We start from the raw sequence: 114,482 nt of genomic DNA, 5'->3' as shown, positions 1-114,482 counted from the left end.
CTGGAACCGGATCCAGCCCTCGCTATTGAGGTCTCCGGTTTCATACCGCACCTGCACAAAGTAATCCGGCGGATTGGACCGGGTGATCTCGATGAAAAAGCCACCATCCTGCGCCCCGCGCCATACCGCATCGGGGTGGCCTGGCAGCACGGGCGCTGAAGGATTGGAGGGGCGCAGCGAGATGAACAGCGTCACCAGCGCGATGATCGTCAACACACCGATGGCGCTCAGCACATGATTGAGCCATTTCCACACCTGCATCGAACGCGTCATGGCGTGCACCAAGTGCGCACATCGCGCTTGTCGAAGCCTGCGCACTGATTGCGCTTGGCGATTGAGCGATAAGGCGCGTCGGGGGTGTAGGCGAAGTAGTAATAGCGCTGCGCGTCTTCGCCGTAGAGCCAGTAGTTGCTCGAGCCCTGGTTGATTTCGTAGGGCTCGAAGGTCCAGATCGACGACTCGCGCGGAATGAAATTCGCCCGGTCCATCAGCAACATGAAGGCGTTGGAAAACACAGGCGTCGCCCAGGCCAGGATCGCTGTCACGACCGCGACGGCCACAGCGAGCCCTTTGGCCAGAGGATGTTTGACGGGCGCACGAGGTGCGGGGGATCGGGCCACTCCCTGTGCTGCGCGCCAGCGGGTAAAAGCGGCATTGAGGGCGCGGGTGACCAGAATGGCGCAAAGGGTCAAACCACCCGCCAGGGCGCAATACGCCATGGCCCGTACGGGATAGCGCGGCAGCAGGTAAACCAGGATCGAGGCCATCATGAAAATCGCCACGCCAAACTGGGCGGCCAGGCGCGGGATGAAGACCAAAACAAGATTCAGGAAAACGAAAAAGTAATAAACCAGGTACATGCCCATGCCGATGGCGACGCCACGGGAAGTCAGCCCGCCGACCAGGGTTTTATAGATCGGCACGGCGAAGCCATTCATCACGATATAGAGCACGCAGGCCATCCCATGGACGACCAACCCGATCACTCGTTGGCTATTCATGTTCAAACGCTGCCACGCAATGCTTCGCCACGATCAATCACCCAAGATCCCTCTTCCCTTTCATCCTGTAAAAAAACATCAGCACCGCTTCTGTTCAGCCTTGGCCCGGTCGGCACTGAGCACCTTGCATTGCTGGAGGTAAATAACGCCCTCGCCAGTGAACACGACCACATCATTCGCCGTGAGCGGCTCGCCGTTTTTCTCGCCAAACTTGAGCCAACCTTCGTCCCATAACGAGCCGTCGTCGTTGCGAACCTGAACGAAGTAATAAGGCGGCTCGGAGCGGGTGACTTCGATGTACTGCCCACCATCGGCACCGCCGCGCCATTTCGCGTTGGGGTGCTCACTCAACACCCGAGGCTCATCCTTTGAAAAATCCATCCGGGAAACGACCAACACACTGGCGATGCAGGCCAGGAGCCCTACCACCATGAGGAAGCGTTTTACCCAGATCACTGCGATGCCTCCAACGTCATCAGACCTCAGAGTGAGTCAAGTAATAAAGTCCCAGCAGGTACATTGCCGGAATCGCCATAACGCACAAAAAATTAAAAAATTTATAAAACTTTTTTACCCTGATACGAGGGACCAGACCTGCAACTCCAACTACAAAACAAAAAATCGCCAACAACCCGAAATAATTGTTATCTACCATTCCAGAGAAGTAGCCTTCCATGTTCACTCCTTATTAAAGCCGATAAAATTCCAGCGATAAAACTCGAAGGCCTTTAAAAAATCTTCCCGTGTGGTTCCCTTATTCAAATTATGATAAGTCCAGCCAGATACGTCTTTGGTGAAATAACCTTTCTGAACAGGAAGGCCCACATATCCACCACTTTGGGGATCAGCCATATCTTCCCCTGTTAGTTTTACCCCCCAAGTAAACGGCCACACAATGGCGGCATCGGTATTTCCTTGGCGTATATCTATCTGGTCACTGGTCACGGAAACGGCCATTTGAATATGATGGGCGGTTGTCATCATCGGCCGGTCAAGCGCCTGAGCAAGAATGTCGCCGGGCTTCAAATCTTCGACTGTAGCTACTGCCGTGGTGTTTTCTACGGTGTTTTGCATCTCACGTGCGCCGTAGGTCAGCATGACCATTTCGGCGAAACCGTACATATTCGAGGCATATCGATCATGTGCAGCCGCGCTATAGTTCTCCATGTTTTTATAAGTTCTGACGCCGGTCTTAAGTTTTACCGGCAGCCCGCGCTTACTGGAAAACTCTACCAAGACGCGTATTGCAAAATCCTCGCAGGTAAACTTGTAGTCGCTTATCTCACCGTTTTTATTCCAATATTTCTCATTAATTAGTCTTTCTGCAATCATCGGCGCCTCATCGTGATAGGCCGCGATATCAGCGTCTGACCATAACTTCGTAGTTGGCCAAAAAACCTTCAAGACTACTTCTTTCCCAACCGGATCGGCTTTTGGAGTTAGAGCCACCGAGGAGACATACAACATCGAGAGAACTTCCGCAGTCATAGCAGAACCCCGTCGATGGCTGGATGAAAATCAAAGCTCTCGCCTTCCTTGCCTCCAACCATTTGAGTTCTTCCCATGGCATCTGTTTGTCCCGAGACAATTTCTCCCTTGGCATTTTTAATGTGATACGGAATCCCCTGTAATGGATTGCCGTCCTGGTCTTTCATCACAACATGCTGGCAATGAGAGAAAAGCATCAGTGGAATCGGCGCCACAAACGGCACCGGAGAATGCGAATTCCCGATAATCACCGTCCCGGAACCCGCCGTAACCTTGTTGCCATGCGTCCCGACGGAGTCCACAGTCGCCGCCGCTTTACCGTTGATCAAAACCGTCGTCGCCAACCCACCCGACATCGCACCACCACACGCCGAGGCATCGCCTTGGCGGGCGGCCGCGAGGCCGTCGAAGAAGACGTCGCCGGAACCGGCGGCGATCGGGTTGGTGCCGTGGCCGGAGACCGGGCAAGCGGTGGGGTCGGTAAGGCGTGCTGCGGGTTTGCCGGACATACGGGTCTCCTTAGTCAACCTTGACTTGACCGTTGCCATTTCGGCTCACGGATAGGTGGAACGAATCGGGTTTTGCGCCAGCGACGTTACCCATGGTGTGACGACTCATTGCTCACCGACACGCTGGAACATTCCAGCTCTCGTAGCCTTTCACGGTCGGGTAGATCGCACGGCCATCCACCCACTGTGAGCGCTCATCCACGGTGAATTCGTTCTGCCAGAGCAACCATTCGGACGACTTCAACAACGTGCCGTCCTTTGCGTACACCCTGAAAAACGCTTCGCTGGTGAATATCCGGACAATCTGTCCGGCCAGCCCCAGGGCCGAGTACTGGGGAATGTACGAGTTGATGTAGCACGTCCCGGCATCGTTCCAGGTCTTGGAATAGACATGCGCCAGCCGCGCCGCCGCCATTTTCACGTAGCAGGCGCCTGAAACCGCCGCAACGGCCGCCAAGGCTATGAGCAGCAACGCCCTACGCCCCGTCATGACCACTGCATCCTGCTTCGGAATTGTCCATTGCATGCCTTAGCTGACCTTGACTTGACCGCTGCCATCCAGGCGCGCGGCAAACGTAACCTGGCGCTTGAAACCATCAACTTCCAGCAGGCCTTCGATGCTGAAGGACAGGCGAAGCTGATCGTGGTCACGCGGCAGGGAAATGACACGCACGTTGCTCAGGCGTGGCTCGTAGGCTTCGATGAAATTTTCGATGGCCAGACGGGCCTGACTCAGGGAGTCGTGCAGGCTCAGACGCATGTCATTGAGATCGGGTAGCCCGTAATCGGACAGCGTTTGCACGCTGCCCGAACGGGTGCTGAGCATCTTGGCCAGATGGGCAGCCACGGACGCCATGGCGGAGACCTCGCGGCTCCAGCCGACGCGTTTGTCCGCGTCGCCACCCAGGCGTTCGAAAAGGCTGCCGTATCCAGTCATGAGTTAGCTCCGCTTACTCTTTGTCCAGCTTGCCAACCAGCGACAGGGTGAAATCGGCACCCATGTACTTGAAGTGCGGGCGCACGTTCAGGCTGACGCGGTACCAGCCAGGCTCGCCTTCGACATCGCTGACGATGATCTGGGCAGCGCGCAGTGGACGACGGCCACGGACTTCGGCGCTTGGGTTTTCCTGGTCGGCCACGTACTGGCGGATCCACTTGTTGAGTTCCAGCTCGAGGTCGGTACGTTCTTTCCACGAACCGAGTTGCTCGCGCTGCAGCACTTTCAAGTAGTGAGCCAGGCGGTTGACGATCATCATGTACGGCAGTTGGGTGCCGAGCTTGTAGTTCAGCTCTGCGGCCTTGCCTTCTGCGCTGATGCCGAAGAACTTCGGCTTCTGCACCGAGCTCGCGGAGAAGAACGCCGCGTTGTCGGAGCCTTTGCGCATGGTCAGGGAGATGAAGCCTTCCTCGGCCAATTCGTATTCACGACGGTCGCTAACCAATACTTCCGTAGGAATCTTGGTTTCGATTTCGCCCATGCTTTCGAAGTGGTGCAACGGCAGGTCTTCAACCGCGCCACCGCTCTGCGGGCCGATGATGTTCGGGCACCAGCGGAACTTGGCGAAACTGTCGGTCAGCTTGGTGCCGAACGCGTAGGCAGTGTTGCCCCACAGGTAGTGCTCGTGGCTGTTGGCGACGGTTTCTTTGTACACGAACGATTTGACCGGGTTTTCTTCCGGATCGTACGGGTTACGCAGCAGGAAACGCGGCACGGTCAGGCCAACGTAACGGGAGTCTTCCGACTCGCGGAAGCTCTGCCATTTGGCGAATTGCGGGCCTTCGAAGTGATCTTTCAGATCCTTCAGGTCCGGCAGGCCGGTGAAGCTTTCCAGGCCGAAGAATTTCGGGCCGGCCGCCGCGATGAACGGCGCGTGAGACATGCAGGCAACGCTGGACACGTACTGCATCAGCTTCACGTCCGGCGAGCTTGGGGACATGTAGTAGTTAGCGATGATCGCGCCCACAGGCTGACCACCGAACTGACCGTATTCAGCGGTGTAGATGTGCTTGTACAGGCCCGACTGCATCACTTCCGGCGAATCTTCGAAATCGTCCAGCAGGTCTTCTTTGGAGACGTTGAGGATTTCGATCTTGATGTTTTCGCGGAAGTTGGTGCGATCGACCAGCAACTGCAAGCCACGCCACGACGATTCCAGGGACTGGAAGTCCGGGTGGTGCAGGATTTCGTCCATCTGGCGGCTGAGCTTGGCATCGATCTCGGCGATCATGCGGTCGACCATGGCCTTCTTGACCGGCTCACCGTTGTTCTGCGGCTTGAGCAGCTCTTCGATGAAGGCCGACACGCCGCGCTTGGCGATGTCGTAGGCTTCGTCGTCCGGCGTCAGGCGGGTTTCGGCGATGATGCTGTCGAGAATGCTGTATTCGCCGCTCTCTTTGCTCTTTTGCTGTGCTGCGCTAGTGCTCATTGTGTTGGCTTCCTTGGCTGATAGAGACTCAGGCGTCCTGGGCGGCGGCGTTCAAGCCCAGCTCACCCAGTACGCGACCGCGGGATTCGTCGTCGGCGAGAACGCCTTCGATGGCTTTGCGGAACGCAGGCGCGTTACCCAGCGGGCCTTTGAGGGCCACCAGCGCGTCGCGCAGTTCCATCAGTTTCTTCAGCTCAGGCACTTGCTCGACCAGCGAGGCCGGGTTGAAGTCCTTCATCGAGTTGACGCGCAGTTGCACGCCCAGCTCTTCAGTGCTGCCTTCTTCCTGAAGACGGTTCGGCACGTTCATCGTCAGGCTCAGCTCTTGCTTGGCCAGCACTTCGTCGAAGGTCATCTTGTCGATGCTGATCGGCTTGCGATCTTCGACTTTGCGTTCGTCCTTGCGGTGGGTGTAGTCACCGATTGCCAGTAGTTTCAACGGCAGTTCGATCTCTTCCTGTGCACCACCGGTGGCAGGTTTGAAGGTGACGTTGATGCGTTCCTTGGGGGCTACCGAGCCTTCTTTGGCCATGGCTTTTCTCCTTGCGGTTGTGGCCCTGGGGCCTATTCGAGTACCACTTCGAGATCGAGGTGGCACAGCCTGCGATAAATCTCTTCCTTGCGTTCACGCACTGCATGGTTCTGCGGTAACAACTCACAGCAGCTATGCAGCAAATGCAGCACTTCCAGCGCAAGATCGGGCTCCCAGGCGTTCAGGCCTGAGTCCTGTAATGTTTGGTCGAGGGTTTCGAGTTGGGTCCTGGCCAGTTCGTACTTTTTGGCCATGAAGCACAGCCGCGCCAGGGCGAACTGCCAGAAAAATCGCGCCCGCCCACCTTGGGCACCTTGCAGGCCCTGCTTGAGGATTTGCACGGCGGCCTTGAGGCCGTCCTTGCGCAAGATGGGCAGGACTTCTTCCAAGGCCACTTCCCAGGCCGGCTGGTTGTCGACAACTTCGACCTTGCGCGGCGCACTGGCGCTTTGCAGGTGCGGCATGACGTGGGCGCTGACCCAGGCACGGGTGGCCGGGTCGGCAAACGGCGCGCCGTCATGGAAACGCAATTCGATGATGCCGGGCAGGCGCTGAATCAAAAGCGCGAAGTGGATTTCCACTTCGCGCATAGCCATCTCGGCATTCAGGCCCTGGAGGCATTCCCAGACCATTCGTTGGCCATCGAACCAGAACGGCGCCTTCGCCAGGCTCGCCTCCAGTTCTACCAGCAGGTCGGCGTATTTGGCCTGGTCGTAGCGATCCTGATAGGCCTTGAGCTTGTCCGCCGGCAACCCGCGCAACATGGTGATCTGCTCGGCGTTGCGCTCGGGCACCGCGTCGATGGGCAGCCACAGCAGCGTGCGATTAAGGCGCAGGGCGCGCAGGTCGGTGGCTTTCTGCTTGAGCCACCAGGCGCACAACGGACGGGCGTTTTCCTGCTGGGCGCGCAAAGCCTTGTGGGCTTCTTTTTCGTTATCGATTGGCGCGCCGGGGGTGAACAGCTGGGTCGCGGCTTGCTTGACCTGGGCCACGGCAGCCCCGACCACACCGGGTTCCGGCTGGTTGTCGGCGGCGCGCTGCACCATGTTTTTCAGGCGGCGAGAGATCGGCAGCAGCAACGGTGCGTCATCGCCCAGGTGCTCGGTGCAAGCGGCATCGAGACCTTCCAGGTGCTCCACCATCCGGCGGAACATCGGCAACTGCTCTTTGATCGCGACATTTTCGGTCAGCACTTGCTCAAGACGCGGCACCAACCAACTGATGGCCGCGGAGCGGGTACGTGCCTTGTTCGGGTGAACTTCGGCCCAGTGATTTTCCGACAAATGATGCAGCAAACCGAGGCCCGCCAGCAGCCCCTGAAAGGATTCGCGCTGGTACAAAGCCCAGGTCAGCCAGGCGCCGACCCGCAAATCCTTGGACTGGGTACGCAGCAGGTTTTCGCTGTTTTCACGGATTTTCAGCCAGTCGATCTGACCGGCTTCATGCATCGACTGGGCTTTGGCCAGCTCGCTTTCCAGGGCCTCATATTCGCTCGAAAAGCGAACATCCTCGCCCGCGAAATTCTCTTTGGAAACAGAGGCTTTTGCGAGTTCAAGGTAATGGGCGGAAAGCTTGCTTGAGTAGGACATCCATGGCCTTTATTTAGGATTACGGTCACACGCCAATCGGAGTTTCAACGGCGGCGGACAGTATCAAAGAGCTGCGATGGGACTCATCCAATTGAGTTCGTGCTCTTTCAAGTTGGCGCATCGTACTCACGATGATGGCCACTAGCAAGCATCCGATTAAACAACAAGACGAGCAGTTCAGTGCCTCGTGTAGGAGATAGCCCTATATTTGTAAGGGTATCCCCTGATATCACTTTAATATTCCCTCTGCTGACCTGCTGACCCGCAACCCCTGCTCCAGAGCGTTCGCGCAAATCCCCAGCAATCATTGGCGTTTCCGTCAACGATGTGGGCGCAAAGCATGACAAGAATTGAAAAAGATGAATGTAGGATTCTTCCGAAAAGTTACTGCGACAGACCTTCAATTTGATGAAAGACAACTGCCAATTAAAAAAACGCCATTAAAGTGATGGCATTTTTATGTTTCAACAAATGCGTCCAATGCTGTCATGTGAAGGGCAATTGCACGGAGTTATCGTCCAATTGCACGCAACTTACACAATCGTGTCCTAGGAACACACGCCCACTTTAAACCCGGAAGGCTCTCACTTTATTCAAAGACTCCTCCTACATTAATCCTCTTTCCCCGTTGATAACGTGCCCGCCAGTTTTCGCGTGCACAAACCATGGACGGTTTGGATATCGCGCTTTTTTCCTCTTTAGCTTAAGGATAAGCGTATGTTCGGGCCGGCCAATGCGGCGCATTTTTCGCTTCACATCCCCGCTGTTCGTCACGATTTCAAGGTGCTGGCCTTCGACGGCAGCGAAGCCATCAGCACCCTGTATGCCATCCGCGTTGAGCTGGTCAGCGAGCACCCGGATTTCGATATTGAAAGCCTGCTCAGTCAACTGGCGTTTCTGCAGTTCGGCCTCAAGGGCGAAGGCTGCACGGCCGTATCGAGGACGTCTGGGTGGGGGACGCCGGCAAGCGCCTGACCCGTTATCACCTGACCCTGGTGCCGGCGCTGCACTATTTGCAGTTCAGTCACGACCGGCGGATTTTCCAGCACCTGACGGTGCCGCAGATCATCGCGCAGGTGCTTAAAGGGCACGGCATTCAGAGCGACGCGTTCACCTTTCATGTCAGCACCACCACGCGCCGGGACTACGATTTCCGGCGCCCCAGCCTGTTGCTGGAAAGCCGTTTCACCGCCGAGTTCAGCCCCGAGCTCGAAGACTATCGCTACCCCGTCCTGATCGAGAACGAAAAACGTGGCAGGCAACTCGCCCGCCAGGCCCTGGAGCGGCACCGTTGCGATTACCAAGTGGCCGAAGGCCAGAGCGATCAGCCATGCCTGCGCAGCGGTCACTTCTTCGACCTGACCGAACACCCGCGTAAAACCCCCAACGGTCTGTGGCTGTTGCTCAGCGTGACCCACACCGGCCGACAGCCTCAGGTGCTGGAGGAGTCGCTCACCAGCGACGTCAACCCCGAGGACGGCTTCACCCAAGGCTACCGCAACCGCTTCAGCGCCATTCCCTGGGACGTGCATTTCCGTCCGCCGTTGTGCCCGCGAACAACGCAACTGGTGAGCCAGACCGCCCGCGTCACCGGACCGCCCGGTGAAGAGATCTATTGCGATGAATATGGAAGGGTGAAGGTCGAACTGCCGTGGGATCGCGCGGAACTCAACAGCGAAAAAAGCAGCTGTTGGCTGCGGGTTTCCTCGAGTTGGGCGGGCCAGGATTTCGGCGCGGTGACTATCCCGCGTATCGGCATGGAAGTCGTGGTCACGTTTCTGGAAGGCGATCCGGATCGGCCGCTGATCACCGGTTGTGTGGCCAACAGAGTGACCTCTGTGCCCTACACCTTGCCCGAGCACAAGACCAAAACCGTGCTGCGCAGCCACAGCTCGCCACACAACGGTGGCTACAACGAGCTGTCGCTGGAAGACCGCGCCGAGCAGGAAAAAATCTACCTGCGGGCGCAACGCGACATCGAGCAACTGATCCTCAATGACAGCGCCACCCAGATCGGCCACGACCGCCGCGAACAAATTACCCGCGACAGTCACAGCCTGATTGGTGGCGACCGTTTTGAGCAGGTGGACCAGCACAGCGCGAGTCTGATCAAAGGCGATGAGACGCACACCACCCAAGGCCTGCGCAACACGGTGATCGGCGGGGATGAACTGATCAGCATCAGCGGCAACAGCAGCATGACAGCGGCTGGCACGCTGGTGATTCAGGCGGGGCCGCAGGCGCATGTCAACGCGGCCAACGTGGTGATCGAGGCGGGCATGAGCCTGACGCTCACGGCTGGTGGGCATCACATCGTCATCAATGCCGGTGGGATTTTTAGCAGTGTGGCGATTGTTGAGGGTGGTTCGCCGGTAGCAGGAATGGCGGCGCAGTCGGCATTGTCGGTTATTCCGAGGTTTTTGGGAGTACATCCGCTCTTATATGAACAACGGCCCTTACTTCGATGAGCACGGTAATCACAGTGAGTCGGATGCGTTTGTAAAAAGCCAGTTGGCGGTGCGATTCAAAATGAGTGACAGCTTCAAACACACCTTGGCGCAGCTGAAACAGGCGAAGAAAGACGCCGGTGGCAAAAACTATTTACAGAGCAGCGATGTAGCAAAACTGCTACTTGAGCCACGGCTCTACCCGCAGGATCGAATTCAAGAACTCACCTACAGCCTCGCTAAACGCCGTTCCCGCAACTTGTGGCCGAAAGTGGTTACCGAACGCCTGAAAGCCAACGGTCCCGACACGCGCCTTGTTGATCTGGAACCTCAACAGGACAGTGGACTTTCGAGGGAAAGTTGATTGGCTTTGCGTTGGTCAAACCACCCCATCACACCTCATCGGAATACGCACGCCCATAAAAAATGGGCATCCGACCGCAATCGATATGCCCATTTTTCAATACGGTTCTCCCCGCTACTCAGGGAGTTTGCCGCAATTATGGATTGACGCTGTCTTTCAACGACTTGCCTGGCTTGAAGGCGACGGTATTGCTGGCCTTGATTTTCACAGGCTCACCGGTTTGCGGGTTTTTGCCGGTGCGGGCACCGCGGTGGCGTTGCAGGAAGGTACCGAAGCCCACCAGCGTGACGCTGTCCTTGCGGTGCAGAGCGCCGGTGATTTCTTCGAGAACGGCGTTGAGTACGCGGTTGGCCTGCTCTTTGGTGAGGTCTGCTTTTTCAGCGATTGCAGCGGCGAGTTCTGGTTTACGCATTAGTGAAGCCCCTTTGACGGTTTTTTGTTGTTATGTCCGTGCTGTTCTCGTTGGAACAGCGCCCAAGGCGCCGCAGGTGCTCTACTCTGCGGCAGACGGGAGTGAGGATGGCACGCACGGAAGAGCCGCGCCAGTCTCGGCGCGACCTTTGTAGGGGCAAAAGCGGGGTGAATCCGACAGAACGACCGGTATTTACGCCAGCAGGGCCGGAAGCTCTTTGTTCAATGCGAGTTTTTCCATCACCGCCGCGCCTGTCAGGGCATAACCGAGCAATTTGCCCGAGTCATCGCGGCACAGGACCTTGATGTCGGCGCCCTGCCCCTCGACCGTCCAGACGCCCTCGGCGCCCCGTGGAGGCGGCGAAACCACCAACGGGCAGACCGGGGTTTTCACGGTGATCGGCATCGGGCCATAACTCACGGCCGTAGGGTTTCCCGCCAAGGTTTGGGCCAGCGCTCTCGCACAGCTCATCAGGGGCATCACGTACAACAAATTCAGTCCATCGACCTCGGCACAGTCGCCCAGGGCGTAGATATTGGCGTGGGACGTCTTCAGATGCCGGTCGACCACCACGCCGCGATTGACCTGGACACCTGCGGCAGCCGCCAGATCGATGCGCGGACGCAAACCAATGGCCGAGACCACCACATCGCACGGGATGATCTGGCCGTCGGACAGGTGCGCCTCCAGTCCGTCCGCCACCCGCTGCAACCGGTTGAGTACCGGCCCGAGGTGGAAGCGTGCACCGAGGCTTTCCAGCCCGGCCTGGACCGCTGCGGCCGCCGCTGGGTGCAGCAATGTCGGCATGACCTGTTCGCATGGTGCGACCAGTTGCACTTCGTAACCGCCGAGGATCAGGTCGTTGGCGAATTCGCAGCCGATCAGGCCGGCACCGAGCAGCAATACCCGGCGCTTGCCGGCCGCCGCGGCGCGAAAGCGCGCGTAGTCTTCCAGGTCATTGATCGGGAACACCGCATCAGCGCCGTCGCCTTCGATCGGCACCCGCACGGTTTCCGCGCCCCAGGCCAGGATCAGGTCACGGTAGATCACCGCTTCCTCGCCGATCCACAGGCGTTTATGGCCCGGGTCGATGCCGCTGATGCGGGTGTGGGTGCGCACTTCGGCTTTCAACTGCTCGGCCATGGCGCCGGGCTCGGCCATGCTCAGGCCGTCGGCGTCCTTGTTTTTGCCGAAGCCGGTGGAGAGCATCGGCTTGGAGTAGGAACGCCCGTCATCGGCGGTAATCAGCAGTAGCGGGGTTTCGCCATCGAGTTTGCGAAACTCCCGGGCCAGGTTGTAGCCAGCCAGGCCAGTACCGACGATCACGACAGGTGCGTTCATTCCCTACTCCTCTTTTGTCTTAGTTGATTTCGATCATTTCGAAATCCATCTTGCCCACGCCGCAGTCCGGGCACAGCCAATCTTCCGGCACGTCCTGCCACAGGGTGCCCGGCGCGATGCCGTCATCCGGCCAGCCGTCGGCTTCGTTATAGATCAGGCCGCAGACCACACATTGCCACTTTTTCATTCAGTTACTTCCTCGGGATTCAGGCGTTTGCCGGCGCGAACGGTCGATGGGTAAAGCGTTGCCGTCCGGCTCAGGGCGTTTTGTACTGATCGAACCCGGCAGATGCAAGCCTGTTCGATGCAAGGTCGGGTCGACTCAATCAAAATCGCCGGCTGCCATGGTAAGCTCGCCGCCTCATTTGCTGCCAATAATGACTCACTGTGCCGCACTCAAAATCCCCGTTCTGGCTCCCCCAAAGCCGACTCACTCCCCTCCCCGACGCGTCTACCCTCGACTGGCTGTTCGACGAAGGCTCCCTGACCCGGCGCCTGATTGGTTTGTCGAATGACCGCTTCAGCGTCACGCCATTATTCGAAGGCTGGCAAGCCTTGCGCGCCGACGAATGCGCGGCGCTGGAACTGGAAGAAGGCAGCGAAGGCTGGGTGCGCGAGGTGTACCTGCGCGGCAATGGCGAAGCCTGGGTGTTTGCCCGCAGTGTGGCGGCGCGCAGTGCGTTGCAGGGCGATGGGTTGCACATGGATGAGTTGGGCAGCCGGTCGTTGGGCGAGTTGTTGTTTTGCGATCGGGCGTTCCAGCGCCAGGCCATCGAGGTTTGTCACTATCCTCAAGAATGGTTGCCGCTGGAGTCCCGAGCGCCCGAGCTGTGGGGCCGCCGCTCGCGTTTCGACCGTGGCGCCTTGAGCGTGCTGGTGGCCGAGATTTTCCTGCCGACCTTATGGCTCGCCGCCCGCGCCCATCCGGAGAACCGTTGATGTACACCCGCCTGCTCAAATCCCTGAACCGCCTGAATCCCCGGGCCTGGGATTTCATTCAACTGACGCGCATGGACAAGCCGATCGGCATTTACCTGCTGCTGTGGCCAACCCTGTGGGCGCTGTGGATTGCCGGCAAGGGTTCGCCGTCATTGGCCAACATCGTGATTTTCGTGCTTGGCGTGGTGCTGACCCGCGCGGGCGGTTGCGTGATCAATGACTGGGCGGACCGTAAGGTCGACGGCCATGTGAAACGCACCGAGCAGCGGCCACTGGTGAGCGGCAAGATCAGTTCCAAAGAGGCCTTGGTGTTTTTTGCCGTGCTGATGGGCATCGCCTTTCTGCTGGTGCTGTGCACCAACGCGGCAACCGTCTGGCTATCGCTGGGCGGTCTGGCGCTGGCCTTTAGTTACCCGTTCATGAAGCGATACACCTACTACCCGCAAGTGGTACTGGGCGCGGCGTTTTCCTGGGGCATGCCGATGGCGTTCACGGCCGAGACCGGTTCGCTGCCGGCAGAAGCCTGGCTGCTGTGGATTGCCAACCTGCTGTGGACGGTGGCCTACGACACCTATTACGCGATGACCGACCGCGACGATGACTTGAAGATCGGCGTGAAGTCCACGGCGATTCTGTTTGGTGATGCGGACCGGGTCATCATTCTGACGTTGCAAGGTCTGGCGCTGGGCAGCCTGCTGCTGGCCGGGTCGAAGTTCCAGCTTGGCGGCTGGTTCCATCTCGGGTTGCTGGCCGCCGCCGGGTGTTTTGCCTGGGAGTTCTGGTACACCCGGAGCAAGGACCGGATGCGTTGCTTCAAGGCGTTCTTGCACAACCACTGGGCCGGGTTGGCGATTTTTGTCGGGATTGTGCTGGATTACGCATTGCGTTGATAAAAAGCGAAAAATCGCAGCCTGCGGCGGCTCCTACAGGTGTATATCCGTAGGCATTGCCGCAAGCCGCGATCTTTAACGACCTGGCGAAGCGCTTACTTCTGCGATTCGTGAACGACGTGCCAGACATCTTTCATGCCGTCACCCTTCATCTCTCCAGGTTTTTCGTCCTTCACAAACGTGTAGAGCGGCTTGCCGTCGTAGGCATATTGCATCATGCCGTCATCACGCTTGATGACCGTCCATTTGCCTTCAGCCTTGGCACCCGCCGGCGCCATCATCGGCGGCCAGTTCTTGGCGCAATCCGCGTTACACATGGACTTGCCGCCACTGTCCTTGTCGAACGTGTAAACGGTCATGCCCTTGTGATCGACCATCATGCCGCCCTTCATCATGGCCGGTTCGGCAGCGAAGGCCATCGCCGGTAACGCCAGAGCAGCGGCCAACATCAGAGCCTTAAGGGAGAACGTGAATTGAGTCATGGAAACCTTCTCTTGTGGTTGTCAGGATTCGGAATTAGAGCTTAGCCCAGGATCATGACAATCGCCGCTCGACTAAAATACTGTCACACGACTGCAATAATTCCGTTATCTAATGCGGCGCAAGACAGTTAAATGACAAGAGGAATATAGGCATGGTTGGCAGGAGCATTCTGATCGTCGACGACGAAGCGCCCATTCGCGAAATGATCGCCGTTGCGTTGGAAATGGCCGGCTATGACTGCCTGGAGGCTGAGAACTCCCAGCAGGCCCATGCCATCATCGTCGACCGCAAGCCGGACCTGATCCTGCTGGACTGGATGTTGCCCGGCACGTCCGGCATCGAGTTGGCCCGGCGCCTCAAGCGCGATGAGCTGACCGGGGATATCCCGATCATCATGCTCACCGCCAAGGGCGAAGAGGACAACAAGATCCAGGGCCTGGAAGTCGGCGCCGATGACTACATCACCAAACCGTTCTCGCCCCGCGAGCTGGTGGCGCGCCTCAAAGCCGTGCTGCGCCGCGCCGGCCCGACCGATGGCGAAACCCCGATCGAAGTCGGCGGCCTGCTGCTGGACCCGATCAGCCACCGCGTGACCATCGACGGCAAACCCGCCGAGATGGGCCCGACCGAATACCGTCTGCTGCAATTCTTCATGACCCACCAGGAACGCGCCTACACCCGTGGCCAGTTGCTGGATCAGGTCTGGGGCGGCAATGTCTATGTCGAAGAACGTACCGTCGACGTGCACATCCGGCGCCTGCGCAAAGCCCTCGGCGATGCCTATGAAAATCTGGTACAAACCGTGCGCGGCACCGGTTACCGGTTTTCCACCAAAGCATAGAAGCGGCGGCAAGCTTTAAGCTACAAGCGGCAAGCGAAAGCAGAGCCGCTTTGACTTGAAGCTTGTAGCTTGAAACTTGGAGCTGCGCTAGGACGCCCCCCTTGAACCAAAACTGGCATGGCACCCTGATTCGCCACATGCTGTTGCTGGTCACCGCCTGCTTGGTGATCGGCCTGATTTCCGGCTACTACGGCTGGAGCCTCGCCGCTGGCCTGGGCCTTTACCTGGCCTGGACCCTCAAGCAGCTGTTGCGCCTGCACGAATGGCTGCGCCTGCACAAACCTGATGAAGCACCGCCCGATGGCTATGGCCTGTGGGGCGAAGTGTTCGACAGCATCTACCACCTGCAACGCCGCGACCAACGGGTGCGCGGGCGCCTGCAAGCGGTGATCGACCGGGTCCAGGAATCCACTGCCGCGCTCAAAGACGCGGTGATCATGCTCGACAGCGACGGCAACCTCGAATGGTGGAACCGCGCCGCCGAAACCCTGCTCGGCCTCAAAACCCCGCAAGACAGCGGCCAACCGGTGACCAACCTGGTGCGCCATCCGCGCTTCAAGGAATACTTCGAGCAGGACAGCTACGCCGAGCCGCTGGAAATCCCCTCGCCGATCAACGATCGCCTGCGCATTCAGCTGTACATCACCCGCTACGGCAACAACGAACACTTGATGCTGGTGCGCGACGTCACGCGCATCCATCAGTTGGAGCAGATGCGCAAAGACTTTATCGCCAACGTTTCCCACGAACTGCGCACGCCACTGACGGTGATCTGCGGCTACCTGGAAACCTTGCTCGACAACGTCGAGGACGTGAACCCGCGCTGGACCCGAGCCTTGCAGCAGATGCAGCAACAGGGCGGCCGCATGCAGACCCTGCTCAACGACCTGCTGCTGTTGGCCAAGCTGGAAGCCACCGATTACCCGTCGGACAACCAGCCCGTCGTCATCGACAGCCTGCTGAAATCGATCAAGAGCGATGCTCAGCAGCTGTCCGCGCAAAAGAATCAGAAGATCACCCTGGAGGCCGATTCCACGATTCTGCTCAAGGGCAGCGAAGCGGAATTGCGCAGCGCGTTTTCCAACCTGGTGTTCAACGCCGTGAAATACACCCCGGCCGAAGGCAATATCCGCATTCGCTGGTGGGGCGACGACCAGGGCGCGCATTTGAGCGTGCAGGATTCCGGGATCGGCATTGACAGCAAACACCTGCCGCGCCTGACCGAACGCTTCTATCGCGTCGACTCCAGCCGCAACTCCAACACCGGCGGCACCGGGCTCGGGCTGGCCATCGTCAAGCACGTGCTGCTGCGCCACCGTGCACGGATGGAAATCAGCAGCGTGCCGGGGCATGGCAGCACCTTCACCTGCCATTTTGCGCCGGCCCAGGTGACCAAATCCCAGCTGATCAGCGCTGCCGATTGATACCGGCCGGCACTCGCCCCTAGGCAATCGCCGAGTCAGCCGCTACATTGGCTGACTTGTGCCTGCCCTTCAGGCACCGCATTTCCTTCTTTTTCGAATACACGGAACCCGCAAAACCCCATCATGGACCCATCCCCTGGCTTGACCCTCGCGACACTCTTCGCCGATTTCGGCATGATTCTTTTTGCTCTGATCCTGGTTTTGCTCAACGGATTCTTCGTTGCGGCCGAATTTGCCATGGTCAAACTGCGCTCGACCCGGGTCGAGGCCATCGCTGATAAAAACGGCTGGCGCGGACATATCCTGCGCACCGTGCACAGTCAGCTCGATGCGTACCTCTCGGCGTGCCAGTTGGGTATCACCCTCGCCTCGCTGGGTCTGGGCTGGGTCGGTGAGCCGGCGTTTGCGCACATCCTCGAGCCTATCCTTGAAGCCGTCGGCGTACAGTCGCCCGAAGTGATCAAAGGCGTGTCGTTCTTTGCCGCGTTCTTCGTGATTTCGTACCTGCACATCGTGGTCGGTGAGCTGGCGCCCAAGTCGTGGGCGATCCGCAAACCCGAGTTGCTGTCGCTCTGGACCGCCGTGCCGCTGTACCTGTTCTACTGGGCGATGTACCCGGCCATCTACCTGCTCAACGCCAGCGCCAACGCGATTCTGCGCATCGCCGGCCAGGGCGAACCCGGCCCGCATCACGAACACCATTACAGCCGTGAAGAACTGAAACTGATCCTGCACTCCAGCCGTGGCCAGGACCCGAGCGACCAAGGCATGCGTGTATTGGCCTCGGCAGTGGAAATGGGTGAACTGGAAGTGGTGGACTGGGCCAACTCCCGGGAAGACCTGGTGACGCTGGAGTTCAACGCGCCGCTGAAACAAATCCTTGCGTTGTTCCGTCGCCACAAGTTCAGCCGTTATCCGGTGTACGACAGCGAACGCCAGGAGTTCGTCGGCCTGCTGCACATCAAGGATCTGCTGCTGGAACTGGCGGCTCTGGACCACATTCCCGAGTCGTTCAACCTGGCGGAGCTGACTCGCCCGCTGGAGCGCATTTCGCGGCACATGCCGCTGTCGCAATTGCTGGAACAGTTCCGCAAGGGCGGCTCGCACTTCGCCTTGGTCGAAGAAGCCGACGGCAACATCATCGGCTACCTGACCATGGAAGACGTGCTGGAAGTGCTGGTAGGCGACATTCAGGACGAACACCGCAAGGCCGAGCGCGGGATCCTTGCGTACCAGCCGGGCAAGCTGCTGGTGCGCGGCGATACGCCGCTGTTCAAGGTTGAACGCCTGCTGGGCATCGACCTGGACCACATCGAAGCCGAAACCCTCGCCGGGCTGGTCTACGAAACCCTGAAACGGGTACCGGAAGAGGAAGAAGTGCTGGAAGTCGAAGGTTTGCGGATCATCATCAAGAAGATGAAAGGGCCGAAGATTATTTTGGCCAAGGTGTTGATGCTCGATTAAGCGATCCGGGTGAAACCGCATCGCGCCCTTCGCGGGCAAGCCTCGCTCCTACAGGTTCGTGTGATCCGTAGGAGCGAGGCTTGCCCGCGAAGGCGTCAGACCAGGCACCACATCACTGCTTGCCCAACGCAAAGTTGGGCAACGCCCCCACCGGTTGATTGAACTGGTACGGAATCGACACCAGCCCCAACCCGGTATTGCGCTGCACCACGAAATGCAGGTGCGGCCCGCTGCTGTTGCCGGTGTTGCCCGACAATGCCAGCGCACTGCCCACCGCCACCCGCTGCCCTTCGCGCACGCTCACCGAGCCTTGCTTGAGGTGCAGATACACGCCCATGGTCCCGTCATCGTGCAACACCCGCACGAAATTGCCGGATGGATCATTGCCGCGACCGCTCTGGCTATTCTCGGTCTTCACTACCATCCCGGCCCGCGCCGCGATGATCGGCGTGCCTTCAGGCATGGCGATGTCCATGGCGAAACGGTTCTTGGCACCGAAGTGGCTGTATTGGCCATTGGCGCCCTGACTCAAGCGAAACGGACCACCACGCCACGGGAAGGGATATCGATAGCTCTGAGCGGCGCCTGAAGGGTCGCCCATGGAGTATTGGAAGCTCGGGGTATACACCAGCGGCTTGCCGCCGATAATCGCCGTGAGCAGCGCCAGGCGCGAGTTACTGCGCGCCGGCAAGACCCGGCGAATCGGCTGGCTCGGCGCGCCCTTCACATTGCTCAACCCGGCAAAACTCAGCTCGACCTCCACCGGTGCATACAAATCGTTGCGCACAAACACCACGTCCACGCCCTTCTGCTTCTTGATGTCCAGATACACCTGCCGCTCCAGGTGCTCGACCATCCGATCCCGAAACACAAACACCTGGGAGCCTTTCGTGGGGCGGTCGCTGTAGGAGACCACGCCATTGGCGTCGGTGGACTTGTAAATGGTCATGGCCACAGCCGAGGTGGAGGCCATGAAAAGACCACAGAAAAACAGCAGGCGCGCGAGCATGGGCAAGAGTCTGTCGAATAAGGCCTGGGAGGAGCCTAGCAGCTGAGATGGACCAGCGTAGTCGGCAGATGTTTCAAATGATCGTCCCCACGCGGAGCGTGGGAACGATCAGAGCGGTGTGGTGAATGGGATGGCCCCTTCGCGGGCAAGCCTCGCTCCTACAAGGTTTGTGTCGTCCGCAATGAGCGCGACACCTGTAGGAGCGAGGCTTGCCCGCGAAGGCGGACTGTCAGGCGACGACGATTACGCGCCCGGTACGAAATGCTTCTGCGCCGCGTCACGAACAAACGGGTTGAATGTGATATCCACACCCAACTGCGCCGCAGCGGACAAGTTCACCAACGCATCCAGCGAGAACTTGTCGATCTTGCCGCTCAATACATCATTAAGCCGCGGCTGGGTTATTTTCAGGCGTTTGGCCGCCTCCTTTTGGGAAAGCTCCCAGCCTCGAATGACGCTGCACAACTCCATCATCAGCTTGGAGCGCAGACGCATATTCGCGGCTTCCTGAGGCGTATCTTCCAGCGCATCCCAGATACTGGCGAACCGCTGGGTCGGGTTTTGATGATCCGTCATGACGTTAATTGATTTCCTGCAATCTGGCGCGAGCCAGTTCGATATCGCGCGTCTCGGTTTTACGGGTGGTTTTGTGCAAGGCATGTAGCACATAGATGGCCTCTGGCCGGTTAACCACATAAAACACTCGAAACGCCCCTGATTCCTCGGTGATCCTGATTTCGTTTACGCCCCGCCCTACGGTTTTCATCGGCCGCCAGTCGAAGGGTTCTTCCCCCTGCTGCAAGAGATCCAACTGAAAACCGGCGGCTCTTCGCGCATCGAGCGGAAACGATTTCAAATCCTTTAACGCGCTCCCGATAAACACCACGTCCTTGTGTCTTGGCATCGACTTCTCCTGTTGTTGACAAGGAAAAGGGTAATCGACGCCATCGAGGCACGTAGGGCGGGGTTGTTTCAAGGCATGGCTGATAAGGATCGGTATGGAACAGTCTATATCGAAACCGATATAAATCAAGGCGAGAATTATGGATATCTGACGTGTGGGCTATGCGCTTTTTTTTGCGGGGATTGTTTTGGCCCCTTCGCGGGCAAGCCTCGCTCCTACAAGGTTTGTGTCGTCCGCAATGAGCGCGACACCTGTAGGAGCGAGGCTTGCCCGCGAAGGCGGACTGTCAGGCGACGACGATTACGCGCCCGGTACGAAATGCTTCTGCGCCGTACCACGGGCAATCAGGCGGGAGATGTAGTCGAGCTTCTGTGCGTCTTTATCGACGAAGCGGAAGGTCAGTTGCAGCCAGTCGCTGTCGGGCTTTTGCTCGTGGGCGACGATGGCGTGCAGATAGCCGTTGAGGCGCGCGGTTTCAGCGTTGTCGCCCTGCTCCAGGTCGAGCACGGCGCTTTCGAGCACTTGCGGCAGGATGTCGGTGCGTTTCACTACCAGCAGCGCTTCCTTGAGGCTCAAGGCCTTGATCACGCAGGGCTGGGTGCCACTCGATAGGCGCAACTGGCCTTGGCCACGGCCACCCGCCGGTGCTGCCGAAGCGGCGCCAGGTGCCTTGACCGGCGGGCTGTTGAGCAACCCACGGGATGGTGCAGCGGCGGGTGCCGGGGCGGCAGCGACAGGTTTGGCGAACGGGTTGACCGGGGCAGCGGCTGGCGCGGCCACGGCAGCCTTGCCGCCAGTGAGTGCGCTCAGGGAATCGTTGCCGAACGCCGAGTTCATTTTGGTCGGGGCGCTGTTCATCAAGGTGTCGAGCTTGCCGACCTTGTTCAGCGCCTGTTTGACCTTGGTCAGCAGTTGCTCGTTGGTGAACGGCTTGCTGACGTAGCCGGAAACCCCGGCCTGGATCGCCTGGACCACATTTTCCTTGTCGCCACGGCTGGTCACCATCACGAACGGCATGGTCTTGAGGTTGTCCTGCTCGCGGCACCAGGTCAGCAGTTCCAGGCCGGACATTTCCGGCATTTCCCAGTCACACAGAACCAGGTCGAACGCTTCGCGCGCCAGAATCGCCTGAGCCTTCTTGCCGTTGACCGCGTCTTCGATCCGGATACCCGGGAAGTAGTTGCGCAGGCACTTCTTCACCAGGTCACGAATGAACGACGCATCGTCCACGACCAACACACTGACCTTACTCATCCACAACCCCTTAAAAAAATCCCGGCAAGCATACCGCTTTGCTGATGGCACATTGCCTTAAATCTTCAGTCACGCCGGGACTTTTCGTTCGCGGGTGCTGCTTCCACATTCAAAAACCACAAACAAAAACGCCCGGCCAAAAGGCCGGGCGCTTTTCTCAGGCAATCTTACTTATCGTCAGCTTTGCCCGGAACATTAGCGGTTTCGCCACTTGTGCCTTCAACTTCTTCTTTCATGCGCTTGAGGCCAAGGTGCCGCACGTCGGTGCCGCGCACCAGGTAAATCACCAGCTCCGAGATGTTGCGCGCGTGGTCGCCGATACGCTCCAGGGAGCGCAGCACCCAAATGATGCTCAAGACCCGCGAGATAGAGCGCGGGTCTTCCATCATGTAGGTCGCCAGCTCACGCAGCGCGGTCTTGTATTCGCGGTCGATGATCTTGTCGTACTGCGCCACCGACAACGCCAGGTCGGCGTCGAAACGGGCAAACGCGTCCAGTGCATCGCGAACCATGTTGCGCACCTGGTCGCCGATGTGGCGAACCTCGACGTAACCCCGTGGGGCCTCGCCTTCTTCGCACAACTGGATGGCGCGACGGGCGATCTTGGTCGCTTCGTCACCGATGCGTTCCAGGTCGATCACCGATTTGGAAATGCTGATGATCAACCGCAAGTCGGACGCCGCCGGCTGACGACGGGCGAGAATGCGCAGGCATTCTTCGTCGATGTTGCGTTCCATCTGGTTGATCTGGTCGTCGATCTCACGCACTTGCTGGGCCAGGCCGGAGTCGGCCTCGATCAGCGCGGTCACTGCGTCGTTGACCTGCTTCTCCACCAGCCCGCCCATGGCCAGGAGGTGGCTGCGCACTTCCTCCAGCTCAGCGTTGAACTGTGCAGAGATGTGGTGGGTTAAGCCTTCCTTCGAAATCATCTTTTGCTCCGCGATAGCTGTGAGCTGCAAGCTACAAGCTGCAAGCTGTGTTGTGTCGTACTCGGACCGCTTTTACTTGCCGCTTGAAGCTTGCGGCTTGCAGCTATTCCTAGCCATACCGGCCGGTAATGTAATCTTCGGTCTGCTTCTTCGCCGGATTGGTGAACAAGGTGTCGGTGTCGCCGAACTCCACCAGTTTGCCCATGTACATGAACGCCGTGTAGTCGGAAACCCGCGCAGCCTGTTGCATGTTGTGGGTCACGATGACAATGGTGAACTTGGATTTCAGTTCGTAGATCAGCTCTTCGACTTTCAGCGTGGAGATCGGGTCGAGGGCCGAGCATGGTTCGTCGAGCAGCAGCACTTCCGGTTCCACGGCGATGGTGCGGGCGATCACCAGACGTTGCTGCTGACCACCGGACAGGCCGAGTGCCGACTCGTGCAGGCGATCTTTGACCTCATCCCACAGCGCCGCGCCTTTCAACGCCCACTCGACGGCTTCATCAAGAATGCGTTTCTTGTTGATGCCCTGGATGCGCAGGCCGTAAACCACGTTTTCGTAGATGGTTTTCGGGAACGGGTTCGGCTTCTGGAACACCATGCCCACACGGCGACGCAGCTCGGCCACGTCTTCGCCCTTGCGGTAGATGTTGTTGCCGTAGAGGTTGATCGCGCCTTCGACGCGGCAGCCGTCCACCAGGTCGTTCATGCGGTTGAAGGTGCGCAGCAGCGTGGACTTGCCGCAGCCGGACGGGCCGATGAAGGCGGTCACGCGCTGTTTCGGGATGTTCATGCTGACATCGAACAGCGCTTGTTTGTCGCCGTAGAACAGGCTCAGGCCCGGCACTTCGATGGCCACGGTTTCCTGCGCAAGGCTCAGGCTCTGTTTGTCGCGGCCCAGGGCGGACATGTTGATGCCGTGGGTATGTGTTTCGTGCTGCATGGTCTCACTCCGTTCGTAGCTGCAAGCTTTTAGCTGCAAGCTGCAAGTTTGAGCAAAAGCGGCGTGTAGCTTGCCGCTTGTGGCTAATGGCTTTAGCTATCCAACGCTTTGTATTTTTCGCGCAGGTGGTTGCGGATGTAGACCGCCGACAGGTTCAACGTCGCGATCACCAGCACCAGCAACAGTGCCGTGGCGTACACCAGCGGTCGTGCGGCTTCGACGTTCGGGCTCTGGAAGCCGACGTCATAAATATGGAAGCCCAAGTGCATGATCTTCTGGTCAAGGTGCAAGTACGGGTAGTTGCCGTCCACCGGCAGCGACGGCGCCAGTTTCACCACACCTACCAGCATCAGCGGCGCCACTTCACCGGCGGCGCGGGCCACGGCGAGGATCATGCCGGTCATCATCGCCGGGCTGGCCATCGGCAGCACGATCTTCCACAAGGTTTCCGCCTTGGTCGCGCCGAGGGCCAACGAGCCTTCACGCACGGTGCGAGGAATCCGCGCCAGGCCTTCTTCGGTGGCCACGATCACCACCGGCACCGCCAGCAATGCCAGGGTCAGCGAAGCCCAGAGCAGGCCTGGCGTACCGAAGGTCGGTGCCGGCAAGGCTTCGGGGAAGAAGATCCGGTCCAGCGAACCGCCAAGTACGTACACGAAGAAGCCCAGGCCGAACACCCCGTAAACGATGGCCGGGACGCCCGCCAGGTTGTTCACGGCGATGCGGATAATCCGCGTCAGCGCGTTCTGCTTGGCGTATTCACGCAGGTACACCGCCGCCAGCACGCCGAACGGGGTCACGATCATCGCCATGATCAGGGTCATCATCACGGTGCCGAAGATCGCCGGGAAGATCCCGCCTTCGGTGTTCGCTTCGCGCGGGTCGTCGGACAGGAATTCCCAGACCTTGCCAAAGTAGAAGCCGATCTTGGTAAAGGTGCCCATGGCGTTCGGCTGGTAGGCGTGAACCACTTTGCCGATGCCGATTTCGAGCTCTTTGCCGTTGGCGTCGCGAGCGGTGAGGCTGTCGCGGTTGAATTGGGCGTGCAGATCGCTCAGGCGCGCTTCGATGTCCTGGTAACGGGCGTTCAGTTCAGCCTTTTCGGCGTCCATGTCCGCTTGCGCGGTAGCGTCCAGTTTGCCGGCCAGTTCCAGCTTGCGACCGTGCAGACGGATACGTTCCAGACCGGCGTTGATCGCGCCGATGTCGGATTTCTCCAGGGTCTTGAGCTGTGCCGCAAGCTTGTTGACGCGATCGACACGGGCTTGCAACTCCGGCCACGCGGCCTCGCCCTCGGCGATCACCTTGCCGTCCTGTTTGACGTTGACCAGGTAACCGTAGAAGTTGCCCCACTCGCGACGCTCGATGGCCATCAGCTCGGGTGGCGTCTTCTGGTTGGTCAGCCACTCGCCGACGATCCAGGTGAAGTCGTTGCCGTTCAAGTCACGGTTGCCGACCTTGATCAGCTCGCGGGTCATGAACTCCGGGCCCACATCGGGCACCGGCAGGCCAGCGCTTTTCAGGCGCTCGCGGGGCACTTCTTCTTTCTGCACCACTTCGCCGATCACCAGGTGATTGGCCTGGCCCGGGACGTCGTAGCTGGCGTGGATCAGGTCCGCCGGCCAGAAGTGACCGAGGCCGCGCACGGCAATCACGGCCAGCAAGCCAATGGTCATGATGACCGCGATGGACACCGCGCCTCCGCTGATCCAGACGCCGGGGGCGCCGCTCTTGAACCATCCATTCAGGGAGTTCTGTTTCACAGACTTCTACCTTTCTTAAAGCGACGAGTATTTCTTGCGCAGACGCTGACGAATCAGCTCGGCGAGGGTGTTCATGACGAAGGTGAACAACAGCAGCACCAGCGCCGAGAGGAACAGCACGCGGTAGTGGCTGCCGCCGACTTCCGACTCCGGCATTTCCACCGCAACGTTGGCCGCCAGGGTGCGCAGGCCTTCGAACAGGTTCATTTCCATGACCGGGGTGTTACCGGTGGCCATCAGCACGATCATCGTTTCACCGACCGCGCGGCCCATGCCGATCATCAGTGCCGAGAAAATGCCCGGGCTGGCGGTGAGGATCACCACGCGGGTCATGGTCTGCCAAGGCGTGGCGCCGAGGGCCAGGGAACCGAGGGTCAGGCCGCGAGGCACGCTGAACACGGCGTCTTCGGCGATGGAGTAGATGTTCGGGATCACCGCGAAACCCATGGCCAGGCCGACTACCAGTGCGTTGCGCTGGTCGTAGGTGATGCCCAGGTCGTGGGAGATCCACATGCGCATGTCGCCGCCGAAGAACCAGGTTTCCATGTACGGGCTCATGTACAGCGACAACCAGCCCACAAACAGGATCACCGGGATCAGGATCGCGCTTTCCCAGCCGTCCGGCACTTTCAGGCGGATCGACTCAGGCAGGCGGCTGAAGACGAAACCGGCCACCAGGATGCCAATCGGCAGGAGCATCAATAGGCTGAAGATGCCCGGCAAATGCCCTTCCACATAAGGTGCGAGGAACAGGCCGGCGAAGAAACCGAGGATCACCGTCGGCATCGCTTCCATCAGTTCGATCACCGGTTTGACCTTGCGGCGCAAGCTCGGGGCCATGAAGTAGGCGGTGTAGATCGCGGCAGCGACGGCCAGCGGTGCGGCCAGCAACATGGCGTAGAACGCGGCCTTCAAGGTACCGAAGGTCAGCGGCGACAAACTCATCTTCGGTTCGAAGTCAGTGTTGGCTGCAGTCGATTGCCAGACGTATTTAGGTTCGTCGTAGTTCTCGTACCAGACCTTGCTCCACAGGGCGCTCCAGGAAACCTCCGGGTGCGGGTTGTCGAGCAGCAGCGGTTGAATCTTGCCGCCTGCTTCGACGATCAGGCGGTTAGCCCGTGGCGACAGACCGAAGATCCCTTGGCCATCGACCACCTGATCGACCAGCAAGGTGCGGTGCGCGGTGCTGTGGAACACACCAAGCTTGCCGGAGGCGTCGAGGGCAACAAAACCTTTGCGACGTTCTTCGGCGCTGATTTCAACGATCGGCGTGGTGCCCATCTGGAAGGTGCGGATCTGCTTCAGGCGCAGTTCGCCATCCGGGTCGCGAGCCATAAACCACTGGGCCAGGCCACCCTTGGAGTCACCGAGAATCAGCGAAATACCGCCCACCAATTGGGTGCTGGCCGTGATTTGCGCTTCGCCGTCTTCAAGCAATTTGTAGCGACCGTTAAGGCTCTTGTCGCGCAGGCTGAACACATCGGCCTGGGCGCGCCCGTTAATCACGTACAACCACTGTTGGCGCGGGTCGACGAAGATGTTCTTCACCGGCTCGGTCATTTGCGGCAGATCGATACGCTTCTGCTCGTTGGTGACTTCACCGGTCATCATGTTTTCTTCGCTGGTCAGCGACAGCACATTGAGTTGCGAACCGGTGGAGCCAACCAGCATCAGCGTGGTGTCGGTGGCGTTGAGGCTGACGTGCTCCAGCGCACCGCCCGCTTCGTTCAACGCAATCGGGGTTTCGCCGTACGGGTACTCGACGGCTGGTGAAATGGTCTTCTTGCCGTCCGGGTAACTGACTTTATAGGTGTGACGGAACACCAGCACCTGACCATTGGACAGACCGACCGCCACCAGCGGATGGCCAGGCTGGTCTTCGCCAATCGAGGTTACGGTGGCACCGGCCGGAATTGGCAGATCGACGCGCCGCAGTTCGGCGCCACTGTCGATATCGAAGAAAAGAGCCTGGCCCTTGTCGGAAACCCGCATGGCGACCTGGTTCTGTTCTTCCAGAGAGATCATCAGCGGCTTGCCGGCGTCTTGCATCCAGGCAGGCGTGATGGCGTCCTTGGCCGTCAGATCAGCCCCCTGAAACAGGGGAAAGACGACGTAACCAAGGAAGAAGAAGATCAGCGTGATCGCACCGAGGACGGCGAGACCGCCAATGAGCACGTACCAGCGGGTCAGGCGATCTTTGAGCGCGCGGATGCGACGCTTGCGTTGCAGTTCAGGCGTATTGAAGTCAATTCGCTTGGGGGGATTGTTAGTCATGGTGGAATTGGCCAGATCATTCATGCGCACACCCTAGCGATCCTGTATGACAGAAAGATGACAATGCAGTGACGCAACAAATCCGCCGCCAGCGGGAACTGGCAGAGGACCGGAAATTTGGGAGCCGGTATTGACCGGCATTTGTAGGAGCGAGGCTTGTGTGGCGAGGGGGCTTGCCCCCGTTGGGGAGCGAAGCGCCCCCATCGAATCAGCCATCGCATTATCGTCGTCGACCGATTTATGACTGCTTCGCAGTCAAACGGGGGCAAGCCCCCTCGCCACCCAAGCTTCGCTCCTACACAGGTCCGGGGCGTACCCTGGGCCTAGGGTTTTACTTTTTTGCGACTTCAGCGCCGCCTTCCGCCAGACCCAGGTCAGCCAGTGCTTTTGCAGCAACCTTGGCTGGCAGTGGGATGTAGCCGTCTTTCACTACAACTTCCTGGCCCTGTTTGGACAGAACCAGTTTCACGAACTCGGCTTCCAGCGGGGCCAGAGGCTTGTTCGGGGCTTTGTTGACATACACGTAGAGGAAACGCGACAACGGGTATTTGCCGTTCAGGGCGTTTTCTTCGCTGTCTTCGATGAATTCAGTGCTGCCCTTCTTCGACAGAGCCACGGTTTTCACGCTAGCGGTTTTGTAGCCGATGCCCGAGTAACCGATGCCGTTCAGCGAGGAGCTGATCGACTGCACGACCGAAGCCGAACCTGGTTGTTCGTTGACGTTTGGCTTGTAGTCGCCTTTGCACAGGGCTTCTTCTTTGAAGTAGCCGTAGGTGCCGGACACCGAGTTACGACCGAACAGCTGAACCGGCTTGTTGGCCAGGTCGCCGGTCACACCCAGGTCGCCCCAGGTTTTAACGTCGGCTTTAGCGCCGCACAGACGAGTGGACGAGAAGATCGCGTCGACTTGTTCCATGGTCAGGTGCTGGATCGGGTTGTCTTTGTGTACGAAAACAGCCAGGGCGTCCACGGCAACCGGGATAGCGGTTGGCTTGTAGCCGTACTTCTGCTCGAAGGCCGCCAGTTCGGTGTCCTTCATCTTGCGGCTCATCGGGCCCAGGTTAGAGGTGCCTTCAGTCAGCGCAGGTGGCGCAGTGGCGGAGCCAGCGGCCTGAATCTGGATGTTTACGTTCGGGTATTCTTTTTTGTAGTTCTCAGCCCACAGGGTCATGAGGTTGGCCAGGGTATCGGAGCCGACGCTGGACAGGTTGCCCGATACACCAGTGGTCTTGGTGTAGCTCGGGATCGCAGGGTCAACAGCGGCGAACGCGTTGGCAGTCGCAACGCCAGCAGCGACAAAAGTCATTGCCGCCATCAAACGCTTCAGTTTCATGCCTTACTCCTAGCAGATAGGGTGTGTTAAGTCGGGGCCAAGTATCAGCAGGCCGTGTGAACACTCTATGGCTGAAATATGACAATTGGATGAAAGGCCAGCATTCGGAAACCAGAAACACCAAGGCTCCGTGGCGAGGTTGACAAATCATTATCAAAAGATAGTCTTGTCAACCACGAGAGGAACACATGATCAACGACCGAATTCGCCGCGCTCGCCTTCTGCGAGGCATGTCCCTGGAAGCCCTGGCGCTCCAGCTTGGCGACATCAGCAAGCAAGGCCTGAGCAAATACGAGAAAGGGTTAAGTACTCCGAACTCCTCTCGCCTGCTGCAAATGGCCAAAGTGCTGCAGGTCAGTCCCGAGTATTTCTTTCGTGCGGACCCGGTACCGTTGGCGCCTTTGGAGTTTCGTAAGCTCGCGAAAATGCCGAAGTACCGTCAGGTTCAGGTCGAAGAACAGATTCGCGAACACCTCGAACGCTACATTGCGCTGGAAGACTGCTTCGACCCGGTCGATATCCAGACTCCCGCCACCCCGGCACAAATGTTGCCGGTCTCTTCTATTGAAGAGGCTGAACACGCCGCCGAGTCTCTGCGCGAGTTTTGGAGAATTGGCAGCGATCCCATTTCCAACATCACCGAACAACTGGAAGAGCACAGCATCAAGGTTGCGATGCTCAAGGGACCTGATGACTTCGATGGAGCCTGCGCCGCCACCGAGGATGGTCGCCATGTCCTGATTGCCTTGAACGCGAAGCGTCCCGGCGAACGCATTCGCTTCACTGCTGCCCACGAACTCGGGCATTGGGTCATGCGATTACCCGACGACATGTCCGAGCGCGACAAGGAAAACTGCTGCCATCGCTTCGCTGGCGCCTTCCTCTATCCAGCCAAAAGTGTCGCCAGTGACTTCGGCAGCCACCCTCGCTCACGGGTTCATCCCCGCGAGTTGCTCATCGCCAAACGCCAATACGGAATCTCGATGCACGCCGCACTTCGACGCCTGAAGGATCTGAACCTGCTGAGCGACGGGGGTTACAAATCCCTAACCATTCAATTCAGTGCTAATGGCTGGCGCAAGGCCGAACCCGAACCGATGCCATGCAAACCACCGCAACGCTTCGAATCGTTGGTGTTCTGGGGGCTGGCGGAGGGCCTCATTACTAAATCCCGTGCAGCTGAACTTCTACGTAAACCAGTGAGCGCCCTTGATCCCAACTTCCTGGGCTCACTGGAGAGTGCATGACCCTGATTTACATCAGCGATACGAATATTTGGATTGATTTCAGGAACGCGGGACTGCTTGAACAGATGTTCAGGCTGCCATTCACCCTCTGCTGCACGGATTTCGTGCTGCATGAGCTCGAAGACTTTCCCCATGCCGAACTGCTCGGCCATGGGTTGATGGTCGAATCCTTCGATGGTGCGGGTGTTGCTCGACTGTTCAATTTAAAAATCGAGCACAACAACAGCTCGCTCGCCGACGTGTCCTGCTATTTGCTCGCGCAAGAGACAGGTCGACCTCTGCTGACCGGCGATGGCAAGTTAAGGCGTCAGGCACAACGGGATGGGTTGCAAGTGCACGGCGCGCTTTGGTTGTTGGATCTGATGGTCGAGCATTGCGTCATCCCACTCACGCAAGCCGCAGATGCGCTGGACAATATGCTCGAGCACGGGGCACGCCTACCCTCAAACGAATGTGATGCAAGGCTTTCGCACTGGAGAAAGCCTTAGCATCGCAGGCTCCACTTAACGCCCCTCCTTCCAAAGATACGCACCCACCAAAATCCCGACCCCACAAATAATCGCCACGTAATAGGCCGGCCCCATCGGGCTCTCCTTGAGCAGCAACGTCACAACCATCGGCGTCAGTCCACCAAAAATCGCGTAAGCCAGGTTGTAGGAGAACGACAGCCCGCTGAAGCGCACCACTGCCGGGAAGGCCTTGACCATCACGTACGGCACGGCGCCGATGGTGCCGACGAGCAGGCCGGTCACGGCGTACATCGGGAACAGCCAGTCCGGGTGGTTGAACAGGCTGTGGTAGAAGGTCCACGAACTGATCAGCAACGCGGCGCTGCCGAACACGAACACCCGGCCGGCGCCGAAGCGGTCGGCCAGTGCGCCGGAGGCCACGCAACCCAGGCTCAGGAACACGATGGCCAGGCTGTTGGCCTGTAATGCGGTGGTCGGCGAGAAGTGGTAGACGGTCTGTAGCACGGTCGGGGTCATCAGGATGACGACGATGATGCCGGCGGACAGCAACCAGGTCAGCAGCATGGAAATCAGGATCGCCCCGCGATGGTCGCGCAGCACCGCGCGCAGCGGCACTTCTTCGGCCAGGGCCTTGCGCAGTTGCAGCTCGGCGAACACCGGGGTTTCGTGCAACCAGCGGCGCAGGTAGACCGAGAACAGGCCGAACACGCCGCCCAGCAGGAACGGGATCCGCCAGGCGTAATCCGCGACTTCCACCGGGGTGTAGATACTGTTGATCGCCGTGGCCACCAACGAACCCAAGAGGATACCGGCCGTCAGGCCGCAGGTCAGGGTGCCGCAGGCGTAGCCGATGTGCCGCTGGGGCACGTGTTCGGAAACGAAGACCCAGGCACCGGGCACTTCCCCGCCAATCGCCGCGCCCTGGATCACGCGCATCAGCAACAACAGGATCGGCGCCCACAGGCCGATCTGCGCATAGGTTGGCAGCAGACCCATGATCAGCGTCGGCACGGCCATCATGAAAATGCTCAGGGTGAACATTTTCTTGCGCCCCAGCAGGTCACCGAAGTGCGCCATGACAATGCCGCCCAACGGCCGTGCCAGGTAGCCGGCGGCGAAGATGCCGAAGGTCTGCATCAGGCGCAGCCAATCGGGCATGTCGGCCGGAAAGAACAGTTTGCCGACCACCGTGGCGAAGAACACGAAGATGATGAAGTCGTAAAACTCCAGCGCGCCGCCCAAGGCGGACAGCGACAAGGTCTTGTAATCGTTGCGGGACAACGGACGTGCGGATTGCGTCGGCTGCGCAGTGCTCGAGGGCGCTGTGGTCATGGCAAGGGCTTCTCTTATAGTCGGATCTGCAACCCCAACAACGCTGGCGGAGGCTTGGGCAGGTCCGGCACGATAGCAAATTGTTCGAAAAAGCACATAGAGGTGCGTATTTGACGGTCGAAATGAGAACCGGACGGTCGTCTCGGAGTCTACCGACCGATATACTCGCAACCTTGCACCTGCTTTTGTAAGGGGTTGCTGTGCGAAAACGCCTGCCAGGCTTCACAGGCGATTTCGCAGAGTTTCCCTTTAGGCGCCTTATGAAAAACGTGACGAACGTAGTATGTTCGGGGCTGAATCGTTTTTTCTGAGACGGCTATTCACCTTGAAGTACTAATGAAGAGTCACGGGTCAGAGGCACCCCCGGCATGATAGAGCTCGAACAAGAAGATCCGATCCCGCAAGGCGACCTGGCCCTGCAAATCACCGCGCTCCCGCGCGAAACCAACGGCTTTGGCGATATTTTCGGCGGCTGGCTGGTGGCGCAGATGGATTTGGCCGGCACCGCGATGGCCAGCAAGGTCGCCGGCGGCCGCGTCGCGACCGTTGCCATCGACCGCATGGCGTTCCTGGTGCCGGTGGCAGTGGGCGCGCAGCTTTCCTTCTATACCCAGGCGCTGGAAATCGGCCGCAGCTCGATCCAGATGATGGTCGAGGTCTGGAGCGACGATCCGCTGTCCAGCGAGTGGCGTAAGGTGACTGAAGCGGTGTTCGTGTTCGTCGCCATCGACGGCAGCGGTCGCACCCGTTCGGTTCCGCCCCGCGCACGTTAAACACGGCGCGGGGTTTGCGGTCCATTGCAGTCATTGATCCTGATTGAGAGTTGTCCCCATGAGCACGCCCAACGTTGAAGCCGTCAAACTGGATGAACTGAACTGCTGGCGCATCCGCCACGGTCAGGCCGAATTGCTGGTGGCCCAGCAAGGCGCGCACATCCTCAGTTACCAATTGGCCGGCCAACCGCCGCTGATCTGGCTCAACGACGAGGCCGTGTTCAAGACCGGCAAAAGCATCCGCGCCGGTGTGCCGATCTGCTGGCCGTGGTTCGGCAACTTCGATCGCAACCCGCCGAGCGTCAAGGCCATGCGCGTCAGCAACGAGCCGGCGGGCGCCCATGGTTTTGTCCGGGCGACGGATTGGGAGCTGGGTGGCATCGAAACCGAGGGCGAAAGCCTGAACGTGGAGTTCCTCCTGCCGTACCCCGAAGGTGGTTTCCCGGGCTGGCCGCATCAGGTGGACTTGACGTTGAGCATTCGTCTGGACGAGCAACTGCACATCAGCCTGACCAGCCACAACCGCGGTGCTGAGACCGTGTCGATCAGCCAGGCGCTGCACAGCTATTTCGCCGTCAGCGATGTGCGCAACGTGCAGGTTGAAGGGCTGGATGGCTTGAGTTACATCGATACGACGAAGGACTGGAGCACGGTCACTCAGGCCGGGGATCTGGCCTTTACGGGCGAGACAGACCGTATCTACCTGAATACCCCGTCGAAGCTGAGCCTTGTCGACGCGGCCTGGGAACGGCGCATCGAGCTGACCAGCAGCGGTTCGCGCACGGCGGTGATCTGGAACCCGTGGATCGATCGCGCGGCGGCGTTCAGCGACATGGCCGACGATGGCTGGCAGCGCATGTTGTGCATCGAGACCGCGAATGTGATGGATGACGTGGTGAACCTGGCGGCGGGTGCCAGTCATACCCTGGGTGTGAGCATCGGTAGCAAACCGCTTTAAAAGCTTCGCGGGCAAGCCTCGCTCCTACAGGGGATTGGTGCCGCCACAATTTTCGTGGTCGGACCTCGCCCCTGTAGGAGCGAGGCTTGCCCGCGAATCGATCCACCAAACGCTACAAATCTGATTCTTTCACCACCCGCACCTTCGCCGCATCCAGCGCATACGCCGCGTCAGCCAGGTCGTTGTTGACCTTCTCGATCTTGAGCGTGCCCGTCACCCACAGCGGTGTGTAGATATCGTCCAGCTTCAAGCCTTTCGGATAACGCACCAGCACCAACTGGTTAGGCGGCGGTGGCGGCACGTGGATGCAGGCGCCCGGGTACGGCACCAGGAAAAACAGCGTGCTGCGACCCTTGGCGTCGGACTCCAGCGGCACCGGGTAACCACCGATGCGAATGTTCTTGTCGTTCATCGACGGCACGGTTTTGGTCGAGTACATCACCGCCGGCAGGCCCTTGCTCTGCTTCATGCCACCCTTTGAGGTAAAGGTGCCATCGCCTTCGGGGGTGTTGTGGTCGATTTCGGGCATGGCCTCGAGGGCTTTCTGGTCCGACTTGGGCATCAGCTCCAGCCAGTCGGTTTCCGGCAGCTCGCCGGCATGGGCAAGGCCCGAGCCCAATAAAAGGATAGTCAGCAGAAGACGGCGCATGGAGGTGCTCGACATAAGAAAGGACGGTATGAATGGCGAGCATTCTAGCCCTCTCTGCCTGCGCAGCAGAGAGGGCTTTGTCGCATCAATCAGTTCTTTTTGATCAAGCCGTAGAGCACCAGCAACACCACGGCGCCAACCAGCGCACCGAGGAAGCCTGCGCCCTGGCCAGCCTGGTAGATGCCCAGAGCCTGGCCGCCGTAAGTGGCCGCCAGCGAACCGCCGATACCGAGCAGGATGGTCATGATCCACCCCATGCTGTCATCGCCCGGTTTCAGGAACCGAGCCAGCAGGCCGACGATCAAGCCGATAAAGATGGTTCCGATAATTCCCATGGCATTTCCCTCTGATTGGTTGGTTATGCCAAAGCCTAGACAGACTTTGGCATCCTGCCATCAGAGAACGGCGGACTCTGAAGGTTCCGCCGCTGCCACATGAAACTATTCGGCGATCAGCGCTTCGACCTTGAGGATCTGCGCCGCGAGGGTCTCGCGATCGGCGCAACGCAGGTTGGCGTGACCAACCTTGCGCCCGGCCTTGAACGCCTTGCCGTAGTGGTGCAAATGGCAGTCGTCGATGGCGATCACTTTCTCGACCGGCGGAACAACGCCGATGAAGTTGAGCATCGCGCTCTCGCCAATCTTGGCTGTCGAACCCAACGGCAGACCGGCAACGGCCCGCAGGTGGTTTTCGAACTGGCTGCACTCGGCGCCTTCGGTGGTCCAGTGCCCGGAGTTGTGCACGCGCGGGGCGATTTCGTTGGCTTTGAGGCCACCGTCGACTTCAAAGAACTCGAACGCCATCACGCCGACGTAATTCAGCTGCTTGAGCACACGGCTGGAATAGTCTTGCGCCAGGGCTTGCAGCGGGTGATCGGTGCTGGCCACGGACAGCTTGAGGATGCCGCTGTCGTGGGTGTTGTGAACCAGTGGATAGAAGCGGGTTTCGCCATCGCGAGCACGCACGGCGATCAGCGAGACTTCGCCAGTGAACGGCACGAAGCCTTCCAGCAGGCAAGCGACGCTGCCCAGTTCGGCGAAGGTTCCGACCACGTCTTCCGGTTTGCGCAGGACTTTCTGGCCCTTGCCGTCGTAACCCAGCGTGCGGGTTTTCAACACGGCCGGCAGACCGATGGAAGCCACGGCAGCGTCCAGATCAGCTTGCGACTGGATGTCGGCGAACGCCGGGGTGGGAATCCCCAGGTCCTTGAACATGCTCTTCTCGAACCAGCGATCACGGGCGATGCGCAGGGCTTCGGCGCTCGGGTAGACCGGGACGAATTGCGAGAGGAAGGCCACGGTTTCGGCCGGGACGCTTTCGAACTCGAAGGTCACCAGATCGACTTCATCGGCCAGTTGACGCAAGTGATCCTGATCGCCGTAATCGGCCCGCAGGTGTTCGCCCAACGCAGCCGCGCAAGCGTCCGGCGCCGGGTCGAGGAAAGCGAAGTTCATGCCCAGCGGAGTGCCCGCCAGCGCCAACATGCGGCCCAACTGGCCGCCACCGATTACACCGATTTTCATCGTCAACAACCTCAGGCGATGCGTGGGTCTGGATTGTCCAGGACGCTGTCTGTCTGCTCAGCACGGAAGGTTTTCAGCACCGCGTGGAACTGCGGGTGCTTGGCGCCGAGGATACTTGCCGACAGCAGGGCTGCGTTGATCGCGCCAGCCTTGCCGATGGCCAGGGTGGCGACCGGAATGCCCGCGGGCATCTGCACGATCGACAGCAGGGAATCGACGCCGGACAGCATCGACGACTGCACCGGAACGCCCAGCACCGGCAGGTGGGTCTTGGCCGCACACATGCCTGGCAGGTGGGCCGCGCCACCGGCACCGGCGATGATCACCTCGATGCCACGCGCCTCGGCCTCTTCGGCGTACTGGAACAGCAGGTCCGGGGTGCGGTGGGCAGAGACCACTTTCACCTCGTAAGGGATGCCGAGCTTTTCCAGCATATCGGCGGTGTGGCTAAGGGTGGACCAATCGGACTTGGAGCCCATGATCACGCCAACCAGTGCACTCATCGTCGTGCCTCTTCTCTCTGGGCGCCCGCAGGCGCGTCAAAAACAACAAGCCACGCAGAAATGCGTGGCTTGATTGTACGAAAAATGGCCGGACGAACCGGCCGAAGGCCGCGCAGTATACCTCAATGAAGCAGATAAACAGCCCCCGGGACGACCATCTGTCATCCGGCGCAAAGTGCCGGTTTTATTGACTCGAAGGTCAGCGAAAAATAGCGTAAATCGATCGTTCCCACGCTCTGCGGGGCAACACCTCCTGTGACGCTCTGCATCACGCTTTTTGGGACGCGGAGCGTCCCGGGCTGCATTCCCACGCAGAGCGTAGGAACGATCATTGCCCGGTCGTGCCTTGCGCGGCGCCCCCTTCAAGCTTGCGCCACAACAACCGCACATTCGCCTTGCGCACCAGCGCGCAGCGGTACAAACGAATCTCCAGCGGCACATGCCATTGCGGGCCGCCGCACACCACCAGTTCACCGCGCGCCAGTTCGGCGCGCACGCTCAGTTGCGGCACCCAGGCAATGCCCAGGCCTTCCAGCGCCATGCTTTTCAGGCTGTCGGCCATGGCGGTCTCATAAATGGTGGTGAAACGTAGCGCCCGCTGGCGCAGCAACATGTTCACCGAACGGCCAAGAAACGCGCCGGCGCTGTAGGCCAGCAGCGGCACACTGCCTTCGCCTTCCAGATCGAACAATGGCTTACCTTCGGCATCGGCGGCGCAGACCGGCAGCATTTCGGTATGGCCCAGGTGCAACGACGGGAAAATCTCCGGGTCCATCTGCAACGCCGCATCGGGGTCGTAGAACGCCAGCATCAAGTCACAGCCGCCCTCGCGAAGCGCATGCACCGCATCGCCGACGTTGGTGGCCACCAGCCGCGTGGCAATGTTCAGGCCTTCATTCCGCAACTGCGCGATCCAGCGCGGAAAGAACCCCAGCGCCAGCGAGTGAGCGGCCGCCACCTGCATCACTTCGCCCTGCCCGCCTTCCAGGTGATGCAGATGGCGCAGCACTTCGCCCAACTGCTCGACCACCGTCCGTGCGGTCACCAGGAACAATTGCCCCGCCGCCGTCAGCTCGACCGGCGTGCGCGAACGGTTGACCAGTTGCAGGCCCAACGCGGCTTCCAGGCTGCGGATCCGTCGGCTAAACGCAGGCTGGGTCACGAAGCGGCGTTCCGCAGCCTGGGAAAAGCTGCGGGTGGCGGCCAGGGCACTAAAGTCCTCCAGCCATTTGCTTTCCAGATTCATCAGATCCTCCCGGACACGCACCAATTTAGGTCACACGCTCGCCGCACACGCGGCGTCACACGGGCATTATGCCGAATGTGCATAGGCCAGCGCTTAACAGCATTGGCCCAAAAATCTCCACAAGCCTAGCATTCGCAGCGTTCCGGCACAGTCCGGGTCCATATTGAGATGATTTCTATCATGTCCTCCGCTGCATCTTTCCGCACAGAAAAAGACCTGCTTGGCGTACTCGAAGTACCTGCTCAAGCGTATTACGGCATCCAGACCCTGCGAGCGGTGAACAACTTCCGTCTCTCCGGCGTTCCGATTTCGCATTACCCGAAACTGGTGGTCGGCCTGGCGATGGTTAAACAAGCCGCCGCTGATGCCAACCGCGAGCTGGGTCACCTGAGCGAAGCCAAGCACGCTGCCATCAGCGAAGCCTGTGCACGACTGATCCGCGGCGATTTCCACGAAGAGTTCGTGGTGGACATGATTCAAGGCGGCGCTGGCACTTCGACCAACATGAATGCCAACGAAGTCATCGCCAACATCGCGCTGGAGGCCATGGGTCACCAGAAGGGCGAATACCAATACCTGCACCCGAACAACGACGTGAACATGGCGCAGTCGACCAACGACGCCTATCCGACCGCGATCCGCCTGGGTCTGCTGTTGGGTCACGACGCGCTGCTGGCCAGCCTCGACAGCCTGATCCAGGCGTTCGCTGCCAAAGGTGTTGAGTTCAGCCACGTATTGAAGATGGGCCGTACCCAACTGCAAGACGCCGTGCCGATGACCCTCGGCCAGGAATTCCGCGCGTTCGCCACCACGCTGGGCGAAGACCTGGCCCGTCTGAAGACGCTGGCCCCGGAACTGCTGACTGAAGTGAACCTGGGCGGCACCGCCATCGGCACCGGCATCAACGCTGACCCGCGTTACCAGCACCTGGCCGTGCAGCGCCTGGCCCTGATCAGCGGTCAACCGCTAGTGCCGGCCGCCGACCTGATCGAAGCCACTTCCGACATGGGCGCCTTCGTGCTGTTCTCCGGCATGCTCAAGCGCACCGCGGTCAAGCTGTCGAAGATCTGCAACGACCTGCGCCTGCTGTCCAGCGGCCCACGCACCGGCATCAACGAAATCAACCTGCCGGCTCGTCAGCCAGGCAGCTCGATCATGCCTGGCAAGGTCAACCCGGTGATTCCGGAAGCGGTTAACCAGGTCGCGTTCCAGATCATCGGCAACGACCTGGCCCTGACCATCGCGGCCGAAGGCGGCCAGTTGCAACTGAACGTGATGGAGCCGCTGATCGCGTTCAAGATCTTCGACTCGATCCGCCTGCTGCAACGCGCCATGGACATGCTGCGCGAGCACTGCATCGTCGGCATCACCGCCAACGAAGAGCGCTGCCGCGAACTGGTCGAGCACTCGATCGGCCTGGTCACCGCGCTGAACCCGTACATCGGCTATGAAAACGCCACCCGCATCGCCCGTATCGCCCTCGAAAGCGGGCGCGGCGTGCTGGAACTGGTGCGCGAAGAAGGCTTGCTCGACGACGAAATGCTCGCCGACATCCTGCGCCCGGAAAACATGATTGCTCCGCGTCTGGTGCCTCTGAAGGCTTAACCGAACGCTGCACACGCTCACCAGGTCGAGGGACTAGACACCTCTCACCTTTTGAGGGCTTGGGGATTCGTTCCCCAAGCCCTTTTTTTTAACTGTTTACAGGCCCGACCGTATAGATCGTGCCTGGATCGACTTCTGTAGGAGCAAGGCTTGCCCGCGATGGCGCCCGCAAAATCGCCATCGCGGGCAAGCCATGTTCCTGCAAGAGAAAGGACCTCGTTTCGTCGCTTGCACCACAACCGTGCAGACGGGCGTCGCACTGATAGGTATAGTGCCGCCCCTCTTCGCGTGAGCGGTCGTCGGTAACGAGGCCCAAACCCATGCGAAACCCGAACTAATAACAACCCGCGATATGGAACCGGGACGAACCCTCGCCTCACCTGTCATGCCTTGCGCAAACCGGTGTAACGCGATGTTTCTGCCTCTCCAGCATTTGCTTAAACAAAAAACAGCGAGGAATAATCCATGCTCGAAGTCATCAACGACTTCCTCTCAGGGAAAGTACTGATCGTGCTCATTGTCGGGCTCGGTAGCTACTTCACGATCCGCTCGCGTTTCGTTCAATTGCGCCACTTCTTCCACATGTTTGCGGTATTCCGTGACAGCCTCAAAAGCAGCGCCGGGCAACTCAGTTCGTTCCAGGCCCTGATGCTCAGCCTCGCCGGCCGCGTCGGTGCGGGCAACATCGCCGGTGTCGGCATCGCCGTGACCCTCGGCGGGCCAGGCGCGGTGTTCTGGATGTGGGTGACCGCGCTGGTCGGCATGTCCAGCAGCTTCTTCGAATGCTCCCTCGGCCAGCTCTATAAGCGCTGCGACTCCGACGGCACTTACCGTGGCGGCCCGTCCTATTACATCCAGCATGGCCTGCAGAAACGCTGGTTGGGGATGATCATGGCGTTCCTGCTGCTGATCACCTTCGGTTTCGCGTTCAACGGCCTGCAATCCCACGCCGTGACCCACTCGCTGAACAACGCGTTCGGCCTCGACACCACCTACACCGGCCTCGCGCTGGCGGTGCTGCTGGGCCTGGTGTTCATCGGTGGCATCAAGCGCATCGCCAAGGTTGCTGACCTGCTGGTGCCGGTGAAAACCCTGGTGTACATCGGCGTGACCCTTTACGTGATCGTGCTGCAATTCGACCACGTTCCAGCGATGCTCATGACCATCGTCAAAAGCGCCTTCGGTCTGGACCAGGCCTTCGGCGGCCTGATCGGCAGCGCCATCGTCATGGGCGTGAAGCGTGGCGTGTTCGCCAACGAAGCCGGCCTGGGCAGTGCGCCAAACGTGGCGGCGGTCGCTTCGGTCGAGCACCCGGTGGCACAAGGCGTGGTTCAGGCGTTCAGCGTGTTCCTCGACACCTTCGTGATCTGCACCTGCACCGCGTTGCTGATCCTGCTCTCGGGCTTCTACACCCCAGGCTTCGAAGGCGACGGCATTGCCCTGACCCAGAACTCCCTGGCCGCCGTGGTCGGTGACTGGGGCCGCAGCTTCATCTCCGTGGCCCTGTCGTTGTTCGTGTTCACCTCGATCCTCTACAACTACTACCTGGGCGAGAGCAACCTGCGCTTCATGATCGGTGAAAACCGCTGGGCGCTGATCGGCTACCGTGCCCTGGTATTGGTGTTGATCTTCTGGGGTGCCATCGAAAACCTCGGCACGGTGTTCGCCTTCGCCGACATCACCATGACCATGCTCGCGTTCGTGAACCTGATCGCGCTGTTCCTGCTGTTCAAGGTCGGCATGCGCATCCTGCGTGACTACGATGACCAGCGTGCCGCCGGCATCAAGACGCCAGTGTTCGATTCGAGCAAGTTCCCGGATCTGGACCTGGACCTGCAAGCCTGGCCAGCCAACCCGCCAGCCGCTGCGCCAAAAGCAGCCGTTGAGCCGCAAGGCGTACCCGCAGCGCAACGCTGATCGGTAAAAAACCGGGCGCCTCCCCTGCGCCCGACGTGACACAACGTACGACCGGCGTCATGCTCGGTCGTATGTTGTTTTCGCTTTCGGAGAACCTCCATGAATGCCTCGACCTACCCTGCCGCCCAGCACGTCATGGTGCTCTACACCGGCGGCACCATCGGCATGCAAGCCAGCGCCCACGGCCTGGCCCCGGCATCCGGTTTCGAAGTGCGGATGCGCGACTACCTGCACAGCCAACCAGAGCTGGTGGTGCCACAGTGGCGCTTTCGCGAGATGAGCCCGCTGATCGACAGCGCCAACATGACCCCGGCCTATTGGCAGCAACTGCGCGAAGCGGTGGTCGATGCCGTGGATGTCCAGGGCTGCGACAGTGTGCTGATCCTGCACGGCACCGACACCCTCGCCTACAGCGCCGCCGCCATGAGCTTCCAGTTGCTCGGCCTGCATGCCCGTGTGTGTTTCACCGGCTCGATGCTGCCGGCCGGCGTGACTGACAGCGATGCCTGGGAAAACCTCAGTGGTGCGCTGGTTGCCTTGGGCCATGGTCTGGCGCCGGGCGTGCACCTGTACTTCCACGGCGAACTGCTGGACCCGACCCGTTGCGCGAAGGTGCGCAGTTTCGGTCGTCATCCATTCAAGCGGCTTGAGCGTCAAGGTGGCGGCGTGAAGGCGGCTTCTCTGCCGGCAGCGCTGACCTACAACCAACCCAAGCAATTGGCGAACGTCGCGGTACTGCCGCTGTTCCCCGGCATTGGTGCCGACGTGCTGAATGGCCTGCTCGACAGCGGCATTCAAGGCTTGGTGTTGGAGTGCTACGGCAGCGGTACCGGGCCAAGTGATAACCCTGAGTTTCTCGCCGCGCTGGAACGGGCGCGGGACAACGGCGTGGTGGTGGTGGCGGTGACGCAGTGCCATGAAGGCGGGGTCGAGCTGGATGTGTATGAGGCGGGCAGTCGCCTGCGCGGTGTCGGCGTGTTGTCGGGTGGCGGCATGACCCGAGAAGCGGCGTTCGGCAAGCTCCATGCGCTGCTCGGCGCCGACCTGGATAACGCCAACGTGCGACGCCTGGTCGAACTGGATCTGTGTGGCGAGTTGAGCTGATCGACCGTGACTTGCCGGCGCCTGCCATGTGGCAGGCGCCGGCTAGCCGTGCGGCTTACTTCTTGACCTGATAATCCTGGCCCCACACACGCACCGTGGTGGACGTCTCAATCGGCCCTTCAAAGGTGAATTTCTGGCGTACCGCCGCTTTGGGCGGAACGGTGACCTCATCCGGGTTATCCAGGCTGGCGGTCAGCCCGTTGGCGTAACCGTCCTGATCGATCGCCAGCAAGGCGCCGGTCTGCTTGAGGTTGATCAAGCGCAGTTGGCTGTCGCTGCTGTTCTTGAAGCCCAGGGTGACAATAAACGTGTCGCCGACGGCCTCGGTCTTCAGCACTTGAACATCGATGCGGTCCTTCATTTGTTCGCGAGAGGAAACAATCGCAGCGCCGTCAACGCCTTGTGCCGATTGACGCCCATCGAGCACCCCTTCACTGACCCCGCCCAACAGGTTCTTGCCGGCCGAAATCGCCGACGAGACCGCCGCCTTGGCCGAATCCTTGATGCTGCTGCCGTCGACCGGCTCGCCTTCGGCAAAGCACAGCGAGCTGAGCAACAGGCTGGAGGCCAGGAGGATGGAGCGCGATGGAGTGAATGTCATACCTAGTCCTTTATGGTTGTTTGCCACGCCACCCGAGGGTGAATGGCAGGCAGGTTGCACCAATCGGCTATCGGCGGCAAGCAGGCGCCCACCGGGGCGGCATGCAACTTGCTCCCTTCCGGCAGACCTCATGGACGGAAGCGAACATGCTGCACTCCCACCTCACCACGCTCAACGCGGTCTCCCTGGTGCTCAACGCCTTCAAGGCCCAAGGCCTGTCCAGCGAAGCGCTGCTCGCGGGCAGCGGCATCAGCGCGGCGGACCTGAGCCGGGCGGACACGCGCATCACCACCAACCAGGAGATGCAGGTTTGCGCCAACGCGGTCGCGCTCAAGCGCGACATTGGCCTGGAACTGGGCCGGCGGATGCACGTTTCGTCCTATGGCATGCTCGGTTATGCGCTGCTCACCAGTGCCACCTTCGGTGACGCTTTGCGCCTGGCGATCCGTTATCCGGCGCTGTTGGGAACACTTTTCGAGCTGAGCCTGGACGATGATGGCGAGCGCATCTGGTTCGTCGCTGCCGATTACCGGGAAAGCCCGGCACTGGCGGTGTTCAATGCCGAGTTCTGCCTGGTGTCGCTGAAAGTCATTTGCGACGACCTGCTCGGCCATCCGCTGCCACTCTTGGCTGCACGCTTCGAACACGTGGCGCCGGACTATCAGGCGACTTACGCCGAACACTTCGACTGCCCACTGAGCTTCGAGGCGCGGGACAACGCGTTTGCCTTCGAGCGCAAGTGGCTCGACCAACCCCTGCCGCTGGCGGACGTCATCACCCATCAGGCCATGGCCGATCGCTGCCGCAAGCAGAACACCGAGTTCACCGGACGCCAGGCGTGGCTGGGACGGATTCGCCAGTTGCTGCGTGCGCAGTTGAATGCGGCGCCGGGGCTTGAAGGGTTGGCGGTGCAGATGAATTGCTCGGCGCGGACGTTGCGCCGACACCTCAAGGATCTGGGCTGCAGTTATCAGGAACTGCTCGATGAGCTGCGGTTTGAACAGGCCAAGCAAATGCTCTGCGAGGACCAGTTGCCGATCTATCGGATTGCCGAAGCGTTGGGGTTCAGCGAAACCGCGAGTTTTCGCCATGCGTTTGTGCGCTGGAGTGGTGTGGCGCCCAGTCAGTTCCGGCCTTAGCACTGATCGCGCTGATCGTGCTGATCGTGCTGATCGTTCCCACGCTCCTGCGTGGGAATGCCTCTTGGGACGCTCCGCGTCCCGGTGACGCGGAGCGTCACGGGCTGCACTCCCACGCGGAGCGTGGGAACGATCAAGGGGTGCGCGCCCAACCCTGGGGCATTGTCGCGCCAATAAGGGGCGAATTTCGGTCAGATCTTTTGGCCATATCAATCCCCTTTTGGCCTTTCCTGCCGTTCTCCCAAACGCCGCGCCCCGCAAGACTGTGTTCAACCGAATCAGCCTGCGGAGAACAAGAAAATGCTGACGATCTACTCGGACGATCACCACCTGCACCACGGCCGTTGTGAATTGATGGACGGGCAGCTAATGCCCTGCTTCGAAATGCCGTCCCGTGCCGATCATGTTCTACAGCGCGTGCAAGACCGCGACCTCGGCCCAGTGGAAGCGCCGCAGGATTTCGGCCTGGTGCCGATCCAACGCATCCACGACCGCGACTACCTCGATTTCCTCAAAGGGGCCTGGGCACGCTGGACCGAGTTCAACACCGACGGCGACTTGCTGCCCTACACCTGGCCGGCCCGCACCCTGCGCCGGATCAAACCCGCCAGCCTGCACGGCCAGCTCGGTTATTACAGCTTCGACGGCGGCGCCCCGATCACCGCCGGCACCTGGCAAGCGGCATACAGCGCAGCCCAAGTCGCATTGACCGCCCAAGCCGCCATTCAATCCGGCGCCCGCAGTGCTTTCGCGTTGTGCCGTCCACCGGGACACCACGCCGCCAGCGACTTGATGGGCGGTTATTGCTACCTCAACAACGCCGCCATCGCCGCCCAGGCGTTCATCGATCAGGGCCACCAGAAGGTCGCGATCCTCGACGTCGATTACCACCACGGCAACGGCACGCAATCGATTTTCTACGAGCGCAGCGACGTGCTGTTCACCTCGATCCACGGCCACCCGGAAGCTGAATTCCCGTTCTTCCTCGGCTACGAAGATGAGCTCGGTGAAGGCGCCGGCGAAGGTTTCAACTTTAACTACCCGTTGCCCGGCGGCTCCGGCTGGGACACCTGGAGCGCCGCGCTGGAGCAAGCCTGTAAGGAGATCGAGAAGTACGGCGCCGACATCGTCGTCGTGTCCCTGGGCGTGGACACCTTCAAGGACGACCCGATCTCCCAATTCAAGCTCGACAGCCCGGATTACCTGGCCATGGGCGAGCGCATTGCGAAGCTCGGCAAGCCGACGCTGTTCGTGATGGAAGGCGGCTACGCGGTAGAAGAAATCGGCATCAACGCCGTGAACGTTCTCGAAGGTTTTGAAAGCGCCCAATGAGGAATTAGAACAATGAACAGACTCAAGCGTTTTATCGCTCCAGCGCTGTGCGCGACGCTGCTCAGTGGCGCCGTGCACGCCGAAGAGCGAACGTTGCGCGTCTACAACTGGTTCGACTACATCACCCCCAAAGCCCTGGACGATTTCAAGGCGCAGAACACCCAGACCAAACTGGTCTACGACATCTTCGACACCAACGAAGCGCTGGAGGCCAAGCTGCTGACCGGCAACTCCGGGTATGACGTGGTGGTGCCGTCCAACGTGTTCCTGGCCAAGCAGATCGAAGCCGGGGTGTTCCAGCCGCTGGACCGCAGCAAGCTGCCGAACTGGAACCACCTCGATCCCAAGCTGATGAAGCTGATCGAAGCCAACGACCCCGGCAACAAATTCGCCGTGCCCTACATGTACGGCACCATCCTGATCGGCTTCAACCCGGACAAGGTCAAAGCCGCGCTGGGTGCCGACGCGCCGGTGGACAGCTGGGACCTGATCTTCAAGGAAGAGAACATCAGCAAGCTCAAGCAGTGCGGCGTCGCCCTGCTCGACTCGCCATCGGAGATTTTGCCGCTGGCCCTGCAACACCTCGGCCTGGACCCCAACAGCAAAAAGCCTGCGGACTACGACAAGGCTGAAGCGCTGCTGATGAAGATCCGGCCGTACGTCACCTACTTCCATTCCTCCAAGTACATGGCCGACATCGCCAACGGTGACATCTGCGTCGCAGTCGGTTATTCCGGCAGCTTCTCCCAGGCTGCCAACCGCGCCAAGGAAGCCAAGAACGGTGTGGTCGTCGATATGCGCCTGCCGAAAGAAGGTGCGCCGATCTGGTTCGACATGCTCGCGATCCCCAAAGGCGCGAAAAATACGGAAGACGCCTACACCTTCATCAACTACCTGCTGCAACCGCAAGTGATTGCGCCGGTCAGCGACTTCGTCGGCTACCCGAACCCGAACAAGGACGCCACGGAGCTGGTCGACCCGGCCATCCGCAACAACCCGAACCTGTACCCGACCGAATCGGCGATGAGCACGCTCTACACCCTGCAACCGCTGCCGCGCGATGCCGAGCGCGCACGGACCCGGGCCTGGACCAAGATCAAGTCCGGGACCTGATAGTCGCCACATAAGACCCGCCCTCGCGCGGGTCTTTTTTGCCTGCGATAAATAATTACCACCTCAACCCGCGCCACGTTCCCTACCGTCGTCGTTCCCGCTCCGGTCACAAGGAAACGACCATGACGCCGACGTCCACGCCCGACCGCCAAAACGCCGAAATACTGCTCCAGGAAAAAAATGCGCTGATCTCCCAGACCAATCAGGGGCCCGGCCTTCAAGAGGTCGGCGCCAAGCTGTTGCGCCATGCCTTGAACGAGCAGTACCCGGAACTGGCGATTGATCCGGACCGCACCTTGATCGTCACGCCGCAATGGCAAACCACCACCGACACGCAGACGCGTCTGGCGCCACACACCGAGACACTGACCGCCGCGTTACTGCGCCAGAGCCAGTCCTCGCAGGTCGCCAATTTCATCGAAGGCGAGCACTTCCTCACCCCCGCGCCATTGACCGAACCGGTGATGCAACTGGCCGTCAGCATCGAAGACATTGCCCTCGTGCTGAACAACTATGCGCCGCTGCTGTACATCGAATTCCAGCAGCAGCAACTCGACTACTGGAACACTTCGGTTAAGCACAAACCTCGCTGGCATGAACTGAGCGACACCCTGAGGAAGGCGTTGAACCTCCAGCACGTCAACGGCTGGACGGCTGAGGAGTGCGAGGTCGCCCGTGCCGTTTCCGCCCACCCGGACAAGGCTGAGCGTTCCCGAGCCAATACAGCGATCCCGGGCATTCAGGCCTGCCTCATCGATATCGACTACAACGAACCGGACAACCACCGCCACCTGCTGCTGGGCGGTGCGATCGTCTTGAAAGCCGTGCATAACCAGCTCGACATCCTGTTGCTGTACACCATCGAAGGTGGCTACGAAACGTTCGAATCCATGGCCGCACTGGGCGCGTCCCTGCCCGCGCGCATCGCCATGGAAACCGCCGGAAAGTCATTGCAATGGCGCTTGTTCGAGCCGGACGGCAACGTGTTCGACCACATGGCCTGGGCACTGATCGCCGCTCAACTGGAGGCCATCGCGACGCTGATATCAGCCCCCGACGCGCAAAGTGCTTTCTTTGCGTCGAGCGCCCATGGGGTCGGGCGCTTCAACGAAGAGGAAAAAAAATACCTCGACCAACTTGAAGCCGCCATTCCCGACTGGCTGTCGAAAGCGTCGGCCACCGAGTTGCAAGACTACGGCCATTACCTGTCGACTCAGGGCCGGCTGCGCAACACCTACGGTCTGAATGACATCAAGTTGATCCGGGATTACGCCCAGGAGCAGATGCGCAACGCGATCGTTGCGAACCGGCGCGAGCATCACGCCAATGACGCCGCCCAACTGGCGCTTGATGAACTGCGGATCAGCATTACCAACAGCTTCACCGTCGGCGCCTTCACCCTGCCCAACCCCCACGATACCCAGGTCGAAACCCTCGGCGAATTCGCCCTGCAGAACACCCCGCCCTACCAGGCCGACATCACGTTCAACAACAACCAGCCTTGCCCGCCATGGCTCACCGTGGACTACCTCGGGACCATGGCCCGCCAGGTCGACGTCGGCAAACACTACCCGGCGTTGCTCAAGACCCGGCTGATTGATGACGCCCACCAGGCACGACTCCAGCAGCAACGTTACGTCAGCCTGTTGCCCGACCTGCTCAGGCTCAAGGCCCTGGAATGCAAACTGCAAAACGAGGGCGGCGTCGACGAGACGGGCTATCGCTATGTCTGCGAGTTGATGGACATCGCCCAGGGCCATGCTCGCAAGCATCCGATCGACATCACTCTCCGCCCGCTGAGCTTTATTCCCCGCTATCGCGCCCTGTCGACGGCCGACACCGTGGCCAATATGTTTATCATCGGCCCGCGCCATCCCCACGCGGGGCCGTGCCTGCTGTATCGCCCGGCACTGGAACAGCCATTGCTGCAATTCGCGTCGTTACAGAACCTGATTTACGCCATCCACCAACCCGGTGAATTGCGTGACTCGGTGCTGGCCTGGCTGCCCACGCCCGCCCTCAGTTTTGAATACGCTCAGTACGTATTTCCCGTCGGCCTGCCTTCGCCCTGGCTGGCGACAGAAACGGGCGTCGAACTGCTGCTGAATCTGGACCTGAGCGGCCCGATCAGCCTGGGTTCCGAGGTGATCACCGCTAACCTGCTCGCCACGCTCTTCACCAGCAACGCCCACACGCTGGTCGAACAGGCTGACCGCCAATCCCTGTCCAATGGCGAACGCCGCTGGGCGCTGCTGCGGGACAGTGGCTGGGCGATTTTCAACGTGGCGTCGACGTTCCTGACCGGTCCGGTGGGGACTGCGGTCTGGGTCTGGCAAGGCATCGAGCAATTGCAGCAGGGGCTGGCGGCCCATGAGCGGGGCGACAGCCTGGTGGAGTGGACGTCTCTGGGGGATGTGCTGATGACCGTGGGCATGCTGCTGATCCATCAGGCCAACCTGCGCCGCACCCGCGATGAAGTCGAGCATTGGCGCGACAAACGCAAAGACTCGGCGCCACGCCACCTGACGTTGCGCCCCACGCCCCTGCCCGCGCTGACCACTATGACCCTGGAACCCACCGCGCTGGCCGGCGAGCTCCCCGCCGAACACGCCACAGCGCTGGAAGCCGGCGAATCGGTGCCGCGCCGCACCCCGTCGGCCCTGGGGGTTTATCTGGACAGCGTCAAAGTCAGCGCGCCGGACCTGGCCCACAAAGACGTGGCCATCCTCAACCAGGCGCCGCCGTATCTGTACCAACTCAACGACAAACACTACGCCCGGGTCGTCAATCGCTGGTTCCAGGTGCTGATCAATGACGATGAACAGGTGCAGATCTTCAATCCGAAAAACCCGTCACGCAGCGGCCCGCTGTTGACCCACGACCTGCACGGCAACTGGTACGTCGATACGCGGTTGCGCCTGCGCGGTGGCGGGATGAGGAGTCGGCTCAAGGCCATCAAACTGGACAAGGCCCAGCGCAAGGAGGCCCTGCAGGAAAAGATCCAGGCCTTCAAAAACCGCGAAAGTGCCATACAAGCCGAAATCAATGCGCTTCAGCAGGGGATGTCTGAAGCCAGTGACCAGCAATTCGATGCCCACGCCCTGCGCCTGGTCGACAGACTCGACGTGTTGATCGACGAACACCGGGAAGCCCTTGAGCACCTGAAGCAGTGGCGCGAACTGGGCGGCACGGTCGGCTATACCTATGACCTGTTGCGCCTGACGACCTTGCTCGAGAAACACCTGTCCCTGTGGTTTACGCTCAAGAGCAGCCAGTACTCCATCACCATCGCACCGATGACCGGCGAAGGCTCGATCAACCCCGAGCTGGCCGTGGGCGCCAGCGTTCCGGCCGCGCAAAAGGCCATCCAATTGAGCCAGGCGATCATTGAACGCACCGAGCAGGCCTACCAAGCCGTGGCTGGCCTCAAGGTCCTGGGGCGCACGGCACGGGAGACGTCCCAGACGATCCGTCAGTTGCTGCCGCGACACTCACCCCTGGACTACAAGGCCAACGAAATCGGCCTGGCCTACGATCTCTGCGTGCAAGAACAGGCCAGCGCGCAAATGCCTCAAGCCCGGGCCGCCGTGGCGAACATCGTTATCGAAGCCTCCGAGGCCAGCCAAACACTCACGGACTTGGTGAGCGCACCGCCCGTCGAGCAATCGACCGAGCAACGCATCACAACACTGACGCCACTGCTGGACATCTACGCCGACACGCTTCAGCGCATCGAGGACCTGCCCGGCCAATACCCGGGCATGACCCATCCCCAGGCATTGGCGCGCTTGCAGGCGCTGATCAAGGAATTCCAGGCCCTGGCGCAATCCCAGCTCTACGACCTGCTGCCCGAGGACGAGCTGCCGTTCGAGCGGGGCGCCACCGTCGCCGCGACGGCCGGCCCGTCGCACCTTCCGGGCAAGGTGCTGAAGACGCGGCCGCGGGATCCGCTGCCGGCCAGCGAGTCCAAACCCGAGGCGGCCCTGTTCAAGAAGTTCGCGCCCAAAAGTGGCGGGGCCGGTAAACCGGTGAGAACCGACAATGACGTCATCGTCGACGGGTTGGCGCTGAACCTCGGGCTGGAGGGTTTCATCACCCGCACCCGCGAGGACGCCCAACGGGCGAAGCGGATTCCGGCGGACATGCAGCACCTGTTCGATTCCCAGGCCCTCAAGTACGAGGAGGAAGCCACGGCGGTCGAGACGGCCATGGCGAACATTCGCGCGGCCAGCGGTATGCCGCCACCGGTCGGCACGTTGAGCCTGGAACTGCGCAATGGCGCTACCCGCCTGCGCAGCAGCGGGATCGAGGTGCGAGCCTCCATGTTGAAACAACGCAAACCGCGCCTGGAGTATTTCCAATGGTTGCATGACAACGCTCAGGTCCGGCTGGTGCGCAACCAACAGGGGCGGGTCAAAACCAAATCCCGGGGCGACTACTTCCAGGAGTACCGGATACTCGACATCGCACGCAACGACCAGCCGCTGTGGCTGGCTCACTTTCACTATGCCGCCCTCGATAGTCCGGCCAACCAGCCCACCGCCGCGCACTTGAAAGTCGCGGACACGTACCTGGACACTCTGGACCCGGCGCTTCGACAGCAACTGACGTCGATCGAACCCGTGGATTACGTGTTTCGCCGGATCAGCGATCCGGCCACGCGCCGGTTATTTCTCGCCCTCGAACCACCGCCCCCCGCGTCGCCCCTGGCCTAGCAAGACCAGGCGTTACGCAGGCGCTTGAGTGCGCAGGCGATGTCGGCCTCCGGCACGGCGGCGAAGCCCAGCACCAGGCCGGCCCGCTGATCCAGTGGTCGCGTTGAATCGGGCAGCCAATAGCTGCTCAAACCGTTGATCTCGACCGCAACGGCGGCAGCTTTTTCGATGAGTTCCTGTTCACGGGCCAGGCTGTCGACCGGCACCGTCATGTGCAACCCGGCGGCGACGGTCGGCAAACTGCCCACGCCGGGAATGTCCTTCGGCCAACCGGCCAACAGCGCATTGCGCCGACTCAGGGCCGCACGGCGCATCCGGCGGATGTGGCGCTGGAAATGTCCGGCCGCGATGAACTCGGCCATGACCGCTTGGGTGCTGACTTCCGAATGCCGCACATCCACGGCGCGACGACGGGAGAACGCATCCACCAACCCCGGCGGCAGCACCAGGTAGCCAAGGCGCAAGGCCGGGAACGCCACTTTGCCGAAGGTCCCGACGTAGAGCACTCGGCCCTGGCGATCCAGTGCCGCCAACGGTGCCAACGGTGCGCCGCTGTAGCGGTACTCGCCGTCGTAATCGTCCTCGACGATCCAGCCCTGGGTGCGCTCGGCCCACGCCAGCAATTCCAGGCGCCGGGCCAGGCTCATGATCACCCCGGTCGGGTACTGATGGGATGGGGTCACGTACGCCAGTCGGCAATCCTTCAAACCTTCCAGTTCGGCGCAATTGATGCCCTCACTGTCCACCGACACCCCGCGCAATCGGCCCCCGGCCACGGCGAAGGCATGACCGGCCGCGCGATACCCCGGATTCTCGATCGCCACTCCATCGCCCGGCTCGACCAGCAGCTGTGCACAAAGGCTAATCCCCTGCTGTGCGCCACTGGTGATCACAATTTGCTCAGCCGTGCACTGCATGCCCCGGGAACTGCGCAAATACGCGGCAATCATCCCGCGCAGGCGCGCATCGCCCGCCGGGTCGCCGTAGCACAACTGCTGCAGATCCGGTTTGCGCCAGAAAGCCGCGTTCAGCTTGGCCCAGACCTCGAACGGAAACAGATCGAAGGCCGGCACGCCCACGCGAAAAGCCTTCGGCGGACCACTCGGTGGCAGGGCCAAATGGTTGTTTTCCACCCGCTGCAAAGCACCGCTGTGGATAACTTTACTGGATGAAATCACAGGTAAATCCAGCCAATTTGTGGATAAGGCTGGGGATAACCCTGTTGACAACCCTGTGGATACTTTTGTGGATAGTTTTTTTGCCGGCAGCACGGTTTGCGGCAACTGCGCGACGTAAGTGCCGTCGCCGACCCGCCCTTCGATAAAGCCCTCGGCGTAGAGCTGATCGTAGGCGCGGACCACGCTGTTACGGGAAATCGACAACGCCGCCGCCAGGTCGCGACTGGCTGGCAAACGCGTGCCACTGGCCAGGCGCCCGTCGAGCACGCGCACGCGCAAGGCCTGGTAGAGCTGACGGCTGAGCCCTTGGCGGGGATCGAGTTCGATACCGGCGGGGTTGAAGGACAAGGACAGCGGCGCATCGGTCATGGCCTGAACCTATCAAGAATGGACCTATGAAATTGGCCAGTAATGGCTCTTACAACAGACCAATAGCCTGCCTAGGATGGAGCCATTCGCCAAGGGATATTTCCATGTACAACCCCAGCTCGTTTGCCATCCAAGATTTGCCGGACTTGCAGCAGCAGATACTCGCCACCCGCCTCGCCATCCTGGTGACCCACGGCGAGCAAGGTTTGCAGGCGAGTCATATCCCGGTGCTGCTGGACGCCGAACAGGGTCCGAATGGCACCCTCTACGGGCACTTCGCCAAGGCCAATCCGCAGTGGAAAGACTTGCAGAACGGTGCCGAGGCGATGGTGATTTTTGCCGGTGCCGACGCTTACGTCAGCCCGGGGTTTTACCCGAGCAAAGCCGAGCACGGCAAAGTCGTGCCGACCTGGAATTACGCAGCCGTGCACGCTTACGGTGTGGCTGAAGTGTTCACCGACGCCCATCGTCTGCTCAATTTGGTCAGCGCCCTCACCGATCGCCACGAAGCGGGTCGCGCCCAGCCCTGGCAAGTTGCTGACGCCCCCGCCGACTACATCGACGGTATGCTCAAGGCCATCGTCGGTTTCGCCTTGCCGATCCAGCGCCTGGAAGGCAAACGCAAACTGAGCCAGAACCGCAACGCCGCAGACATCGCCGGTGTGCGCGAAGGGTTGGCTGCCAGCCCCGACGCGCAGGACCAGGCCCTCGCCCACTTGATGCGTTAAGGAATGAACATGAGTCAGATCGAGATTCGCCAGGTCACTGCCGACGACCACGCCGCGTGGTTGCCGTTGTGGCAGGCCTACCTGCGCTTCTACAACACCGAATTGCCGGAAGTCGTGAGCCAAAGCACCTGGCAGCGCATGCTCGACCCGAACGAGCCGACCCACTCCGCCCTCGCCTGGGCCGATGGCAAAGCGGTGGGCATGGTGAACTTCATCTACCATCGCTCGAACTGGAGCATCGAAAACTCCTGTTACCTGCAAGACTTGATCGTAGAGCCCGAAACCCGTGGCACCGGCGTCGGTCGCAAACTGATCGAGTTCGTCTACGCCACCGCCAAAGCGGACGGTTGCTGCAAGGTTCACTGGCTGACCCACGAGACCAACGCCACTGCGATCCAGCTCTACGAGCGAATCGCCGAACGCCCGGGCCTCCTCCAGTTTCGCAAAGCCCTTTAAGGTTCAAGGAGAACAACAATGACCACTTCACTCGCAGACTGGAAAGGCGTCCCGGCCCCCACGGTTCAACTACTGGAAGGGCGCTTCATCCGCCTGGAAAAACTTGACCCGGCGCGCCACGCCGACGGCTTGTTCAAAGCCCTGCAAGGCCCTGGCGCCGACCCGAAACTCTGGGACTATTTGCCTTACGGCCCCTTCCCGGAACGCAGCGTATTCAACGACTGGCTGAACAACCACGCGGCCAACAGCGACCCGTATTTTTTCACCGTGATCGACCGTGCCAGCGGCGACGTGCAAGGCATCCTCAGCCTGATGTCCATCGTCCCGGCCCAGGGCCGCATCGAAATCGGCCACGTGACTTTCGGTGCGTCGATGCAGCGTTCACCGAAAAGTACCGAGGCGGTTTACCTGCTGGCCAAGGAGTCGTTTGCCCTGGGCTACCGGCGTCTGGAGTGGAAATGCAACAACGGCAACGCCCGCTCCAAATACGCGGCCGAGCGTTTGGGGTTCAGTTTTGAAGGAGTGTTTCGCCAGCACATGGTGGTCAAGGGACAGAATCGCGATACGGCTTGGTATTCGATTCTGGATTCGGAATGGCCGGTGGTTGGGGCGGGGTTTGAGCGGTGGCTTTCAGATGAAAACCAGACGGATTCAGGGCAAGTGAAAACCTTGGCCGAGTGCCGCGCCTAGTGATCGTTCCCACGCTCTGCGTGGGAATGCAACCCGGGACGCTCTGCGTCCCAAAGCGGACGCAGAGCGTCCATTGAGGCATTCCCACGCAGAGCGTGGGAACGATCTTTTCAGACGAGTTTCTGGGCCAGCACGGCGATATGCTCCGGCCCAATCCCGCAGCACCCGCCTAAATGGCTCGCCCCACGCTTCTGCCAATCCGCCGCCCAGTGCAGGTAACCCGGCGGATCGAGATCATCGCGCAACGGGTCCAACCCGTCGTTGGCCGTGGCCTCTTTCGGTTGCGGCGGGAAGGCGTTGGCGTATGCGCCGATGTGAATATTCACACCCAACCGCTCGAACGTTTCCCGCGCTGCATCAATCGCCGCGCCGATGACTTCCGGCTGGCTGCAGTTGAACAGCAACGTCTCGACACCCAGCTCAGCGGCCACGGCGGCTGCTTCGGCCACCGGCTCGCCGGAACGCAAGCGCGGCACGTCGTCGGTGTCTTCATCCTTCAAAGTAAACGACAGCCAGAACGGTTTGCCATCCTTCGGCAGCCCGGCGTGGATCGCCCGCGCCTCAACGATCGAGCTCTGGGTTTCCGCCAGCCAGAGATCCACATGCGGCCCGAGTCCTTTCACCAGCGGCGTCAGCAATTCCGTGACCCGCGCAGCGTCGAACAGGTCCGGACGATAGGAACCGAACAACGGCGGCAACGAACCGGCCACGCGTACCGGTTTACCCGCCGCCTCCACCGCACGCCGGGCCAACTCGCCAGCCAACGCCGCGAGCGCCTGGCCTTCAGCGGCAAAGCGCTCTTCGCCGATATGGAACGGCACCACCGCATAGCTGTTGCTGGTGATGACGTTTGCACCGCTTTCGATATAGGCCGCGTGCACCGCCTCGACGGCTTGCGGCGCTTCGCTCAAGGCCAGCGCCGACCACTCGGGCTGCCTGAATGGTGCCCCACGGCGCTGTAGCTCACGACCCATGCCGCCATCCAGAATCACTGTGCTTCCTGCGCCCATATGCTTTTCACTCATAAGCTTATGAAAATAACTCACTACCAGAGTCGTTCTTATAACTATTTAATACGTAACATCTGGTTAATAACAACCTCTTTTTTCAGGGATCGACTGTGAAATTTCAACCGCTATTGGCCTTGGGCCTGACGATTCTGGCTGCCTCCACTCAAGCCTTTGGCGGCGTCACGCTGGATCGCGTCGAGCAGAAAAAAGAACTGGTGGGCGTGCTGATGGAAAGTTATCCACCGTTCTCGTTCCTCAACGACCAGAACCAGCTCGACGGTTTCGACGTCGATGTGGCCAAAGCCGTGGCCGAGAAACTCGGCGTGAAACTGCGCCTCGAAACCCCGTCCTGGGACGTGATTGCCGCCGGCCGCTGGAGCGGTCGCTACGACATCTGCATCTGCTCCATGACCCCGAGCAAGGCACGCGCCGAAGTCTTCGATTTCCCGGTCGAGTACTACGCATCCCCGGCGGTGATCGTGGTCAACGCCAAGGATGACCGCATCCATAACGCCAAGGACCTGAGTGGCAAGAAAGTCGGCCTCACCAGCGCCTCCAGCTACGAAAGCTACCTGAACAAAAACCTGGTGATCGAAGGCGCCGAAGACACGCAGTTGCAGTACCCGTTCGAGGACGTGCAGATCGCTCCGTATGACACCGACAACGTGGCCTTCCAGGATTTGGGCCTGGGCGCCGGTGTTCGACTGGACGCGATCCTCACCAACCTGGTGACCGCGCAACCGCGCCTGAACGAAGACAAACGCTTCAAACTGGCAGGCGAGGCGCTGTACTCCGAGCCGAACTCAGTGGCCATCGAAAAGGGTGACCCGCAGTGGGACGGCAAAGTGCGTGAAGTCTTCGCGCAGCTGAAACAGGACGGCACGTTGAGCAAGCTCTCGCAAAAATGGATCGGCGCCGATATCAGCAAATGACTTCTTTCCCGACACCTCCCCAGCCGCCGCAACCCGTCGCTGAGTCACGGCTGCAACGGATCTTCGGATTTCGCACGCGGCTGTACCTGACCTGGGCGGCGATGCTCGGCTTGTTCGCCAGTTTTTTCCTGAGCTTCGACCTGAAGTTCTCGATCATCCTCGACAAACTGCCGAACCTCGTCGGCCTGCACCTGGCGCCCAACGGCTTCCTGCAAGGCGCGGCGCTGACGTTGTTTCTCTGCGCCTGCTCGATCGTCGCCTCATCGCTGCTGGGCTTCATCACCGCCCTGGGGCGGCTATCGAAAAGCGCCGTGGCGTTCGGCATTGCGAGTTTCTACGCGTCGTTCTTTCGCGGCACGCCGCTGCTGATCCAGATCCTGCTGATCTACCTCGGCCTGCCGCAACTGGGCATCGTGCCCGGCGCCATCGCCGCCGGGATCATCGCCCTGTCGCTGAACTACGGCGCCTACCTGAGCGAAATCTTCCGCGCCGGCATCCTCGGCGTCCCCCACGGCCAACGGGAAGCCTCCCTGGCCCTGGGCATGCGCGAAACCGTGATCTTCTGGCGCGTCACCCTGCCCCAAGCCATGCGCACCATCATCCCGCCGACCACTAACCAATTCATCTCCATGCTCAAGGACTCGTCGTTGATCTCGGTGATGGGGGTGTGGGAAGTGATGTTTCTGGCGCAGTCGTATGGGCGCTCGAGTTATCGGTATATCGAGATGCTGACAACCGCGGCGGTGATTTATTGGGTGATGTCGATAGGGTTGGAGCTGATACAAGCGCGGATGGAGCGGCATTACGGCAAGGCGTATTTGAGTCGTAGCTGAGTCTCCTGAGCAAACGCGAAACCTGTGGCGAGGGAGCTTGCTCCCGTTGGGCTGCGGAGCGGCCCCATGATCAAAAGATCGCAACCTTCAGCAGCGCCTACATTGTCCAGATACGCATTAAATTGCGTATAGATGCCTCGAAATCCGAAGTATCTGCAAAAGATTGCACTTAACCAACGACATCATTCTGTAAAAACCCTCCGCTATACAACACAGCCCGCTTATAACAAAAAGGCTGTCCACCCCATGCCCTTCTCGCCCCAGCGTCTCGCCCTGACCATCGCCCTTCTCATCAGCGCCACCGCCGCCCACGCCAAAAACGTGCAGATCGACACCGCCACCACCGCCGCGCAAACCCTCGGCGGTAATGACACGCTGACAATTTCCGCGCCCGGCAGCATCACCAACAGCGGCAAGGCCGTGAGCTTGAAGGACAGCACCAGTGGTGTCGGCGTGGTGGTCGATAACGCGGGCAAGATCGTGTCCACCGGTGGCCGGGCGATCGACAGCAGCGGCGACCTGACCCAGGCGCGCAACTACAGCATTTATAACCGCAGTGGCGGGCAGATCCTCGGGTTCAACGACGCGTTGCGCATCGACAGCAACTTCGCCAGCGGCAGTCTGTTGATCGATAACAGCGGCATCATTCGCTCCACCACTGGCCAGGGGCTGGACCTGGATGCGCTACGTAGCAACAACGTGAAAACCACAATCATCAACCGCGCGGGCGGGCTGATACGCGGGGATGCCAGCGACGGCATGAAGACCGGGGCCAACGCGACGATCACCAACTATGGCGAGATCTCTACGGGTGATTCGCACAACGCCGACGAGAAGTTCGACGGCATTGATATCGACACGGCAACCGGCGTGACGGTGACCAACTACGGCACCATTTCCGCCGGACGCCACGGCATCACCACCGACCTCGGCGCCACGCTGGTCAACTACGGGCAGATCACCGGGCGCAACGGTTCGGGATTCGGCTCCGATGGCGACGGCACCGTCATCAACCACGGCACGATCACCGGCGCGTATTCGGGGCTGCAACCCAACGGTGACGGCGATGGCGTGGACATCGACAAGATCGCCCACATCGAAAACTACGGCACCATTCAAGGCGTCGGCGCGGGCGGTGTGGACAAGGGTGGTTTCGCTAACGGCAGCGAAGGCATCGCGTTGGGTGGCGGCTATGTATTGAACGCCAAAGAGGCGCTGATCAGCGGCGCCAACAGCGCGATCCTGGTGGACGACGGCAGCGGCGGTTCGGGGGCGGCGGCGACCACCCTGGAAAACTTCGGCACCATCCAGGGCCTCGACGGTTTCGGGGTGAAGTTCGTCGGCGAGTTTGCCGACAGCGTAACCAACGGCGGCACCATCAGCGGCAGCAACGGCTTGGCCCTGGACCTGGGCGGCGGCAACGACAGCCTGACCCTGCGCAACGGCAGCCGCTTCGTCGGTGTGGTCGATGGCGGCAGCGGTTATGACCGAGTGGTGATGGACGACGTGGCGGGCGGCAGTTTCGGTGCCAGTCGCAACTTCGAATGGCTGGAGGTCAAGCAAGGGGCCTGGACCCTGACCGGCAGCGGTGATTTCAGCGACGGCGGCGCGGTGCGCAATGGCGCGACGCTGCTCAACCAGGGCGGCATTGCCGGCACGCTGACGGTGGATCAGGGCGGCGTGTATGCCGGCGGCGGCTCGGTAGGCAATCTGCTGGTCAACGGTACGTTGCAGACCAATACGCAACTCGGCACTGCAACCATCACTCACGATTTGACCTTCGGCAGCGGCGGCACCCTGGCTTATGGCGTGAATGCCGACGGTACCAGCGCCCCGGTGAAGATCGGCGGCACCGCCAATCTGAACGGCGCGACCCTGGCGGTAAACCCCGGCAGCGGCACCTACCCGTGGCAAAGCCATTACACCGTGCTGCAAGCCGCGAGCGTCAACGGCACCTTCGGCAAGGTCATCAGCGACTACGCGTTCCTCACGCCAGCCCTCGCCTACACCCCGACCCAGGTCGATCTGACCTACACCCGCAACGACATCGCCTTCAATGAATTCGCCGCCACCGGCAACGGCAGCAACGCCGCCAACAGCCTGGCCTCACTGGGCAAAAACAACGCGCTCTACAACGCGCTGCTCAACACCACCAACGCCACGGCCGGCGCGGCGATTGAGCAACTGGCCGGCGCGAGCAACGCCAACCTGACCAGCGCCACCCTCGGCGCCAGCAGCCAGATTGGCGGCAGCATGCTCTCGGCGATGCAGCAAATGGGCGGCGGATCAGGCTTGCTTGTGGGCCTCGATTCCCGGGACACACCAGTCCTCGCCTCCAACGGCGTGCCATCTGAAGCACGCAACCTCAACGACCCGAATGCCCAGGGCCGACTCTGGCTGCAAGCCATCGGCGGCTACGGCAAGCTCGACGGCGAACACGGCAACAGCGGTCTGGAACAACGCACAAAGGGCAGCGTGCTCGGTGCCGATTGGGCACTCAATCCGCAATGGCGCCTGGGCGTGTTGGGCGGTTATTCGAAAACCGATCTGGATGCCACCGGCGTCGACGGCAATGTCGAGAGCTGGCACGCCGGGGTCTACGCCCTGCGCCAAAGTGGCCCGTTCGCGTTGCGCCTCGGCGCGGCCTACAGCGGCCATCAAGGCGAAAGCAAACGCACCGTCGCGTTCAACGGTTTCAACGACCGGCCAAAAGGCGATTACGACGCCGACAGCCAACAAGCCTTCGCTGAACTGGGTTACGCCATGGGCAGCGGACGCCTCAGCGCCGAACCCTTCGCCAACCTCGGCTACCAGCGCTATCACCGCGACAGCTACAAAGAAAAAGGGGGCGCCGCCGCGCTGCAAGTCGACGAGCAAACCCAGGACAACTTCAGCAGCACCTTCGGCGTACGCCTGGCACACCTGAGCACCCTGGACAACGGCATGAGCCTGACCCCGCGCATGACCGCTGGCTGGAAGCACACGTATGGCGATGTCAGCAGCTCGACGCGCCAGGCCTTCGTGGTCGGCGGCACGGCGTTCAGTGTCGATGGCAGTTCGCTGGATCGTGACAGCCTGGTGCTGGAGGCGGGGCTGGATCTGGGGATCTCGGCGCGGCATACCCTCGGCGTTGGCTACAGCGGCGAGATTGGCAGCAACAGCCGCAATCATGGGTTGATTGGGCAGTGGCAGATGAGTTTCTGAGATTTCGCCAATCGAAGCTTCCGGGAATGTTGTAGGCAAGTTCGCCTGATCATCGGTGAAATCGCTGGTGGTCAAGGCTCGGTGTTGATTCGGCTACAAGCGGTTCAGCTGCGCCTTGCACAACGCTAGGAAACGCCCGGCATCCAGACATTGGCATCGGATTTTAGAGTTTGGCCTCCTTACAACTGAGGCCTAGCCCATGTCCAATCAGCCCAAATTCCGACCGCAACACCTCTCACTTGCCATTGCTCTGGCGCTGGGAGGTGCTGAATTTTCCATGGCTCAAGAGCTGACTGGCAGAGCCGAACCACCGGTCGACGCCAAGATAATAGAGCGGCATGAGTCCGAGCCGAGAATCGATCTGGAGGCTCTTCTTCCAACTTTCACCAAGGTTCACGACGCCGTTCCTAATGTGATCGATTCACCCGAGACGGTTGTACAAGGAACAGACGCCAACGACCTCATTACCCTGAAGAACGGCGGTAGCATCAAAGGCCCGGCGGATGGAGGAGGAGGCATCAACGTCATACACCTTGAGGCCTCTGACGGTGGTGTTCTGGGAGAAACAAAAAATACCACCGGCCTGGTCAGTCATCTGGGTTCATGGACGCTGACCAGCAAGAGCGATTTCCATGACGGCGTGGTGGTGTTGAATGACGGCATCCTGACCAATAACGGGAAGATCCTCGGCCGTGCGATTGCGGTCGGACAGCTCTTCAATAAAGGCACCATAGATGGCCACGTCGATGTCAGGGAACGCGGCACTTTCGCGGGTTCCGGGACCGTCGGAAGCTTGCAAGTACACGGTCGCGTCGACGTCAATAAAATGCATGGCGCCCCACGGGTCAGAGGGGACTTGAACCTGTCAAAGACAGGTGTATTGGCCTACGAGGTCAATCCCGAAGGCAAAGGCCAAACGATCAGAGTCGGTGGCACTGCCAGGCTGGGCGGCTCCACTCTGAAAATCGTTGCGATGCCGGGCGAATATCTGCAAAGCAACCGCTACACCGTTATCGAGGCGAAGGATAAAGTCGAAGGTGAATTCGGCGAAGTCCTCAATGACTTGGCATTTATGGCACCGACCCTCAGGTACAACAATAAAAGCGTTGGCCTGACCTATGCTCGTAACGAAGTACCTTTCGAGAGTCTCGCCACTTCCGAAAACGGACGGGAGTTCGCCAAAAATATCTCCGAGCCGGAACACGTTCCCGAAGCTCAATTACACTCTGACATCGTAAATACCAGCGTCGCGGACGTGACGCCATCCGCCGGCGTTCCCGCACCAGCTCCACAGCCAATCGCCGTCACCGATACTTCTGACACAGAGCCACATCCATCTGCCGTCGCCGACACTTCTAGCACGGCGCCACAACCAGCCACCGTCGCCGACAGTGCTAGCACGGCGCCACAACCAGCCACCGTCGCCGACACTGCTAACACGGCGCCACAACCAGCCACCGTCGCCGACACTGCTAGCACGGCGCCACAACCAGCCACCGTGACGAATGCAGCCGTCACCGCCCTGCTAGCCACCAACACTGAGACAGCCTCCTACGCCCTCGAACAACTGGCCGGCTCCAGCAACGCCAACCTTGCCAAAGCCACCTTGAGCAGTGTTGACCCGGTCAACGGCAGCCTGCTCTCTGCCATGCGCCAGTTGGGTACCAACAACTTGAGTTCACGAAACAATGCACCGCGTTTGGCGGCCGGCAGCGAAGACAACGGCCGTGTCTGGCTGCAAGCACTCGGTCATGGCGGCAAACTGGATCGAGACGTTGAACCGCTGCAACATTCGACCAAAGGCCTGCTGCTGGGCGCGGACTGGAGCCTCGATGAGGAATGGCGCCTGGGGTTGATGGGCGGAACATCCCGGACGCAAATGGACAGCAAGGAACTCGACGGCAATCTCGACAGCTGGCACCTGGGCGCCTATGCGTTGAGGCAGAACGGCCCGATGTCCCTGCGCCTAGGCGCGACTTACAGCAACCACGACGGAAGCACTGCACGCCGAATTGCCTTCGCCGGTTTCAGCGATCGCCCCAAAGGCAGCTACGACGCCAGTACCCAGCAAGCCTTCGCCGAAGTGGGGTACAACCTGGGCCGCGCCAACGTCAGCATCGAACCCTTCGCCAGCCTTGGCTATCAACGCTACCAGCGCGACGGCTACACCGAGAAAGGTGGGGCTGCGGCGCTGAAGGTTCACCAGCAATCCCAAAGCAACATGAACAGCACGTTTGGCCTGAGGGTGGCGAAGGTCGAGACCCTGGATAACGGCATGCGTCTGACGCCGCGATTCAGTGCTGGCTGGAAGCACACCTATGGCGATACCTACACGGCAACGCGCCAGCGACTGGTCACTGGCGGCAGCAACTACACCGTTTATGGTGCGGAGCTGGATCGCAATAGTTTGCTGGTGGATGCGGGGCTGGATCTTGGGGTTTCGGCAAACCACAGCGTGGGCGTAGGCCTGACTGGTGAGGTCGGCAGCGACAGCCGCAACCACGGCGTCATGGGCCAGTGGCGCATGGCGTTCTGATCAACACCTGACACACCACAAACCCTGTAGGGCGAGCGGTGCGACGATTCGACTTGCCCGCGAAGAGGCCGGAACTTTCAACATCTGTGTTGATTGGTACACCGCCTTCGCGGGCAAGTCGAATCGTCGCACCGCTCGCTCCTACACGGGTCAAATACCGGGCAAAAAAAAGGGGAGCACATGCCCCCCCCGAGGTTTAAAGCGGTGTGATCCGGGCTGTTAAATCAGCCTTCGATCTCGATCAGGATTTCGCCCGGGTTCACCCGGTCGCCCTTGGCCACGTGGATGGCGGTGACTTTGCCGGCGATGGCGGCTTGCACTTCGGTTTCCATCTTCATCGCTTCGGTGATCAGCACGGACTGGCCAGCTTTCACGGTGTCGCCTTCCTTGACCAGCACATCGACGATGTTGCCCGGCATGGTCGTGCTGACGTGGCCCGGCGCCGTGGCTTGCTTGCGCTTGCTGCTGCCGCCGCTGACGAATTCGTTGAGCGGTTCGAACACCACTTCTTCCGGCATGCCGTCGATGGACAGGTAGAAGTGGCGCTTGCCTTCAGCCTTGACGCCGACACCGGTGATGTCGACGCGGTAGGTTTCGCCGTGGACGTCGATGACGAACTCGGTCGGCACGCCTTCGCCACTGGCCGAGGTCACGCCGCCGGCTTCAGGAATGGGCAGCAACACTTCAGGTGTCAGGGTGCCGGCGTTGCGCTCTTCGAGGAACTTGCGGCCGATGTCCGGGAACATGGCGTAGGTCAGCACGTCTTCTTCGGACTTGGCCACGGCACCGATTTCGGCACGCAACTTGGTCATTTCCGGCTTGAGCAGGTCGGCCGGACGAACGTCGATCACCTCTTCGCTGCCGATGGCCTGGCGACGCAGTTTCTCGTTCACGGTGCCCGGCGCCTTGCCATAGCCACCTTGCAGGTAGAGCTTCACTTCGTTGGTGATGGTTTTGTAGCGCTCGCCGGCCAGCACGTTGAAGAACGCCTGGGTGCCGACGATCTGCGAGGTCGGCGTCACCAGCGGCGGGAAGCCGAGGTCTTCGCGAACCCGCGGGATTTCGGCCAGCACTTCGCCCATGCGATTAAGTGCGCCCTGCTCTTTCAACTGGTTGGCCAGGTTGGAAATCATCCCGCCCGGCACCTGATTGACCTGCACGCGGGTATCGACGGCGGTGAATTCGCTTTCGAACTGGTGGTACTTCTTGCGCACGGCGTAGAAGTACAGGCCGATCTCTTGCAGCAGCTCCAGATTCAGGCCGGTGTCGAACTCGCTGCCTTTAAGGGCGGCGACCATCGATTCGGTGCCCGGGTGGCTGGTGCCCGAGGCGAAGCTGGAGATCGCGGTGTCGATGTGATCGGCACCGTTTTCGATGGCCTTGAGTTGGCACATGGTGGCCATGCCCGAGGTGTCGTGGGAGTGAATGAACACGGGCAGCGACTGCTCGGATTTCAGCGCCTTGACCAGTTCGCCGGTAGCGTACGGGGTCAGCAGGCCGGCCATGTCCTTGATCGCCACCGAGTCGCAACCCATGGCTTCCATTTGCCGGGCTTGGGCCACGAACGCGTCGATGGTGTGCACTGGGCTGGTGGTGTAGGCGATGGTGCCCTGGGCATGTTTGCCGGCGGCTTTTACGGCTTCGATGGCCACGCGCAGGTTACGCACGTCGTTCATGGCGTCGAAGATGCGGAACACGTCGATGCCGTTGACCGCGGCCTTGGCGACGAAGGCTTTGACCACGTCGTCGCTGTAATGGCGGTAGCCCAGCAGGTTCTGGCCACGCAGGAGCATTTGTAGACGCGTGTTAGGCAGTGCGGCGCGCAGTTGGCGCAGGCGCTCCCATGGGTCTTCCTTCAGGAAGCGTACGCAGGCGTCGAACGTCGCACCGCCCCAGCATTCCAGCGACCAGTAGCCGACTTTGTCGAGCTTGTCGCAGATCGGCAGCATGTCTTCGGTGCGCATGCGGGTGGCGAGCAGCGATTGGTGGGCGTCGCGCAGGATGGTGTCGGTGACGAAGATCTTCTTAGTCATTGGTATCTCCTCAGAGCTTCAAGCTCCAAGCTACAAGCCGCAAGAAAAAGCCAATCTGCTCTTACTTGCCGCTTGCAGCTAAAAGCTTGCCGCTGTTTATTCATAAACCCGCGTGTGCGGCGATGGCGGCAGCGATGGCCAGGGCCAGCTCTTCGGGTTTGCGCTTGATCGAGTAGTTGGTCAGTTCAGGGTGGGCTTCAACGAAGCTGGTATTGAACTGACCGCTACGGAATTCCGGGTTGCGCAGGATTTCCTGGTAGTACGCGGCGGTGGTCTTGACCCCTTGCAGACGCATGTCGTCGAGGGCGCGCAAGCCACGGTCCATCGCCTCTTCCCAGGTCAACGCCCACACCACCAGTTTCAGGCACATGGAGTCATAGAACGGCGGAATGGTGTAGCCGGTGTAGATCGCCGTGTCGGTACGTACGCCGGGGCCGCCGGGTGCGTAATAACGGGTGATCTTGCCGAAGCTCGGCAGGAAGTTGTTTTTCGGGTCTTCGGCGTTGATCCGGAACTGCAACGCAAAGCCACGGTGCTGGATGTCTTCCTGCTTCACCGAAAGCGGCAGGCCCGACGCAATGCGGATCTGCTCACGCACAATGTCGATGCCGGTGATTTCTTCGGTGATGGTGTGTTCCACCTGCACCCGGGTGTTCATCTCCATGAAGTACACCTCGCCCTCGGCGAGCAGGAACTCCACGGTGCCGGCGTTTTCGTAACCCACGGCCTTGGCTGCGCGCACCGACAGGTCGCCGATATACGCGCGCTGTTCCGGGGTCAGCTGCGGGCTCGGGGCGATTTCGATCAGCTTCTGGTTACGACGCTGAATCGAGCAGTCACGCTCGAACAGGTGCACCACATTGCCAAAGCTGTCGCCCAGGATCTGCGCTTCAATGTGTTTCGGGTTGACGATGCATTTTTCCAGGAACACTTCCGCCGAACCAAAGGCCTTGGTCGCTTCGGAAATCACCCGGGGGAAGGCTTGTTCGAGTTCATCGCGGCTGTTGCAGCGACGAATGCCGCGGCCGCCACCACCGGAGGTGGCTTTGAGCATCACCGGGTAACCGATGCGGTCGCCTTCGACCAGCGCCTCGGCGATGTCCGCCACGTTGCCCTCGGTGCCGGGAGTGACCGGGACGCCAGCCTTGATCATGCTGCGGCGTGCTTCGGTCTTGTCGCCCATGCGGCGAATGACTTCAGCCGATGGTCCAATGAATTTGATGCCGCGTTCGGCGCAGATGTCTGCCAGTTCGGCGTTTTCCGAAAGGAAACCGTAGCCGGGGTGCAATGCATCGCAACCGGTTTCCACGGCCAGGTTCACCAGCTTGCGCGGGTTCAGGTAACCGGCCAGCGGGTCGGCACCGATGCTGTGGGCTTCGTCCGCACGTTTGACGTGCAAGGCGTGCCGGTCGGCGTCGGAGTAGACCGCGACCGAGCGAATGCCCATCTCGGCGCAGGCACGCACGATTCGTACGGCAATCTCACCACGGTTGGCGATCAGGATCTTTGTTATCACTTGGAGGTTCCCTTGAGCCGGTGATACCCACGACCTGCTAGACCAGGTCGACGCGTGACTAAATGTTTCGATTTAGTCGCAGCCCCACACTAGCCCCCATGAGGGATTAACAAAAATGATTAATAATTGGGTTAGCCATAAGTAAAGACTTATAGTTGAGGCATCAGCCTGTGGCCGGAGCCTTCGAATAATGCGTAAGTCATTGATGCGTATGACATTGCGTCAATTGCAGATTTTCAATGAAGTCTGTGATCTGAGGTCCTACAGCCGCGCGGCTGAGGAAATGTCTCTCACACAACCTGCCGTGAGCCTACAGATTCGTCAACTTGAGGAGCTGATCGGTCAGCCGTTGTTCGATTACGTCGGCAAAAAACTCTACATGACCGAGGCGGCGGAAGCGCTTCAGCGCGCCAGCCGGGACATTTTCGGACGCCTGGAAAACCTCGACATGCAGTTGTCGGACATGCAGGGCTCGTTGCAGGGTCAGCTGAAACTGGCAGTGGAATCCAGCGCCAAGTACTTCGTGCCGCACCTGTTCGCCGCCTTCAAGCGCCAACACCCGGAAGTGAACCTGCACCTGACGGTCGTTAACCGTGGCCAGGTGATTCGGCGCCTGTCGGATAACCGCGATGATCTGGTGATCATGTCGATGGTGCCCCAGGACATGGGCCTGGAATTCCTACCGTTTTTAAACAACCCGATCGTGGCCGTGGCGCCGCCGGACCATCCGCTGTGCCACATGGGACCGCTGCGTTTGCAGGATCTGGAGCCGTACACGCTGCTGATGCGCGAGCCGGGTTCTGGTACGCGGATGGCGTGCGAAGAGTATTTCAAAGAGAAGCGCGTGCACTTCACCCAGACCCAGGAGGTCGCGTCGGCGGAAGCCCAGCGTGAGTGTGTGTTGGCGGGTCTGGGCCTGGCCTTGTTGACGCGCCACGCCCTGAACCTGGAGTTGGCGACCGGCGCGCTCATTGAGTTGCCGGTCGAGGAGCTGCCGCTGTATCGCAGTTGGTGCCTGGTGCAGGCCAAAGCCAAACGCCTGTCACCAGTGGCGCACGCCTTCCTGGCGTTTATCCGCAGCGAACGGGTGCAGATCAGCGCGTTGGTTGAGCGTTTCGACGGGAAGTTGCCGGTGCTGCCTGCCAGTAATTGAGTTCCAGGTCGTCCGGGAAATCGCCGATTTCGGCCAGAAGCTGACGGCGTTCGCAGCGATCTTCGATAGCGCGGCGAAATTCCATGCGGCGCTGGTCTTCTTGCTGGCGACGGGTTTTGAGGGCGCTGTTGCGTTCTTCGTAGGGCTGGGCCATTGCAGGTCTCCCAAGTCGAGTACGGGAGTTACACGATGAACGCGGGGGATGACGGTTTGGCGGCGGGTGGGTTACAGGGAGATGAAAGTTTGTGCTTTGGCACATTGCATTGTGGCGAGGGGGCTTGCCCCCGTTGGGTCGCGGAGCGGACCCAGAGATTTTGCGTCTGCTGCGCAGCCGAACGGGGGCAAGCCCCCTCGCCACAAGAGCCGCGCAGTGATCAATCGTCCAGCGCTTTCACCGATTTGGGCGACAACCGCAAGCTGCGCAGGCTGCGCTTGACGCTCTTGAGGTGGTTGACCAGGCTCGGCCCGCGCGCCATGGCCACGCCCATCGCCAACACGTCGATCACCACCAGGTGGGCGATGCGCGAAGTCAGCGGCGTATAGATTTCGGTGTCTTCGTGCACATCGATCGCCAGGTTGACGGTCGACAGCTCGGCCAATGGCGTCTGGCTCGGGCACAAGGTGATCAGCGAAGCGCCGCTTTCGCGGACCAGATTCGCCGTGATCAACAAATCCTTGGAACGCCCCGACTGGGAAATGCAGATCGCTACGTCAGTTGGCTTCAGGGTCACCGCCGACATCGCCTGCATGTGCGGGTCGGAATATGCCGCGGCCGTCAGCAGCAAACGGAAGAACTTGTGCTGGGCATCCGCCGCCACCGCGCCCGATGCGCCAAAGCCATAGAACTCAACGCGCTGCGCCTGGGACATCAGCGACACCGCCCGCTGCAATTCCACCGGATCGAGCTTCTCGCGAACCTCCATCAACGTGTGCAGGGTGGTGTCGAAGATTTTCAGGCTGTAGTCAGCGACCGAATCGTCTTCATGAATCGCGAACTGCCCGAAACTCGCACCGGCTGCCAGGCTCTGCGCCAGCTTCAGTTTCAAATCCTGGAAACCGGAGCAACCGATAGCACGACAAAAGCGCACGATGGTCGGCTCGCTGATACCCACGCTGTGGGCCAGGTCGGCCATGGAGCTGTGCATCACCGCCGCAGGGTCAAGCAGCACATGGTCGGCGACCTTGAGCTCCGACTTGCGTAACAGGTGACGGGACTGGGCGATGTGTTGCAGCAGATTCAAAGGGGTGGACTCTTTGTTATTGGCAGTTGCCGGGGATGTAGCACGCTTGTAGTTATACTACATGAATCGGCTTTTTGCCTGCTCAATGCGTAACTCAATGCCCCCATTCCACGCGTCGCGCGCTCCATGTAGCCCCTACAGGGGTTTTGCGTCCGCGCGCAGCAGCTCAGCCAGATCAGCGGCTTCTACTGGACGACTGATCAAATAGCCCTGCACTTCATCGCAGTGCTCGGCTTGCAGAAACTCCAGTTGCTCGACGCGCTCCACGCCTTCGGCCACGACTTTGAGCGACAAGCCATGGGCCATGGCGATGATCGCCCGGGTAATCGCCGCATCCTCGCCGCCCTCCCCCAAGCCACGAATAAACGCCTGATCGATCTTCACGTAATCCACCGGGATGCGCTTGAGATAACTCAGGGACGAATAACCGGTGCCGAAATCGTCGATCGCCAGTTTCACCCCCAGATCGCGCAATTGCTGGAAGGTCGCGATGATGTGTTCGACGCTGTCCAGCAATTGGCTTTCGGTGAGCTCCAATTCCAGGTAATGCGGCGCCAGGCCGGTTTCTTCCAGCACCTGACGCACCAGGCTGACCAGTTTGCCCTGACGCAACTGATGCACCGACAAATTGACCGACACCCGGATCGGTTCAAGCCCCTGGCGCTGCCATTCGCAGGCTTGCCAGCAGGCCTGGCGCAGCACGAACTCGCCGATCGGACCAATGAGCCCGGTTTCCTCGGCCAGGCCAATGAAATCGTTGGGCGGCACCCGGCCCATGGTCGGATGGTCCCAGCGCACCAGCGCCTCGGCAGCGTTCAAGCGGCCGGTGGCGAGGCACAGTTTCGGCTGGTAGAACACCTTCAACTGCTTTTCTTCGATGGCTTTGCGCAGTTGATTCTCGAGTTGCAAACGCTCAAGCGTGCTGGCTTGCAGGCTGTCGGTGTAGAACTGGAAATTGTTGCCGCCCAGGTGTTTGGCGTGTTGCATGGCCATGTTCGACTGGCTCACCAACGCGGAAATCTCCCGCGCATTGTCCGGCAACATGCTGATGCCCATGGACGCGCTGACCACCAGTTCATGCCCCTCCACCGTCACCGGCAAACGCAGCTTGGACGACAAGCGCGTCGCCACCCGGGCCAGGCTCGACAAGTTGCCATAGGCATCAAACAACACCGCGAACTCATCCCCGGAGAGCCGCGCGATGGTGTCCGCTTCCGGCAGCGCATTCACCAGCCGCCGGGCCATTTTCTGCAATAACTGGTCGGCGATTTCATGGCCGAGGCTGTCATTGAGCAGCTTGAAACGATCGAGATTGATGTGCAGCAACGCCAAACTGCGTCGCCCGCCCTGTCGCACCCGTTGATGCGCCTCGTGCAGCCGTTCGCGGAACAGCGAGCGGTTGGCCAGGCCGGTGAGTTCGTCGTAATGAGTCAGGTAGCGCATGCGCTCTTCGGATTCGCGCCGTGCCGATAGATCGGCGAAGAAGCCGACGATATGACTGACCTTTCCGCGACTATCGCGCACCGCGTTCAATTGCAGCCACTGTGGATACAGCTCGCCGTTCTTGCGGGTTTCCACCAGTTCGCCTTGCCAACTGCCGTGCTGCTCCAAGGCTTGATGAATCGCGCTGTAGTGCCGACGGGCATCACGACTGCAAGGCAACTCGACGACGTTGCGCCCCAGCATGTCCTCGATGTCGTAACCGGTGACACGGCTGAAGGCCTGGTTGACTGCGATCAGCGCGTAATTCGGATCGAAGATCACGATGCCCTCGCTGGCCGCTTCGAACACCGTCGCCGCCAGTTGTCGCTGTTCCTCTTGGCCCTTGCTGGCGCTGATGTCGCGGCGGGTGCCGACCATGCGCACGACCCGGCCATTTTCGCTGCGCTCCACGGCCCGGCCCCGGTCTTCGATCCAGACCCAATGGCCATCGCCATGGCGCACGCGGTATTCGATCTGGTAATCCTCGCTACGGCCCTTCAAATGCTCGACCAGCGCGCGCTTGAGGGGTGGCACGTCATCGGGGTGCAGCCGCGGCCGGAGGTGGCTGAGCATGGCGGTCACGTATTCCGGCGCCAGGCCGAACAACTCCTGAATTTGCGTGTGATGGACTTCATCGGTTTGCAGGTTCCAGTCCCACAGTCCCAATTCGCTGGCCTTCAACGCCAGCGCCAGGCGCGCTTCGCTTTTGCTCAGGGCTTGGGTGGCGGTGTTCAGTTCCTGGCTACGCTCGGCCACGCGGTTTTCCAGTTCGACCTGGGCTTCGCGCAGCTCTTCTTCGGCGCTGCGGCGCTGATCGATTTCCTTGGCCAGTTCGTGATTGAGTTGCTCGCCCTGGGTTTGAGCAAGCTGCAAATGCTCGATCAACGCCTGATTCTGAAAGCGCCGAAGCAAGCCGCGATCAATCAGCCGATTGACCTGCCAGGCCACGACACTCAAGGCGCCCAGCAGAATCAGCCCGAACCATCCCCAGCCCTGCTGCTGGACGTCGCCACCCCAGAACATATAGCCGATGGCCGGCAACAGGCAGGGCAAGGTAAAGGAGAGAAACGCAGGAAGGCTGACGGCGTAGGCCACGCTGGCCGACAGCGCGGCGGCACCGATCAGGCCGAAGACCCAGGCTTGCTGGATGAAGGTGTCGGCAGGGACCAGGGCGATGCCGGCGCCGGCGAGGGTCAGGCCGGTCATGGCCGAGCCAAGCAAAAACATGCGGATCCAGATCGGATGGGCCTGGCGGTTGGGAATCGCCGAATCGAAGGCCGCCACCTGGATCACCCGCAGCGCCACCAGTGACAACAACCAGACCAGCCAGACGCTGACCAGGAAGTAGCGCTGCGGGCTCCAGAGCAAACCGGCGCAGACCAGGCCATTGATCAGCATGAACAGCGTCGGCAACAGCGAGCCCTGGTACAGCAGGCGCGTGCGCTCGACCGCCATTTCCATGGCGTACTGTTTACGGATAACCCGGGGCTCCACGGAGGGGCCCGACAGGTCGGAGCTGAGGGTCATAGGCAATTTTCTTGTTCTTATATGGAGCGTGGTGAGCCCGAATTCTGCACGGAGCATACACAAGCAATGGCGATGACCAAACTGCTCCAGATCACAAAGTAGACCAAAGTCTCGACCGACGGTGTCGCTGAAAAAGTGCCCGAGCGAGCCCCGCCGCCGCCTGCAGCCAGTGACCGACCGGTCGTCCTCCCTCGATCTTTCATCGGCTAAATCAAAGCGATGTTTGCCCGGTGTGGCGCCGCCCCCTAGAATGCCCCGATGCGCGATGATCTCTCCCTTCTGCTGAACTCCCTCAACGATGCCCAACGCCAGGCCGTAGCTGCCTCCGTGGGTCGTCAGTTGGTCCTGGCCGGTGCTGGCTCCGGTAAAACCCGAGTGCTGGTGCACCGTATCGCCTGGTTGATCCAGGTCGAAAACGCCTCGCCCCACTCCATCCTGTCGGTGACCTTCACCAATAAGGCCGCTGCCGAGATGCGTCATCGCATCGAGCAGTTGATGGGGCTGAACCCGGCCGGCATGTGGGTCGGCACCTTCCACGGCCTGGCGCATCGCTTGCTGCGGGCGCACTGGCAGGAAGCCAAGCTGAGCCAGACCTTCCAGATTCTCGACAGCGACGATCAACAACGACTGGTCAAGCGGGTGATCCGCGAGCTGGGCCTGGATGAGCAACGCTGGCCGGCCCGTCAGGCCCAGTGGTTTATCAACGGGCAGAAAGACGAAGGTCTGCGCCCGCAACACATTCAAGCCAGTGGCGACCTGTTCCTGGCGACCATGCGCAGCATTTATGAAGCCTACGAGGCTGCGTGCGTGCGTGCCGGCGTCATCGACTTCTCCGAACTGCTGCTGCGCGCCCTCGATCTGTGGCGCGACAATCCCGGTCTGCTGGCGCATTACCAGAAGCGCTTCCGGCACATCCTGGTGGACGAGTTCCAGGACACCAACGCCGTGCAGTACGCGTGGTTGCGTCTGCTGGCCAAGGGCGGCGACAGCCTGATGGTGGTCGGCGACGACGACCAGTCGATCTACGGCTGGCGCGGGGCGAAAATCGAGAACATCTATCAGTATTCCGACGACTTCCCCGATGCGGAAACCATTCGCCTGGAGCAAAACTATCGCTCCACCGCCGGCATCCTCAAGGCTGCCAACGCCCTGATCGCCAACAACACCGGGCGCATGGGCAAAGAGCTGTGGACCGATGGCGGTGAAGGCGAAGCGATCAACCTGTACGCCGCGTTCAACGAGCACGATGAAGCACGCTATGTGGTGGAAACCATCGAAAGCGCGCTGAAAACCGGCTTGGCCCGCAGCGATATCGCGATTTTGTACCGCTCCAACGCCCAATCCCGCGTTTTGGAAGAAGCCTTGCTGCGCGAGCGCATTCCGTATCGCATCTATGGCGGTCAGCGCTTCTTCGAGCGGGCGGAAATCAAGAACGCCATGGCTTATATGCGGTTGCTGGAAGGCCGTGGCAACGATGCGGCGCTGGAACGGGTAATCAACGTGCCGGCTCGCGGTATTGGCGAGAAAACCGTCGAAGCGATCCGCGACCACGCCCGTCACAGCGATGTGTCGATGTGGGAAGCGATGCGTCTGCTGGTCGCCAATAAAGGCCTGACCGGTCGTGCGGCTGGCGCACTCGGGGCGTTTATCGAGCTGATCGAGAACCTCGCCGCCAAGTGCCTGGACATGCCGCTGCACCTGATGACCCAGACCGTCATCGAGCAGTCCGGGCTGATTGCCTACCACGAAGCGGAAAAAGGCGAGAAAGGCCAGGCTCGGGTGGAAAACCTTGAGGAACTGGTCAGCGCCGCGCGCAACTTCGAGAACACCGAAGAAGACGAAGACCTGACGCCACTGTCAGCGTTCCTCGGTCATGCGTCGCTGGAAGCTGGCGACACCCAGGCCGACGAGCATGAAGACAGTATTCAGCTGATGACCCTGCACAGCGCCAAAGGCCTGGAATTCCCTTACGTGTTCCTTGTGGGCATGGAAGAAGGCTTGTTCCCGCACAAGATGAGCCTGGAAGAACCCGGTCGTCTTGAAGAAGAACGGCGCCTGGCCTACGTCGGCATCACCCGGGCCATGCAAAACCTGGTGATGACCTATGCTGAAACCCGACGCCTGTACGGCAGCGAGACCTACAACAAGGTGTCGCGTTTCGTACGGGAAGTGCCGAAAGGCCTGATCCAGGAGGTGCGGTTGTCCAACAGCGTCAGCCGTCCGTTCGGCGGTGGCCAGCAGCAGAGTTCCAGCAGCCTGTTCGGCGGCAGCGAGATCCCGGACACCGGTTTCAGCCTGGGCCAAGCCGTGCGGCATTCGGTGTTTGGCGATGGCGTGATCCTGAACTTCGAAGGCGCCGGGGCCCAGGCTCGGGTGCAGGTGAACTTTGGTGAAGGCAGCAAGTGGTTGATGCTGGGTTACGCAAAGCTGGAAGCGATCTAGTACAGCCAGATCATTCCCACGCTCGGCGTGGGAATGATCAATGGAGGAACGTTCATGGGCTCAGGCTTCTTTTCCTCCTGGACATTCTGGGCCCTGTTGTCGGCGGTATTCGCCGCCATGACCGCCATCTTTGCGAAGATCGGCATCGAAAACGTCAATTCCGACTTCGCCACCCTCCTGCGCACGATGGTGGTACTCGTCAGCCTGGCCTTGATTTTGTACGCCACGGGCCAATATCAGTCATTAGGATCAATCTCTGCCAGGAGCTATCTGTTCCTGCTGCTGTCAGGGCTGGCGACCGGTGCGTCATGGATCTGCTACTTCCGTGCGCTGAAACTCGGCCCGGCCTCGTTGGTCGCTCCCGTCGACAAACTCAGCGTGGTGCTGGTGGCGGTGCTCGGGGTGATCCTGCTGGGCGAAAGACTGGACCTGCGCCAATGGGGCGGGATCGGTTTGATCACGGCCGGTGTGGTCCTGCTGGCGCTGCGACGCTAGGTTTTCTTCCTACAACACTTATCCACTTGTCCTACGGACGAAAGGTAAAAGGCCCTATTGCGCTGACTCAAGCTGAACGCAACCTGTCAGGCAAAAGCCCGAAACACTCTGCCGCTAGCCAGTGACACTTCAGCTGTGCAACATGGCCGGCGTGCAATCCACAAATGGGAATTCCCCTTATGAAACGTTTTCTTAGCATCGCCATGGCGCTGTGTATCGGCCTGACGATGAGCCTCGACGCCAATGCCAAACGCTTTGGCGGCGGCAAAAGCGCCGGCGCTGCGCCGACCCACCAGACCAGCCAGATGGCGCCTTCTTCGGCTGCGGGCGGCGCTGCTGCAACCGCAGGTGCTGCCGGTGCCGCAGGCGCTGCGGCCAAAGCCGGCGGTGCTTCGCGCTGGCTCGGCCCTCTGGCCGGTCTCGCGGCTGGTGGCCTGCTGGCCTCCATGTTCATGGGCGGCGGCTTCCAGGGCATGCAGATCTTCGACATCCTGATCATGGCCGTCATCGCCTTCCTGATCTTTCGTTTCATCGCCGCACGTCGCCGCAAGCAACAGGAGCACCTGGCTCCGGCTGGCGCGCCGATGCATCGCGAAACGTTCGAGAACAAGCCGGCCGGCGGTTCGATCTTCGGTGGCTCGGCAGCACCTGCCGCTCGTCCGGTGATCAACGCTCCCGCCTGGTTCAATGAACAGAACTTCATCGAAGCGGCCCGCAGTCACTTCCAGTCGCTGCAGCAGCACTGGGACGCCAACGAAATGGACAAGATCGCCGAGTTCGTGACCCCGCAAATGCTGGAGTTCCTCAAGCGCGAACGTGCCGACCTGGGCGACGGCTTCCAGTCGACCTACATCGATAACCTCAATGTCCAACTGGACGGCGTGGATGATCGTGTGGACAAGACCATCGCCACCCTGACCTTCAGCGGTTTGTCGAAGACCTCGCGTTTCGACCAGGGCGAAGTGTTCAGCGAAAGCTGGAACATGGAGCGTGCACAGGGCGAGAACCAGCCTTGGCTGGTCGCCGGTATCCGCCAGAACGGCTGAACCGACGCGGGTTAAGCCTGTCGCAATGTTATCCCTGTAAAAAGCCCCGGCCTTGGCCGGGGTTTTCTATTTCGCGGTTGCATCTATAGCGAGCTACTGTATAAACCGCCCCAACTAAACCGCGCCATCAAGCAAGAGGATCCCGGACGTGGAAGAAATCATCGAACAACTGCGTGAAGCCAACGAACCGGTACCGGTCCCCTTGGAGTTGCCGGACGAAGATCAGATCGTGGAAATCGAAGAACAGCTGTTCATCGACATCCCGTTCGTCTTCAGAGAATTTTTGCTGACCGTCAGCGACGTGGTCTACGGCAGCCTGGAGCCGGTCACCGTGACCGACCCCCAATCCCACACCTACCTGCCGGACGTTGCCGCCAACGCCTGGGACGCTGGCGTGGACCGCAGCATGATCCCGATCTGCCAGGACGGTGACGACTACTACCTGGTCGAAGAAGACGGCACCGTGGTGCTGTGGCAAGCCGAAGAAGAACTGATTGCCGAAGAAACCTGGGAATCGGTCTGGCACTGGGCGCGGGACGTCTGGCTGGAAAGCTGATTCACCCGGAGCCCCCCGCCGGTCAATGCCCGGACGATTCCTTGTGGTTGTCCAAGGTTTCCAGCAAGGCCACCTGCATGCGCGTGTGCACGCGGATGAACCAGCGCCAGAGCAGCGCCGCTACGGCGGCCGTGACCACGGCGATCAGCACCAGCAACTTGTTGGTCGGCAGAATACTGGCCGACAAGGCTGCCAGCAGCAGGAAAATCACCAGCAGCGAGAGGATCGGGATCACTTCGGCGATCACCCGGCGCACTCGCTGCGTGTGACGGCCCGCCATCTCCGGCTTCACGCCCATCTCCGCCAGCAGCATCGACAGCGCCTTGAGCTTGCGATAGGCGGCGATCAGGAAGGGCAGCGACAACAGCAATGCCCCACCCCAGATCAACGCTTTTTGCCAGCTCGGCTCGCTGATCCAGGCTTGCAGGTACTCCGACATGCGCTCGGCGAAAAACGCGCCCGAAAAGAAGATCGCGATCACCAGCGCCAGATTGACCCCCACCTGCAACAGAATCCGCCGAATCATCGACGCCAGCAGTGCGCCCTCGCCTTGCGGCTGAATGCTGCGCAGCCATTCGCCATACATCCCCAGCACGCGGCTCAGGCGCCCCGGCATGACCGCCGCCAGCTTGATCGACAGTGGGTCGGCGGCGCGGATCAGGTAGGGCGTCAGCAACGTGGTAATCACCGACACCGCCACGGCCACTGGATAGAGGAAATTGCTGGTGACCTGCAACGTCATGCCCAACGCGGCGATGATGAAGGAAAATTCGCCAATCTGTGACAGACCCATCCCGACCCGCAGTGAGGTACGTCCGTCATTGCCGGCGATAAAGGCGCCGAGGCCGCAGGACAACATCTTGCCCAACACCACGGCCACAGTGATCACCGCGATCGGCCAGGCGTATTGCAGCAGGATCAGCGGGTCGAGCATCAGCCCGATGGCCACGAAGAAGATCGCGCTGAACAGGTCGCGAACCGGCTCGATCAGGCGTTCGATCTTCAGTAACTGCCGGGATTCGGCCATGATCGCCCCAATCAGGAAGGCGCCGAGGACCATGCTGTATTCGAGTTTGACCACCAGCAGGCAGAAGCCGAAACACAAGCCCAGCACGGTGATCAACAGCATCTCGTTGCTTTCGAACTTGGCCACGTAGGCCAACAGGCGTGGCACCAGCAGGATGCCGATGACCAGTGCGACGATCATGAACAGCGAGAGTTTGCCGACAGTGGAGAACACTTCGCCCGAGCTGACGGTACCGCTGACGGCGATGCTCGACAGCAAGGCGATGATGCCGATGCCGAGAATGTCTTCGACAATCAGCACGCCGAAGATCAACTGGGCGAAGCGCTCGTTCTTCATCTTCAGATCGTTGAGGGCCTTGACGATGATGGTGGTCGAGGAAATCGCCAGGATCGCCCCGAGGAACAGCGAATCCATGGTGTTCCAGTCAAACCAGCGGCCGATTTCGTAGCCGATCCAGATCATCAGCACGATTTCCAGGAACGCCGCGATAAACGCCGTGGCCCCGACCTTGAACAGCTTGCGCAGGCTGAACTCCAGGCCCAGGCAGAACATCAGGAAGATCACTCCGAGTTCGGCGAGGGTCTTGATCGTCTCTTCGTCGTGGATCAGGCCGAACGGCGGGGTGTGCGGGCCGATGATGAAACCGGCGACGATGTAGCCGAGGACCACCGGTTGCTTGAACCGGTGAAAGAGCACGGTCACCACACCTGCGACCAACATGATCACTGCCAGATCCTGGATGAAACTGATGGCATGCATGGTATGGGGCTCCTTGAAATCGACTTCCCGGAGCGTAACACCGCGACTTCCGGCAGAAAGGCGGTGCAATATATGGAAACAGATCGATCCGCGCGTGACGGCAGCCCCCTGCCCGGCGTCCCGATAACTGTTGGTTTTGAAAAGCCGACCACGCACCCGCAGAGGTGCGCTCCCGAAATCCTGCCTTGACCCGTGAGAACGCTATGGAACCCGGAAACGCCCAACTGTCGATGACGGTATTGATGACCCCCGACATGGCCAACTTCTCTGGCAATGTCCACGGCGGCACCCTGCTCAAATACCTCGACGAAGTGGCCTACGCCTGCGCCAGCCGTTATGCCGGCCGCTACGTGGTGACCTTGTCGGTGGACCAGGTGATTTTCCGCGAGCCGATTCATGTCGGCGAGTTGGTGACCTTCCTGGCGTCGGTCAACTACACCGGCAACACCTCGATGGAGGTGGGTATCAAGGTGGTGACCGAAAACATTCGCGAGCGCTCGGTGCGCCACACCAACAGTTGCTTCTTCACCATGGTCGCGGTGGATGACCAGCGCAAACCGGCCGTCGTCCCGCCGCTGCAACCGCAGAACAGCGAGGACAAGCGCCGCTTCATCCAGGCTCAGCAGCGTCGGCAGATTCGTCAGGAACTGGAAAAGCGCTATCAGGAGATCAAGGGCGACGTCTGAAGCGTTTGGCTTGAGATCGCTTTCGCGGGCAAGCTTCGCTCCTACGGATTTGCGTCGTACACATGATGTGTGATCAACCCAAACCTGTAGGAGCGAGGCTTGCCCGCGAAGCTTTTAAAGGCTGATCGGCGTCGCCTCGAACCGCACCCGCGGATGCGCGATCCGGTCCTGCGCCCGCACCAGTTCCAGCTCATAGCTGGCGCAGGCCTGGGTTTCCAGCAGCACTTCATGCACCGCGGCCGCGGTGAATTCGAACGCCGCCACCAGGCTGTCCCCCAACAGCACGCGGGCCAGGAACAGCCCGGACGTCAGGTCACCGACCCCTACCGGCTGACGCGGAAACGCCAACAACGGCCGACGCAAATGCCAACTGCCCTCAGCGGTCACCAGCAGCATCTCGAACACTTCTTCCGGTTTGCCGGGATAGTCCAGATGCTTGACCAGTACTGCCTTCGGACCGCGCGCCAACAGCGCTCGCGCCATGGCCAGGCAATCGAACAACGACTGCGGCTTGCGCCCCGAGAAGCTGTCCAGCTCCAGCTGATTCGGGCACATGAAGTCCGCCACGGCGGCGGCTTCCTCCAGCAGGAAGTCGCTGACCTCGGCCGGTACGCTGCAACCCTTCTCCGGATGGCCCATTACCGGGTCGCACAGGTACAACGCCTTCGGGTTGACCGACTTGATCCGTGCCACGCCAGTAAGGATCGCCCGGCCCTGGGCCGCACTGCCAAGGTAACCGGACAGCACCGCATCGCAGTTGCCCAGTTCACCGATCGCGGCGATGCCTTCCACCAGCTCCGGGATCTGGTGCGGCGGCAGAATTTCCCCCGCCCACTGCCCGTATTGCGTGTGGTTGGAGAATTGCACGGTGTTGAGCGGCCAGACATTCACCCCGACCCGCTGCATCGGGAAAACCGCGGCGCTGTTGCCAGCGTGGCCGAACACCACGTGGGACTGGATGGCGAGCAGATGGGGCGTACGTTTCATGCGGTGAGTTTCCGTAAAACGATTGAAATTCGAGCCGCGCAGTATGCGACTAAACACAGCCTGTACGACAGACCGGCGACACAGTTAAGCTGGCACTATCTTGTTGGAGCACTTTGTTGATGCTGACCCTCGGAAATATCTTCGTGCTAATGCTGCTCGCCACCGGCGCCGCATGGCTGTGGCACAACCACGGCTTGCGCGAGCGCGCGCTGGAGCGGGTCAAGCAGCATTGCGCCAAGCTCGAGATCGAGTTGCTCGACGGCAACGTGGCGCTGAAAAAAATCGGTTTTATCAAAGATGCGAACGGTCGTCGACGGTTGGCGCGTGTGTATAACTTCGAATTCACCGTGACCGGCGAAACCCGCCATACCGGGACCATCACCCAATTCGGTGCGCACAGCGCGCAGATTGAACTGGCGCCCTACCCGATGCCGTTTGACGACACGCCGCCGGTAGTTGAGGTGGTGAAGCCGCGGGGTGAAGTGATTGAGATGAGCCAGTGGCGGCAGGAACACACTAAGTGGCGGCCTTGATTGTCCGGCAGTCGGCAAGCGCTCGTTGCAATGTATCTACATCCTGCGGCTCGCTAAAAATCAGCTCAATCCGCGAATCCTGACGCCATTCGCTCGGCCGCCACTCCAACGCCGAGTTATCCACCGCATTCGCTGAAATCCAACCACCGTCACTGTGGATAACCAGCTTCGCCCGCCGCCAGGCAAGGCTTTCAAGCCACTTGCCGATGAGCGCTGCATCAAACGTCTGGCTCGGGTGCCAACGCCAGCCAATGCTCCAGCCACCCTCCTGTTCCTGACTCAAGCAAATGGGGAACGCGGGGTCGGTCCAGATGGCCGGCATCTGCGCCAATCCCTTGGGCGCGACGAAGTTATCCACACCCGCGACAGCCTGACTCTCAAGCCCCGGCAACTCGCTCAATGGCAAGACCGCTTGCTGCGTCCAATACAGCCGACGTGCTGGCAACTGCCCACTGATTCGCTGACGATCAGTGTCATCGAGGTGTTCTGACTTGTTCAGCAGCAACAAACCCGCGCTGATTAACGCCTCCTGTTGCGCCGCCGGCAACGGTTTCCCGGCCGCCAGCGCCTGGGCATCCAGCACCAGCACACACGGCTGCACCGCCAGCACTCCAAGCCACGGCGCCTCGCTCAACTGCCGCAGCAACTGCGCCGGATGCCCCAGCCCGGAGGGCTCGATAAACAGCCGATCCGGTCGCGCCTTGCGCAGCAACCGCCCAAGGCCGATCTGGAACGGCGCACCATTGACGCAACACAAACAGCCCCCGGCCACTTCGCCCAGTGCGATACCATCGGCGTCCTGGGTCAGCAGCGCGGCATCGAGGCCGATCTGGCCGAACTCGTTGATCAGCACCGCCCAGCGCTCATTCGCCGGCCGCTGTGCCAGCAGGTGCTTGATCAGGCTGGTCTTGCCGGCACCCAATGGGCCGGCGATGACATGAGTGGGGATGTTCTGCAACATGGTCGAAGGTTTCTGAGGAGGTAGAGAATGCGGTTGATGGGATTGTCGTTGCTGTTGGCGCTGGTGTCGGGCGAGGCGCTGGCCCAGGCCTGCGTGGTACATAGCACGGCGGAACGACTCGACGTGAAAGTCTGCCAGCAGAACCGCAACATCCCGGAAAAACTCTTCGCTGACGGCTTCTGCCAGCCGAATCTTCCCGGGCAGAAAGTCGAGGTGCAATACGTCGACCAATGCCCCACCGGCGCTTTCGGGGTGTGCAACAACGCCCAAGTCGCCAATATGCCCTACCGCCAGGATATTCACTATTACGGCGTGGCCACCGATGCGGCGTATTTACAGCCGTTTTGCGAGGCGCAGAGCCAGGGTCACTGGCTCAAGCCCTAGGCGAGCCAGTCGAGTGTCAGGATCAACCGACGCTCGCCGGGCGCCGGTTCCGGTGAACGATGGATCAAACCGAAGCCTTCGTTGCCGTGCCACTTCTCGCCTTTGAGCAACGCCACATCGCCGCTGCTGACTTGCTGGATCTGCGACTGCGGTTCTGCTTCCGGTTTGCCCAGTTGACGGCGATCCATCGCGCCTTCTTTCAGCCACTGGCTGCCGACGCCGGCATAAGTGGTGATCAGCCGAACCGGCACGTGATCGACGTGGAAGCGTGGGCACATGGCTTTGTCGAGCACGCGCAGGCGCAGGCCGATGCGCTTGGCGCCCAACAAACAGGCGAAGGCACTGACCAGCCAGGAGACGTCGGTGATAAAACCTTCGTAGCCTTGCAGATCGCTGAAACCTGAAGCCAATCCGCGCAGGTTGGGCTCGGCGTCTTCGCTGGCAAGTTCCAGTGATAGCGATTCGGCCAGGGGCTCGTTCAGCGACAGCAGCAGACGGGCGAAATCGGCGATGTGCACCGGGAGTTGGCGCTGCCAGACGGCGAGATTGGCGTCGTCGTGGAGGATTTTGGTCAGGACTTTCGGGTTGGCGCCGTGGTGCTGGAGAGTTGGCCGAATCAGGGTCAGCATCAGGCAGCCTCTTCGTGCCAAGGGCCAAACGGATCCGGCAACAGGCGCCAGCTCTCGATCCCTTGGGCCATTTCATCGTCGGTCAGCAGGCAGTTATCGAGTTCGGCGGTGAGTTGCGCGAAGTCGATGTTCTGGCCGATGAACACCAATTCCTGGCGGCAATCGCCGGTGCTGGCGGTCCAGTTTTCCATGATTGCGGCAGTGCTTTCTTCATCCTGCGGCCATTGGGTTTTCGGCACGAAACGCCACCAGCGGCCAGCAAATCCATGACGCATCAAGCCGCCGGCCTGGGACCAGCTGCCGGCGTCCATGTGCTTGCTGGCCAGCCAGAAAAAACCCTTGGAGCGCAGCAGTTTGCCGTTGACCCACGGGCGATCGATAAAGCTGAAAAACCGCTGCGGATGAAACGGCCGGCGTGCGCGGTAGGCCGTGGAAGCGATGCCATATTCATCGGTTTCCGGCACGTGCTCGCCGCGCAATTCCTGCAACCAGCCTGGCGCCTGAGCGGCTTTTTCGAAGTCGAAGCGGCCGGTGTTGAGGATTTTTTCCAGCGGGATTTCGCCCATGACCATCGGGATGATTTCCGCCTGTGAGTTGAGCCGTTCGAGGATCGCGATCAGCTCCTGGCGCTCGCTGCTGCTGATCAAATCGATCTTGCTGATCAGGATCACGTCGGCGAATTCGATCTGCTCGATCAACAGGTCAGTGATCGAACGCTCATCCTCCTCGCCCAGGGTTTCACCCCGGGACGCGAGGCTTTCGGCGGCCTGGTAGTCGAGCAGGAAGTTCATGCCGTCGACCACCGTGACCATGGTGTCGAGCCGGGCGATGTCGGCCAGGCTCTGGCCTTCGTCGTCACGGAAGGTGAAGGTTTCCGCCACGGGCAGCGGCTCGGAAATGCCGGTGGATTCGATCAACAGGTAATCGAAACGACCCTCCTTGGCGAGTTTGCTGACCTCGTCCAACAAGTCTTCACGCAAGGTGCAGCAAATGCAGCCGTTGCTCATTTCCACGAGTTTTTCTTCGGCGCGGTTCAGGCTCACATCGCGCTGGACTTCGCTGCCGTCGATATTGATTTCGCTCATGTCGTTGACGATCACGGCAACGCGCAGGTTTTCGCGATTACGTAGTACGTAATTGAGCAACGTACTCTTGCCGGCGCCGAGAAAGCCCGACAGGACGGTCACGGGGAGACGATGGGGCATCAGGTATTCCTCACAGGATGTGGCCGGTCGACGCCCGTTTGTGGCGTTCGCGCAGCTCTTCACGTTCTTGGGGCACAAGGGCAAGTATGTTTTTAATGTTATAGTATAACAACACAAATAAACCACTCCCCTCTTGTCCGCCAAGACAAAGGGCACGATGCTTGAACCGTTCGCTCCTCGAGAAATGCCATGGGAAACGCCCTGAAGTGCGCGCTGTTGAGCCTATCGCTATTGATGACCGCCGATGCCTGGGCACAGATCCCGAGCCTGGCCACCTGCACCCGCAGTGCCAATCTGCTCGCGTGTGTCGATCCCGATGGCAACGCCTACAGCGTCAATACCGTCGGCAGCACGATCTACCTGCGAGGCTTTGAAGTGCTCGGCAAACGCTATTGGGCGCAGACCAGCAGCCGCTACGGGCAACTGACCTTTTTCACCGGCCTCGCCTCCGACGGCGAAGCTTGGGTCGGCTACAGTCGCCGCGTCGGCTGGACCACCATCAATCGGTTTTCCAGCTCCGGCGGCAGCAGTGGCAAGTTCACCTGTAGCCGGATAACGGGCTGCTAGACCCGGGCTTTTTTCTGTTCTTGCTGCCAGGCGATGTAGCTGTTCATCGGCGGGTTCTTCTGGAAATAGCGCTGCAAACCTTCGAACAAACCGTCAGCGACAGCCTGCTGATGCCGCGCCGTGACCAGTCGCTGACTGTCGCGAGCGTTGGAAATAAAGCCGGTTTCCACCAGGATCGACGGCACGTCCGGCGACTTCAGCACCGCGAATCCGGCCTGTTCCACGCGTTTCTGATGCAGCGTGGTGATGCCCGCGAGGCTACCAAGCACGGTGCTGCCCAGTTGCAGGCTGGCGGCGATGGTCGCATTCATCGACATGTCGAGAATCACTCCGGCGAGCATCGGGTCTTTGTCCTTGAGATTGAGCAGGCTGGTTGCACCGAGCAAGTCCGCGCCGTTCTCGCGCTGCGCCATGAACCTGGCCGTGGCCGAAGTCGCGCCGCCTTCGGACAGGCAATACACCGAAGCGCCGGACGCGGAGAGCCGTGGCGCTGCATCCGCGTGCACCGAGATGAACATGTCGGCGTTGTGCTTGCGGGCAATCTCCACGCGCTTGCGTAGCGGGACGAAGAAGTCGTCGTTGCGCACCAGTTTCACGTCGAAACCCTTCTCGCGTTTCAGTCGTTTGGCCAGCAACTGCGCGATCGACAGCACCACGTCTTTCTCCCGCTCACCTTTGGCGCCGACTGCGCCAGGGTCTTTGCCGCCGTGACCGGGATCGACCACCACGATGATGTCGCGCTTGGGGTGAGCCTTGTCGATGATCGGCGCAGCGGCAATTTGAAGTGGCGCGGCGGTCTTCAGATCGAGCACCAGTCGATGGCCCTGCCCGTCCTGTGGCGGTAGCTGGAAGCTGTTGAGCTGCACCGGTTCGCTGAGGTCGAGGACGATCCGCGTGTCGCCATGCCCGTAATGCCCGGAGCGAATGGAACGGATCACCGTGTTGTTCAGCACCAACTGACTGAAATCGCCGCTGAGACTGGCGCCATTCAGATCGATGATCAGCCGCTCGGGCGCGCTCAGGGAAAACGTCTTGAATTGCACCGGTCCGCTCAGATCGAACACCAATCGCAACTTGTCATCCGAACGCCAGAGCCGTGCGTTGCGTATCTGCGTGGCCGAAACACCAAAGGGTAAAGCGAAGGCCGCGCTGGCCAGAATCCAGTTGAGCAAGTGACGTCTGTGCATGGTGAAAGCCCGCTCGTGAAAAAGGCATCGTCGATTTGAACGTAATAATATAACATGCCAAATCAACTCCCACGATGGACCTGCTCATGAATGCGCTGACTCTGCCGGATATCGCCGCGCAGGCCTCACGCCAAGCCCTGCCACTGGAGTGGGTGGGCATGTGCGGCATTGCTCTTCCTGTTTTATTCGATGGCCAACGGCTGAGTGCGAAGGCGGATGCCGGCGTCAGTCTCGACGATGGAGAAGCGCGCGGTATCCATATGTCGCGGCTTTATCTGGCGTTGGAAATGCTTGAGCAGGGCAACCTCACGCCGGGATTACTGCGCAAAGTGTTGCGGCGTTTTCTCGACAGCCATGAAGGATTGTCCTCCAGCGCTTACCTGAAAATTCACGCTGACTTGCTGTTAAAAAGGCCGGCGCTGATCAGCCCATTGGCGGGCTGGAAAAGCTATCCAGTGAGCATCGAAGCGCGATTGAAAAACGACATGTTCCACGTGGAACTAAAAATCGACGTGGCTTATTCCTCTACGTGCCCGTGTTCAGCCGCGTTGTCGCGCCAACTTATCCAGCAGCAATTCGTCGATGATTTCGTCAACACACCCCTGCAACATGCCGACGTTTTGGCCTGGCTCGGCTCCACAAAAGGCATCGTCGCGACACCGCACAGCCAACGCAGCACCGCTCACTTACAGCTGCGTCTTGACGATTACCTCGACGACTTACCGTTGATTGCGATCATCAACGACGCCGAAGCCGCCCTCGGCACAGCCGTGCAAACCGCGGTGAAACGCGCCGACGAACAAGCCTTTGCCCTGGCCAACGGTCAGAACCTGATGTTCTGCGAAGACGCCGCGCGACGCTTGAACCTCGCCCTGAAACGCTCCCCCGGCATCAACGGCATCCACCTGCGAGTTGTGCACGCGGAAAGCCTTCACGCCCACGACGCCGTTGCCGAGAGTCGCTGGAACTGGGAGTCCGCCACATGATCCGCTGCCAATCCCTACGCTGGGGCGCACCCGGTCAACCGCTCACGCCGGCCGTCGACTTCGAGCTACCCAAGGGCAGCCTGACCGCCGTGATCGGCGCCAACGGCTCAGGCAAAAGCAGCCTGCTGAAAGTCATCGCCGGCCTGCAAAAACCACTGGCTGGCAAAATCTCGCTGGATGTTCCCCGCAAGGGCGGCCTCTCGTTCCTGCCCCAGCAACAACACCTGGACCGACAATTCCCCATCAGCCTGCAAGAGCTGGTAGCCGCCGGATTCTGGAGCAGCAAGCAAACGCCTGAAGCGCGTAGCCAAAAACTCAAAGCCGTGCTGGAAGACTGGTGCCTGTCAGGCCTGGAACATCGCCCATTGATGGCCCTTTCCGGAGGCGAATTACAACGCGCCCTGCTCGCCCGTTTAAGTCTCGCCGAAGCGCCTCTTCTGCTGCTCGACGAACCCCACGCCGCCCTCGATGAACTTGGCCAGGAACTGCTCTGGAAACACATCCACGCCTGGCACGCCAACGGTCGAACCCTGGTGGTCGTGTGCCATGACCTCGCCGCCGTGCGCCAACACATCCCCCGAACCCTGCTGATCAAAAGCAGCGGCTGCAGCCTCGGGCTCAGCACCGAGCTGATCCGCCAACAACCGCAAACGCAGGTGGCTTGATGATTGTCGCCGCACAGCTTTGGCAACCGTTCCACGAGTTCGTGTTCATGCGCCGGGCGCTGCTTGGCGGTCTGGTCCTGGCGTGCAGCACCGCGCCACTCGGAGTGTTTCTGATCCTGCGCCGCATGAGCCTGATCGGCGATGCGGTCGCTCACGGCATCTTGCCCGGCGCGGCGTTAGGCTTCTGGTTTGCCGGCCTCAGTCTTCCGGCGCTGACCATCGGCGGCCTCGGCGCCGGCCTGAGCATGGCCGGTCTCGCCGCTTGGATCACCCGCCGCACCGGCCTGCGGGAAGACGCCAGCCTCGCGGCGATCTACCCAATCTCCCTGGCCAGCGGCATCCTGATCCTCGGCATCGCTGGCAAACGCCTGGACCTTTTGCACCTGCTGTTCGGCTCGGCGTTGGCCGTCGACGGCCCGACGTTGACCGGCATGCTCTGGGTCTCCGGCTTCAGCTTGATCGCCATGGCGCTGATCTACAAACCGCTGCTGCTGGACACCCTCGACCCGCTCTTTCTGCAAACCGTCAGCCGTCTCGGGCCGCTCGCCCACGGGGTATTTCTGACGCTCGTGGTGCTGAATCTGGTGATCGGTTTCCAGGCCATCGGCGCGCTGATGGTGGTCGGTTTGATGATGTTGCCCGCCGCTGCTTCGCGATTCTGGAGCCGTCGTTTGCCGGTGCTGATGGCGATCGCCGCCATGCTCGGCTGCCTCTCGGTGTGGTTCGGTTTGCTGCTGTCGTTCTACTACTCGCTGCCCAGCGGCCCGGCCATCGTGCTGGTGGCTGGGGGTTTGTATCTGCTGTCCGTGGTGTTCGGTCCGGTGCACGGCTTGCTGCGCCGCCCGCCTTTGCTCACATCCCAATGAGGTGTTTCCCGATGCGCGCTTTACTCGTGCTGTTCAGTTTGATGCTGTCCATGTCGCTGTCCGCCGCAGAAAAACTGCAGGTAGTCACCAGTTTCAGCATCCTCGCCGACATGACCCATCAGGTCGGCGGCGAGCATATCCAGATCACCAACATGGTCGGCCCTGACGCCGATGCCCACACCTACGAGCCGACCCCGGACGATGCCAAAGCGCTGCTCAAGGCCAGGCTCATCATCAAGAACGGCCTCGGCTTCGAGCCGTGGCTGGACCGCCTGGTGACCAGCACCGAAACCAAAGCCCCGGTGATCAGCGCCAGCCACGGTGTAATTCCGCGCTCCCTGGATGAAGACGGCGAAACCGTTCCCGACCCGCACGCCTGGCACAACCTGGCGAACACCGAGTTGTACATCGCCAACATCACCAAAGCGTTGATCGCCGCCGACCCGGCCAACAAAGCCGACTACCAGCGCAACAGCCAGGCCTACCTGAAACAGATCTACGCCCTGCTCGCCGAAGCCAAGGCCAAACTCGGTTCGCTGCCACCGGGTAACCGCAAGATCGTCACGTCCCACGATGCGTTCGGCTATCTCGGCCAGGCTTACGGTATCGACTTCATGGCGCCCCAGGGTCTGTCCACCGAGCGCGAACCTTCCGCCGCCGAAGTCGCAGCGTTGATCACCCAGATTCGCCAAGCGAAGGTCAAAGCGGTGTTTATGGAAAACATCAAGGACGCGCGCCTGCTCAAGCAGATTGCCGATGAAAGCGGCGCGCACATCGGTGGCACTCTTTACTCCGATGCGCTCGCGGCAAGCGGCCCAGCCAGCACCTTCGCCGGACTGTTCGAATACAACCTCAACACCCTCTACGACGCGTTGAGCAAGCCATGATCCGCAAGAATCCCTCAGGTCATCTGCCGGTGATTGCGGAGTCCTCGTACGTGGACAAAACCGCGATCATCTGCGGCAAAGTGGTGATCGGCGAGAACGTCTTCGTCGGTCCCTATGCAGTCATTCGCGCTGACGAAGTCGATGCCTCGGGTGACATGGAGCCAATCACCATCGGCGCCAATTCGAACATCCAGGACGGCGTGGTGATCCATTCCAAGTCCGGCGCGGCGGTGACCATCGGCGAGTTCAGTTCCATCGCCCACCGCTCCATCGTCCACGGTCCCTGCACCGTCGGCGACCGGGTGTTCATCGGCTTCAACAGCGTGCTGTTCAACTGTTCGGTGGGTAACGGCTGCGTGGTACGGCACAACTCGGTAGTCGACGGCCGGGACTTGCCCGCGGCCTTCTATGTGCCGTCCACTACGCGAATCGGCCCCGGCACCGACCTTTCGCAGTTCCCGCCGGTGAGCGTCAGCGCCTCGGAGTTTTCCGAGGATGTGGCGCGCACCAACGTTGATCTGGTGCGCGGCTACAAAGCCCTGCAGAACGAGTTCTGACCATGAGCAGCGTGCTGATTCGCAATGCCCGTTTGGTGAACGAAGGTCGCGTGTTTGACGGCGACCTGCTGGTGAGCAATGGCCGCATCGTCAAGATCGCCGGCAGCATTGAAGGCGAAACCGCGCGCGTGGAAATCGATGCGCGGGGCCAATGGCTGCTGCCCGGCATGATCGACGACCAGGTGCATTTCCGAGATCCCGGGGCGCCGGACAAAGGCAGTTTCTACACCGAATCCCGAGCAGCGGTGGCCGGTGGCATCACCAGTTTCATGGACATGCCCAACACCCAACCGGCCACCCTGACCCTCGAAGCACTGGACGATAAAAAGCGCCGCGCCGCGATCAATTCGGTGGCCAACTACGGCTTTCACTTCGGTGTGAGCAACGACAACCTCGACACCGTGGCCGCGCTCAATCCTTGCGAAGTCGCCGGGGTGAAGGTGTTCATGGGCGCGTCCACGGGCAACATGCTGGTGGACGATCCGCGGATTCTTGAACGCCTGTTCGCTGAAGTGCCAACCCTTCTGCTGGCCCACTGCGAACACACGCCCAGCATCGAAGCCAATGCGGCCACCCTGCGAGCGCTGTACGGTGAACACCTGACGGCCGAGGCCCATCCGCTGATCCGCAATGCCGAGGCCTGCTTTCGTTCCTCCTCAATGGCCGTGGACCTGGCCAAACGGCACGGCACCCGCCTGCACGTTTTGCACCTGACCACCGCGCTCGAACTGGCCTTGTTCGAAGACAAACCGCTGAACCAGAAACACATCACCGCCGAAGTCTGTCTGCATCATCTGCTGTTCGATGATCGCGATTACCCGAGCCTGGGCAACCTGATCAAGTGCAACCCGGCAATCAAGTCTCAGACCGACCGTGACGCGCTGCGCCAAGCCCTGTTGAGCAATCGGCTGGACGTGATCGGCAGCGATCATGCGCCGCACACCTGGGCCGAAAAACAACGGCCTTACACTCAGGCGCCGTCCGGCCTGCCGCTGGTGCAACACGCCCTCCCCGCGCTGTTGGAACTGGTGGCGGATGACGTGCTGCCCATCACCACCCTCGTGGCCAAGACCAGCCACCGGGTCGCCGATCTGTTCGCGATTCCCGACCGAGGGTATTTGCGCGAAGGCTATTGGGCGGACCTGGTGCTGATCAAATCCGAGCCCGACGGCGTCGCCGTGTCCCAGCAACCGATCCTCTCGCAGTGCGGCTGGACACCCTTCGCCCAGCATCGTTTTCGCTACAGCGTCAGCACCACCCTGGTGTCGGGCCAAATTGCCTGGCACGCCAATCGTCTACATGACAGCTGCCAGGGTTTGCCCCTGCGCTTCATGCGTTAACACCCCAGTACCGAGAACCTGACCATGATCCACATCACCCTGCCCGACGGCTCTCTGCGTGAATACGATCAGCCGCTGTCCGTGTACGAACTGGCGGCGAGTATCGGTTTCGCGCTGGCCAAAGCGGCTGTGGCCGGGCGGGTGGACGGCGTGCTGGTGGACTGTGGGTTCATGCTCCAGGGCGATGCGCGGGTCAGTATCGTCACGCCTCAGGAGCCCGATGGACTGGAGATCCTGCGCCGTTCCTGTGCGCTGATGCTGGCCATGGCGGTCAAGCAACTGCACACCCAGCGTGCTGTTGCTCAAGGGGTCGGCAATGGGGGACGGGTTCTTCTATGAGTTTGCGTTGCAGCGGATGTTAACGGTGGCTGACCTGACACCGATTGAGGAGCGGATGCGCACGCTGGCCGCGACCAACCATTCCATTCGACAGCGGCCACTCTCTGCGACAGAACGTCACTCGGTGTACCGCTTGGGCGACGGCGACTACCTGAGCAAGGGTCCCCACGTCCCCGCCACCCGAGTGCTGCAAGCTTTTACCCTGGATCATGTCGGAGGCACGTCGCTGCAACGGATCTACGGCACTTGCTGGCCCACCCAACAGGAACTGGAGCAATGGCAAGTACCGCCTCAGGTGATGGTGGTGAACATCGATGAACGCCAGATCGATTACACCCAGTCGGTGACCGAGCAGCTGCGACGCAGTGGCGTGCGTGCCCATGCGGATCTGCGCAACGAGAAGATCGCTCACAAAATTCGCGTGCACAGTGAACGCAACGTGCCGTACCTGCTGGTGGTCGGAGCGAAGGAAAAGGACGGGGGGTTTGTCAGCGTGCGCAGTTGTGGCGGGGAGGATTTCGGGCGGATGCGGATTGATGAGGTGTGCGGGTTTTTACACCCTAAAGATTGTGGAGTTTGAAAGGACGCCTTCGCGGGCAAGCCTTGCTCCTACGGACATCACCGTCCGTAGGAGCAAAGCTTGCTCGCGATTGCTTTTAGGCTCTCGGCTTAACAGTCCCGCAATCCTGCCCCAGCCAAACGGCGCGGGTATCCAGACTGCCCTTCTGCTGAATCCCGGTCGCATTGAACGTGCCATTCACCTTGGTGGTGAACTCACGATCGCTGAGGAACGTCGCCACACCCGCACCCTGCGCTTTCGGGCAACTGAAGCGGAATTTCCACTGGTTACCGGTGCGATCCGTAATTTCCTGCTTGCAGCCCGATTGTGGATCGGTCAGCGGAATGTTGTCGGAGGCGACTTGCGCCTGCGTCAGGCACGCACGAATCCCTTTGCCGCCCATGGTGATGCCCTGCTTCTCCAGCTGCGCCCGTTGTGCCGGGGTCATCTGGCCCTGCAACTGACCGAGGATCAGTTGCAGATCCGGCAGGTTCTGGTCATCGACTTTCATATTGCTCGTGGTCAATTCCCACAAACCCGGTTGCAGCATCTGCGCCTGAGCCGCCACAGGAAGGGACAAACCAAGGGCCATGGCCAAACCCAGCAGACGAACGTTCATCGAGTAACTCCTGATCATTAGTGGCCGTTAGACGTCAGCCACGGGCTTCGGTTCATGGGCCAATTAAATAGCGACATTCTGCACGGAACATGGTCTGTTACGTATTGAATCTTCAGGAGCAAGGTTGCCCCATGGATTATTTTGGACCGCATGTTTTCGGATACCTGATCGCGCTATTGCACACGCTGGGCCTGATTGCCGCCATCCACGCCGTGTTGACCGTTCGGACCGCCCAAGGCTCGATCGCCTGGGCCCTGTCGTTGCTGTTCATTCCCTACCTGACACTTATCCCGTACCTGGTCTTCGGCCGCAGCACCTTCGATGGCTACATCAAGGCGCGGCGCCAGGCCAACGAGGAAATGCGCAAGGCCATCTCCGAGCTGAACTGGCGTCCGTGGGTCGAAGAAGCCCTGACCGCCCGCGCCTCCAATGCCTACGCCTCCTTGCGGGCGATGCCGAAACTGGGGCGCATGCCGTGCCTGGCGAACAATGAAGTGCGCCTGTTGATCAACGGCACGGCGACCTTTGAGGCGATTTTCCAAGCGATCAGCGATGCCAAAGAAGCCGTGCTGATCCAGTTCTTCATCATCCACGACGACCGACTCGGCCAGCGCCTGCAAAGCCTGCTGCTGAAAAAAGCCGCCGAAGGCGTGGCGGTGTACCTGCTTTACGACCGCATCGGCAGCCACTCGTTGCCCCACAGTTACGTGCAGCCGTTGCGTGATGCCGGTGTCGAGGTCAAGGCGTTTGCCACCCGCAGCGGCTGGCTCAACCGTTTCCAGGTCAACTTCCGCAACCACCGCAAGATCGTGGTCGTGGACGGTGTGCTCGGTTTCGTCGGCGGGCACAACGTCGGCGACGAATACATGGGCGAGAAACCGCCCCTGGCGCCGTGGCGCGATACCCACGTGCAAGTGAGCGGACCGGTGGTGGCATGCATGCAGGAATCCTTTGCTGAAGACTGGTTCTGGGCCGCCCGCACCTTGCCGCCGCTGATCCTGCCAGACGTCTACCCGGACGACGGCGTGCTCTGCCAATTGCTCGCCAGCGGTCCGGCGGATTCCTACGAAACCTGTTCCCTGTTCTTCGTCGAAGCCATCCACGCGGCGACCGAGCGGGTATGGATCACCAGCCCTTATTTCATCCCGGACGAAGCCGTTTTCGCAGCCTTACGCCTGGCCGTACTGCGCGGTGTCGATGTGCGATTGCTGCTGCCGTCGCGCCCGGATCACCGCATTGTCTACGCCGCCTCCAGCCTCTACGCCTTCGAAGCCGTGCGCGCAGGCGTGCGGGTGTTCCGTTATGAACCCGGTTTCCTGCATCAGAAAGTGGTGTTGATCGACAGCGAAATCAGCGCCATCGGCAGCGCCAATCTGGACAACCGTTCGTTCCGGCTGAATTTCGAAGTGATGCTGCTGACCGTCGACAGCGCGTTTGCCGCCGAGGTGGAACAGATGCTCAACGACGATTTCGCCGTTTCCCACGAAATCGCCAAAGAAGAAAGCCGGGAGACCCACCGCCTGCAACAGATCGGCATGCGGGTCGCCCGGCTTATTTCCCCGATTCTCTAGGGGTTGTAGATGTCGTCGCGGGTCCAGGGCAGTTCATGGCTGCCGTCCGGGTGCGCTTTGACCGCGAGAATCTGGTGCAGGTTGATCCAGCCCTTGGCGAACGCATAAGCGCAGCCGGCCAGGTACAGGCGCCAGATCCGCAGCGCCTGTTGCGGCACCTCTTTGGCGGCGGCTTCGAGGTTGTCTTCCAGGCGTTCGCTCCAGTGGTCGAGGGTGCGTGCGTAATGCAGGCGCAGGCTCTCGACATCGACGATCTCCAGGCCGGCTTCGCTGATCTCGGCAGAGATCATCGACAGGTGCGGCAGCTCGCCGTTGGGGAACACGTACTTCTCGATGAAATCGCCGGCACCGCGTCCCACGGGACGGCCATCGGTGTACTTGGCGGTGATCCCGTGATTCATCACCAGACCGCCCTCCTTCACCGCGCCGAACAGGATTTTGCAGTACTCGGCCAGGTTCGCATGACCGACGTGTTCGAACATGCCGACGCTGACCACTTTGTCGAAACGCCCGTCCTGGGGCAGATCGCGATAGTCGAGCAGTTGAAGCTCAATCAAATCCTCCAGGCCTTCTTCTTTAACCCGTTCGCGGGCCAGGGCCAGTTGCTCTTTACTCAGGGTGATCCCGAACACCTTCGCGCCAAATTCCCGGGCCGCGTAGCGTGCCAACCCACCCCAGCCGCAACCGACATCCAGCAGGTAGTCACCCGGTTGCAGGCGCAGCTTGCGGCACAGGTGGCGGAATTTGGCTTGCTGGGCTTGCTCCAGGGTTTCACTGCCGGTTTCGAAATAGGCGCAGGAATAGGCCATGTCGCTGTCGAGCCACAGCTGATAAAACGCATTGGAGAGGTCGTAGTGGTAGGAAATCGCCTTGGCGTCGGTTTCCTTGTCGTGGGCCAGGCGCACCGGCTGACTGTCGGCCTCGCCCAGCAAGGCCTGACTCCACTCATCGCAGACGCGGATCACGTCGCTGATGGAGCCTTCAAGCTCAAGTTTGCCTTCAACAAACGCCGCTCCCAGCGAATCAAGGCTTGGGTGGGTCAACTGGGTAACCATCTGTGGGTCCTTTACCACAATGGTGACGCTGGGCGTCGGGCCCAGATTGAATTCATGGCCATCCCAGAGTCGCAGACGAAGCGGTAACTGCAGATTCTGTAAGGCCGGTGGAAGTTGCGCGAGCATGGAAAATCCCCCCTTATTTCAGACGTCTGATGTGAGGGTAGACCATCCTAGAAAAATAGCTGGCTATCGATTTAATAGCCTTTTTCTATATAGCTCGCGACGCTTCGAACCGCCGTCGTGATCTGAAACCAATGGTCCACACCTAGATGACTACGAAGTGAGCACACAGTTCTAAAAAGTTTAGAGCGCCGATATCTCCTGGTTTAGAGCGTTCCCTTAGGGGATATATCAGACTTCATCTTTCAATTTAAGCAGCGGCTCCTGAAACCGCAGCAACCGTCCGGCGTTGCCCAATACCAAGAGCGTGCTCAAGTTGTGCAGCAACGCGGCAATCATCGCCCCCGCTGCGCCGAGCCAGCCGAATGCGGCGAAGGCGACGATTGCCAGGGTCCAGCCCAATCCGATGATCACGTTGACCTGCAACGTCTGCCGGCACTGGCGACTCAAACGCACGCAAGTGCCGAGCCGGCGCAGGTCGCTGCCGATCAGCACGATGTCCGCCGAGGCCAGTGCAATGTCCGCCCCGCCGGCACCCATCGCCACGCCGACGACGCCGGCCTTCAGCGCCAGGGAGTCGTTGATGCCGTCGCCGACCACCATCGGCCGGAAGCCATTGCCGATTTCCGTCATCACCCGATTGAGTTTGTCTTCGGGCAAGGCCTGGGCTTCGACGTCGCTGATGCCGACGTCGCGGGCCAGGGTATGCGCGACGCTTTGGCGATCCCCGGTGAGCAGCAATTGCCGTCCCAAACCCAGCTCGCGCAATTCATTCAAGGCAAAGCGTGCTTCCGGTTTGATCGTGTCTGCCAGTAGCAGCCACGCGAGGAATTCACCGTTCAGCGCCAACCCGGCAATCGGCCCGTCGTGATCGGGCACGACCGAAGTGGCGATGCCCAATTGTGCGAACAACTCCGGACGCCCGAGCGCCGCTTCGCCCTGTTCGGTCATCGCCACCACGCCCAACCCCTGGCGCTCGTGAATGTCCGAGAGCAGCAGGAAATGCTCCTGCGTCACCAGACTGGCCAACGCGCGACTGACCGGGTGACTGCTCGCCGAGCCAAGACTGGCCGCGAGTTTGAGTACGTGGCTGCGATCTTCCAATGGACTGTCGATGGATTGCAGGCGCAAGGTGCCGAAGGTCAGCGTCCCGGTTTTATCCACCACCAGTGACGTCAGGTCCGCCAGCTCTTCGAGGAACGCCGAGCTGCGAATCAGGATCCCGTGCCGCGCCGCCACCGCCACCCCGGCAATCGCCGTGGCCGGTGCCGACAACACCAGCGCGCAGGGGCAAGCGGCGACCAACACCGCGAGCATCGCCTGGGCATCGTTGGTGACGAACCAAGTCACCGCCGCCAGCAACAACACCAACACCATGTAGCTGCCGGCGTAACGCTCCAGCAAACGGGTGATCGGCGGCTTGGAACGTTCGGCGCTTTGCATCAGCGCGATGACTTTGCCGAGGGTCGATTCGTTGCCGGTGCGGGTCACTTCAATGCGCAGCAAACCATCGAGGTTGATCGCGCCACCGAACACGGTCATGCCGACCACCGCCTCCAACGGCACCGACTCGCCGGTAATCGATGCGGTGTCGAGGCTCGCCTGACCGGACAACACACGGCCATCCGCCGGCACGCGATCGCCGGCGCGCACTTCGACAATGTCGCCGGCCTTGAGCGTGCCGTTATCGACTTCGACAATGGCCCCGTCGGCCTGCACTTTGCGCGCGTGACTGCGGGTCAGTTTGCCGAGGGCATGAATCGCTTCCTGGGAACCGATCACGCTGCGCTCTTCCAGCACGTGGCCGAAGATCATGATGATCGGCAGCAACGCGGCGGTGAGCAAATCACCGGTGGCCCAGGCGCCGAGCATCGCCAGGGCAATCAACTGATCGGTGATCCCATGCAGGCTCGGGTAACGCAAGCTGTACCAGGCCGAGCGCATCACCGGCACGGCCACCAGGATCGAGGCAAAACCCAACAGCAATTGGCTGACGCCGGTTTGCTCCGGCGAGACCCAACGCCAGATCAGCCCCAACGCGAGCAAGCCCAGGGCAAGCATGGCCAGGGTCAGTTGGCGCGCGGCGCTGCGTTGCTCGGCCGAGGACAACATGCTCGGTGCGGCGGCGGTTTGGGCGGTCATTGTGCAGCTCCCTGAATGATCAGGCGGGAATCGTCTTTCGGATCGACCGTGGTCACCGAGCCGGCCTGACCGAGAATCTTCGGCATCCGCTCACGGTAAATGCGCAGGAGCATTTGCGGGTCGGTGCCCTGCTGTTGCGCCTGAGCCAGACTCAATACCGTGGCGGTATCGGCCGATGCTTTAGCCAGTCGTTCACTGGCCTGGGCATGGGCAACCTGCAGGGTGCGATCGGCTTGTTCGTTGGCGGTCTGGGTGAGTTTCTCGGCGTCGGTGCGAGCGTTGGCCACGGCTTTGTCGGCCTGCTGACTGGCAGTGAGTACGGCGTTGAACGCATTCACCGCCGGGCCGGGCAGACTCGATTGCACATCGACCCGGGCGACTTCAATACCAATCCCCTGCCCCGTCGCAGTCAGTTCGGCGAGGCGTTGATTGATGCTTTGCACCAAGTCACCGCGCAGGCGTTCGCGGCGTTCGGCGGCTTTGTTGTCGGTGCCGATCAGTTCGGGGCGCGCCACCAGGATGGTGTCCAAGTCGCGAGCGGCAGTGAGCGCCACCGCGCTGCGCGTGACCAAGCGATCCAGCGCCGGCAGCACATGTTCGCCTTGCAGCACGAACGCGTACGGCTCGGTGACTTTGTAAAACACCCGCACATCCAGCTGCACCACACCGGCATCACCGGTCAGCAGATAACCGGAGCCGGCGAGTGCATCGCTCAGCGGCGTGGCAAACGTCGCCACCCGATCCGCCTGCAAAGCGACATCACTGCGCAGCAGGTTTTCCACTCGACGCTCAATCACCCGATCCGCTGCCGGCAACAAAATCACCTGCTCAAACGGACGCGGCCACGCCAACAACAGACCGGCATTCTGAATGCGATCCAGCGCACCAAAGTGCAACACCACGGCGCGATTCTGCGGATCAATCTGCCGCACATTGGAGAATGCCCACGCCAAAGCCGCCAGCACCGTCACCGCGTAAAGCGCCAAAAACGCCAGACGCCCGGCCTGAATCCAGGGGCTGCTTAACTCATTTGTTCCACGTGGAACCAAATTCATGGCTGCGACCCGGACTTGTTATCAAGGCTTGGCGGGCCGTCCACCAACACCCGGAATGGGGCGGCGTCGGTGCGCAAAATCAGTTTGGTGCCCGGTGAAACAATCGTGCCCAAGGTGTCGAGGGAGCGCAGCAAGTTGTAGAGCTGCGGCGATCCGGCGTAAGCGCGGCCATAAATCTGTGCAGCTTCGACCCGGGATTGCGCCTCGATGTCGGCGGCTTTCACCGTGGCATCGGCCTGCACAATGCGCGCGTCCCGTTCGGCGGCAGAACGGATTTGCGCCGCTTCGCGTTTGCCGATGGCCGTGCGTTCGGTGGCGATTGTTTCACGCTCGGCGCGCATGCGATCGACGGTGGCGGTCAGCGTAACGGAGGGCAGCGTCAGGCGTTCGATGCCGACTTGCAGCACGCGCACGCCATAGGTGGTGAGCAACTGCTGATCAATCTGCTGACGCAACTGCGCTTCAAAATCGGCGATGTGCACTTGGTTGGCATCGGTGTTCACCAGGTTGGCCAGGTCAAAACTGCTGGCGGTGGTTTCCAGCGCGGAACCAACAAACGTGCGAATCTGCCGCGCCGCTTCATCCGGCTGGTTCTGCACCGCGCGCATAAAGCGCTGCACATTGTCCGGGTCACCCTGCACCTGCCACGCCACGTACGCCTGCACGATGATGCGCAAACCGTCCCGCGTACCGACATCCTGCAAACCGCTGGACGTCGTGCGCAGGCGCAAATCCACCGGAATCGCCGCTTCAAACGGCGCCGGCCAACGCCAGCCCAATCCCGGTTCCAGCAACACCCGCGACGGATTGCCGAAACGGGTGATCACCGTGGCCTCCCCCGAACGCACTTGCACCAGGCTCGCCGCCGCAATGGCGAACGCTACCAGCAACGCCGCCCAGCCCATGCGTCGCCAAGGGAACGGCCCGGCTTCCTGGGGATCGCCGTGGTGATGGTGATGATGACCGTGGTGATGCCCGCCATGGCTGTGATCGTGGCCAGTGTGGTCATCGTGATCGTGAGTATTCGACTGGCTCAATGGGTGGCTCCTGGCTGAGCGGTGTTACGCGGCGACGCAGGGTCAGCCGGCAGCGTGAACGTACGCAGGTCAATGGTCGGCGCGTTGCTGCTGCCGCCCAGGCGATGATCGAGCACCAGCAACTTGGCATTGGCCAGGCCCTGGGTCAGCTGACTGAAATATTGTTCCAGCACAAAGGCCTGGCCGGCGCTGGCGTAGGCTTTGCGTTCGGCACTGAAGCGCAGGTCGGACGCCTGGGCCGTCGCGTTGATTTCCCGGGCGCTGGCGGTGGCTTGATCGCGGGCGATGCTGGCTTGCATCTGCGCCTGGTTGCTGGCTTGCGCTGCCGAACCGCGCTCACGCGAGATCAACGCTTGCGCACCGATCTGCGCCGCTTGCACCGCGTGATAGGCATTGGCGGCGCCGGCCGGCGGGTGAATCGCCTCGACCACGGTGGCGAGAATTTCCACGCCGCTGTCGAGTTTTTTCAGGTCAGCCTGCACGGCGCGACCGATCTCTTCGCCCAGCCCTACCCGGTCTGCACCGAGCAAACCGTCGAGGGTGCGCGAGGCGAAGTCGTGCACCAGAATCCGGCTGGCGGTGCTGCGAATCAGCGTCGGTACATCCGCGCTGTTGTAGGTCGCGGCCAACGCGTCCTTGTCGTTCAAGCCGATGCGATACACGAAACGCACGTCCATGTTGACGATCTGGAAGCTCTGTTTGTCGGCGCGGCTGCTGGCAATGACCTGGGATTTATCGTTCACATGACTGGCATCCCACAAGCGATTGGCAATCGCCGGCGCCGGGCCTTCTGCCGGTTCGAGCACCACAGGCGTGGTGGCTTCACCGCTGGTGGCCAACTCATGGACCACACCGTTCTCGACGCTCAGCACCCGGCCCAACGGCCACGGCAAACCGGCGTGCAAACCGGGACCGAACACCTCAACCGGTTTGCCGAAACGCTCGTAGATCCCGCGCCCTTGCAGCGGTATTTCATGAATCCCGGTCAGCGCCCAACCAACCATCGCCACCACCGCCAGCACCGGCAAGAAGGCCCGGCGCATATAGGTGAAGGCCCAGATTTGTCGCAGATCGATGCCGAAGCGGTTATGCAATTCGTGCTGCAAGGCCAGCAACGGTTGTGGCGGCCAACGCAGCATGTCCGCGACAAAGCTGCGCGCCAGCAATGACGGTTCAAGTTGTTCCCGTTGCGGACTGAACAGCGACAGCACCGCGCGCAGCAATAATTCGATCGCCACCAACCCCGGCAGCAAACCGATCAGCACCGCCAGGCGTACCGGCCAGACTGAGGTTTCATTGCCGAACAGCAGGCACAGCGCGCTCACTACCAAGCCAATAATCGCGACGCGCGTGAGCTGCGCCAACGCCCCGGCTTCGGGCCATTCGGCGCTGTTTTCCTGAGCCAGTTGACGTTCCAGCACCAGCAGACCGAACGCCAGCAGCAGCGACAGCACCGCGCCGACACTGGCGGACAAGCCCAGCGCTGCGGGGGTCAGCGCCAGGTTCCAGACCTGGCCGATGCTGTACAGCGTCAGCACGCTCCAACCGGCCAGCCACAACGTCGGCGCACCGATCTGCCCCAGCAGATGCACCCAGCGCTGGCCGATCCGGTCCAGCAAGCGTTCGTACCAACCTGCCGGCGCGACCACTTCTTCTTCTACAACCACCGGCACCGACACCACCGGATTCATCGCGCGAGCTCGCCATTGCGTCACCCACCACGCCGATTGCAAACCGGCGACCAGCACCAGCAACCCGCCGCTCTGGTTGACCAACAGCGCGCCCCACAGTGATTGCGGCGCAAACAGCGCGACAAAAAACGCCAGTACCAGCCCAGCCGCCGCCAAAGCGCTCAAACCGATGGCGTACTGACGCAAACTTCGCCCGTGGAACAACGCCTGCTGAAAGCGCGGCAGCCCGGCTACTTGAGTTCCATCGACATCAAGATCAACTTGCATACCACCCCAGTGTTTATCGTTGCTGACGTCAAAGCCCGTCACATCTCGTTACCTTATAACGAAAGGCGTGAAATTTCCGTTCTAAATCGCTCTATCTAAAGGTGCACAACCTGTCGCTTGGCTGAAGCCTTGACCGAAATACCGTTGAGCGCACATATTACGTTCGTAATTTTTAGCAACAGCTACGACCGATCCGGTCCCTTCACTCCAGGAGTAACAGCATGAGCACCTATGACATCGTGATTCTGGGCGGAGGCCCGGGTGGTTATAACGCGGCGATCCGTGCCGGCCAACTCGGTTTGAAAGCCGCGTGCGTCGAAGGCCGTGCCACCCTCGGCGGCACCTGCCTGAACGTCGGCTGCATGCCGTCCAAAGCGCTGTTGCACGCCTCCGAACTGTATGACGCGGCCATGGGCGCGGAGTTTGCCAACCTGGGGATCGAGGTCAAACCGACCCTTAATCTCGCGCAAATGATGAAGCAGAAGGATGAAAGCGTTGCCGGGCTGACCAAGGGCATCGAGTTTCTGTTTCGCAAGAACAAAGTCGACTGGATCAAAGGCTGGGGCCATATCGACGGGCCGGGCAAGGTCACTGTCACCGACAGCCAGGGCAACAAGACCGAGCTGAGCGCCAAGGACATCATCATCGCCACCGGCTCCGAGCCCACTCCCCTGCCCGGTGTCGACATCGACAACCAACGCATCCTCGACTCCACCGGCGCGCTGTCCCTGGCTGAAGTACCGAAGCACCTGGTGGTGATCGGTGCCGGGGTGATCGGCCTGGAGCTGGGTTCGGTCTGGCGGCGCCTGGGCGCGCAGGTGACGGTGGTCGAGTTTCTCGACCGGATCTGCCCCGGTGTCGACGGCGAGGCCGGCAAAACCCTGCAGCGCTCGCTGACCAAGCAAGGCATCAGCTTTAAGTTGAGTTCGAAAGTCACCAGCGCCACCACCTCGGCCAACGGCGTGCAGCTCAGCGTCGAACCCGCCGCCGGGGGCACCGCCGAGTTGCTCGAAGCGGATTACGTGCTGGTGGCCATCGGGCGTCGGCCTTACACCCAAGGCCTGGGGCTGGAGAACGTCGGCCTCGCCACCGACAAACGCGGCATGCTCGCCAACAAAGGGCACCGCACCGAAGCCGCTGGCATCTGGGTGATCGGCGACGTCACGTCCGGGCCGATGCTCGCGCACAAGGCCGAAGACGAAGCCATGGCCTGCGTCGAGCAGATTGTCGGCAAGGCCGGCGAGGTCAATTACGACCTGATCCCCAACGTGATCTACACCAAACCGGAACTGGCCAGCGTCGGCAAGACCGAGGAACAGCTCAAGGCTGAAGGTCGTGCCTATAAGGTGGGCAAGTTCCCGTTCACCGCCAACAGCCGGGCGAAGATCAATCACGAGACCGAAGGCTTCGCCAAAGTGCTGGCCGATGAGCGCACCGACGAAATCCTCGGCGTGCACCTGGTGGGTCCGAGCGTCAGTGAAATGATCGGTGAATATTGCGTGGCCATGGAGTTCAGCGCGTCCGCCGAGGACATTGCCCTGACCTGCCACCCACACCCGACCCGCTCAGAGGCGTTGCGCCAGGCGGCGATGAATGTGGAGGGGATGGCGACGCAGATGTAATTTTTCGCAGATGATCGTTCCCACGCTCCGTGTGGGAATGCCTCAAGGGACGCTCCGCGTCCAGTGACGCGGAGCGTCACGGGCTGCATTCCCACGCAGAGCGTGGGAACGATCCTAGGTGACCGGCAAATGCTCCAGAGGCAACGCCCCTGGCGTCTTCACCGTGTGAATCGCAAAGTTGCTGCGGATATCACTCACCCCCGGCAACTTCAGCAACCGCCCGGTAAGAAACCGGTCATAGGCGCGCAGGTCCGGCACCACCACTTGCAGCAGGAAATCCGATTCCCCGGACACCAGGAACGCCGAAATCACCTCCGGCAGCGCCGTCACCGCCTCGCGGAACGCGTCAGCCTGTTCATCGTTGTGCCGTTCGACCTTGACCCCGACAAACACCGTCAGCCCCAGCCCCACTTCGTCGCGATCGAGGTTGGCTTGATAGCCGCGAATCACCCCCGCCTCTTCGAGCATCCGCACCCGGCGCAAGCACGGTGACGCCGACAATCCGATCTCATCTGCCAATTGCACATTGCTCAGGCGCCCGTCCCGTTGCAGGGCGGCGAGGATTTTGCGGTCGTAGGCGTCCAGTTTCATGGTTTGGCAGATCCCGATAGTCAGCGCGTCATTGCGTGGCAGGTTATGCCAATCCACGAGACTTTAGTAGCCAACTACGCAAGCACCTGCCCCGCCCTCCCGCCCTAGACTGGCCCTACCAAATCGACAACGAATGGGGTGCGACATGGCGGGACTCTGGCTGTTTTTCATGGCGCTGGCGGTGGTCTATCTACTGCCCGGCCCGGACATGATCCTGCTGCTGCAAACCGGTGCCCGCCAAGGCAAAAGCGCAGCGCTGGCCACGGCGATTGGTTTGGGCATCGCCCGGGCTTGTCATGTGGCGTTGGCGGCGCTGGGGCTGGCGGCGTTGTTCAAGGCTGCGCCCTGGACCTTCGACGTGGTGCGCCTGGCCGGGGCCGCGTACCTGTTGTGGATCGGTATTCAATGCCTGCGCAGCACGATGCTGCCGAACCTGAACGGCGCCGACGCAACGGTGGAAAAACCGCGCTGGCGCGAGTCGATCCAGCGCGGATTACTGACCAACCTGCTCAACCCCAAGGCGTTGCTGTTCTGCTCGGTATTGCTGCCGCAGTTCATCAACCCCCAGGCCGGCCCGGTACTCGCCCAGTTCGCCACGCTAGGCGTGCTGCTGGTCGGCGTTGGCTTGCTGTTCGACAGCGCCTACGCCTTGGTCGGCGCGGCGCTGGGCCGTTGGCTGCAACGCAGTCCATCGGCCCAACGGGTCCAGCAATGGCTGTTCGGCAGCCTGTTGATCGGGTTCGCGGTGAGGCTGACCTTTGTTCAACAGGCGTGAGCCTTACTGCGCTTTGCGGCGACGGCGGTTGATCAGCAACAAGGCCGCCGCCACCACGACCACCACACCGCCAAACTGCACTGGCTTCTTGTACGGCCGCAGTGCTGAACGCACGGAATCCGTGGCCTGGGTCACGTAGCGTTTGCTGGCATTCTGGAAGTCCGGGGAGCGGCACTGATGGCCGAAGTCCCCGGCCCAGTACACGTAAGGGCCTTCGTCGACGTAGCGTTGATAGATCGCGCTCTGCTCCTCAAGACTGGAGTTCCAGCTATACGCCGTGCACAGCACAGCCGCAAAGGCCTGACTGGTGTGCGGCAAGTTGTCGGCGGCGCGACTGGCCAGGGCCGTGGCGACGAATCGGTAGTGAAAGCGCACGTCTGGCTGAGCCGCGCTGGCCTGTTGGCGCTGGACCTCACCCTCGGACACCAGCGGCCCGACTTTCAGCTCGGCAGTCTCCAGGCTGAAGTTGCCACCGAACAAACTGGCGTAATCCGGTGACATCTCATAGCCGAGGATCTCCATCCCCCACTGTCGAGCCATGCTACCGGCGTTGAACAACGCGGCGGCGCGAGTGGTGGGCCACCAGGCCGCATCGGCCTCCTGACGTTGCTCTGCGTAGGCCTTGGCCTTGTTCTGCAATTCGACGTTGTCGAAGTACCCCGGCGCTTCGTCGTAACGCTCCTCGCGCAACAACCGCCGCCCGAGCAAATCGCGCAGGCTCGCGGCCACCGGCAACGGCGCATAGTTGTCCCGTTGCTCCTGGGTCTGCGGCGGTACGGCCGGCACGTTGGTGTCGACGTAATGCTTGAGCTCATCCACGGTCAGCACCCGCTCGGCCACGGTGGCCGCGTCGAGCCAATAGACGCCATTGCTGCGATAGAGCTGATCGAAGGCTTGCAGGTAATCCCCGCGCTGCAAGGCGAGGATCGCGCTTTCGCCCTCGACCCGGCATTTGGGCTGGACGACGACGTCGTTGTAATCCCATTCCGGGAGACGCGCCTCGCCCCAGGCTTCATTCTGCGGGAACGCCTGGGCCGCTTTCGCATAGGCGGCGGTGGCGGCGGTTTTATCGCCCTCGCGCAGGGCCAGTTTGGCCCGCACCCACCAGGCCAGGCCGCCGTCGCCCGCGTGTTCGACGAAGGCCTTGGCGCTGGCGTAGTCGCCCTGTTGATAATTCAGGGCGGCCAGGCGATCCGCATTGTCGAGGCTGCCGCGCGTGCTGCCTTGCAGCAGTTGGATGAGTTTTTTCTCGCCCGGCGGTTGCCCGTCAAATGACCAGCCGACGCGACTGAGCAAGGATGCAGTGACCAATTGCTGCACGGTCTTGCCTTTGAGCAACGCGGTCAACTCATCGTCAGGCAGCGCCGTGAGTTCGCCCATCAACTGCTTGAGCGAGGCGTAACCCACCGCCGAACCGTGGATGTGTTGCGTGGCATAGAGTTCGATCGCGCGGTTCCAGTCACCCGCCGTGCGCACCACGCGCGCTTCTTCGCCGAGGCTGGCGACGCCCAGTTCCAGCGGATCGCTGAAGCCATCGATGCTCAGTTGACGGGTCTGCTCGAAGGCTTTTTGCGCCTGGGCTAACAGATCTGGCTCGGCGTCTGCTTCGGCGCTCATTTCATACAACGCCCGGCCCAGCGAATACGCGGCCCAGGTGCTGCGCAACGGCCGTTGCTCCACCGGCAGGGCCAACACCTTCTGGAAATATTCGGCAGCGAGCTGATACTCCCCGGCGTTGAACGCCACGGCACCCGCCAGGTACAGCCGCAGATCCACCGGCAGGCTCGCGCCCTGAACCTCCACCTGATGCGCATCGGTCAGCGTGCGCGTTTGCTTGACCAGCGCTTGTTGTTCCGCGCTCAAACCGGCCTGCTCGGCCTGGTCCCGTTGCTCGGTGTAGGACGGCGTCTCGCCATAGCCGTTGTCCGGGCTGTTGGTGGCCGCCGTGACATTCTTCAGCCCGGCGATGGCATGCCCGAGGCGACTGATCTCGAATTTGAAGTTACCTTCCGGCAACTGCGCCAGTGACCCGGCGCGGTCTTCCAGCAGGCGCATCGGGAAATCCGGCCCGCAGGCCAGCGCCGAACCCAGCGGTAAACCGAGGCTCAGGCAGAGCAGATGGCGGGGCCAGTTACGGGTGAACATTCGAACCTCCTTGATCAATGTGGGTGCAGCGAGCCCAACCGATGGCGCGTTGGCCGCCGGCGGCAATTCGACCGTCGCGCAGGCGGGTGAAGGTAAGCAGATCCGGGCTTTGTTGCAACGCATAACCGGCCAGGGCATCGGCGCCGTCACAGCCGTGCACCGCCAGCGTCAGGCGTTCGGGCCAGGCGTTGTCGAGATTGCCCTGGTTGCTGACGGCGATGTCATAGAGGCCGCCTTGTTCGGAAAGTTGCAGGTTCAGGCGACTGTCGAGGGCATCACCGCGAGCGACGGCGCCGAGGGTGGTCAGGCTCCAGGCCCGGCGATCACCGGCCAACGGCAGGCGAAACCAGATCAGCCCGGCAAGGTGCGGCGGCGGATCGTTGCGCAGGTCCAGGGCCAGCGTGCTTAGTTGCAGTGGATCGGCCAACAGTTCCCGGCGCTCACCACCGCGTTCGATGGGCACTTCGCTTTCCACCACCGGTGCGCCGTCGGCCCCCGGCAACAACGCCACGCCATAGGCCGGCAGGGCCAGATAGAAGGGTTTCTGCGTCACGCGACCCCAGGCCTTGGCCCATTGCCGGGCCTGATCCACGTCGAACAAGCCCCGGCGCGGATCACTGACCGCATGCACCTGCAAGACGCTGCTATCGACGGTCGCCAACAAGTCGGGCAAATCAGGGCTGTCGAGCCAGGCCGGTAACGCGGTGATGCTCAGCGGCAGAGACGCCGGCAGTGCCGCTTTTAGTTGCGTGAGGAATGACCGATAAACCGGCAATCGAGCGTTGCCGGCATCGTGATCGATTTCCACGCCAGTCACGGTCAAGCCCTGGGTTTGCCAGTCGTCGAGCACTTGCCGGACTTGGGCAATGATCTCGTCCTGATCCAGCGCCTTGAGCTGGCCGTCCAGGCGAATCACCGCAATCAGCGGCCGCGCATCCTGTTTGAGCAACGCCGAATCAATCCGCGCCCGCTTCCAGCCGTCCTGGGGAAAGGCCTGCAACGCCAGCACGCGCAAGGTCGAGAAATCGGCATGGCTGTCCCGCAACGCGGCTTCGTGGGCCGGGGTCCATTGCCGTTGCCAGACATAGAGTTGTTGATCGAGTGGCGGGGCGTGGGGCTGGTCGCAGCCGTTGAGCAAGGTGAAAGCGGCAAACAGACCCAACAGGCGAATAAAGAACGACATCACATCCCTGATCCCTACAAACACAGGCCGACAGGGTAATGCAGTCTAATGCCTGACAGATAACCTGTGGCGAGGGAGCTTGCTCCCGCTGGGCTGCGAAGCGGCCCCCTGCACCCTTCCAGACAAACCGGGTTGTCTGATATTACGACTGCTGCGCAGTCGAGCGGGAGCAAGCTCCCTCGCCACCAAAGCCCCCTGCTCTCAGCAAGCCCCTCTCCACAAAAGCCCGCTCCCACAGGGATGTGCTTAGGGCTTACGCGCGATGATCACCTGACTTTTCGCCACCACCGCATCCAGCGCCTGTTTGATCTGCGCGCCCCGGGGCGAATCGAGGATCGCCTGCCAGGTATCGGCCCAATGATTGAGCAAGGGGTGATCGGGGCTGCTGAAATCGACCTTGGCTTCCCAGAACAACAGCATCCACATCGACCAGTAGAACCCGTACTGGCTGTGGCTCAGGACTTCCAGGCCGGCATCGCTGACCATGGCCTTGAACTGTTCTTCGCTGATGATGCGAATGTGGTTGGGCTTCTGGAAGTACTCCGGCGCGGCGATGTCTTTTTGCAGGTCTTCGGAGCTGGGGTGCGGCACGCTGAGCAGGTACAGCGCCCCCGGTTTGCCGACCCGCACCAACTCGGCAAGGAACTGCGCCGGGTCGTCGACGTGCTCAATGACTTCTGTGGACACCACGCGGGTGGCGGTGCCATCGGCAATCGGCAGCGGATTGCAGTCGGTGACATGGCATTCGACGTCCCGGGCCGGGGTGTCGCCCAGGCGCTGGCGAGTCGCCTCGACCTTGGCCGCGTCGATGTCGGCAATGATGATCTTCGCCCCACGCATGCCGCAGAAATGCACGTTACCGCCATCACCGCAGCCCACGTCGAGCAACGTGTCCTCGGCGGTCACCGGGAAACCGGTGAACAGCTCACCGGTTTGCTGATTGAACCAGCCGCTGAGCATCGCATCGTGCAAGCCGAGCATGTACGGGTCGACCTTGTCCGGCACCGGCGCCACGGGCTGCGTGGGCGCGGGTGTGCCCGCCGTGAGTCTCTTCAAAATGCTCAGCATGAGGTAGCTCCAGGAGATGGGACGGCGTTTCGGGACGTGCCCAGGCGTTGCACCAACGCGGCGCCACGATTGCGCATGGGCATTTCGACGAAGCGGTAATTGAGTTCGCTCAACAGGGCGATCAGCCCGCCGGCGATAAGGATGGTCAGGATCGGATGCCCCGCCGGGCTCGGCAGACCGGCGCCCTGCAATCGGAAGATCACTTCTCGCACCAGTGCATAGGCAGGAATGTGGATCAGGTAAATCCCGTAGGAGCGGCTGCCGATCCACACCATCAGATTTTTCAGCAGACCGCGCGGCATCAGGTAGTCACGGTTGTAGGACGCGACCCAGACCAGCACCGCGCTGAGCACGGCAATCGCACCGATGCGGTAGCTGGTGAAGGTGAAGCGATCGGTGGCAATCACGCTCAACGCCAGCGCTACCAGCACCAGGAATGACACACCCGCCCAAGGCCGGCGCAGGAAGGTCGGTTCCCAGCGCACATAACCTGGCCGGGCGCTCCACATCGCCAAGAGGATGCCCAGGGCCAGTGCGTCGGTGCGCACCACCATCAGCAGCGGTGTGCGCAGGGTAAACAACTGCACCGCGACCAACGCCAGCAAGGCCCAGACCAGGTGCTTGCGACAGATCAGGATCAGCAGCGGGAACAGCAGGTAGAACTGCTCCTCCAGCGACAAACTCCAGTAGACGAAACTGGTGCCGTATTCGTAGCGATAGAAGCTGTCGGCGAAACGGAAGTTGGCAAACTGCGCGACCCCGGCCAGGGTCGCCTGGAGGTTGGCGTGTAACGTGCCGAACGCGCCGGAGCGGTTGATCAACACACAGGCCAGTAGCATCAGTGCCAGCCACAGCCACGCCGACGGCAACAAGCGAAAGGCCCGGCGCAGCCAGAAGTTGCGCGTCTGCTGCCAGTATTCCTGGCGTGTGCTGCAACCCTGCAAGGCGGGGATCAGGCTGCGGGCGATGACGAAACCGGAGATGGCGAAAAACAGATCGACGCCCCACCAGGGTTGTCCCCAGCCATGGATTTTTTCCAGCAGCGGCACCGGGTCGGTGAACAGGCTGCCCGTCAGGTGATGAAACAACACGCCCAGCACCGCAATGCCGCGCAGCAGCTCGATGTCCATGATTCGTTTGCTGCCGTTCATATCTCGGGGGTTTCCTCGGCAGAGACAGCGCGGGTTTCGAACAGGTCGGCAAAGAACACCTTCAGGCGTTGCTCGGCGGTGGCCTGGCTGCAGAAGGTTTTGAGGCTGGCCACCGCGTGGGCGGACATCCGGCCATAGCGCTCGGGATCATCCCGGGCCACGTCATAACTGCTGCGATACGCCGTGCACAACGATGCCCAATGGGTGATGTAGCGCAACGTGCGGAACGCCCGGCGCGGGTCATGGGGCCAGGCGGTCAGTTCGTCGGTGGTGTCGATGATGAACGCGTTGTCGGCATCCAGGTAATCGAGCATCGCCGTGGTGCGTGGCGCCACCGCCGGTTTGCCGCAGGACATGAATTCCATCAGCGGCAAGCACTGCCCTTCGCCGTACGCGGTGTTGACCACGTAACTCGTGGCCTCGACCAGGCGCTCGTAATCCACATCCGCCAGATAACCGTAGATCAGCACGATCCGGCAGCGGTAAGACTGGTTCTTGTACAAATGGTGAAGTATGTCGGCCAGGGCTTCTTCGGCATCGTGGTGGGTCAGTTTCAGCACCAGGGTCGCGTCCGGCGCTTCGCGGAACGTCACGCAAAAGGCACTGAGCATGTCTTCCCAGTTCTTGCGCCCGTCGCTGGGGTTGAACACCGAGGTGTAGATCACGCCATCGAGGAGCAACTCATGTTCACTGGCCGGCGCGTCGAAATCGATGCCCTCCCCCGTGCGCAAATGTGCCGGGCCAAAGGCTTGCAGATCGAGTTGGCGACTGTCCGCCACCAAGCCCTTGATCTTCAACGTCACCTGATTGGCCAGCGGTTGACGCTGCAACTGCGCGCCACGGGCGGCAAACCGGTCCCACACCGGGGCGGGCACGGCGACGATCGGATAATCCGCGCCCATGGCCTCGCGCACGGCGTTGACCGTGTAGCTGGAATGGGTGATCGCCGCACCGCACGCCCGCAATACGCTGCGCCAATCATTGCGCGGCTCGCCGTCGAACGGTTCGTTGGGAATGGTGCTGAATTCCCACGCGAACACCGGCAGGGTCGGGCAGGACAGGTTGACCGGCGTGCGATGGGGCGGCGAGAACGACAGGAACACGCACGGTTCGCCCCGGGACAGGCAGTCGAGGTACAGGGCATCGACTTCGGTCTGGGGATCGCTGACTTCCACCACCCGACCCAAGCGTTCCAGCACCGGCCGGTATTCCTTGAGCACGAAGTAATAGCTGTACTCGGAACGGCCGAGGTTGAGGGCGATGGTGTGCTGGTTGGTTTCCGAATGAATGATGATCAGCATGAGGCGTTATCCGTCACGGTCGCAGGCGCCGGAGCCTGGGTGGCCAGGCCGAAGAAGTCCGCCAGGCGCTGCTGCACCGGGGTGAACGCGCAGTAAGCGTGCATGCGCTCGATGGCGGCCCGGGACATTTGCTGGTAGTCCTGGGGTTGTTCCTTGGCCATCCGGTAGCTGTTTTCGTAGGCGGTTTTCAGTGAACCCCAGTCCGGTCGATAACGCAGGGTGCGGTAGATGATGCGTGTGTCCTGGGGCCAGATCGTCAGTTCTTCGCTGGACTTGACCACAAACGCCACGTCCTCATCGATGTAGTCTTCCATCGCGGTGTGGTCCGGGGCGATCACCGGTTTGCCGCAGGCCATGAACTCCATCAGCGGCAGGCACAGGCCTTCGCAGCGTGAAGCATTGACGTAGAAACTCGCGGCTTCGTAGAGCCGGGCGTACTGCGGATCGTCCAGATAACCGTGCATCACCACCACCCGACAGCTGAACGGCGACAACTGCGCGAGCAGCGTCATCAGCTCGTCGTAGTAGGACGACAGGTCGCTCTGGGTAATCTTCAGCACCAGGGTGGCGTCGTCCTTATCGCGCAAGGCCCAGCAGAACGCGGTGATCAATTGGTGCCAATTCTTGCGACCGTCCTTGGGGTTGAACACCGTGGCGTAGACCACGCCATCGACTTGGGTTTCGACCAGGGCGGTGGTGTCTGGCCAGGTCCGTGGTACGGGTTCGGGCAACACAATCGGCAACGGGCCGGCGATGTTTGGCAGGGCGTTGGCCAGCCGGTCATGGGCCGCGTCCGATAACAGATCGCGGATCCCTTCCCAATACCACTGCTTGAGAAAATGCGTGCGATGCACCGGCACCGGTTGCCCTTTGCCCAGGTCCAGTGCCCACAGACGCAAGAAGTGACGGGCAATGACGAAGCGGCGCTTGAGCGTCAGCGGCGGTGGCCGCAGGGCCTCCAGCGCCGCCAACTCTTCAGCCGTGGGTGGCGCTGGAATCAATGCATCGGCATTGAGCCCGAGGGTACGCGTGTCGAAGAGGCAGCCCTTGATGTCCAGGGTCGAACCCGGATTGACCGGGGCGCTGGTATGACGGCTACGAATGTCGGCGAAGTTTTCCCACAACGGCGTCGGCAAGACCAGCACCGGGAAGTCTTCGCCCATGGCCCGGCGAATGGCCCGGGCCGTGTGACTGGAGAGCGTGATCACCCGCCCCTGGCGCGCCAGCATGTGCGTCCAGTCCTGGCGTGGGTCGTTGTCCCATTGCTCGTCGGGTATCGAATCGAACTCCCAGGCCACCACGCAAATCGTCGGGCATTCCAGGTCATTGGGGGTTTTCTGCGGCGGCGTGAAGGACAGGAACAGGCTGTCTTCGCCAGCGGCGAGCAATTGTCGATAGAGGGGATCGACCTCGGCGACGGAGGACACCACATGCACCCGCCCAAGGCTTTCGAGCACAGGGCGATAAGCCTTGAGCACGAAGTAATAGCTGTATTCGGGACGCCCGAGACTCTGGCTGATGGAGCTGTCGTTGACGTCCGAGTAAAGAATGAAATTCATGGCATCCCACGATGAAACCGCCAACCCGACGGCCCCACTCTATGACGGCCAAGCCAGGATCGAGTCGGTACTTACCGGTCGTCGTCCTTCGTCTTCTTGCCCGTCTACGTTCTTGTTTTAATGGTCAGCTTCACGAGGGCGGGAACGACTTTCATACCCCACCGCACGAACGCTGAATAATCGTGACGAGGGGCATTCTAAACACATCCGTTGAGGATTCGTGAACCGCCCGGCGAGAATAAATCGAGCTACGCTAACGAGAACTGACCAGTCACGGTTGGACCTGTTGAAATTGCCGAGCAATTGGCACAGATTGGCAACCAAATAACTACAACAAAGCATTTCGCCTGTCTTTCGACCAAGGAATTTACCCGGTCCGTCAGACATCTCCGTAAAGCCTGTGGGGAATGGACGAAGTGTATGACCAGGGGATCGCTGTTTGAAAAAGCGTCTGTTCGTGACGGGTCTGAGTGGATTCGTAGGACAACACATCCAATCGCGTCTGAGTGCTGTCGCCTCGGAATGGGAACTGCTGCCTACCCCGTCACGCTATGACCTGGGCAACCCGCAAACCCTCGAAGGCCTGTGGCCCGAGATGCCCGACGCGGTCATTCATCTGGCCGGCCAGACCTTCGTTCCCGAAGCCTTCCGGGATCCGGCGCGCACCCTGAACATCAATGTGCTCGGCACCCTGAACCTGCTGCAAGCCCTCAAGGCGCGCGGTTTCAGCGGCACCTTCCTGTACGTCAGCTCCGGCGACGTCTACGGCCAGGTCAGCGAAGCCCAGTTACCGATCACCGAACTCCAGCCCCCCTGCCCGCGCAACCCCTACGCGGTGAGCAAACTGTCGGCCGAATTTCTCAGCCTGCAATGGGGTTTGAGCGAAGGCTGGCCGGTTTTGGTGGCGCGTCCGTTCAACCACATCGGCACCGGGCAGAAGGACAGCTTCGTCATCGCCAGCGCCGCGCGGCAAATCAACCGGATCAAACAAGGCCTGCAAGCGCCACAACTGGAAGTCGGCGACATTGATGTCACCCGCGACTTCCTCGACGTCGGCGATGTGATCTCGGCCTATCTCGCCCTGCTGGAAAAAGGCACGCCGGGCCAGGTCTACAACATTTGCTCGGGGCGCGAGCAAAGCATCCGCAGCCTGATCGAACAGCTGGGGGATCTGGCCCAGGTCGACCTGCAATTGATTCAGGACCCTGCGCGCATGCGTCGCGCAGATCAGCGTCGCGTTTGCGGCAGCCATGCCAGGCTGGCCCAGGCCACCGGATGGACGCCTGAAATCACAACACAACAATCCCTGCGGGCGATCCTGTCCGACTGGGAGAAGCGAGTGAAAGAAGAATGACAAAAAGTGCACTGATCACAGGGATCACCGGCCAGGACGGCGCGTACCTCGCCAAACTGTTGCTCGACAAGGGCTACAAGGTCCACGGTCTGGTCGCCCGGCGCAGCAGCGATTCGCGCTGGCGCCTGCGCGAGATGGGGGTCGAGGGCGACATCGTTTACCTGGACGGCGACATGGCCGATGCCTGCTCGGTGCAGCGCGCGGTGATCAAGTCGGCGCCGGACGAGGTCTACAACCTGGCGGCGCAAAGTTTTGTCGCTGCGTCCTGGGACCAACCGGTGACCACCGGCATCGTCGACGGTTTGGGCGTGACTCACCTGCTCGAAGCGATCCGCCAATTCAGTCCGCACACGCGCTTCTATCAAGCCTCCACCAGCGAAATGTTCGGCCTGATCCAGGCCGAGCAGCAGGACGAAAACACCCCGTTCTACCCGCGCAGCCCTTACGGCGTGGCCAAGCTCTACGGCCACTGGATCACCGTGAACTACCGCGAAAGCTTCAACCTGCACGCCAGCAGCGGGATCCTGTTCAACCACGAATCGCCGCTGCGTGGCATCGAGTTCGTGACCCGCAAGGTCACCGACGCCGCCGCGCGCATCAAGCAAGGCAAACAGCACGAATTGCGCCTGGGCAACATCGACACCAAGCGCGACTGGGGCTTTGCCGGCGACTACGTCGAAGCCATGTGGCTGATGCTGCAACAGGACAAGGCCGACGACTACGTGGTCGCCACCGGCGTGACCACCACCGTGCGTGAAATGTGCCGCATCGCCTTCGAGCACATTGGCCTGAACTACCGCGACTACGTGAAGATTGACCCGGCGTTTTTCCGCCCG

General features: G+C 60.9%; 101 protein-coding genes and 2 pseudogenes (2 of these 103 running past the window's edge). 46 read left to right on the top strand and 57 right to left on the bottom strand.

The features are described 5' to 3' along the window. From ACZ89E_RS23320 to tssA, 11 genes are all read right to left on the bottom strand, one after another. A protein-coding gene (locus ACZ89E_RS23320) for a hypothetical protein (protein ID WP_476256548.1) crosses the window boundary here: on the bottom strand, nt 1-273 show its 5' portion. 114 nt of this gene lie to the left of the window's left edge; 273 of the gene's 387 nt are visible here — the first part of the coding sequence; its start codon is at nt 271-273; the stop codon falls past the left edge of the window. Further along, the gene (locus ACZ89E_RS23315) at nt 270-560 is read right to left on the bottom strand and encodes a hypothetical protein (protein WP_476257071.1); all 291 of its coding nucleotides are present in this window, start codon (nt 558-560) and stop codon (nt 270-272) included. The genes ACZ89E_RS23320 and ACZ89E_RS23315 overlap by 4 nt, the downstream gene beginning before the upstream one ends. A gap of 519 nt (nt 561-1,079) precedes the next feature. Then, nucleotides 1,080-1,457, bottom strand: coding sequence for a hypothetical protein (locus ACZ89E_RS23310; protein ID WP_476256547.1), 378 nt, complete (start codon nt 1,455-1,457; stop codon nt 1,080-1,082). Nucleotides 1,458-1,476: 19 nt separating this feature from the next. After that, nucleotides 1,477-1,677 carry a hypothetical protein gene (locus ACZ89E_RS23305; protein WP_476256546.1) on the bottom strand — a complete coding sequence of 67 codons (201 nt, stop codon included), beginning with the start codon at nt 1,675-1,677 and terminating at the stop codon, nt 1,477-1,479. A gap of 2 nt (nt 1,678-1,679) precedes the next feature. Then, complete coding sequence (locus tag ACZ89E_RS23300) at nt 1,680-2,489, bottom strand: hypothetical protein (protein ID WP_476256545.1); 810 nt, start codon at nt 2,487-2,489, stop codon at nt 1,680-1,682. Then, nucleotides 2,486-2,998 carry a PAAR domain-containing protein gene (locus ACZ89E_RS23295; protein ID WP_149659442.1) on the bottom strand — a complete coding sequence of 171 codons (513 nt, stop codon included), beginning with the start codon at nt 2,996-2,998 and terminating at the stop codon, nt 2,486-2,488. Before ACZ89E_RS23295 ends, ACZ89E_RS23300 begins: the two co-directional genes overlap by 4 nt. Before the next feature lie 112 nt (nt 2,999-3,110). Beyond that, complete coding sequence (locus ACZ89E_RS23290; protein WP_476256544.1) at nt 3,111-3,524, bottom strand: hypothetical protein; 414 nt, start codon at nt 3,522-3,524, stop codon at nt 3,111-3,113. A 3-nt stretch (nt 3,525-3,527) separates the two neighbouring features. Beyond that, nucleotides 3,528-3,935, bottom strand: a complete 408-nt coding sequence (gene tssE / locus ACZ89E_RS23285) for a type VI secretion system baseplate subunit TssE (protein ID WP_476256543.1) — start codon at nt 3,933-3,935, stop codon at nt 3,528-3,530. A gap of 13 nt (nt 3,936-3,948) precedes the next feature. Continuing rightward, complete coding sequence (gene tssC / locus ACZ89E_RS23280) at nt 3,949-5,424, bottom strand: type VI secretion system contractile sheath large subunit (protein ID WP_149659441.1); 1,476 nt, start codon at nt 5,422-5,424, stop codon at nt 3,949-3,951. Nucleotides 5,425-5,452: 28 nt separating this feature from the next. Then, the gene (tssB, locus tag ACZ89E_RS23275; RefSeq protein WP_149659440.1) at nt 5,453-5,956 is read right to left on the bottom strand and encodes a type VI secretion system contractile sheath small subunit; all 504 of its coding nucleotides are present in this window, start codon (nt 5,954-5,956) and stop codon (nt 5,453-5,455) included. A gap of 32 nt (nt 5,957-5,988) precedes the next feature. Continuing rightward, nucleotides 5,989-7,545 carry a type VI secretion system protein TssA gene (gene tssA, locus ACZ89E_RS23270; protein ID WP_149659439.1) on the bottom strand — a complete coding sequence of 519 codons (1,557 nt, stop codon included), beginning with the start codon at nt 7,543-7,545 and terminating at the stop codon, nt 5,989-5,991. A 717-nt stretch (nt 7,546-8,262) separates the two neighbouring features. On the opposite strand from tssA, the pseudogene tssI reads away from it, so the two are divergent. Together tssI and ACZ89E_RS23260 are read left to right on the top strand one after the other, a co-directional pair. After that, nucleotides 8,263-9,956 (top strand): annotated as a pseudogene (gene tssI, locus ACZ89E_RS23265) (type VI secretion system tip protein TssI/VgrG); the annotation flags it as partial. Between the two features lie 118 nt (nt 9,957-10,074). Beyond that, the gene (locus ACZ89E_RS23260; RefSeq protein ID WP_476256542.1) at nt 10,075-10,356 is read left to right on the top strand and encodes a hypothetical protein; all 282 of its coding nucleotides are present in this window, start codon (nt 10,075-10,077) and stop codon (nt 10,354-10,356) included. A 136-nt stretch (nt 10,357-10,492) separates the two neighbouring features. On the opposite strand, the gene ACZ89E_RS23255 is transcribed toward ACZ89E_RS23260, so the two are convergent. From ACZ89E_RS23255 to ACZ89E_RS23245, 3 genes are all read right to left on the bottom strand, one after another. After that, nucleotides 10,493-10,768 (bottom strand): HU family DNA-binding protein, encoded by a 276-nt coding sequence (locus tag ACZ89E_RS23255; RefSeq protein ID WP_003213368.1) that lies wholly within the window; start codon nt 10,766-10,768, stop codon nt 10,493-10,495. A gap of 192 nt (nt 10,769-10,960) precedes the next feature. After that, nucleotides 10,961-12,109 carry an NAD(P)/FAD-dependent oxidoreductase gene (locus tag ACZ89E_RS23250; RefSeq protein WP_476256541.1) on the bottom strand — a complete coding sequence of 383 codons (1,149 nt, stop codon included), beginning with the start codon at nt 12,107-12,109 and terminating at the stop codon, nt 10,961-10,963. 19 nt (nt 12,110-12,128) lie between these two features. After that, complete coding sequence (locus ACZ89E_RS23245; protein WP_007954349.1) at nt 12,129-12,296, bottom strand: rubredoxin; 168 nt, start codon at nt 12,294-12,296, stop codon at nt 12,129-12,131. A 200-nt stretch (nt 12,297-12,496) separates the two neighbouring features. On the opposite strand from ACZ89E_RS23245, the gene ACZ89E_RS23240 reads away from it, so the two are divergent. Further along, the gene (locus ACZ89E_RS23240) at nt 12,497-13,048 is read left to right on the top strand and encodes a chorismate--pyruvate lyase family protein (RefSeq protein ID WP_476256540.1); all 552 of its coding nucleotides are present in this window, start codon (nt 12,497-12,499) and stop codon (nt 13,046-13,048) included. Further along, entirely contained in the window at nt 13,048-13,938 is an 891-nt protein-coding gene (ubiA, locus tag ACZ89E_RS23235; protein ID WP_476256539.1) for a 4-hydroxybenzoate octaprenyltransferase, read from the top strand. The genes ACZ89E_RS23240 and ubiA overlap by 1 nt, the downstream gene beginning before the upstream one ends. Nucleotides 13,939-14,033: 95 nt before the next feature. On the opposite strand, the gene ACZ89E_RS23230 is transcribed toward ubiA, so the two are convergent. Then, nucleotides 14,034-14,420, bottom strand: a complete 387-nt coding sequence (locus tag ACZ89E_RS23230) for a COG4315 family predicted lipoprotein (protein WP_149659432.1) — start codon at nt 14,418-14,420, stop codon at nt 14,034-14,036. A gap of 152 nt (nt 14,421-14,572) precedes the next feature. On the opposite strand from ACZ89E_RS23230, the gene phoB reads away from it, so the two are divergent. The 3 genes from phoB (at nt 14,573) to ACZ89E_RS23215 (ending at nt 18,150) form a co-directional block, all read left to right on the top strand. After that, complete coding sequence (gene phoB / locus ACZ89E_RS23225) at nt 14,573-15,262, top strand: phosphate regulon transcriptional regulator PhoB (protein ID WP_008150066.1); 690 nt, start codon at nt 14,573-14,575, stop codon at nt 15,260-15,262. Between the two features lie 137 nt (nt 15,263-15,399). After that, nucleotides 15,400-16,686, top strand: coding sequence for a phosphate regulon sensor histidine kinase PhoR (phoR, locus tag ACZ89E_RS23220; RefSeq protein WP_476257070.1), 1,287 nt, complete (start codon nt 15,400-15,402; stop codon nt 16,684-16,686). A gap of 123 nt (nt 16,687-16,809) precedes the next feature. Beyond that, a complete protein-coding gene (locus ACZ89E_RS23215; protein ID WP_149659430.1) occupies nt 16,810-18,150 on the top strand; it encodes a hemolysin family protein in 1,341 nt (446 codons plus the stop codon). A gap of 112 nt (nt 18,151-18,262) precedes the next feature. On the opposite strand, the gene ACZ89E_RS23210 is transcribed toward ACZ89E_RS23215, so the two are convergent. The 9 genes from ACZ89E_RS23210 to ACZ89E_RS23170 all read right to left on the bottom strand — a co-directional run bounded on the left by ACZ89E_RS23210 (nt 18,263) and on the right by ACZ89E_RS23170 (nt 28,559). Next, a complete protein-coding gene (locus ACZ89E_RS23210; RefSeq protein ID WP_476256538.1) occupies nt 18,263-19,159 on the bottom strand; it encodes a peptidoglycan DD-metalloendopeptidase family protein in 897 nt (298 codons plus the stop codon). Between the two features lie 243 nt (nt 19,160-19,402). Next, nucleotides 19,403-19,735, bottom strand: a complete 333-nt coding sequence (locus ACZ89E_RS23205) for a helix-turn-helix domain-containing protein (protein WP_463258900.1) — start codon at nt 19,733-19,735, stop codon at nt 19,403-19,405. A gap of 4 nt (nt 19,736-19,739) precedes the next feature. Then, complete coding sequence (locus ACZ89E_RS23200) at nt 19,740-20,063, bottom strand: type II toxin-antitoxin system RelE/ParE family toxin (protein WP_123408643.1); 324 nt, start codon at nt 20,061-20,063, stop codon at nt 19,740-19,742. Nucleotides 20,064-20,363: 300 nt separating this feature from the next. Further along, complete coding sequence (locus ACZ89E_RS23195; RefSeq protein WP_149659428.1) at nt 20,364-21,317, bottom strand: response regulator; 954 nt, start codon at nt 21,315-21,317, stop codon at nt 20,364-20,366. Nucleotides 21,318-21,484: 167 nt separating this feature from the next. Further along, on the bottom strand, nt 21,485-22,246 hold the full coding sequence (gene phoU / locus ACZ89E_RS23190) for a phosphate signaling complex protein PhoU (protein ID WP_008150055.1): 762 nt from the start codon (nt 22,244-22,246) through the stop codon (nt 21,485-21,487). A 109-nt stretch (nt 22,247-22,355) separates the two neighbouring features. Beyond that, on the bottom strand, nt 22,356-23,189 hold the full coding sequence (pstB, locus tag ACZ89E_RS23185) for a phosphate ABC transporter ATP-binding protein PstB (protein WP_149659426.1): 834 nt from the start codon (nt 23,187-23,189) through the stop codon (nt 22,356-22,358). Between the two features lie 92 nt (nt 23,190-23,281). After that, entirely contained in the window at nt 23,282-24,952 is a 1,671-nt protein-coding gene (gene pstA / locus ACZ89E_RS23180) for a phosphate ABC transporter permease PstA (RefSeq protein ID WP_149659425.1), read from the bottom strand. 15 nt (nt 24,953-24,967) lie between these two features. After that, nucleotides 24,968-27,001 carry an ABC transporter permease subunit gene (locus ACZ89E_RS23175; protein ID WP_178129136.1) on the bottom strand — a complete coding sequence of 678 codons (2,034 nt, stop codon included), beginning with the start codon at nt 26,999-27,001 and terminating at the stop codon, nt 24,968-24,970. Nucleotides 27,002-27,557: 556 nt separating this feature from the next. Further along, complete coding sequence (locus tag ACZ89E_RS23170; RefSeq protein WP_149659423.1) at nt 27,558-28,559, bottom strand: phosphate ABC transporter substrate-binding protein PstS; 1,002 nt, start codon at nt 28,557-28,559, stop codon at nt 27,558-27,560. A gap of 188 nt (nt 28,560-28,747) precedes the next feature. Here ACZ89E_RS23170 and ACZ89E_RS23165 point away from each other — a divergent pair, with 188 nt between their 5' ends. Beyond that, nucleotides 28,748-29,806 carry a helix-turn-helix domain-containing protein gene (locus ACZ89E_RS23165; protein ID WP_476256537.1) on the top strand — a complete coding sequence of 353 codons (1,059 nt, stop codon included), beginning with the start codon at nt 28,748-28,750 and terminating at the stop codon, nt 29,804-29,806. Next, a complete protein-coding gene (locus tag ACZ89E_RS23160) occupies nt 29,803-30,294 on the top strand; it encodes a PIN domain-containing protein (protein ID WP_476256536.1) in 492 nt (163 codons plus the stop codon). The genes ACZ89E_RS23165 and ACZ89E_RS23160 overlap by 4 nt, the downstream gene beginning before the upstream one ends. 15 nt (nt 30,295-30,309) lie before the next feature. Here ACZ89E_RS23160 and ACZ89E_RS23155 read toward each other — a convergent pair whose 3' ends face one another. Continuing rightward, nucleotides 30,310-31,608, bottom strand: coding sequence for an MFS transporter (locus ACZ89E_RS23155; protein ID WP_476256535.1), 1,299 nt, complete (start codon nt 31,606-31,608; stop codon nt 30,310-30,312). A gap of 368 nt (nt 31,609-31,976) precedes the next feature. On the opposite strand from ACZ89E_RS23155, the gene ACZ89E_RS23150 reads away from it, so the two are divergent. Next, nucleotides 31,977-32,381 (top strand): acyl-CoA thioesterase, encoded by a 405-nt coding sequence (locus ACZ89E_RS23150; RefSeq protein WP_007896491.1) that lies wholly within the window; start codon nt 31,977-31,979, stop codon nt 32,379-32,381. 58 nt (nt 32,382-32,439) lie between these two features. Then, a complete protein-coding gene (locus ACZ89E_RS23145; protein ID WP_463258902.1) occupies nt 32,440-33,339 on the top strand; it encodes a D-hexose-6-phosphate mutarotase in 900 nt (299 codons plus the stop codon). Nucleotides 33,340-33,451: 112 nt separating this feature from the next. Here the strand turns inward: ACZ89E_RS23145 and ACZ89E_RS23140 are convergent, their stop codons facing one another. The 5 genes from ACZ89E_RS23140 to ACZ89E_RS23120 all read right to left on the bottom strand — a co-directional run bounded on the left by ACZ89E_RS23140 (nt 33,452) and on the right by ACZ89E_RS23120 (nt 37,260). Continuing rightward, entirely contained in the window at nt 33,452-33,988 is a 537-nt protein-coding gene (locus tag ACZ89E_RS23140) for a DUF3299 domain-containing protein (RefSeq protein WP_149659420.1), read from the bottom strand. Between the two features lie 89 nt (nt 33,989-34,077). Next, nucleotides 34,078-34,323 (bottom strand): GlsB/YeaQ/YmgE family stress response membrane protein, encoded by a 246-nt coding sequence (locus tag ACZ89E_RS23135; protein WP_149659419.1) that lies wholly within the window; start codon nt 34,321-34,323, stop codon nt 34,078-34,080. Between the two features lie 105 nt (nt 34,324-34,428). Then, on the bottom strand, nt 34,429-35,511 hold the full coding sequence (locus tag ACZ89E_RS23130) for a 5-(carboxyamino)imidazole ribonucleotide synthase (RefSeq protein WP_149659418.1): 1,083 nt from the start codon (nt 35,509-35,511) through the stop codon (nt 34,429-34,431). A gap of 11 nt (nt 35,512-35,522) precedes the next feature. Continuing rightward, entirely contained in the window at nt 35,523-36,014 is a 492-nt protein-coding gene (purE, locus tag ACZ89E_RS23125; protein WP_019694319.1) for a 5-(carboxyamino)imidazole ribonucleotide mutase, read from the bottom strand. A gap of 328 nt (nt 36,015-36,342) precedes the next feature. Continuing rightward, complete coding sequence (locus ACZ89E_RS23120; RefSeq protein ID WP_133835322.1) at nt 36,343-37,260, bottom strand: LysR substrate-binding domain-containing protein; 918 nt, start codon at nt 37,258-37,260, stop codon at nt 36,343-36,345. A gap of 180 nt (nt 37,261-37,440) precedes the next feature. Here ACZ89E_RS23120 and aspA point away from each other — a divergent pair, with 180 nt between their 5' ends. From aspA to ACZ89E_RS23105, 3 genes are all read left to right on the top strand, one after another. Further along, nucleotides 37,441-38,865, top strand: a complete 1,425-nt coding sequence (gene aspA / locus ACZ89E_RS23115; RefSeq protein ID WP_133835321.1) for an aspartate ammonia-lyase — start codon at nt 37,441-37,443, stop codon at nt 38,863-38,865. A 465-nt stretch (nt 38,866-39,330) separates the two neighbouring features. After that, on the top strand, nt 39,331-40,782 hold the full coding sequence (locus ACZ89E_RS23110; protein ID WP_463258904.1) for an alanine/glycine:cation symporter family protein: 1,452 nt from the start codon (nt 39,331-39,333) through the stop codon (nt 40,780-40,782). Between the two features lie 99 nt (nt 40,783-40,881). Continuing rightward, entirely contained in the window at nt 40,882-41,886 is a 1,005-nt protein-coding gene (locus ACZ89E_RS23105; protein ID WP_476256534.1) for an asparaginase, read from the top strand. Nucleotides 41,887-41,941: 55 nt separating this feature from the next. Here the strand turns inward: ACZ89E_RS23105 and ACZ89E_RS23100 are convergent, their stop codons facing one another. Further along, nucleotides 41,942-42,487 (bottom strand): hypothetical protein, encoded by a 546-nt coding sequence (locus ACZ89E_RS23100; RefSeq protein WP_476256533.1) that lies wholly within the window; start codon nt 42,485-42,487, stop codon nt 41,942-41,944. Nucleotides 42,488-42,633: 146 nt separating this feature from the next. Between ACZ89E_RS23100 and ACZ89E_RS23095 the strand changes: the two genes are divergently transcribed. The 4 genes from ACZ89E_RS23095 to ACZ89E_RS23080 all read left to right on the top strand — a co-directional run bounded on the left by ACZ89E_RS23095 (nt 42,634) and on the right by ACZ89E_RS23080 (nt 50,786). Continuing rightward, nucleotides 42,634-43,626, top strand: a complete 993-nt coding sequence (locus ACZ89E_RS23095) for an AraC family transcriptional regulator (RefSeq protein WP_476256532.1) — start codon at nt 42,634-42,636, stop codon at nt 43,624-43,626. 300 nt (nt 43,627-43,926) lie between these two features. Then, nucleotides 43,927-44,958 (top strand): histone deacetylase family protein, encoded by a 1,032-nt coding sequence (locus ACZ89E_RS23090; protein WP_476256531.1) that lies wholly within the window; start codon nt 43,927-43,929, stop codon nt 44,956-44,958. 12 nt (nt 44,959-44,970) lie between these two features. Next, nucleotides 44,971-46,071, top strand: a complete 1,101-nt coding sequence (locus ACZ89E_RS23085) for a polyamine ABC transporter substrate-binding protein (RefSeq protein WP_476256530.1) — start codon at nt 44,971-44,973, stop codon at nt 46,069-46,071. A 122-nt stretch (nt 46,072-46,193) separates the two neighbouring features. Next, nucleotides 46,194-50,786, top strand: coding sequence for a dermonecrotic toxin domain-containing protein (locus tag ACZ89E_RS23080; RefSeq protein ID WP_476256529.1), 4,593 nt, complete (start codon nt 46,194-46,196; stop codon nt 50,784-50,786). Here the strand turns inward: ACZ89E_RS23080 and pdxR are convergent. Next, complete coding sequence (gene pdxR / locus ACZ89E_RS23075; protein ID WP_476256528.1) at nt 50,783-52,333, bottom strand: MocR-like pyridoxine biosynthesis transcription factor PdxR; 1,551 nt, start codon at nt 52,331-52,333, stop codon at nt 50,783-50,785. The genes ACZ89E_RS23080 and pdxR overlap by 4 nt on opposite strands. A 104-nt stretch (nt 52,334-52,437) precedes the next feature. Between pdxR and ACZ89E_RS23070 the strand changes: the two genes are divergently transcribed. The 3 genes from ACZ89E_RS23070 to ACZ89E_RS23060 are packed head-to-tail and all read left to right on the top strand — an operon-like array spanning nt 52,438 to nt 54,207. Next, the gene (locus ACZ89E_RS23070; protein ID WP_476256527.1) at nt 52,438-53,061 is read left to right on the top strand and encodes an FMN-binding negative transcriptional regulator; all 624 of its coding nucleotides are present in this window, start codon (nt 52,438-52,440) and stop codon (nt 53,059-53,061) included. Between the two features lie 9 nt (nt 53,062-53,070). Then, the gene (locus ACZ89E_RS23065) at nt 53,071-53,517 is read left to right on the top strand and encodes an N-acetyltransferase family protein (protein ID WP_476256526.1); all 447 of its coding nucleotides are present in this window, start codon (nt 53,071-53,073) and stop codon (nt 53,515-53,517) included. A gap of 18 nt (nt 53,518-53,535) precedes the next feature. Further along, a complete protein-coding gene (locus ACZ89E_RS23060) occupies nt 53,536-54,207 on the top strand; it encodes a GNAT family N-acetyltransferase (protein WP_149659406.1) in 672 nt (223 codons plus the stop codon). Between the two features lie 110 nt (nt 54,208-54,317). Here ACZ89E_RS23060 and ACZ89E_RS23055 read toward each other — a convergent pair whose 3' ends face one another. Then, nucleotides 54,318-55,217: a homocysteine S-methyltransferase family protein gene (locus tag ACZ89E_RS23055; RefSeq protein WP_476256525.1), complete on the bottom strand. Its 900-nt coding sequence runs from the start codon at nt 55,215-55,217 to the stop codon at nt 54,318-54,320. A gap of 110 nt (nt 55,218-55,327) precedes the next feature. On the opposite strand from ACZ89E_RS23055, the gene ACZ89E_RS23050 reads away from it, so the two are divergent. From ACZ89E_RS23050 to ACZ89E_RS23035, 4 genes are all read left to right on the top strand, one after another. Next, the gene (locus tag ACZ89E_RS23050; protein ID WP_476256524.1) at nt 55,328-56,149 is read left to right on the top strand and encodes an ABC transporter substrate-binding protein; all 822 of its coding nucleotides are present in this window, start codon (nt 55,328-55,330) and stop codon (nt 56,147-56,149) included. Further along, entirely contained in the window at nt 56,146-56,982 is an 837-nt protein-coding gene (locus tag ACZ89E_RS23045) for an amino acid ABC transporter permease (protein WP_476256523.1), read from the top strand. The genes ACZ89E_RS23050 and ACZ89E_RS23045 overlap by 4 nt, the downstream gene beginning before the upstream one ends. A gap of 246 nt (nt 56,983-57,228) precedes the next feature. Then, complete coding sequence (locus tag ACZ89E_RS23040; RefSeq protein WP_476256522.1) at nt 57,229-60,186, top strand: autotransporter outer membrane beta-barrel domain-containing protein; 2,958 nt, start codon at nt 57,229-57,231, stop codon at nt 60,184-60,186. Nucleotides 60,187-60,385: 199 nt separating this feature from the next. After that, nucleotides 60,386-62,722: an autotransporter outer membrane beta-barrel domain-containing protein gene (locus tag ACZ89E_RS23035; protein ID WP_476256521.1), complete on the top strand. Its 2,337-nt coding sequence runs from the start codon at nt 60,386-60,388 to the stop codon at nt 62,720-62,722. Between the two features lie 224 nt (nt 62,723-62,946). Here the strand turns inward: ACZ89E_RS23035 and oadA are convergent, their stop codons facing one another. After that, nucleotides 62,947-64,755 (bottom strand): sodium-extruding oxaloacetate decarboxylase subunit alpha, encoded by a 1,809-nt coding sequence (gene oadA / locus ACZ89E_RS23030; RefSeq protein ID WP_149659401.1) that lies wholly within the window; start codon nt 64,753-64,755, stop codon nt 62,947-62,949. 100 nt (nt 64,756-64,855) lie between these two features. Then, nucleotides 64,856-66,271 (bottom strand): acetyl-CoA carboxylase biotin carboxylase subunit, encoded by a 1,416-nt coding sequence (locus ACZ89E_RS23025; RefSeq protein WP_123408613.1) that lies wholly within the window; start codon nt 66,269-66,271, stop codon nt 64,856-64,858. 205 nt (nt 66,272-66,476) lie between these two features. Between ACZ89E_RS23025 and ACZ89E_RS23020 the strand changes: the two genes are divergently transcribed. Continuing rightward, nucleotides 66,477-67,424, top strand: coding sequence for a LysR family transcriptional regulator (locus ACZ89E_RS23020; RefSeq protein WP_166655962.1), 948 nt, complete (start codon nt 66,477-66,479; stop codon nt 67,422-67,424). On the opposite strand, the gene ACZ89E_RS23015 is transcribed toward ACZ89E_RS23020, so the two are convergent. From ACZ89E_RS23015 to ACZ89E_RS23005, 3 genes are all read right to left on the bottom strand, one after another. After that, a complete protein-coding gene (locus ACZ89E_RS23015; protein WP_149659400.1) occupies nt 67,366-67,578 on the bottom strand; it encodes a PA3496 family putative envelope integrity protein in 213 nt (70 codons plus the stop codon). The genes ACZ89E_RS23020 and ACZ89E_RS23015 overlap by 59 nt on opposite strands. A 220-nt stretch (nt 67,579-67,798) precedes the next feature. Further along, nucleotides 67,799-68,665 carry a transcriptional regulator HexR gene (gene hexR / locus ACZ89E_RS23010; protein WP_008027445.1) on the bottom strand — a complete coding sequence of 289 codons (867 nt, stop codon included), beginning with the start codon at nt 68,663-68,665 and terminating at the stop codon, nt 67,799-67,801. 135 nt (nt 68,666-68,800) lie between these two features. Continuing rightward, nucleotides 68,801-71,674, bottom strand: coding sequence for an EAL domain-containing protein (locus ACZ89E_RS23005; RefSeq protein ID WP_476256520.1), 2,874 nt, complete (start codon nt 71,672-71,674; stop codon nt 68,801-68,803). Between the two features lie 258 nt (nt 71,675-71,932). On the opposite strand from ACZ89E_RS23005, the gene uvrD reads away from it, so the two are divergent. The 4 genes from uvrD to ACZ89E_RS22985 all read left to right on the top strand — a co-directional run bounded on the left by uvrD (nt 71,933) and on the right by ACZ89E_RS22985 (nt 76,213). After that, a complete protein-coding gene (gene uvrD, locus ACZ89E_RS23000) occupies nt 71,933-74,116 on the top strand; it encodes a DNA helicase II (RefSeq protein ID WP_149659397.1) in 2,184 nt (727 codons plus the stop codon). Nucleotides 74,117-74,170: 54 nt separating this feature from the next. Next, a complete protein-coding gene (locus tag ACZ89E_RS22995; protein ID WP_133835297.1) occupies nt 74,171-74,611 on the top strand; it encodes an EamA family transporter in 441 nt (146 codons plus the stop codon). A gap of 179 nt (nt 74,612-74,790) precedes the next feature. Beyond that, nucleotides 74,791-75,657: a Tim44 domain-containing protein gene (locus ACZ89E_RS22990; RefSeq protein WP_476256519.1), complete on the top strand. Its 867-nt coding sequence runs from the start codon at nt 74,791-74,793 to the stop codon at nt 75,655-75,657. Between the two features lie 148 nt (nt 75,658-75,805). Beyond that, a complete protein-coding gene (locus ACZ89E_RS22985; RefSeq protein ID WP_007943369.1) occupies nt 75,806-76,213 on the top strand; it encodes an SMI1/KNR4 family protein in 408 nt (135 codons plus the stop codon). A gap of 22 nt (nt 76,214-76,235) precedes the next feature. Here the strand turns inward: ACZ89E_RS22985 and ACZ89E_RS22980 are convergent, their stop codons facing one another. Continuing rightward, a complete protein-coding gene (locus tag ACZ89E_RS22980; RefSeq protein WP_149659395.1) occupies nt 76,236-77,999 on the bottom strand; it encodes a cation:proton antiporter in 1,764 nt (587 codons plus the stop codon). A gap of 203 nt (nt 78,000-78,202) precedes the next feature. Here ACZ89E_RS22980 and ACZ89E_RS22975 point away from each other — a divergent pair, with 203 nt between their 5' ends. Continuing rightward, nucleotides 78,203-78,685, top strand: coding sequence for an acyl-CoA thioesterase (locus tag ACZ89E_RS22975; protein WP_028620392.1), 483 nt, complete (start codon nt 78,203-78,205; stop codon nt 78,683-78,685). A gap of 114 nt (nt 78,686-78,799) precedes the next feature. Here ACZ89E_RS22975 and pdxY read toward each other — a convergent pair whose 3' ends face one another. Further along, nucleotides 78,800-79,672, bottom strand: coding sequence for a pyridoxal kinase PdxY (gene pdxY, locus ACZ89E_RS22970; RefSeq protein ID WP_463258921.1), 873 nt, complete (start codon nt 79,670-79,672; stop codon nt 78,800-78,802). A gap of 119 nt (nt 79,673-79,791) precedes the next feature. On the opposite strand from pdxY, the gene ACZ89E_RS22965 reads away from it, so the two are divergent. Continuing rightward, entirely contained in the window at nt 79,792-80,205 is a 414-nt protein-coding gene (locus ACZ89E_RS22965; protein WP_054048264.1) for a DUF3301 domain-containing protein, read from the top strand. On the opposite strand, the gene ACZ89E_RS22960 is transcribed toward ACZ89E_RS22965, so the two are convergent. After that, nucleotides 80,189-81,166, bottom strand: coding sequence for a CobW family GTP-binding protein (locus ACZ89E_RS22960; protein WP_476256518.1), 978 nt, complete (start codon nt 81,164-81,166; stop codon nt 80,189-80,191). The genes ACZ89E_RS22965 and ACZ89E_RS22960 overlap by 17 nt on opposite strands. 27 nt (nt 81,167-81,193) lie before the next feature. On the opposite strand from ACZ89E_RS22960, the gene ACZ89E_RS22955 reads away from it, so the two are divergent. Continuing rightward, nucleotides 81,194-81,550: an NADH:ubiquinone oxidoreductase gene (locus ACZ89E_RS22955; RefSeq protein ID WP_149659392.1), complete on the top strand. Its 357-nt coding sequence runs from the start codon at nt 81,194-81,196 to the stop codon at nt 81,548-81,550. Here ACZ89E_RS22955 and ACZ89E_RS22950 read toward each other — a convergent pair. Beyond that, complete coding sequence (locus tag ACZ89E_RS22950) at nt 81,547-82,179, bottom strand: DUF1826 domain-containing protein (protein WP_476256517.1); 633 nt, start codon at nt 82,177-82,179, stop codon at nt 81,547-81,549. The two genes, ACZ89E_RS22955 and ACZ89E_RS22950, sit on opposite strands and share 4 nt — an antisense overlap. Next, nucleotides 82,179-83,384 (bottom strand): zinc metallochaperone GTPase ZigA, encoded by a 1,206-nt coding sequence (gene zigA / locus ACZ89E_RS22945; RefSeq protein ID WP_476256516.1) that lies wholly within the window; start codon nt 83,382-83,384, stop codon nt 82,179-82,181. The genes ACZ89E_RS22950 and zigA overlap by 1 nt, the downstream gene beginning before the upstream one ends. 189 nt (nt 83,385-83,573) lie before the next feature. On the opposite strand from zigA, the gene ACZ89E_RS22940 reads away from it, so the two are divergent. Next, a complete protein-coding gene (locus tag ACZ89E_RS22940) occupies nt 83,574-83,951 on the top strand; it encodes a glutamine synthetase (RefSeq protein ID WP_149659389.1) in 378 nt (125 codons plus the stop codon). Here ACZ89E_RS22940 and ACZ89E_RS22935 read toward each other — a convergent pair. Next, nucleotides 83,948-85,138: an N-acetylmuramoyl-L-alanine amidase gene (locus ACZ89E_RS22935; RefSeq protein ID WP_476256515.1), complete on the bottom strand. Its 1,191-nt coding sequence runs from the start codon at nt 85,136-85,138 to the stop codon at nt 83,948-83,950. The genes ACZ89E_RS22940 and ACZ89E_RS22935 overlap by 4 nt on opposite strands. A gap of 86 nt (nt 85,139-85,224) precedes the next feature. On the opposite strand from ACZ89E_RS22935, the gene folE2 reads away from it, so the two are divergent. The 7 genes and pseudogenes from folE2 (at nt 85,225) to ACZ89E_RS22900 (ending at nt 91,358) form a co-directional block, all read left to right on the top strand. Next, the gene (folE2, locus tag ACZ89E_RS22930; RefSeq protein ID WP_463258926.1) at nt 85,225-86,124 is read left to right on the top strand and encodes a GTP cyclohydrolase FolE2; all 900 of its coding nucleotides are present in this window, start codon (nt 85,225-85,227) and stop codon (nt 86,122-86,124) included. Continuing rightward, the gene (locus tag ACZ89E_RS22925) at nt 86,121-86,789 is read left to right on the top strand and encodes a metal ABC transporter ATP-binding protein (RefSeq protein WP_476256514.1); all 669 of its coding nucleotides are present in this window, start codon (nt 86,121-86,123) and stop codon (nt 86,787-86,789) included. Before folE2 ends, ACZ89E_RS22925 begins: the two co-directional genes overlap by 4 nt. Then, nucleotides 86,789-87,655, top strand: a complete 867-nt coding sequence (locus ACZ89E_RS22920; RefSeq protein WP_476256513.1) for a metal ABC transporter permease — start codon at nt 86,789-86,791, stop codon at nt 87,653-87,655. Before ACZ89E_RS22925 ends, ACZ89E_RS22920 begins: the two co-directional genes overlap by 1 nt. Nucleotides 87,656-87,666: 11 nt before the next feature. Continuing rightward, nucleotides 87,667-88,542 carry a metal ABC transporter substrate-binding protein gene (locus tag ACZ89E_RS22915; RefSeq protein ID WP_149659384.1) on the top strand — a complete coding sequence of 292 codons (876 nt, stop codon included), beginning with the start codon at nt 87,667-87,669 and terminating at the stop codon, nt 88,540-88,542. Next, nucleotides 88,539-89,099 carry a gamma carbonic anhydrase family protein gene (locus ACZ89E_RS22910; RefSeq protein ID WP_476256512.1) on the top strand — a complete coding sequence of 187 codons (561 nt, stop codon included), beginning with the start codon at nt 88,539-88,541 and terminating at the stop codon, nt 89,097-89,099. Before ACZ89E_RS22915 ends, ACZ89E_RS22910 begins: the two co-directional genes overlap by 4 nt. A 2-nt stretch (nt 89,100-89,101) precedes the next feature. After that, on the top strand, nt 89,102-90,439 hold the full coding sequence (locus tag ACZ89E_RS22905) for a dihydroorotase (protein ID WP_476256511.1): 1,338 nt from the start codon (nt 89,102-89,104) through the stop codon (nt 90,437-90,439). Nucleotides 90,440-90,463: 24 nt separating this feature from the next. Next, nucleotides 90,464-91,358 (top strand): annotated as a pseudogene (locus tag ACZ89E_RS22900) (His/Gly/Thr/Pro-type tRNA ligase C-terminal domain-containing protein). 76 nt (nt 91,359-91,434) lie between these two features. On the opposite strand, the gene ACZ89E_RS22895 reads toward ACZ89E_RS22900, so the two are convergent. Next, a complete protein-coding gene (locus tag ACZ89E_RS22895) occupies nt 91,435-91,956 on the bottom strand; it encodes a DUF3617 domain-containing protein (protein WP_054617102.1) in 522 nt (173 codons plus the stop codon). 131 nt (nt 91,957-92,087) lie between these two features. Between ACZ89E_RS22895 and cls the strand changes: the two genes are divergently transcribed. Then, on the top strand, nt 92,088-93,527 hold the full coding sequence (cls, locus tag ACZ89E_RS22890) for a cardiolipin synthase (protein ID WP_476256510.1): 1,440 nt from the start codon (nt 92,088-92,090) through the stop codon (nt 93,525-93,527). Here cls and cfaB read toward each other — a convergent pair. The 5 genes from cfaB to hflK (ACZ89E_RS22865) all read right to left on the bottom strand — a co-directional run bounded on the left by cfaB (nt 93,524) and on the right by hflK (ACZ89E_RS22865) (nt 100,897). Continuing rightward, nucleotides 93,524-94,708, bottom strand: a complete 1,185-nt coding sequence (cfaB, locus tag ACZ89E_RS22885) for a C17 cyclopropane fatty acid synthase CfaB (RefSeq protein ID WP_149659381.1) — start codon at nt 94,706-94,708, stop codon at nt 93,524-93,526. The genes cls and cfaB overlap by 4 nt on opposite strands. Nucleotides 94,709-94,936: 228 nt before the next feature. Then, the gene (locus ACZ89E_RS22880; protein ID WP_476256509.1) at nt 94,937-96,847 is read right to left on the bottom strand and encodes a heavy metal translocating P-type ATPase; all 1,911 of its coding nucleotides are present in this window, start codon (nt 96,845-96,847) and stop codon (nt 94,937-94,939) included. Continuing rightward, the gene (hflK, locus tag ACZ89E_RS22875; protein ID WP_463258933.1) at nt 96,844-97,902 is read right to left on the bottom strand and encodes a protease modulator HflK; all 1,059 of its coding nucleotides are present in this window, start codon (nt 97,900-97,902) and stop codon (nt 96,844-96,846) included. The genes ACZ89E_RS22880 and hflK (ACZ89E_RS22875) overlap by 4 nt, the downstream gene beginning before the upstream one ends. Next, nucleotides 97,899-98,939, bottom strand: a complete 1,041-nt coding sequence (gene hflC, locus ACZ89E_RS22870; RefSeq protein ID WP_476256508.1) for a protease modulator HflC — start codon at nt 98,937-98,939, stop codon at nt 97,899-97,901. The genes hflK (ACZ89E_RS22875) and hflC overlap by 4 nt, the downstream gene beginning before the upstream one ends. Next, the gene (gene hflK, locus ACZ89E_RS22865; protein ID WP_476256507.1) at nt 98,936-100,897 is read right to left on the bottom strand and encodes a protease modulator HflK; all 1,962 of its coding nucleotides are present in this window, start codon (nt 100,895-100,897) and stop codon (nt 98,936-98,938) included. Before hflK (ACZ89E_RS22865) ends, hflC begins: the two co-directional genes overlap by 4 nt. Nucleotides 100,898-101,118: 221 nt before the next feature. On the opposite strand from hflK (ACZ89E_RS22865), the gene lpdA reads away from it, so the two are divergent. Next, nucleotides 101,119-102,519, top strand: a complete 1,401-nt coding sequence (gene lpdA / locus ACZ89E_RS22860; protein WP_476256506.1) for a dihydrolipoyl dehydrogenase — start codon at nt 101,119-101,121, stop codon at nt 102,517-102,519. 114 nt (nt 102,520-102,633) lie between these two features. On the opposite strand, the gene ACZ89E_RS22855 is transcribed toward lpdA, so the two are convergent. Then, nucleotides 102,634-103,110: an Lrp/AsnC family transcriptional regulator gene (locus ACZ89E_RS22855; RefSeq protein WP_149659376.1), complete on the bottom strand. Its 477-nt coding sequence runs from the start codon at nt 103,108-103,110 to the stop codon at nt 102,634-102,636. 145 nt (nt 103,111-103,255) lie between these two features. Between ACZ89E_RS22855 and ACZ89E_RS22850 the strand changes: the two genes are divergently transcribed. After that, a complete protein-coding gene (locus ACZ89E_RS22850) occupies nt 103,256-103,885 on the top strand; it encodes a LysE family translocator (protein WP_463258937.1) in 630 nt (209 codons plus the stop codon). A 3-nt stretch (nt 103,886-103,888) separates the two neighbouring features. Here the strand turns inward: ACZ89E_RS22850 and ACZ89E_RS22845 are convergent, their stop codons facing one another. From ACZ89E_RS22845 to ACZ89E_RS22820, 6 genes are all read right to left on the bottom strand, one after another. Further along, complete coding sequence (locus ACZ89E_RS22845; protein ID WP_476256505.1) at nt 103,889-106,030, bottom strand: hypothetical protein; 2,142 nt, start codon at nt 106,028-106,030, stop codon at nt 103,889-103,891. Beyond that, nucleotides 106,017-107,213, bottom strand: coding sequence for a DUF3142 domain-containing protein (locus ACZ89E_RS22840; RefSeq protein WP_476256504.1), 1,197 nt, complete (start codon nt 107,211-107,213; stop codon nt 106,017-106,019). Before ACZ89E_RS22840 ends, ACZ89E_RS22845 begins: the two co-directional genes overlap by 14 nt. A gap of 246 nt (nt 107,214-107,459) precedes the next feature. Beyond that, the gene (locus ACZ89E_RS22835; RefSeq protein ID WP_476256503.1) at nt 107,460-108,281 is read right to left on the bottom strand and encodes a class I SAM-dependent methyltransferase; all 822 of its coding nucleotides are present in this window, start codon (nt 108,279-108,281) and stop codon (nt 107,460-107,462) included. Further along, a complete protein-coding gene (locus ACZ89E_RS22830) occupies nt 108,275-109,432 on the bottom strand; it encodes an acyltransferase family protein (protein WP_149659371.1) in 1,158 nt (385 codons plus the stop codon). The genes ACZ89E_RS22835 and ACZ89E_RS22830 overlap by 7 nt, the downstream gene beginning before the upstream one ends. Beyond that, entirely contained in the window at nt 109,429-110,733 is a 1,305-nt protein-coding gene (locus ACZ89E_RS22825) for a glycosyltransferase (protein ID WP_476256502.1), read from the bottom strand. Before ACZ89E_RS22825 ends, ACZ89E_RS22830 begins: the two co-directional genes overlap by 4 nt. After that, the gene (locus tag ACZ89E_RS22820) at nt 110,727-112,292 is read right to left on the bottom strand and encodes a glycosyltransferase (RefSeq protein WP_463258942.1); all 1,566 of its coding nucleotides are present in this window, start codon (nt 112,290-112,292) and stop codon (nt 110,727-110,729) included. Before ACZ89E_RS22820 ends, ACZ89E_RS22825 begins: the two co-directional genes overlap by 7 nt. 439 nt (nt 112,293-112,731) lie before the next feature. Here ACZ89E_RS22820 and ACZ89E_RS22815 point away from each other — a divergent pair, with 439 nt between their 5' ends. After that, the gene (locus tag ACZ89E_RS22815; RefSeq protein ID WP_476256501.1) at nt 112,732-113,646 is read left to right on the top strand and encodes a GDP-mannose 4,6-dehydratase; all 915 of its coding nucleotides are present in this window, start codon (nt 112,732-112,734) and stop codon (nt 113,644-113,646) included. Then, nucleotides 113,643-114,482, top strand: partial view of a GDP-mannose 4,6-dehydratase gene (gene gmd / locus ACZ89E_RS22810; RefSeq protein ID WP_149659367.1) — the 5' portion only. 132 nt of this gene lie beyond the right edge of the window; only the first 840 of its 972 coding nucleotides appear in the window; it begins with the start codon at nt 113,643-113,645; the stop codon falls past the right edge of the window. Before ACZ89E_RS22815 ends, gmd begins: the two co-directional genes overlap by 4 nt.

The organism is Pseudomonas sp. TE3899, assembly GCF_056279105.1.
The sequence above is the reverse complement of the archived record's forward strand: the minus strand, read 5'-3'. Positions and strand labels throughout refer to the sequence as shown.

Coding starts and splice junctions, on each gene's coding strand:
- ACZ89E_RS23305 (WP_476256546.1), bottom strand. CDS start 1,677: ATGGAAGGCTACTTCTCTGGAATGGTAGATAACAATTATTTCGGGTTG.
- ACZ89E_RS23300 (WP_476256545.1), bottom strand. CDS start 2,489: ATGACTGCGGAAGTTCTCTCGATGTTGTATGTCTCCTCGGTGGCTCTA.
- ACZ89E_RS23295 (WP_149659442.1), bottom strand. CDS start 2,998: ATGTCCGGCAAACCCGCAGCACGCCTTACCGACCCCACCGCTTGCCCG.
- ACZ89E_RS23290 (WP_476256544.1), bottom strand. CDS start 3,524: ATGCAATGGACAATTCCGAAGCAGGATGCAGTGGTCATGACGGGGCGT.
- tssE (WP_476256543.1), bottom strand. CDS start 3,935: ATGACTGGATACGGCAGCCTTTTCGAACGCCTGGGTGGCGACGCGGAC.
- tssC (WP_149659441.1), bottom strand. CDS start 5,424: ATGAGCACTAGCGCAGCACAGCAAAAGAGCAAAGAGAGCGGCGAATAC.
- tssB (WP_149659440.1), bottom strand. CDS start 5,956: ATGGCCAAAGAAGGCTCGGTAGCCCCCAAGGAACGCATCAACGTCACC.
- tssA (WP_149659439.1), bottom strand. CDS start 7,545: ATGTCCTACTCAAGCAAGCTTTCCGCCCATTACCTTGAACTCGCAAAA.
- ACZ89E_RS23260 (WP_476256542.1), top strand. CDS start 10,075: ATGAGTGACAGCTTCAAACACACCTTGGCGCAGCTGAAACAGGCGAAG.
- ACZ89E_RS23255 (WP_003213368.1), bottom strand. CDS start 10,768: ATGCGTAAACCAGAACTCGCCGCTGCAATCGCTGAAAAAGCAGACCTC.
- ACZ89E_RS23250 (WP_476256541.1), bottom strand. CDS start 12,109: ATGAACGCACCTGTCGTGATCGTCGGTACTGGCCTGGCTGGCTACAAC.
- ACZ89E_RS23245 (WP_007954349.1), bottom strand. CDS start 12,296: ATGAAAAAGTGGCAATGTGTGGTCTGCGGCCTGATCTATAACGAAGCC.
- ubiA (WP_476256539.1), top strand. CDS start 13,048: ATGTACACCCGCCTGCTCAAATCCCTGAACCGCCTGAATCCCCGGGCC.
- ACZ89E_RS23230 (WP_149659432.1), bottom strand. CDS start 14,420: ATGACTCAATTCACGTTCTCCCTTAAGGCTCTGATGTTGGCCGCTGCT.
- phoB (WP_008150066.1), top strand. CDS start 14,573: ATGGTTGGCAGGAGCATTCTGATCGTCGACGACGAAGCGCCCATTCGC.
- phoR (WP_476257070.1), top strand. CDS start 15,400: ATGCTGTTGCTGGTCACCGCCTGCTTGGTGATCGGCCTGATTTCCGGC.
- ACZ89E_RS23215 (WP_149659430.1), top strand. CDS start 16,810: ATGGACCCATCCCCTGGCTTGACCCTCGCGACACTCTTCGCCGATTTC.
- ACZ89E_RS23210 (WP_476256538.1), bottom strand. CDS start 19,159: ATGCTCGCGCGCCTGCTGTTTTTCTGTGGTCTTTTCATGGCCTCCACC.
- ACZ89E_RS23205 (WP_463258900.1), bottom strand. CDS start 19,735: ATGACGGATCATCAAAACCCGACCCAGCGGTTCGCCAGTATCTGGGAT.
- ACZ89E_RS23200 (WP_123408643.1), bottom strand. CDS start 20,063: ATGCCAAGACACAAGGACGTGGTGTTTATCGGGAGCGCGTTAAAGGAT.
- ACZ89E_RS23195 (WP_149659428.1), bottom strand. CDS start 21,317: ATGAGTAAGGTCAGTGTGTTGGTCGTGGACGATGCGTCGTTCATTCGT.
- phoU (WP_008150055.1), bottom strand. CDS start 22,246: ATGATTTCGAAGGAAGGCTTAACCCACCACATCTCTGCACAGTTCAAC.
- pstB (WP_149659426.1), bottom strand. CDS start 23,189: ATGCAGCACGAAACACATACCCACGGCATCAACATGTCCGCCCTGGGC.
- ACZ89E_RS23175 (WP_178129136.1), bottom strand. CDS start 27,001: ATGCAAGACGCCGGCAAGCCGCTGATGATCTCTCTGGAAGAACAGAAC.
- ACZ89E_RS23170 (WP_149659423.1), bottom strand. CDS start 28,559: ATGAAACTGAAGCGTTTGATGGCGGCAATGACTTTTGTCGCTGCTGGC.
- ACZ89E_RS23165 (WP_476256537.1), top strand. CDS start 28,748: ATGATCAACGACCGAATTCGCCGCGCTCGCCTTCTGCGAGGCATGTCC.
- ACZ89E_RS23160 (WP_476256536.1), top strand. CDS start 29,803: ATGACCCTGATTTACATCAGCGATACGAATATTTGGATTGATTTCAGG.
- ACZ89E_RS23155 (WP_476256535.1), bottom strand. CDS start 31,608: ATGACCACAGCGCCCTCGAGCACTGCGCAGCCGACGCAATCCGCACGT.
- ACZ89E_RS23150 (WP_007896491.1), top strand. CDS start 31,977: ATGATAGAGCTCGAACAAGAAGATCCGATCCCGCAAGGCGACCTGGCC.
- ACZ89E_RS23145 (WP_463258902.1), top strand. CDS start 32,440: ATGAGCACGCCCAACGTTGAAGCCGTCAAACTGGATGAACTGAACTGC.
- ACZ89E_RS23140 (WP_149659420.1), bottom strand. CDS start 33,988: ATGCGCCGTCTTCTGCTGACTATCCTTTTATTGGGCTCGGGCCTTGCC.
- ACZ89E_RS23135 (WP_149659419.1), bottom strand. CDS start 34,323: ATGGGAATTATCGGAACCATCTTTATCGGCTTGATCGTCGGCCTGCTG.
- ACZ89E_RS23130 (WP_149659418.1), bottom strand. CDS start 35,511: ATGAAAATCGGTGTAATCGGTGGCGGCCAGTTGGGCCGCATGTTGGCG.
- purE (WP_019694319.1), bottom strand. CDS start 36,014: ATGAGTGCACTGGTTGGCGTGATCATGGGCTCCAAGTCCGATTGGTCC.
- ACZ89E_RS23120 (WP_133835322.1), bottom strand. CDS start 37,260: ATGAATCTGGAAAGCAAATGGCTGGAGGACTTTAGTGCCCTGGCCGCC.
- aspA (WP_133835321.1), top strand. CDS start 37,441: ATGTCCTCCGCTGCATCTTTCCGCACAGAAAAAGACCTGCTTGGCGTA.
- ACZ89E_RS23110 (WP_463258904.1), top strand. CDS start 39,331: ATGCTCGAAGTCATCAACGACTTCCTCTCAGGGAAAGTACTGATCGTG.
- ACZ89E_RS23105 (WP_476256534.1), top strand. CDS start 40,882: ATGAATGCCTCGACCTACCCTGCCGCCCAGCACGTCATGGTGCTCTAC.
- ACZ89E_RS23100 (WP_476256533.1), bottom strand. CDS start 42,487: ATGACATTCACTCCATCGCGCTCCATCCTCCTGGCCTCCAGCCTGTTG.
- ACZ89E_RS23095 (WP_476256532.1), top strand. CDS start 42,634: ATGCTGCACTCCCACCTCACCACGCTCAACGCGGTCTCCCTGGTGCTC.
- ACZ89E_RS23090 (WP_476256531.1), top strand. CDS start 43,927: ATGCTGACGATCTACTCGGACGATCACCACCTGCACCACGGCCGTTGT.
- ACZ89E_RS23085 (WP_476256530.1), top strand. CDS start 44,971: ATGAACAGACTCAAGCGTTTTATCGCTCCAGCGCTGTGCGCGACGCTG.
- ACZ89E_RS23080 (WP_476256529.1), top strand. CDS start 46,194: ATGACGCCGACGTCCACGCCCGACCGCCAAAACGCCGAAATACTGCTC.
- pdxR (WP_476256528.1), bottom strand. CDS start 52,333: ATGACCGATGCGCCGCTGTCCTTGTCCTTCAACCCCGCCGGTATCGAA.
- ACZ89E_RS23070 (WP_476256527.1), top strand. CDS start 52,438: ATGTACAACCCCAGCTCGTTTGCCATCCAAGATTTGCCGGACTTGCAG.
- ACZ89E_RS23065 (WP_476256526.1), top strand. CDS start 53,071: ATGAGTCAGATCGAGATTCGCCAGGTCACTGCCGACGACCACGCCGCG.
- ACZ89E_RS23060 (WP_149659406.1), top strand. CDS start 53,536: ATGACCACTTCACTCGCAGACTGGAAAGGCGTCCCGGCCCCCACGGTT.
- ACZ89E_RS23055 (WP_476256525.1), bottom strand. CDS start 55,217: ATGGGCGCAGGAAGCACAGTGATTCTGGATGGCGGCATGGGTCGTGAG.
- ACZ89E_RS23045 (WP_476256523.1), top strand. CDS start 56,146: ATGACTTCTTTCCCGACACCTCCCCAGCCGCCGCAACCCGTCGCTGAG.
- ACZ89E_RS23040 (WP_476256522.1), top strand. CDS start 57,229: ATGCCCTTCTCGCCCCAGCGTCTCGCCCTGACCATCGCCCTTCTCATC.
- ACZ89E_RS23035 (WP_476256521.1), top strand. CDS start 60,386: ATGTCCAATCAGCCCAAATTCCGACCGCAACACCTCTCACTTGCCATT.
- oadA (WP_149659401.1), bottom strand. CDS start 64,755: ATGACTAAGAAGATCTTCGTCACCGACACCATCCTGCGCGACGCCCAC.
- ACZ89E_RS23020 (WP_166655962.1), top strand. CDS start 66,477: ATGCGTATGACATTGCGTCAATTGCAGATTTTCAATGAAGTCTGTGAT.
- ACZ89E_RS23015 (WP_149659400.1), bottom strand. CDS start 67,578: ATGGCCCAGCCCTACGAAGAACGCAACAGCGCCCTCAAAACCCGTCGC.
- ACZ89E_RS23005 (WP_476256520.1), bottom strand. CDS start 71,674: ATGACCCTCAGCTCCGACCTGTCGGGCCCCTCCGTGGAGCCCCGGGTT.
- uvrD (WP_149659397.1), top strand. CDS start 71,933: ATGCGCGATGATCTCTCCCTTCTGCTGAACTCCCTCAACGATGCCCAA.
- ACZ89E_RS22995 (WP_133835297.1), top strand. CDS start 74,171: ATGGGCTCAGGCTTCTTTTCCTCCTGGACATTCTGGGCCCTGTTGTCG.
- ACZ89E_RS22990 (WP_476256519.1), top strand. CDS start 74,791: ATGAAACGTTTTCTTAGCATCGCCATGGCGCTGTGTATCGGCCTGACG.
- ACZ89E_RS22980 (WP_149659395.1), bottom strand. CDS start 77,999: ATGCATGCCATCAGTTTCATCCAGGATCTGGCAGTGATCATGTTGGTC.
- ACZ89E_RS22975 (WP_028620392.1), top strand. CDS start 78,203: ATGGAACCCGGAAACGCCCAACTGTCGATGACGGTATTGATGACCCCC.
- pdxY (WP_463258921.1), bottom strand. CDS start 79,672: ATGAAACGTACGCCCCATCTGCTCGCCATCCAGTCCCACGTGGTGTTC.
- ACZ89E_RS22965 (WP_054048264.1), top strand. CDS start 79,792: ATGCTGACCCTCGGAAATATCTTCGTGCTAATGCTGCTCGCCACCGGC.
- ACZ89E_RS22960 (WP_476256518.1), bottom strand. CDS start 81,166: ATGTTGCAGAACATCCCCACTCATGTCATCGCCGGCCCATTGGGTGCC.
- ACZ89E_RS22955 (WP_149659392.1), top strand. CDS start 81,194: ATGCGGTTGATGGGATTGTCGTTGCTGTTGGCGCTGGTGTCGGGCGAG.
- ACZ89E_RS22950 (WP_476256517.1), bottom strand. CDS start 82,179: ATGCTGACCCTGATTCGGCCAACTCTCCAGCACCACGGCGCCAACCCG.
- zigA (WP_476256516.1), bottom strand. CDS start 83,384: ATGCCCCATCGTCTCCCCGTGACCGTCCTGTCGGGCTTTCTCGGCGCC.
- ACZ89E_RS22940 (WP_149659389.1), top strand. CDS start 83,574: ATGGGAAACGCCCTGAAGTGCGCGCTGTTGAGCCTATCGCTATTGATG.
- ACZ89E_RS22935 (WP_476256515.1), bottom strand. CDS start 85,138: ATGCACAGACGTCACTTGCTCAACTGGATTCTGGCCAGCGCGGCCTTC.
- folE2 (WP_463258926.1), top strand. CDS start 85,225: ATGAATGCGCTGACTCTGCCGGATATCGCCGCGCAGGCCTCACGCCAA.
- ACZ89E_RS22925 (WP_476256514.1), top strand. CDS start 86,121: ATGATCCGCTGCCAATCCCTACGCTGGGGCGCACCCGGTCAACCGCTC.
- ACZ89E_RS22920 (WP_476256513.1), top strand. CDS start 86,789: ATGATTGTCGCCGCACAGCTTTGGCAACCGTTCCACGAGTTCGTGTTC.
- ACZ89E_RS22915 (WP_149659384.1), top strand. CDS start 87,667: ATGCGCGCTTTACTCGTGCTGTTCAGTTTGATGCTGTCCATGTCGCTG.
- ACZ89E_RS22910 (WP_476256512.1), top strand. CDS start 88,539: ATGATCCGCAAGAATCCCTCAGGTCATCTGCCGGTGATTGCGGAGTCC.
- ACZ89E_RS22905 (WP_476256511.1), top strand. CDS start 89,102: ATGAGCAGCGTGCTGATTCGCAATGCCCGTTTGGTGAACGAAGGTCGC.
- ACZ89E_RS22895 (WP_054617102.1), bottom strand. CDS start 91,956: ATGAACGTTCGTCTGCTGGGTTTGGCCATGGCCCTTGGTTTGTCCCTT.
- cls (WP_476256510.1), top strand. CDS start 92,088: ATGGATTATTTTGGACCGCATGTTTTCGGATACCTGATCGCGCTATTG.
- cfaB (WP_149659381.1), bottom strand. CDS start 94,708: ATGCTCGCGCAACTTCCACCGGCCTTACAGAATCTGCAGTTACCGCTT.
- ACZ89E_RS22880 (WP_476256509.1), bottom strand. CDS start 96,847: ATGACCGCCCAAACCGCCGCCGCACCGAGCATGTTGTCCTCGGCCGAG.
- hflK (WP_463258933.1), bottom strand. CDS start 97,902: ATGAATTTGGTTCCACGTGGAACAAATGAGTTAAGCAGCCCCTGGATT.
- hflK (WP_476256507.1), bottom strand. CDS start 100,897: ATGCAAGTTGATCTTGATGTCGATGGAACTCAAGTAGCCGGGCTGCCG.
- lpdA (WP_476256506.1), top strand. CDS start 101,119: ATGAGCACCTATGACATCGTGATTCTGGGCGGAGGCCCGGGTGGTTAT.
- ACZ89E_RS22855 (WP_149659376.1), bottom strand. CDS start 103,110: ATGAAACTGGACGCCTACGACCGCAAAATCCTCGCCGCCCTGCAACGG.
- ACZ89E_RS22850 (WP_463258937.1), top strand. CDS start 103,256: ATGGCGGGACTCTGGCTGTTTTTCATGGCGCTGGCGGTGGTCTATCTA.
- ACZ89E_RS22845 (WP_476256505.1), bottom strand. CDS start 106,030: ATGTTCACCCGTAACTGGCCCCGCCATCTGCTCTGCCTGAGCCTCGGT.
- ACZ89E_RS22840 (WP_476256504.1), bottom strand. CDS start 107,213: ATGTCGTTCTTTATTCGCCTGTTGGGTCTGTTTGCCGCTTTCACCTTG.
- ACZ89E_RS22835 (WP_476256503.1), bottom strand. CDS start 108,281: ATGCTGAGCATTTTGAAGAGACTCACGGCGGGCACACCCGCGCCCACG.
- ACZ89E_RS22830 (WP_149659371.1), bottom strand. CDS start 109,432: ATGAACGGCAGCAAACGAATCATGGACATCGAGCTGCTGCGCGGCATT.
- ACZ89E_RS22825 (WP_476256502.1), bottom strand. CDS start 110,733: ATGCTGATCATCATTCATTCGGAAACCAACCAGCACACCATCGCCCTC.
- ACZ89E_RS22820 (WP_463258942.1), bottom strand. CDS start 112,292: ATGAATTTCATTCTTTACTCGGACGTCAACGACAGCTCCATCAGCCAG.